This is a genomic window from Lacinutrix sp. Bg11-31 (assembly GCF_002831665.1).
In the GTDB taxonomy this organism is placed as follows: Bacteria; Bacteroidota; Bacteroidia; order Flavobacteriales; family Flavobacteriaceae; genus Lacinutrix.
This window is the reverse complement of the sequence record NZ_CP025118.1, coordinates 3,056,587-3,171,929: the sequence shown is the minus strand read 5'-3', so window position 1 is coordinate 3,171,929 and position 115,343 is coordinate 3,056,587. Positions and strand designations below refer to the sequence as shown.

The 115,343-nt window shown below is 31.1% G+C and carries 108 protein-coding genes, 2 pseudogenes and 1 riboswitch (2 of these 111 only partly in view); of the genes and pseudogenes, 44 read left to right on the top strand and 66 right to left on the bottom strand.

The genetic code is table 11. From position 1 onward, the window contains the following. From CW733_RS14240 to aceB, 8 genes are all read right to left on the bottom strand, one after another. Nucleotides 1-245, bottom strand: partial view of a carboxypeptidase-like regulatory domain-containing protein gene (locus tag CW733_RS14240; protein WP_100997844.1) — the start only. Its footprint begins 424 nt before the window's first position; only the first 245 of its 669 coding nucleotides appear in the window; it begins with the start codon at nucleotides 243-245; its stop codon lies beyond the left edge, outside the window. Between the two features lie 144 nt (nucleotides 246-389). Next, nucleotides 390-2,648, bottom strand: a complete 2,259-nt coding sequence (locus CW733_RS14235; RefSeq protein ID WP_100997842.1) for an FUSC family membrane protein — start codon at nucleotides 2,646-2,648, stop codon at nucleotides 390-392. Nucleotides 2,649-2,731: 83 nt separating this feature from the next. Continuing rightward, nucleotides 2,732-4,936, bottom strand: coding sequence for a radical SAM protein (locus tag CW733_RS14230; protein WP_100997840.1), 2,205 nt, complete (start codon nucleotides 4,934-4,936; stop codon nucleotides 2,732-2,734). 39 nt (nucleotides 4,937-4,975) lie between these two features. Continuing rightward, complete coding sequence (locus tag CW733_RS14225) at nucleotides 4,976-6,304, bottom strand: hypothetical protein (RefSeq protein WP_100997838.1); 1,329 nt, start codon at nucleotides 6,302-6,304, stop codon at nucleotides 4,976-4,978. 49 nt (nucleotides 6,305-6,353) lie between these two features. Further along, complete coding sequence (locus CW733_RS14220) at nucleotides 6,354-7,301, bottom strand: tRNA-dihydrouridine synthase (protein WP_100997836.1); 948 nt, start codon at nucleotides 7,299-7,301, stop codon at nucleotides 6,354-6,356. 139 nt (nucleotides 7,302-7,440) lie between these two features. Further along, complete coding sequence (locus tag CW733_RS14215; RefSeq protein ID WP_100997834.1) at nucleotides 7,441-8,613, bottom strand: alanine--glyoxylate aminotransferase family protein; 1,173 nt, start codon at nucleotides 8,611-8,613, stop codon at nucleotides 7,441-7,443. A 107-nt stretch (nucleotides 8,614-8,720) separates the two neighbouring features. After that, nucleotides 8,721-10,346 (bottom strand): isocitrate lyase, encoded by a 1,626-nt coding sequence (locus CW733_RS14210; RefSeq protein ID WP_100997832.1) that lies wholly within the window; start codon nucleotides 10,344-10,346, stop codon nucleotides 8,721-8,723. Between the two features lie 84 nt (nucleotides 10,347-10,430). Further along, entirely contained in the window at nucleotides 10,431-12,029 is a 1,599-nt protein-coding gene (gene aceB / locus CW733_RS14205) for a malate synthase A (RefSeq protein WP_100997830.1), read from the bottom strand. Between the two features lie 118 nt (nucleotides 12,030-12,147). On the opposite strand from aceB, the gene CW733_RS14200 reads away from it, so the two are divergent. Both CW733_RS14200 and CW733_RS14195 read left to right on the top strand, forming a co-directional pair. Further along, complete coding sequence (locus CW733_RS14200; protein ID WP_100998857.1) at nucleotides 12,148-13,626, top strand: helix-turn-helix domain-containing protein; 1,479 nt, start codon at nucleotides 12,148-12,150, stop codon at nucleotides 13,624-13,626. Nucleotides 13,627-13,888: 262 nt separating this feature from the next. Then, nucleotides 13,889-14,494, top strand: a complete 606-nt coding sequence (locus CW733_RS14195) for a hypothetical protein (RefSeq protein ID WP_100997828.1) — start codon at nucleotides 13,889-13,891, stop codon at nucleotides 14,492-14,494. Here CW733_RS14195 and CW733_RS14190 read toward each other — a convergent pair. The 9 genes from CW733_RS14190 to CW733_RS14150 all read right to left on the bottom strand — a co-directional run bounded on the left by CW733_RS14190 (nucleotide 14,489) and on the right by CW733_RS14150 (nucleotide 21,278). After that, nucleotides 14,489-15,193, bottom strand: coding sequence for a porin family protein (locus CW733_RS14190; protein WP_100998855.1), 705 nt, complete (start codon nucleotides 15,191-15,193; stop codon nucleotides 14,489-14,491). The genes CW733_RS14195 and CW733_RS14190 overlap by 6 nt on opposite strands. Before the next feature lie 184 nt (nucleotides 15,194-15,377). Next, entirely contained in the window at nucleotides 15,378-15,854 is a 477-nt protein-coding gene (locus tag CW733_RS14185) for a biopolymer transporter ExbD (RefSeq protein ID WP_100997826.1), read from the bottom strand. Nucleotides 15,855-15,872: 18 nt separating this feature from the next. Beyond that, on the bottom strand, nucleotides 15,873-16,508 hold the full coding sequence (locus CW733_RS14180) for a biopolymer transporter ExbD (RefSeq protein WP_100997824.1): 636 nt from the start codon (nucleotides 16,506-16,508) through the stop codon (nucleotides 15,873-15,875). Nucleotides 16,509-16,510: 2 nt separating this feature from the next. Next, the gene (locus CW733_RS14175) at nucleotides 16,511-16,984 is read right to left on the bottom strand and encodes a hypothetical protein (protein ID WP_100997822.1); all 474 of its coding nucleotides are present in this window, start codon (nucleotides 16,982-16,984) and stop codon (nucleotides 16,511-16,513) included. A gap of 30 nt (nucleotides 16,985-17,014) precedes the next feature. Next, entirely contained in the window at nucleotides 17,015-17,785 is a 771-nt protein-coding gene (locus CW733_RS14170; protein ID WP_100997820.1) for a MotA/TolQ/ExbB proton channel family protein, read from the bottom strand. 182 nt (nucleotides 17,786-17,967) lie between these two features. Beyond that, a complete protein-coding gene (locus CW733_RS14165; protein ID WP_100997818.1) occupies nucleotides 17,968-18,999 on the bottom strand; it encodes an asparaginase in 1,032 nt (343 codons plus the stop codon). Between the two features lie 43 nt (nucleotides 19,000-19,042). Next, nucleotides 19,043-19,810, bottom strand: coding sequence for a TatD family hydrolase (locus tag CW733_RS14160; protein WP_100997816.1), 768 nt, complete (start codon nucleotides 19,808-19,810; stop codon nucleotides 19,043-19,045). A gap of 134 nt (nucleotides 19,811-19,944) precedes the next feature. Next, complete coding sequence (locus CW733_RS14155) at nucleotides 19,945-20,691, bottom strand: tol-pal system YbgF family protein (RefSeq protein ID WP_100997814.1); 747 nt, start codon at nucleotides 20,689-20,691, stop codon at nucleotides 19,945-19,947. 5 nt (nucleotides 20,692-20,696) lie between these two features. Continuing rightward, a complete protein-coding gene (locus CW733_RS14150; RefSeq protein ID WP_100997812.1) occupies nucleotides 20,697-21,278 on the bottom strand; it encodes an RNA polymerase sigma factor in 582 nt (193 codons plus the stop codon). A gap of 152 nt (nucleotides 21,279-21,430) precedes the next feature. Here CW733_RS14150 and CW733_RS14145 point away from each other — a divergent pair, with 152 nt between their 5' ends. The 6 genes from CW733_RS14145 to CW733_RS14120 all read left to right on the top strand — a co-directional run bounded on the left by CW733_RS14145 (nucleotide 21,431) and on the right by CW733_RS14120 (nucleotide 28,874). After that, nucleotides 21,431-21,919: a hypothetical protein gene (locus tag CW733_RS14145; protein WP_100997810.1), complete on the top strand. Its 489-nt coding sequence runs from the start codon at nucleotides 21,431-21,433 to the stop codon at nucleotides 21,917-21,919. 72 nt (nucleotides 21,920-21,991) lie between these two features. Next, on the top strand, nucleotides 21,992-22,975 hold the full coding sequence (locus tag CW733_RS14140; protein ID WP_100997808.1) for a hypothetical protein: 984 nt from the start codon (nucleotides 21,992-21,994) through the stop codon (nucleotides 22,973-22,975). A gap of 196 nt (nucleotides 22,976-23,171) precedes the next feature. Beyond that, nucleotides 23,172-25,130, top strand: coding sequence for a PKD domain-containing protein (locus CW733_RS14135; RefSeq protein ID WP_100997807.1), 1,959 nt, complete (start codon nucleotides 23,172-23,174; stop codon nucleotides 25,128-25,130). A 63-nt stretch (nucleotides 25,131-25,193) separates the two neighbouring features. Further along, nucleotides 25,194-27,803, top strand: coding sequence for a CHAT domain-containing protein (locus CW733_RS14130; RefSeq protein WP_100997804.1), 2,610 nt, complete (start codon nucleotides 25,194-25,196; stop codon nucleotides 27,801-27,803). Then, a complete protein-coding gene (locus CW733_RS14125) occupies nucleotides 27,760-28,212 on the top strand; it encodes a retropepsin-like aspartic protease (protein WP_100997802.1) in 453 nt (150 codons plus the stop codon). Before CW733_RS14130 ends, CW733_RS14125 begins: the two co-directional genes overlap by 44 nt. A 29-nt stretch (nucleotides 28,213-28,241) precedes the next feature. After that, nucleotides 28,242-28,874 (top strand): response regulator transcription factor, encoded by a 633-nt coding sequence (locus CW733_RS14120; RefSeq protein ID WP_100997800.1) that lies wholly within the window; start codon nucleotides 28,242-28,244, stop codon nucleotides 28,872-28,874. Nucleotides 28,875-30,020: 1,146 nt separating this feature from the next. Here the strand turns inward: CW733_RS14120 and CW733_RS14115 are convergent. Further along, a pseudogene (locus CW733_RS14115) lies at nucleotides 30,021-30,263 on the bottom strand (Bax inhibitor-1 family protein); the annotation flags it as partial. 122 nt (nucleotides 30,264-30,385) lie between these two features. On the opposite strand from CW733_RS14115, the gene CW733_RS14110 reads away from it, so the two are divergent. The 4 genes from CW733_RS14110 (at nucleotide 30,386) to CW733_RS14095 (ending at nucleotide 36,410) form a co-directional block, all read left to right on the top strand. Continuing rightward, a complete protein-coding gene (locus CW733_RS14110; protein ID WP_100997798.1) occupies nucleotides 30,386-32,248 on the top strand; it encodes a 7TM diverse intracellular signaling domain-containing protein in 1,863 nt (620 codons plus the stop codon). 11 nt (nucleotides 32,249-32,259) lie between these two features. After that, a complete protein-coding gene (locus tag CW733_RS14105) occupies nucleotides 32,260-32,961 on the top strand; it encodes a response regulator transcription factor (protein WP_100997796.1) in 702 nt (233 codons plus the stop codon). Between the two features lie 372 nt (nucleotides 32,962-33,333). Beyond that, complete coding sequence (locus CW733_RS14100) at nucleotides 33,334-36,000, top strand: T9SS type A sorting domain-containing protein (RefSeq protein WP_157811588.1); 2,667 nt, start codon at nucleotides 33,334-33,336, stop codon at nucleotides 35,998-36,000. Between the two features lie 5 nt (nucleotides 36,001-36,005). Next, the gene (locus CW733_RS14095; RefSeq protein WP_157811587.1) at nucleotides 36,006-36,410 is read left to right on the top strand and encodes a hypothetical protein; all 405 of its coding nucleotides are present in this window, start codon (nucleotides 36,006-36,008) and stop codon (nucleotides 36,408-36,410) included. 609 nt (nucleotides 36,411-37,019) lie between these two features. Here CW733_RS14095 and CW733_RS14090 read toward each other — a convergent pair. The 5 genes from CW733_RS14090 to CW733_RS14070 all read right to left on the bottom strand — a co-directional run bounded on the left by CW733_RS14090 (nucleotide 37,020) and on the right by CW733_RS14070 (nucleotide 42,537). After that, nucleotides 37,020-37,739, bottom strand: coding sequence for a Bax inhibitor-1 family protein (locus tag CW733_RS14090; protein ID WP_100997791.1), 720 nt, complete (start codon nucleotides 37,737-37,739; stop codon nucleotides 37,020-37,022). 26 nt (nucleotides 37,740-37,765) lie between these two features. After that, nucleotides 37,766-38,479: a zinc metallopeptidase gene (locus CW733_RS14085; RefSeq protein WP_100997790.1), complete on the bottom strand. Its 714-nt coding sequence runs from the start codon at nucleotides 38,477-38,479 to the stop codon at nucleotides 37,766-37,768. A 161-nt stretch (nucleotides 38,480-38,640) separates the two neighbouring features. Further along, on the bottom strand, nucleotides 38,641-39,042 hold the full coding sequence (locus CW733_RS14080; RefSeq protein WP_100997789.1) for a hypothetical protein: 402 nt from the start codon (nucleotides 39,040-39,042) through the stop codon (nucleotides 38,641-38,643). Between the two features lie 62 nt (nucleotides 39,043-39,104). Next, nucleotides 39,105-39,497: a hypothetical protein gene (locus CW733_RS14075; RefSeq protein ID WP_157811586.1), complete on the bottom strand. Its 393-nt coding sequence runs from the start codon at nucleotides 39,495-39,497 to the stop codon at nucleotides 39,105-39,107. A gap of 31 nt (nucleotides 39,498-39,528) precedes the next feature. Further along, nucleotides 39,529-42,537: a leucine--tRNA ligase gene (locus tag CW733_RS14070; RefSeq protein WP_100998853.1), complete on the bottom strand. Its 3,009-nt coding sequence runs from the start codon at nucleotides 42,535-42,537 to the stop codon at nucleotides 39,529-39,531. A gap of 224 nt (nucleotides 42,538-42,761) precedes the next feature. Between CW733_RS14070 and CW733_RS14065 the strand changes: the two genes are divergently transcribed. The 6 genes from CW733_RS14065 (at nucleotide 42,762) to CW733_RS14045 (ending at nucleotide 46,975) form a co-directional block, all read left to right on the top strand. Beyond that, complete coding sequence (locus CW733_RS14065) at nucleotides 42,762-43,640, top strand: ABC transporter permease (protein ID WP_100997787.1); 879 nt, start codon at nucleotides 42,762-42,764, stop codon at nucleotides 43,638-43,640. 157 nt (nucleotides 43,641-43,797) lie between these two features. After that, nucleotides 43,798-43,935 carry a hypothetical protein gene (locus tag CW733_RS16470; RefSeq protein ID WP_157811585.1) on the top strand — a complete coding sequence of 46 codons (138 nt, stop codon included), beginning with the start codon at nucleotides 43,798-43,800 and terminating at the stop codon, nucleotides 43,933-43,935. Between the two features lie 386 nt (nucleotides 43,936-44,321). Next, complete coding sequence (locus CW733_RS14060; protein ID WP_100997786.1) at nucleotides 44,322-44,597, top strand: DUF3098 domain-containing protein; 276 nt, start codon at nucleotides 44,322-44,324, stop codon at nucleotides 44,595-44,597. Nucleotides 44,598-44,641: 44 nt separating this feature from the next. Further along, complete coding sequence (locus CW733_RS14055; RefSeq protein ID WP_100997785.1) at nucleotides 44,642-45,436, top strand: undecaprenyl-diphosphate phosphatase; 795 nt, start codon at nucleotides 44,642-44,644, stop codon at nucleotides 45,434-45,436. 4 nt (nucleotides 45,437-45,440) lie between these two features. Then, entirely contained in the window at nucleotides 45,441-46,163 is a 723-nt protein-coding gene (truB, locus tag CW733_RS14050) for a tRNA pseudouridine(55) synthase TruB (protein WP_100997784.1), read from the top strand. Nucleotides 46,164-46,249: 86 nt separating this feature from the next. Further along, nucleotides 46,250-46,975 carry a TonB family protein gene (locus CW733_RS14045; protein WP_100997783.1) on the top strand — a complete coding sequence of 242 codons (726 nt, stop codon included), beginning with the start codon at nucleotides 46,250-46,252 and terminating at the stop codon, nucleotides 46,973-46,975. Nucleotides 46,976-47,100: 125 nt separating this feature from the next. Here CW733_RS14045 and CW733_RS14040 read toward each other — a convergent pair whose 3' ends face one another. Further along, a complete protein-coding gene (locus CW733_RS14040) occupies nucleotides 47,101-47,718 on the bottom strand; it encodes a thioredoxin family protein (protein ID WP_100997782.1) in 618 nt (205 codons plus the stop codon). A 105-nt stretch (nucleotides 47,719-47,823) separates the two neighbouring features. Here CW733_RS14040 and CW733_RS14035 point away from each other — a divergent pair, with 105 nt between their 5' ends. Beyond that, nucleotides 47,824-48,387 (top strand): DNA-3-methyladenine glycosylase I, encoded by a 564-nt coding sequence (locus tag CW733_RS14035; protein ID WP_100997781.1) that lies wholly within the window; start codon nucleotides 47,824-47,826, stop codon nucleotides 48,385-48,387. Between the two features lie 118 nt (nucleotides 48,388-48,505). Here CW733_RS14035 and aat read toward each other — a convergent pair whose 3' ends face one another. From aat to CW733_RS14020, 3 genes are all read right to left on the bottom strand, one after another. Next, nucleotides 48,506-49,132 (bottom strand): leucyl/phenylalanyl-tRNA--protein transferase, encoded by a 627-nt coding sequence (gene aat / locus CW733_RS14030; RefSeq protein WP_100997780.1) that lies wholly within the window; start codon nucleotides 49,130-49,132, stop codon nucleotides 48,506-48,508. An 86-nt stretch (nucleotides 49,133-49,218) separates the two neighbouring features. Then, entirely contained in the window at nucleotides 49,219-49,593 is a 375-nt protein-coding gene (locus tag CW733_RS14025) for a DUF3127 domain-containing protein (protein WP_100997779.1), read from the bottom strand. A gap of 45 nt (nucleotides 49,594-49,638) precedes the next feature. Next, nucleotides 49,639-50,493, bottom strand: coding sequence for a flavin reductase family protein (locus tag CW733_RS14020; protein WP_100997778.1), 855 nt, complete (start codon nucleotides 50,491-50,493; stop codon nucleotides 49,639-49,641). A 296-nt stretch (nucleotides 50,494-50,789) separates the two neighbouring features. Between CW733_RS14020 and CW733_RS14015 the strand changes: the two genes are divergently transcribed. Both CW733_RS14015 and CW733_RS14010 read left to right on the top strand, forming a co-directional pair. Next, nucleotides 50,790-51,968 carry a HAMP domain-containing sensor histidine kinase gene (locus CW733_RS14015; RefSeq protein ID WP_100997777.1) on the top strand — a complete coding sequence of 393 codons (1,179 nt, stop codon included), beginning with the start codon at nucleotides 50,790-50,792 and terminating at the stop codon, nucleotides 51,966-51,968. A 2-nt stretch (nucleotides 51,969-51,970) separates the two neighbouring features. Beyond that, a complete protein-coding gene (locus CW733_RS14010) occupies nucleotides 51,971-52,324 on the top strand; it encodes a hypothetical protein (protein ID WP_100997776.1) in 354 nt (117 codons plus the stop codon). Here CW733_RS14010 and CW733_RS14005 read toward each other — a convergent pair. Both CW733_RS14005 and greA read right to left on the bottom strand, forming a co-directional pair. Next, nucleotides 52,305-52,694 carry an HIT family protein gene (locus CW733_RS14005; RefSeq protein WP_100997775.1) on the bottom strand — a complete coding sequence of 130 codons (390 nt, stop codon included), beginning with the start codon at nucleotides 52,692-52,694 and terminating at the stop codon, nucleotides 52,305-52,307. The two genes, CW733_RS14010 and CW733_RS14005, sit on opposite strands and share 20 nt — an antisense overlap. 124 nt (nucleotides 52,695-52,818) lie before the next feature. Beyond that, the gene (gene greA, locus CW733_RS14000; RefSeq protein ID WP_100997774.1) at nucleotides 52,819-53,292 is read right to left on the bottom strand and encodes a transcription elongation factor GreA; all 474 of its coding nucleotides are present in this window, start codon (nucleotides 53,290-53,292) and stop codon (nucleotides 52,819-52,821) included. Between the two features lie 181 nt (nucleotides 53,293-53,473). Here greA and CW733_RS13995 point away from each other — a divergent pair, with 181 nt between their 5' ends. After that, nucleotides 53,474-53,953 (top strand): hypothetical protein, encoded by a 480-nt coding sequence (locus CW733_RS13995; RefSeq protein ID WP_100997773.1) that lies wholly within the window; start codon nucleotides 53,474-53,476, stop codon nucleotides 53,951-53,953. 197 nt (nucleotides 53,954-54,150) lie between these two features. Here CW733_RS13995 and CW733_RS13990 read toward each other — a convergent pair whose 3' ends face one another. The 8 genes from CW733_RS13990 to CW733_RS13955 all read right to left on the bottom strand — a co-directional run bounded on the left by CW733_RS13990 (nucleotide 54,151) and on the right by CW733_RS13955 (nucleotide 61,389). Beyond that, nucleotides 54,151-56,346, bottom strand: a complete 2,196-nt coding sequence (locus tag CW733_RS13990) for a TonB-dependent receptor (RefSeq protein ID WP_100997772.1) — start codon at nucleotides 56,344-56,346, stop codon at nucleotides 54,151-54,153. 136 nt (nucleotides 56,347-56,482) lie between these two features. Next, nucleotides 56,483-56,575, bottom strand: a riboswitch (TPP riboswitch). A 113-nt stretch (nucleotides 56,576-56,688) separates the two neighbouring features. Beyond that, nucleotides 56,689-57,096, bottom strand: coding sequence for an alternative ribosome rescue aminoacyl-tRNA hydrolase ArfB (gene arfB, locus CW733_RS13985; RefSeq protein ID WP_100997771.1), 408 nt, complete (start codon nucleotides 57,094-57,096; stop codon nucleotides 56,689-56,691). Then, nucleotides 57,096-58,646: a DUF4301 family protein gene (locus CW733_RS13980; protein ID WP_100997770.1), complete on the bottom strand. Its 1,551-nt coding sequence runs from the start codon at nucleotides 58,644-58,646 to the stop codon at nucleotides 57,096-57,098. Before CW733_RS13980 ends, arfB begins: the two co-directional genes overlap by 1 nt. Then, nucleotides 58,643-59,212: an AAA family ATPase gene (locus CW733_RS13975; RefSeq protein ID WP_100997769.1), complete on the bottom strand. Its 570-nt coding sequence runs from the start codon at nucleotides 59,210-59,212 to the stop codon at nucleotides 58,643-58,645. The genes CW733_RS13980 and CW733_RS13975 overlap by 4 nt, the downstream gene beginning before the upstream one ends. Beyond that, complete coding sequence (gene pnuC / locus CW733_RS13970; protein WP_100997768.1) at nucleotides 59,173-59,805, bottom strand: nicotinamide riboside transporter PnuC; 633 nt, start codon at nucleotides 59,803-59,805, stop codon at nucleotides 59,173-59,175. Before pnuC ends, CW733_RS13975 begins: the two co-directional genes overlap by 40 nt. After that, on the bottom strand, nucleotides 59,789-60,049 hold the full coding sequence (locus CW733_RS13965) for a hypothetical protein (protein ID WP_100997767.1): 261 nt from the start codon (nucleotides 60,047-60,049) through the stop codon (nucleotides 59,789-59,791). Before CW733_RS13965 ends, pnuC begins: the two co-directional genes overlap by 17 nt. Before the next feature lies 1 nt (nucleotide 60,050). Beyond that, nucleotides 60,051-60,761, bottom strand: a complete 711-nt coding sequence (locus CW733_RS13960) for a geranylgeranylglyceryl/heptaprenylglyceryl phosphate synthase (protein WP_100997766.1) — start codon at nucleotides 60,759-60,761, stop codon at nucleotides 60,051-60,053. A 1-nt stretch (nucleotide 60,762) separates the two neighbouring features. Beyond that, nucleotides 60,763-61,389, bottom strand: a complete 627-nt coding sequence (locus tag CW733_RS13955; RefSeq protein ID WP_100997765.1) for a 4'-phosphopantetheinyl transferase superfamily protein — start codon at nucleotides 61,387-61,389, stop codon at nucleotides 60,763-60,765. Nucleotides 61,390-61,522: 133 nt separating this feature from the next. Between CW733_RS13955 and ahcY the strand changes: the two genes are divergently transcribed. Both ahcY and CW733_RS13945 read left to right on the top strand, forming a co-directional pair. Then, nucleotides 61,523-62,839 carry an adenosylhomocysteinase gene (ahcY, locus tag CW733_RS13950; protein ID WP_100997764.1) on the top strand — a complete coding sequence of 439 codons (1,317 nt, stop codon included), beginning with the start codon at nucleotides 61,523-61,525 and terminating at the stop codon, nucleotides 62,837-62,839. A 407-nt stretch (nucleotides 62,840-63,246) separates the two neighbouring features. Next, nucleotides 63,247-63,708, top strand: a complete 462-nt coding sequence (locus tag CW733_RS13945; protein ID WP_100997763.1) for a DUF1569 domain-containing protein — start codon at nucleotides 63,247-63,249, stop codon at nucleotides 63,706-63,708. A gap of 510 nt (nucleotides 63,709-64,218) precedes the next feature. Here the strand turns inward: CW733_RS13945 and rpmA are convergent. Beyond that, on the bottom strand, nucleotides 64,219-64,479 hold the full coding sequence (gene rpmA / locus CW733_RS13935; protein WP_034062695.1) for a 50S ribosomal protein L27: 261 nt from the start codon (nucleotides 64,477-64,479) through the stop codon (nucleotides 64,219-64,221). 27 nt (nucleotides 64,480-64,506) lie between these two features. Then, nucleotides 64,507-65,001, bottom strand: a complete 495-nt coding sequence (gene rplU, locus CW733_RS13930; protein WP_100997761.1) for a 50S ribosomal protein L21 — start codon at nucleotides 64,999-65,001, stop codon at nucleotides 64,507-64,509. 473 nt (nucleotides 65,002-65,474) lie between these two features. Here rplU and CW733_RS13925 point away from each other — a divergent pair, with 473 nt between their 5' ends. Together CW733_RS13925 and CW733_RS13920 are read left to right on the top strand one after the other, a co-directional pair. Then, nucleotides 65,475-66,797 carry a pitrilysin family protein gene (locus CW733_RS13925; RefSeq protein ID WP_100997760.1) on the top strand — a complete coding sequence of 441 codons (1,323 nt, stop codon included), beginning with the start codon at nucleotides 65,475-65,477 and terminating at the stop codon, nucleotides 66,795-66,797. Nucleotides 66,798-66,874: 77 nt separating this feature from the next. Beyond that, the gene (locus CW733_RS13920) at nucleotides 66,875-68,950 is read left to right on the top strand and encodes a pitrilysin family protein (RefSeq protein WP_100997759.1); all 2,076 of its coding nucleotides are present in this window, start codon (nucleotides 66,875-66,877) and stop codon (nucleotides 68,948-68,950) included. Nucleotides 68,951-68,994: 44 nt separating this feature from the next. On the opposite strand, the gene CW733_RS13915 is transcribed toward CW733_RS13920, so the two are convergent. Then, nucleotides 68,995-69,873: a DMT family transporter gene (locus CW733_RS13915; RefSeq protein ID WP_100997758.1), complete on the bottom strand. Its 879-nt coding sequence runs from the start codon at nucleotides 69,871-69,873 to the stop codon at nucleotides 68,995-68,997. Between the two features lie 99 nt (nucleotides 69,874-69,972). On the opposite strand from CW733_RS13915, the gene CW733_RS13910 reads away from it, so the two are divergent. After that, complete coding sequence (locus CW733_RS13910; protein WP_100997757.1) at nucleotides 69,973-70,542, top strand: cation transporter; 570 nt, start codon at nucleotides 69,973-69,975, stop codon at nucleotides 70,540-70,542. A gap of 148 nt (nucleotides 70,543-70,690) precedes the next feature. After that, the gene (locus CW733_RS13905; RefSeq protein ID WP_100997756.1) at nucleotides 70,691-71,422 is read left to right on the top strand and encodes an NAD(P)-dependent oxidoreductase; all 732 of its coding nucleotides are present in this window, start codon (nucleotides 70,691-70,693) and stop codon (nucleotides 71,420-71,422) included. Nucleotides 71,423-71,439: 17 nt separating this feature from the next. Here CW733_RS13905 and CW733_RS13900 read toward each other — a convergent pair whose 3' ends face one another. Further along, complete coding sequence (locus CW733_RS13900; RefSeq protein WP_100997755.1) at nucleotides 71,440-71,799, bottom strand: YraN family protein; 360 nt, start codon at nucleotides 71,797-71,799, stop codon at nucleotides 71,440-71,442. An 84-nt stretch (nucleotides 71,800-71,883) separates the two neighbouring features. Further along, nucleotides 71,884-72,894 carry an LD-carboxypeptidase gene (locus tag CW733_RS13895; protein WP_100997754.1) on the bottom strand — a complete coding sequence of 337 codons (1,011 nt, stop codon included), beginning with the start codon at nucleotides 72,892-72,894 and terminating at the stop codon, nucleotides 71,884-71,886. 179 nt (nucleotides 72,895-73,073) lie between these two features. On the opposite strand from CW733_RS13895, the gene metG reads away from it, so the two are divergent. The 5 genes and pseudogenes from metG to CW733_RS13870 all read left to right on the top strand — a co-directional run bounded on the left by metG (nucleotide 73,074) and on the right by CW733_RS13870 (nucleotide 77,809). Next, nucleotides 73,074-75,164 carry a methionine--tRNA ligase gene (gene metG, locus CW733_RS13890; RefSeq protein ID WP_369806613.1) on the top strand — a complete coding sequence of 697 codons (2,091 nt, stop codon included), beginning with the start codon at nucleotides 73,074-73,076 and terminating at the stop codon, nucleotides 75,162-75,164. 123 nt (nucleotides 75,165-75,287) lie between these two features. Then, on the top strand, nucleotides 75,288-75,761 hold the full coding sequence (locus tag CW733_RS13885; RefSeq protein ID WP_100997753.1) for a lipocalin family protein: 474 nt from the start codon (nucleotides 75,288-75,290) through the stop codon (nucleotides 75,759-75,761). A gap of 5 nt (nucleotides 75,762-75,766) precedes the next feature. Continuing rightward, nucleotides 75,767-76,474, top strand: a complete 708-nt coding sequence (locus CW733_RS13880) for an OmpA family protein (RefSeq protein ID WP_100997752.1) — start codon at nucleotides 75,767-75,769, stop codon at nucleotides 76,472-76,474. A gap of 86 nt (nucleotides 76,475-76,560) precedes the next feature. Then, nucleotides 76,561-76,719: pseudogene (locus CW733_RS13875) on the top strand (Tex-like N-terminal domain-containing protein); the annotation flags it as partial. A gap of 289 nt (nucleotides 76,720-77,008) precedes the next feature. Then, nucleotides 77,009-77,809, top strand: a complete 801-nt coding sequence (locus CW733_RS13870) for a T9SS type A sorting domain-containing protein (protein ID WP_157811584.1) — start codon at nucleotides 77,009-77,011, stop codon at nucleotides 77,807-77,809. Nucleotides 77,810-77,870: 61 nt separating this feature from the next. On the opposite strand, the gene CW733_RS13865 is transcribed toward CW733_RS13870, so the two are convergent. The 6 genes from CW733_RS13865 to cysQ all read right to left on the bottom strand — a co-directional run bounded on the left by CW733_RS13865 (nucleotide 77,871) and on the right by cysQ (nucleotide 84,417). Continuing rightward, nucleotides 77,871-80,399: an alkaline phosphatase family protein gene (locus tag CW733_RS13865; protein WP_100997749.1), complete on the bottom strand. Its 2,529-nt coding sequence runs from the start codon at nucleotides 80,397-80,399 to the stop codon at nucleotides 77,871-77,873. Then, entirely contained in the window at nucleotides 80,383-80,580 is a 198-nt protein-coding gene (locus tag CW733_RS16465; protein ID WP_157811583.1) for a hypothetical protein, read from the bottom strand. Before CW733_RS16465 ends, CW733_RS13865 begins: the two co-directional genes overlap by 17 nt. Nucleotides 80,581-80,604: 24 nt before the next feature. Beyond that, a complete protein-coding gene (locus tag CW733_RS13860) occupies nucleotides 80,605-81,861 on the bottom strand; it encodes a sulfate adenylyltransferase subunit 1 (protein WP_232730429.1) in 1,257 nt (418 codons plus the stop codon). Nucleotides 81,862-81,937: 76 nt separating this feature from the next. Next, nucleotides 81,938-82,843, bottom strand: a complete 906-nt coding sequence (cysD, locus tag CW733_RS13855; protein ID WP_100997747.1) for a sulfate adenylyltransferase subunit CysD — start codon at nucleotides 82,841-82,843, stop codon at nucleotides 81,938-81,940. Then, nucleotides 82,836-83,450: an adenylyl-sulfate kinase gene (cysC, locus tag CW733_RS13850; protein WP_100997746.1), complete on the bottom strand. Its 615-nt coding sequence runs from the start codon at nucleotides 83,448-83,450 to the stop codon at nucleotides 82,836-82,838. Before cysC ends, cysD begins: the two co-directional genes overlap by 8 nt. A 169-nt stretch (nucleotides 83,451-83,619) precedes the next feature. Further along, a complete protein-coding gene (cysQ, locus tag CW733_RS13845; RefSeq protein ID WP_100997745.1) occupies nucleotides 83,620-84,417 on the bottom strand; it encodes a 3'(2'),5'-bisphosphate nucleotidase CysQ in 798 nt (265 codons plus the stop codon). A 431-nt stretch (nucleotides 84,418-84,848) separates the two neighbouring features. On the opposite strand from cysQ, the gene CW733_RS13840 reads away from it, so the two are divergent. Continuing rightward, entirely contained in the window at nucleotides 84,849-86,975 is a 2,127-nt protein-coding gene (locus CW733_RS13840) for a Tex family protein (RefSeq protein ID WP_100997744.1), read from the top strand. 64 nt (nucleotides 86,976-87,039) lie between these two features. On the opposite strand, the gene CW733_RS13835 is transcribed toward CW733_RS13840, so the two are convergent. From CW733_RS13835 to CW733_RS13770, 14 genes are all read right to left on the bottom strand, one after another. Beyond that, entirely contained in the window at nucleotides 87,040-87,534 is a 495-nt protein-coding gene (locus CW733_RS13835) for a hypothetical protein (protein WP_100997743.1), read from the bottom strand. A gap of 92 nt (nucleotides 87,535-87,626) precedes the next feature. Continuing rightward, entirely contained in the window at nucleotides 87,627-87,971 is a 345-nt protein-coding gene (locus tag CW733_RS13830) for a hypothetical protein (protein WP_100997742.1), read from the bottom strand. Between the two features lie 80 nt (nucleotides 87,972-88,051). After that, entirely contained in the window at nucleotides 88,052-88,261 is a 210-nt protein-coding gene (locus tag CW733_RS13825) for a T9SS type A sorting domain-containing protein (RefSeq protein ID WP_100997741.1), read from the bottom strand. 91 nt (nucleotides 88,262-88,352) lie between these two features. Beyond that, the gene (locus CW733_RS16460; RefSeq protein ID WP_157811582.1) at nucleotides 88,353-88,532 is read right to left on the bottom strand and encodes a hypothetical protein; all 180 of its coding nucleotides are present in this window, start codon (nucleotides 88,530-88,532) and stop codon (nucleotides 88,353-88,355) included. 98 nt (nucleotides 88,533-88,630) lie between these two features. After that, the gene (locus CW733_RS13820; protein ID WP_100997740.1) at nucleotides 88,631-89,374 is read right to left on the bottom strand and encodes a LytTR family DNA-binding domain-containing protein; all 744 of its coding nucleotides are present in this window, start codon (nucleotides 89,372-89,374) and stop codon (nucleotides 88,631-88,633) included. After that, a complete protein-coding gene (locus tag CW733_RS13815) occupies nucleotides 89,364-90,170 on the bottom strand; it encodes a sensor histidine kinase (protein ID WP_100997739.1) in 807 nt (268 codons plus the stop codon). Before CW733_RS13815 ends, CW733_RS13820 begins: the two co-directional genes overlap by 11 nt. A 623-nt stretch (nucleotides 90,171-90,793) precedes the next feature. Next, nucleotides 90,794-91,360, bottom strand: coding sequence for a hypothetical protein (locus CW733_RS13805; protein WP_100997737.1), 567 nt, complete (start codon nucleotides 91,358-91,360; stop codon nucleotides 90,794-90,796). 75 nt (nucleotides 91,361-91,435) lie between these two features. Then, the gene (locus CW733_RS13800) at nucleotides 91,436-92,134 is read right to left on the bottom strand and encodes an OmpA family protein (RefSeq protein ID WP_100997736.1); all 699 of its coding nucleotides are present in this window, start codon (nucleotides 92,132-92,134) and stop codon (nucleotides 91,436-91,438) included. An 86-nt stretch (nucleotides 92,135-92,220) separates the two neighbouring features. After that, a complete protein-coding gene (locus tag CW733_RS13795) occupies nucleotides 92,221-92,694 on the bottom strand; it encodes a lipocalin family protein (protein ID WP_100997735.1) in 474 nt (157 codons plus the stop codon). 46 nt (nucleotides 92,695-92,740) lie between these two features. Then, the gene (locus CW733_RS13790) at nucleotides 92,741-93,823 is read right to left on the bottom strand and encodes a SpaA isopeptide-forming pilin-related protein (RefSeq protein WP_157811581.1); all 1,083 of its coding nucleotides are present in this window, start codon (nucleotides 93,821-93,823) and stop codon (nucleotides 92,741-92,743) included. 216 nt (nucleotides 93,824-94,039) lie between these two features. After that, nucleotides 94,040-95,827: an OmpA family protein gene (locus CW733_RS13785; protein ID WP_100997733.1), complete on the bottom strand. Its 1,788-nt coding sequence runs from the start codon at nucleotides 95,825-95,827 to the stop codon at nucleotides 94,040-94,042. 246 nt (nucleotides 95,828-96,073) lie between these two features. Next, nucleotides 96,074-96,451, bottom strand: coding sequence for a hypothetical protein (locus CW733_RS13780; protein ID WP_100997732.1), 378 nt, complete (start codon nucleotides 96,449-96,451; stop codon nucleotides 96,074-96,076). A 67-nt stretch (nucleotides 96,452-96,518) separates the two neighbouring features. Next, entirely contained in the window at nucleotides 96,519-97,943 is a 1,425-nt protein-coding gene (locus CW733_RS13775; protein WP_100997731.1) for a DUF5689 domain-containing protein, read from the bottom strand. A 39-nt stretch (nucleotides 97,944-97,982) separates the two neighbouring features. Beyond that, complete coding sequence (locus CW733_RS13770) at nucleotides 97,983-100,766, bottom strand: carboxypeptidase regulatory-like domain-containing protein (protein WP_100998849.1); 2,784 nt, start codon at nucleotides 100,764-100,766, stop codon at nucleotides 97,983-97,985. Between the two features lie 141 nt (nucleotides 100,767-100,907). Here CW733_RS13770 and CW733_RS13765 point away from each other — a divergent pair, with 141 nt between their 5' ends. The 3 genes from CW733_RS13765 (at nucleotide 100,908) to CW733_RS13755 (ending at nucleotide 103,314) form a co-directional block, all read left to right on the top strand. Beyond that, on the top strand, nucleotides 100,908-101,963 hold the full coding sequence (locus tag CW733_RS13765) for an endonuclease (protein ID WP_100997730.1): 1,056 nt from the start codon (nucleotides 100,908-100,910) through the stop codon (nucleotides 101,961-101,963). A gap of 65 nt (nucleotides 101,964-102,028) precedes the next feature. Next, a complete protein-coding gene (locus CW733_RS13760; RefSeq protein ID WP_100997729.1) occupies nucleotides 102,029-102,652 on the top strand; it encodes a hypothetical protein in 624 nt (207 codons plus the stop codon). 26 nt (nucleotides 102,653-102,678) lie between these two features. After that, complete coding sequence (locus tag CW733_RS13755; RefSeq protein ID WP_100997728.1) at nucleotides 102,679-103,314, top strand: lipoprotein signal peptidase; 636 nt, start codon at nucleotides 102,679-102,681, stop codon at nucleotides 103,312-103,314. Here the strand turns inward: CW733_RS13755 and CW733_RS13750 are convergent. From CW733_RS13750 to CW733_RS13735, 4 genes are read right to left on the bottom strand one after another with little or no spacing between them, the layout of a single operon-like run. Then, nucleotides 103,311-103,877, bottom strand: coding sequence for a 5-formyltetrahydrofolate cyclo-ligase (locus tag CW733_RS13750; protein WP_100997727.1), 567 nt, complete (start codon nucleotides 103,875-103,877; stop codon nucleotides 103,311-103,313). The two genes, CW733_RS13755 and CW733_RS13750, sit on opposite strands and share 4 nt — an antisense overlap. Nucleotides 103,878-103,879: 2 nt before the next feature. Beyond that, nucleotides 103,880-104,857, bottom strand: a complete 978-nt coding sequence (locus CW733_RS13745; RefSeq protein WP_100997726.1) for a succinylglutamate desuccinylase/aspartoacylase family protein — start codon at nucleotides 104,855-104,857, stop codon at nucleotides 103,880-103,882. A gap of 2 nt (nucleotides 104,858-104,859) precedes the next feature. Further along, nucleotides 104,860-105,729: a 30S ribosomal protein S6--L-glutamate ligase gene (gene rimK / locus CW733_RS13740; RefSeq protein WP_100997725.1), complete on the bottom strand. Its 870-nt coding sequence runs from the start codon at nucleotides 105,727-105,729 to the stop codon at nucleotides 104,860-104,862. 59 nt (nucleotides 105,730-105,788) lie between these two features. Next, complete coding sequence (locus CW733_RS13735) at nucleotides 105,789-106,226, bottom strand: RimK/LysX family protein (RefSeq protein WP_100997724.1); 438 nt, start codon at nucleotides 106,224-106,226, stop codon at nucleotides 105,789-105,791. A gap of 107 nt (nucleotides 106,227-106,333) precedes the next feature. Between CW733_RS13735 and uvrC the strand changes: the two genes are divergently transcribed. From uvrC to CW733_RS13700, 7 genes are all read left to right on the top strand, one after another. Next, nucleotides 106,334-108,136, top strand: a complete 1,803-nt coding sequence (gene uvrC / locus CW733_RS13730; protein WP_100997723.1) for an excinuclease ABC subunit UvrC — start codon at nucleotides 106,334-106,336, stop codon at nucleotides 108,134-108,136. 87 nt (nucleotides 108,137-108,223) lie between these two features. After that, nucleotides 108,224-110,473 carry a patatin-like phospholipase family protein gene (locus CW733_RS13725; protein WP_100997722.1) on the top strand — a complete coding sequence of 750 codons (2,250 nt, stop codon included), beginning with the start codon at nucleotides 108,224-108,226 and terminating at the stop codon, nucleotides 110,471-110,473. 194 nt (nucleotides 110,474-110,667) lie between these two features. Further along, the gene (locus CW733_RS13720) at nucleotides 110,668-111,828 is read left to right on the top strand and encodes a homogentisate 1,2-dioxygenase (RefSeq protein ID WP_100997721.1); all 1,161 of its coding nucleotides are present in this window, start codon (nucleotides 110,668-110,670) and stop codon (nucleotides 111,826-111,828) included. A 213-nt stretch (nucleotides 111,829-112,041) separates the two neighbouring features. Further along, complete coding sequence (gene hppD / locus CW733_RS13715; RefSeq protein WP_100997720.1) at nucleotides 112,042-113,205, top strand: 4-hydroxyphenylpyruvate dioxygenase; 1,164 nt, start codon at nucleotides 112,042-112,044, stop codon at nucleotides 113,203-113,205. A 149-nt stretch (nucleotides 113,206-113,354) separates the two neighbouring features. Continuing rightward, on the top strand, nucleotides 113,355-114,134 hold the full coding sequence (locus CW733_RS13710; protein WP_100997719.1) for a DUF3108 domain-containing protein: 780 nt from the start codon (nucleotides 113,355-113,357) through the stop codon (nucleotides 114,132-114,134). Then, the gene (locus CW733_RS13705; RefSeq protein ID WP_100997718.1) at nucleotides 114,135-115,058 is read left to right on the top strand and encodes a tryptophan 2,3-dioxygenase family protein; all 924 of its coding nucleotides are present in this window, start codon (nucleotides 114,135-114,137) and stop codon (nucleotides 115,056-115,058) included. Further along, nucleotides 115,016-115,343, top strand: partial view of a M23 family metallopeptidase gene (locus CW733_RS13700; protein ID WP_100997717.1) — the 5' portion only. The gene runs 992 nt beyond the window's last position; only the first 328 of its 1,320 coding nucleotides appear in the window; the start codon lies at nucleotides 115,016-115,018; its stop codon lies off the right edge, out of view. The genes CW733_RS13705 and CW733_RS13700 overlap by 43 nt, the downstream gene beginning before the upstream one ends.

Below are 115,343 nucleotides of genomic sequence, written 5' to 3'. Positions count from 1 at the left end.
CCATATTTTTTTCTTTGTAAAGGCACAGCATTGAAGTTATTAAACTGATTTTCTTTAAAAATTCCACAAGTATTTTTTTCTTTATTTAAAGTGAAGAATGCCGTAATGTCCTGAGGACTCTTTTTAGTAAAGTCGATAACTTCCTTTTCACAAGAGCCACAAAAGCCACCTTCTGGAGTTGGAGTAAATTTATTAAAGTTTTCTTGACAAGGCGTTTTAATGTTTAAACTGATTTGATTTTTCATGGTAATAGTTTTTATATGTTAATATACTTCAAACTTATACATCTACTTAGAATTTTAAAATGAAGAATTAGCGAACTACACGTTTCAATGAGTGAAATGGTGTTTTTAATGAGTTTAAGAAACTATAGTGTATTTATTATCTGTTTAATTAAAAACAGATTTATACTTTAATGTAACATTAGTTAAATTAGTAGATAGCGATTTTAGCCATAATAATTGATTGCTAATTAAATGTGCTTCTTGTAGGTTTAATAGTGTTTTATCGTCAATCTCTATTTGCCCAGCTTGTATAGCTAAATCTCGTTTTTGTGATAAATGAGTGTATCTATTTTGAAGCTTTTTATGTGCTTCATGTATGTTTTTTTCTTCGGAAGAATCTGCGATTTTATTGCAGTCTAATTTTGAAGCCGATTGTTTTAATGTAGAAGTAATGCCTTCTATTATAGTATTAAACTCTTCCGAAGCTAATGATGTTTTATGATTGATAGTATAACTTCCAATAGAAGCTATTGCAGAGAGTATAGTATGGTTTAAGGTTACCATTTCGTAAATTAAACCAGATTCTTTTTGCTTAGATTTTGGGTCTTGTGTTAAACGCTGAAATGCTGCATTTAAATTACTCATGGCTAGAAAAGCCTGTTTTCTTGAAACTTTATAAGCTAAGCTATTTTCCTCTTTATCATGATATAAATTTTTGGTCGCGTTTAAGTAATTAGCATTAGATAAAATTACATTTTCTATAACCAAATCTAAGTTTTTATATTCCCAACTTGGGAATAATAAGTAGTTTGCCAATACAGCTATTATTGCTCCAATAACTGTATCTATAACACGATATTGAACAACCAAAAATGCATTAGGATCTATTAAAGCATAAACAAATACAATATTTAGTGTTATAAAAGCAGCTCCAGCTTTATAGCTTTGTTGTATTAACGAAAATGCAAAAGTTAAAGAAACAACAGCCAACACCATGTAAACATTAGTGTTTTTGGTAATTAAAATAATGCCTGTTGCAATTACAGCTCCTATTATAGTGCCTATAATTCTGTTTTTAGAGCGTTCTTTTGTTAATCCATAATTTGGACGCATAATAACAACAATGGTTAACATAATCCAATATGCATTTTTAATATCTAATAGACTCCCTAAAAGAAAGCCAAAAAGAATAGCAATAGTTAGCCTTAATGCATGTCTAAGCATTGGCGATTTTAAACTAAAATGCTGCAATACTATGTTAAATCTATAATCTTGAGAAGTTAAAAATTGTTTTGTGTCTTGTGCTTTTAGCGATGCTCTTGTATTGTTTTTTACGTTGCTTAAAACACGTCTTATAGCTTTTACTTCTTGTAATAATTGCTTTTGGTAATCTTGGAGGTTTCTAAGTGTAATCGCACCTTTTCGCGCTTTTGGCAATGTGACTTCGTTTACATAATTCTGAATGGCATTACCTGTATTTTCAAACGCTTTATTAAGTGAATCTATGTTGGGAAGCTCTCCTTTTTTTATTAATAATTCTGATAAAATAATGAGATGATTTCCCATCTCTTTATTCATTTTTTTAAAAGCATTTAAATGCGTTTTATGGATACCAATTAACGAATCTATTTTAGAATAGTCTAAAGTATTTGCTAAGGCCAATTCTAAAATATCTATTGATGAAATAAATATTAGTAAACGCCTCTCGTTAGAATATGAACGACCAGAACGTTTTCTGCCTTCTAAAAGTAGTTCTCTTAGTGTTTCGTGTTTTTCGCTAATTTGTGTTTGTATAACAAGTGCTTTTCCAGAAAACTTATCTCTTTTTTTAGGCTTGGTTAATAGTTTCGCTCTTATTTTTAAATACTTTCCAGTCAATGCTAATGTGTCTGAAAGTAATTGGTCATCATCTTTTTTAGGAAAAACCCATTTAGAAAATAATGAGAACAGCAAATACCATAAACCTCCAACTCCCATTAAACCAACATGTACGGTAATCGATTTTAAATCTGGTTTTTCTATAGCCAATGCTAATACAATTGATAATAAACCCGAAAATGAAATTAAAGATGCTCTAAATCCATAAACCGAAATTAAACTTATAGCAAAGCTTAAAACAGTAATAGCAATAAGTAGCAAAACAAAAACAGGCTTGGTTATAAATATTATAAACGTAACCAACATAGTAAGCACAATACTAATTAGTATGCCATTAATTTTACGTTTTAAACTTCCTGGCACATCACTTGGTGCATTTAAAAAAGCACCAACTGCAATAGCTGGAGCAAATTGAAACAAGTCTATAGCGCTAAAAATTACTAGTGGTAAAACAGCAGCAATAGTCAGCACAACTCCTCTGTAAAAGCTAGAGCCTTTAAGGAATAATTCAATATTTTTTAAATGATTTTTTAACTTTTTTTGCATTATTACGCCTTATTATGTAAAGGTACTCGAATTGGTTTTAGTTAAATATTGGTGTATGTTAATTAATAATTAAGAAGCAGTGTTTATAATACTAACAATCCAAAATCTCTAAGTTTTTGCATTGACTTTGAAAACCAAAACAGCTCAAAATCTTCAAATTGTGTTTCAAAGTCTTTTTTTAATGCTGAAAAACTAAGCACTTTTCCGTTTACAGGTTTTAAGGTTTCAAGAGTTTCTAACAGCCATTCGCCTTCAGGCTTATTTAAAGTAATTTGAAGCCTATCGGTTTTATCATGAAACGTTAAATCTAGCAATTCATTTGTAAAACCTTTTTTAGTTTTTTTACGCTCTTCGACTAAAGGCAAGTGACCTAACCAAACAATTTTAGCTGTTGATTTTGTGCTTAATGTGGTTTCGGTGTTTAAGCAATCTTCAATATAATATGGTGTAATTGTGGTTTGCGGAATTTCAAAATCGAACCACTCTTGTAAATCCATATCAAAGCCAATACCATGCATAAAATTGAATAGCGACTTTTTTAACCCGAAACTAAATTGACTGTGATCAATTCCTGTGCTATCCGTAAAATCGATATCGTTATTTGCAAACGAAATAGATTTATAATTTGGTGTAATCCCATATTCTGAAGGATTTAAACCAATAGGACTATGTGTTGTTAACGCAAATTGATGCCAAAAGCCAGACTGAATGATACCAAGTTCGAATAATTGTTTTACAAACTCTAAACTATCCACCGTTTCTTGAATGGTTTGTGTTGGGTAGCCATACATTAAATAGGAATGCACCATAATATTGGCTTGCGTAAAATTACGCGTTACTTGCGCAACTTGGGCAACAGTAACACCTTTGTCAATTAGCTTTAAAAGTCTATCTGAAGCTACTTCTAAGCCACCAGAAACTGCAATGCAACCAGACGCTTTTAGTAAGTAACATAAATCTTGGGTGAAGTTTTTTTCAAACCTAATATTAGTCCACCACGTAACGGTTAATTTTCGTTTAATAATCTCTAAAGCTAGCGCTTTCATTAAAGCTGGAGGTGCAGCTTCATCTACAAAATGAAATCCATTTTCACCAGTTTGTTCAATTAATTGCTCCATTCTATCTACTAAAAGAGCAGCAGCAATAGGCTCGTAAATTTTAATATAATCTAAAGAGATGTCGCAAAACGTACATTTTCCCCAATAACAACCATGAGCCATTGTTAGTTTATTCCATCTTCCATCGCTCCACAAACTGTGCATTGGGTTTACTATTTCTATTACAGATATGTAATCTTCTAACAACAAATTAGAATAATCTGGAGTCCCAATTTCTAGTTGTTTGTACTCTGGTTTTGTAGTGTTATTTTTATAGGTAACACTTCCGTTTTCTAGTACGAAGGTTCTCTTAAATTCGTTTTCTAACAGCTCTTTACTTTCTTCAGTATTACAAACGGCTTTGTGCAAAAGTTCGATTGGCAATTCGCCATCATCAAGCGTAATAAAATCGAAAAAATCAAAAACTCTTTTATCTGTTACTTGTCGTAATTCGGTATTTGGAAAACCGCCTCCAATGGCAATTTTAATTTCAGGATAATTCGCTTTTATAAATTGTGAGCATCTAAAGGCACTGTATAAATTACCAGGAAAAGGTACCGAAAAACAAACTAGTTTTGGTTGAATTGTTTTTAGTTTATCTTCTAAAAGCAAAAGTGTTATGTCATCTATAAACGTTGTTTGCTTTTGTAAACTATCGTACAACTCGTCAAACGCATTGGCACTTTGCCCTAAACGTTCAGCATAGCGACTAAACCCAAAATTAGAATCGATGCATTCAATTATAAAATCGGATAAATCTTCAAGATATAACGTTGCTAAATGCTTCGCTTTATCTTGCATTCCCATTTCACCAAAAGCCCAATCCATATCTTCCAATTGCTCAAACCTAGATGCTTGAGGCAAGAAATTTGTAGTACAAATTTGCCTTGCTAAGGTTTGATTTTTGCCTTGTAAAAATTTTATAACAGCATCTAAAGGTTGTAAATAATCATCCTTTAGAGTATAAATACGTTGGCAATTTTCGGTAACAATGGCATCATTTTCAATCGCTAAATCGAATAGTTTCTCAAAGGTTTTTTTACTGAATAACTCCAAAATCACCTCAATACCTAAATCCATCTGAAAAGCAGAAATGCCTTTAGTGTTTAAAAACCCTTTTAAGTATGCTGTTGCAGGATAAGGTGTGTTTAATTGGGTAAAAGGTGGTGTTATTAGTAAGAGGTCTTTCACAAATGGTGGTTTGAATGTATTGGCAAAGGTACTTTATAATTACTCCTTATAATACCAAAAAGGAATTGTTGCTATATTATTTTTAGTATTTGTACTATCTGTTTTTGTTGCTATGTAAACTCTTAAAACGTGTTTTCCATCAGCTATCTTTTTTAGAGGTAAAACGGTTTCAAAACCATCTTGATTATTGTTGTGTTTTGTAAATACAAAATCTAAATTTGAATATTCTAAACTATCAATTTTAAGGCTATAGATTTGCGAAAGTGCCTTCATATAATCTACCTGTAAAGCGTCTCTTTTTTGCTTTTGAATCTGCTTTTTAGTTGATACAAATACATTCGAGTTCATTCCTCTTATGTCATTTTCAGGTTTTAGGTTTTCATTAAATTTAAATATTACATCTTCAGTTTTTTTATCAAATTCAATAAAAACTGGTAAGTAATGTGTTGTTATTATTTTTGAAGGGATGGAAGCGTCATTTATAAACATGTCTTTTTCAATAATACTTTCATCATAATTAAAAACATTAGCTATTAAGCTTGTTGAAGCATCTGAAACAGTTAAATAATTAGACCTAATAAAGGTTAAGGATCCCAAAGTTGAGATTAAAAAATAAATAGGTATTAAAATGAGACTGATACGCTTACCCATTTTATTATCTAAAAAATTATGAACTAAGGGACGATATAGAAACGATAGTGTTAGGTAGCTAAACACCCAATAAAAAGGAAAGTATATTTTAGATAACCACTTGTTCTTTTTTAAATAACCTTGCGTAATAAAGTCTAGGAAAGTAAGTAGCATACCTAGTATTAAAAATGTAATTAAAACAATTCCTGTAATATATAATGCTGTGTTTTTTGTTTCGTGATCTTTAATAAAAAAGTAAACTATAATACCTATTGCTCCAATACATGAAAAAATTGAAATAATATAAAAAATAAGTAAAAAGGAAACAGCAAAAAGAATACTGCAATAATCTTCTAATGTTGAAATATACTTATCGAAAGAGCCTATTTTTCTTCTTAAATAAAGATCAAATTTAGGTTTGTAATTTAATTTTTCATAATCAATATCTCCAGAAACATAACGCAACCCTAAAGCACCAATCCACAAACCTCTTAAAACAACATGTATTAATAGGGTAAATAATAATATAGTACATGCAGAAAGTGCTATTATTAAAGCAATGGATAAAGCTACGTTGCCTTCATTTTGTGCAATGTTAAAAGACGTTTCAAGTGGATAATATGCTTGAGATAGTCCATATATTGAAAACCCAGAAATAATAAGTTCTAATTGCCAACTTTCTTGCTGTAGCTTATCTAACCATTCCTTAAAAGTTTTAGATTTATAGTCATTTTGCATAATATTAGTTGGGTTGGTTTAGGTAAATATAAAATTAAATAATGAAAATTTATTTCTCATTACTCAAAATACTAGCAACCGCTTGCTTATACTTAACAGGGTTACCTGCTTTTTTAATGGCTTTATATGCTTTTTGAGGATTAGAAAACGACTGAGAAAAGAATTCCCAAAAGCCTAACATTTTCATTTTTATAGGTGTTGGGCCAGATAAGTATTCGTCGTATTGCTGGTAAATAGTATCGTGGAATTCACTAAAAATCTCCCAACGGTTTTTAGGATATTCCGTTGTGTTATTTTTAATCATGCTTGGTAAAAAAGGATCTGCAATTAATCCTCGACCAATCATAAAATGATCGATAGTTGGAAAACGTGCTTCCATTTTTTTAAAAGCGTCTACACTAGTAATATCTCCATTATAATATAACTTGTGTTTTGTACTTGCTACGCAACGCTCGAAAGCCTCTAAATCTACAGGGCCTTTATATAATTGCTTACCAATTCTAGCATGAATAGCAATGTTTTTAAGCGGATAACTATCCAGAATAGGAAAGGTGTCTAGAATCTCCCCAGCGTGTTCGTATCCCATTCTCATTTTCATGGATACTGTAATATCACTTTCGTTATGTGCTTTTTTTAAAATAGCATCAATTTTAGCTGGATTACAAATTAATCCAGAACCCATTCCAGATTTTGTAACCATAGGATAAGGGCAACCTAAATTCCAGTTTAACTCTTTATAACCTAAACTTTGCACGTATTTTACAACAAACAGAAACTCATCGGCATCATTTGTCATTACTTGTGGAATAACATTTAATGTCGTGTTATTTTCTGGCTGTAAATCTAATTGATAAGATTGCTTAATTTTTAATTTACCATTTAATCTAATATAAGGTGCGTAAAACGTATCGATACCACCAAAATAATGGTGAAATGCGTTACGAAACCTGAAATCTGTAAAGCCTTGTAAAGGTGAAGAAAGTAATGTAATTGCCATCTAAAAGTTTAGTTAGGCAAATATAGTTTAAAATGTAGATTTTAATACAGAACTAATTATAGCAAAAGCTTATTGATTCTTTGTATATAAAAAAATGAGTTAGCTCATTAAACTAACTCATTTCTAGCTTTTTTATAAATTAATTGTCTTTTAAAAGTTTATTTTGAAAAACTTGTAAACCTTTTCCAGGTTCTAAAGGATGACCTAGTACTATCAAAGCACGTTCTAAAGCACCTAATACAGCCATAAGATCGTTTGCAGAAACCGAACCCATATGGCCAACTCTAAAATAAGTAGCTTTTATCTCTGGCAATAATCCTCCTGCAATAATAACATCGGCTTCAATCATTTTAGCGCTTAATAAAGCGCCATCTATATCTTTTGGATAATAAACTGCAGATAAGGTATTGGCTGCTAATGCAGTCGATTTTGGTAATATTTCAAGGTTTAAAGAAGCTATTGCAGCTCTAAAAGCCTTTGCTAAATCTTGATGCCTTTTTACACGTTTGTCAATGCCTTCTTTACAAATAATTTTCAAACTCGTTTCTAATGCTACAATTAAATTAACTGCTGGAGTTCCAAAATACGACGGTCTTCTTTCTTCGTAAGCCTTCATTATTGGCAGCCAATTACTCCAGTCTGCATAATAATTAGGTACAGGCGTTTTTCTATTTTTCCAAACTTTCATTGCTTTTTCCGATGCCATTAAAAGCGCAAGACCTGGTGGAACACCAATAGCTTTTTGAGAGGCCGTTAATACAATATCTAGTTCCCATTCGTCTTGGTTTATTACTTCACCAGCAACAGAGCATACGCCATCTAAAATACTTATCGTATTGTATTTTTTTGCTAATTGCGCTATCGGTTTTGGATCTACTAAAATCCCTGTAGAAGTATCCACATGTGTAATAGTTAACGCTTTATATTGTTTCGATTTTAGTTCTTTCTCTATAGTTTCAAGACTTACAACCTCACCAATTGGCGCTTCTAAAATAGTTGTATTTGCTCCATAACGCTCTAAAATATCGTTAAAACGTTTGCCAAAATATCCTGATGAAATTACCAATACATTATCTTCTTGTTCTATAAGATTGGCTGCTGCCATATCCATAGCCAGCGTGCCAGTACCTGCAACAATAAACGGTTGTCCTTTTGGAGATTTCCATACTGTTCTCATAAGCTCTAAGCTGTTACCAAAAACTTCTATGAAATTGGGAGCTACATGACTAGTAGTTGCTATGCTCATTGCGTGTAATACGTCTGGTTCAAATTCAATAGGACCAGGAATCATTAATAGCTTTCTTCCTTTCATTTGTTTTTTATTTTAGTTAGCTAAGCTGCCCTTTTTTGTAAGTGTGCTTTTAAAATTAAAAAGGCAACACGCAAACATGTTGCCTTTTTATAATATATAATAAAATATTATTTATCTAAAGCAAGCTCTCTTATTGGTGTTTTTATTTTAGCTTCAAACTGATTAGAAGTATTGTTTTCTCCTCCAGCTTTTAAAGCTTTATCTCCAGCAAAGAATGATTTATGATCATCTCCAAGATCTGAACCTGCCATTCTTTGGTGTTTAACACAAGACACTCCTTTTCTAATTTCCTGTCTTTGCACTCCTTTTACGTAAGCTAACATGCCTTCGTCTCCAAAATAACCTTCGGTTAAATCATGCATATGTAATGCAGTTGTGTGGTATGTTGGCAATGTTATTAAATGGTGAAAAATACCAGCTTCTCTTGCACCATCCTTTTGGAACGTTTTAATTTTTTCATCTGCACGAAAGCATAATTCCGATCCATCATATTCAGAATCCATTAAATTATTTCTATCGTAAGCTGTCATGTTTTCTCCTTCAGCAAGCATTTCTTCGTAAGCTTGATTACGGAAATTTAATGTCCAGTTAAAAGATGGTGAGTTGTTGTAAACCAATTTAGCATTTGGTATTACTTCTTTTACTCTGTTTACCATATTTGCAATTTGCTTTACGTTTGGTGTTGGTGTTTCTATCCATAATAAATCTGCGCCATGTTGAAGACTAGTAACACAATCTAAAACAACTCGATCTATATTAGAACCGTCTTTAAATTTATATAAACCATTTGGTAATCTTACAGGACGTACTAATTTACCATCTCTTTTTAGTAAAACATCATCTTCCTTTGCATCTGTAATCGCTATTTCTTCAGCTTCAATAAAAGCTAAATATTGAGACGCTAAATCTCCAGGCTCTTGACTAACTGGTAATTTTTGTGTTAAACCAGCGCCTTCAGAATCTGTTCTAGCAACTATAATTCCTTCATCTACTCCTAATTCTAAAAAGGCATATCTAATAGCATTTAATTTTGCTATAAAATCTTCGTGTGGCACTGTTACTTTACCATCTTGATGTCCACATTGCTTAGCATCGGATACTTGATTTTCTATCTGAATTGCACAAGCTCCAGCCTCAATCATTTTTTTAGTTAATAAATAAGTAGCTTCTTCATTACCAAAACCAGCGTCAATATCTGCTATAATTGGAACGATATGCGTTTCGAAGTTATCTATCTTATATTGTACATCTTCACCTTTTTCTAATCTCTTAAATAAATCGTTTAACTCTATTGCATCAGCCTGACGTAAAAAATCATAAATCTCGGCTATTAAACTTGGTACAGCAGTTTTTTCGTGCATAGATTGATCTGGCAATGGTCCAAATTCCGAACGTAACGCAGCAACCATCCAACCAGAAAGATATAAATACCTTTTGCTTGTAGTTTTGTGGTGCTTTTTAACAGCAATCATTTTTTGCTGAGCCACAAAACCATGCCAGCAACCTAGAGATTGTGTATAGTTAGATGCGTCTGCATCGTATGCGGCCATATCTTCTCTCATGATACCAGCAGTATATTTAGCGATATCTAAACCAGTTTTAAAACGATTTTGTGTCACCATTCTTGCCGCACTTTCTGGGCTTATTGCATTCCAAGTATTACCATATTTTGCTTTAAGGTTTCTTACTGTTTCTAGTGCAGAACTATAATTGCTTTGTGCTAAATTTTTCATAATTTTGTTTTTTACTTATTAAGATTTTTCTAGATTTTGATAATGTAGTCTCGCATACTATTCCAGTAGTTGCGAGACATTTTTTTATATATATTGGTAAGCGGGAAGCGTTAAAAACTCTTCAAATTTTTCTGATAATACTAGATTATCAAAAAGCTCTATTGCCAATTTAAATTTGGTGTTTTTAATAGCATTTTCTCCAACTTCTTTTAGTATTTTTTCTACTTCATCGTTTATTAACTCGACATATAATTCCATATTGAATTGGCGACCATCCTCAAGTGTAACTTCATTTTTTAACCATTGCCAAACTTGTGTTCGCGATATTTCTGCAGTAGCAGCATCTTCCATTAAATTGTAAAGTGCTACAGCTCCATGGCCTCTTAGCCAGGCTTCTGTATATAAAATACCAACATTAATGTTTTTTCTAATTCCTGCTTCAGAGACTGTTCCTTTAGGGATTTCTACTAAATCCTTTTCAGTTACATTAATATCGTCACGTGTTACATGTAGTTGGTTTGGTGTTGGCATGTGTTTGTTAAATTCAGACATTGCTACTTCAACCAAAGCAGGGTGCGCAACCCAAGTACCATCATGTCCATTTATCACTTCACGCTCTTTATCCTTTCTTACTTTTTCTAATGCTGAAATATTTGCATATTCGTCACCTTTAATAGGAATTTGCGCAGCCATTCCGCCAATTGCAAGAATACCTCTTTTATGACAGCGTTGTATTACTAGCTTAGAATAGGCATCCATAAAAGGAGTCGTCATCGTTACTTGATCGCGATTTGGTACCACAAAGTTTTGATGATTTCTAAATTTTTTAATGTAAGAGAAAATATAATCCCAACGACCACAATTTAAACCAACAATATGTTCTTTAAGCTCGTAGATAATTTCATCTAACTGAAAACTAGCAGTAATAGTCTCAACCAAAACAGTTGCTTTAAAAGTGCCTTGAGGTACTTTTAAATACTCTTGAGCGAATGTAAAAACTTCGTTCCACCAACGTGCTTCTAAATAATGTTCAAGCTTAGGAAGGTAAAAATATGGAGCAGTATTATTTTCTAATAAGGTTTTTGTATTATGGAAAACATACAATCCAAAATCTACTAAACTACCAGAGGTTTCTTCGTCTTTTATTAAGACATGTCTTTCGTTTAAATGTAACCCTCTAGGTCTTACCAGCAAAACCGCAGTTTCAGAATTTAATTTATAAGATTTATTCCTTTTAGCATCTGTTAAAGAAATAGTTTTGTTGTTAGCGTCTATTAAATTCTGCTGGCCTTCAATAGTGTTTTTCCAAGTTGGAGCATTACTATCTTCTAAGTCTGCCATAAACGTTTTGGCTCCAGAATTTAGAGCATTAATAATCATTTTTCTGTTAACTGGACCAGTAATTTCTACACGTCTATCTTGTAAATCATGTGGTATATTACCCGCTTTCCATTCGCCATCTCTAATGTCTTTAGTTTCACGTGGAAATTCTGGAAACTTACCTTGATCAAAAATCTTTTGTTGTTCCTCTCTTCTTGATAGTAAAGCTAAACGCTGTACATTAAACTTTTCATGAAGTGCCGTAATAAAGCTTAAAGCTTCATCTGTAAGTATTTCTGGATAGTAATTATTTACATCTCTAGAGAAAGTAATTTTAGGTAATTTTAAAAGTGTGTGTTCCATACTGTTCTAATTTATAGCACAATAGTATAACAAACTTTTTAATAAAACAAGCGAACGTTCGCTAAAAGTGTTTTTTCGCTAAAAATTAATGTTCGCCAAAAAGCTTATATTTGCTATTATGGAAGAAGACTATATAAAACTTATTTTTGGACTGAAACTAAAACAGATAAGGACTGACAGGAAATTATCCTTGTTTGGTTTGTCTAAACTTTCTGGCTTATCTAAGTCGTATTTAAATGAAATAGAAAATGGTAAAAAATATCCTAAACCAGATAAAATTGCTATTCTATCTGAAAGATTAGATGTGCCTTACGACCAAATGGTGTCTTTAAAGCTAGATAAAAACCTAGCTCCAATTGGTGATTTATTGCAGTCTAAAATTTTAAAAGAAATACCTTTAGAACTTTTTGGAATTAAAGAAAGTAAATTAATAGATATTGTTGCAAATGCACCAGTAAAAGTAAATGCATTTATTAGTACTATAATTGAAATTGCACAGCATTACAGTTTTAGTAAAGAAAGTTTTTATCTTGCTTCTGTGCGTTCTTTTCAGGAGGCTAATAATAATTATTTTGAAGACTTAGAGGTAAGTGTTTTGCATTTTGCTAAAGCATATCAGTTAAATTTAAATGAAATAATAACTTCTAAAGATTTAGAAGAGATTCTAGTTGAAGAGTATGGTTATACTATTGTAAAGGAGGAGCTTAATAAATATGAGGATTTAGATAGTTTACGTTCGGTTTTAGTTTCAAAAACTAAAACATTATTACTTAATAATAAGATAGACGAATCACAACGCACCTTTATTTACGCAAAAGAATTAGCCTATAATTTTCTAGAAACAAAAGAGCGTTTATATACTTTTCCATGGATAAAGTTTGACACTTTTGATCAGGTTTTGAATAATTTTTATGCTTCATATTTTGCAGGTGCTTTAATTATTTCTAATGAAAAAATAAAGAAGCAACTTACCGATATATTTGAAAAAAAGACTTTTAACATACCATTATTTATAAAAGCTATAGATTCTTATAATGCTTCACCAGAATCGTTTTACCAACGCTTAACTAATATTTTACCCAAAGAATTTAATATTCAAAATTTGTTCTTTTTAAGATTTACGCATAAAGCGAAAAGTAATAAATTCCACCTTAAAAAAGAACTGCATTTGTCTCACCAGCATTCGCCACATGCAAACGAAACTAATGAGCATTATTGTAGACGCTGGGTGTCTATAAAAATGCTTGAAGATATAAGTAAGAGTAAAAAAGAACATGTGTTCGATATGCAGATTTCTAATTACCAAGATGATGGCATGAAATACCTGGTGTTATCCTCTGCAACTAGAGATCCTTTTAAAGCGAATCAATATCGAAGTATAAGTGTTGGTTTACTAATTAACAAGCAATTACAACGCAAGCTCAAATTTTTATCAGACCCTAAAATTACAACTCAAAATGTAGGAGTAACCTGCCAACGTTGTATGGTTGAAAACTGTAAGGTTAGACAAGCTCCTGCAATTATTTTGGATAGAAAAGCTAAAAATCAAAAAATTAAAAACTTAGTTGAAGAATTGAACACAAAGTTCGAGTCTTAATAATTTGTTCTTTTTAGAAATGTATCAATTATTTTAGTGTTGAAAAATTAGCCGTTTTCTAAAAATTAAAAAACCATTAAGTGAAGTTTAATATGTCTAAAAAAAAGCTTCTACTAAACTCTGTTTATTAGATAAATCAATAAGCTATCAATTATATACATATATTTTATAACTTTGAATAAAATTATTGTGTATAAAGAAGAGATAAAGACAATTCTCAAAAAACATATAATTAAAGAATTAATTAACAAATAGCTTTGGTTTGAATTGGCTACTAAAAAGTATTTCCTTCATCTTTCATCCTATAATAATGCCGCTTTTAGGTGTTATTTTCTATTTCTCGAAGTCTCCTAGATTTATACCTCAAGAGGTAAAAGAAGCAAAAATTATTTCACTTACAATACTTACTATTGTACTTCCAATTCTACTTTATTATTTATTAAAAACTATAGGTAAAACAAAGTCTATTTATCTAAAAACTACCAAAGAACGCATTATTCCGTTGTCCTTAAATATTATTATATGTATTTTAATAATAATACGTGTATTGCCTTCAAATCAAATAATAGAATTGTATTTTTTCTTTATAGGCATATTAATGTCAACCATTATTTGCTTAGTATTAGCCATCTTAAAATTCAAAGCTAGTATTCACATGATAGCAATAGCAGGAGTATTTATGTTTGCTATTGGTATTTCTCTTCATTTTGGCAAAAACTTAAATGGATCTTTGGCGCTCTTTTGTTTAATTGCTGGAGCAATTGCCTCCTCAAGATTACATTTAAAAGCGCATACTAATGTCGAATTAATTTTCGGGTTCTGTATTGGGTTATTCCCACAGTTATTAGTCTTAAGCTATTGGCTATAAAATATAGAACATAAGACCAATTTTAATAGCATTTGCATCTATTACTTTATTGTCTATTTTGGCTTTATCATTAAAAATAGGGTTTAGTGCATAATACAAATAAAAATTCCAAGTATTATAACCAGCTCCCAATGTTAATCCATATTGCACATTATTAATAGCACTAATATTTTTAAGCTTAATATTTTGTGGAGAACCTTCAAATTTAGAATTATTAGCAAAGACGTAACCTAATTTAAAGCCGGAATAAATACGCCAAAACTTATAATCTGTTGCTGTAGATGTTCGCCATCTAAACTCAATAGGCATTTCTACCATATAAGTAGCAAAGTTGTTTTTAGTGAAAGTTATTTCGGAAGCATCTATAATTTGAAATTGTGCATCACCTTTAGAGTCTTCTGTAATTTGTAAGTTTTGGTTGAATGAATTAAAAGACAGACCTAATCCTATTCCAATAGCTTTGTTCCGTCTTTTATTAATTGGCATATCTTTAGTATAACCAAAGTGGAAACCTCCGGAAAAGCCACTTTGCGTCAATCCACTTGGCTTTTTACCAATAAGGTTATATGTTAGTCCAAAATAAAACTGATCTTCCTTATATAAAGAGTCTACTTCTTGAGCGCTTTTACTAAATTCTTCTTGAGAAAAAGAATATGTAGTGACAAAACAAAGACAAAAAAATAATATTATAGATTTCATGTATTTATATTTATTGTTTTCTATAGTCACATGTCGTTTGTTATTAAACATTTGTTTACAATAATAAACTTTTAACATGCTCGAATTACAAATAACAAGATACTTAAATAGGAATGTTTAAAACAAATAAAAGGCGTTTTGAATATTTCAAAACGCCTTTATATAAAATTAAGAGTATGTTTTACTAATTACTAAGTGCATCACCTTTTTTAGTAGTGTAGTTAATTTTAAGCGCATTCGTTTTACGTAATTCTTGCTTAACATCTGTTAACACTCCCATTTTTGCATCTCTATCTACTTTAAGAGAAACAGTAAGTGTTGGCACTAACTCTTCTGCTAATGCAGCACGTTCAGCAGCAATAAATGCTTGAACCTGCTCAACACTTTGCAACTTATCGTTTAATTGTATTCTATCCTCTGTACCATAAGTGTCTATATAATTTGGACTTGGTTTTCCAATATAAATATAACTTATAGGCTTCTTTTTATCTAATTTCTCAATCTGGTTTGCTTTAGGTAAACTATTTTGGATTATTAAATTATCCTCTTTAATTACAGTAGCTACCATAAAGAAAAACAGAAGCATAAATACAATATCTGGTAAAGATGCTGTTGATATTGGAGGTAAACCTCCATCTTTTTTCTTTTTAAATTTAGACATAGTGTTTATGTTAACTTGTTAATTTCTTTTTGCTTCAGCTTCAGAGAACTTTTGAGGTACAGCTTCTTTAATTGCTTCTAACTTCAATTTTAACTTATCCTTGACCTTTGCTTCTGTACTTGGATCTAAATACATTTCGTTAGCTTGAACAAAATTCATTTGAGCATTAGGATAATCCTTTACAAACTCACGATTTCTAATATCGTTATACGCTGCTAAAATTTCATTTTGCACAGCTATATACGTTTTGTATTCAGTAAGTCTATCGTTTGCTAAAGAAATAACTGCTTTGATTAGATTATCTGAAGAGGCTTTATCACCAGCTCCTTTACATCTTGCGCAAGCATCTTTTCCTTCTCCACCTCCATTATCAAGAAACTTCACAGTTGCAACTCTTAAATCTTCAAGTGCAACAATTTCTGAATCTCCTCCAGAGGTTAATAAAATATCATTGTTACTATTTAAAGTAAGTGCAAATATATTCTTCTCCTTAATAACAACAGCTTCTTGTTCTGTATCATCCCAAGGTGGTAACTTTCTACTTAAACCAGAATCTGTTGCTATATCTGTTGTTACTAGAAAGAAAATAAGTAATAAGAAGGCAATGTCAGCCATAGAGCCTGCATTAACTTCTGGTGCTGATCTTTTTGCCATAATTATTTAATTAATTTTTTAACTCCTGAAAATACCATTGCTAAAATTGCAACCACACTTAATATATAAAAGGATACTAAACCACCTCCTACAAATCTTGATTCTCCTTCTGTAGCAAAAACATCATCGTAAGCATATACTTTACCCATTACTGGCCATTCTTTACCTACTAAAGGATCTCCTCCAGAAACTAAGTAACCTATAATTAATACAGCTACAAAAGCACCTGCTCCTATTAAAGTGTTTTTAATGTTTCCTCCGCCTGTAAACAGGTTTTTAAATACGAAGAATACTACTAATGCTAGTGTTATAGCTAATACTATGTATGCTACCGAAGACATTGTCTCAAACAAAACGCCATTACCTGAAGAAATAATAGCTTTCGCTTCCTCTTCACCTTTCATTATAATACGTGCAAGTCCAATAATACCTACTAAACTTAGTACTGCTACAACTATTTTTAAAATCTTATGCATAATCTTATGTTTTTAAAATTAGTTAATAGCTTATTTTTTATATTTCGATAACATATCCATTAATGTGATAGAAGAATCTTCCATATCATTTACAATACTATCAATTTTTGCTACAATGTAGTTATAAAAAACTTGTAATATAATTGCTACAACAAGACCAAATACAGTTGTTAGTAAGGCTACTTTAATACCACCTGCTACTAACGTTGCATCCATTCCACCTGCAGACTGAATTTTATCGAAGGCTTGAATCATACCTATTACTGTACCCATAAACCCAAGCATTGGTGCTAATGAGATAAATAATGAAATCCAAGATACGTTTTTCTCTAATTGTCCCATTTGAACTCCACCGTAAGCTACAACAGCTTTTTCAGCAGATTCTAAGCTATCGTCAGCTCTATCTAAACCTTGATAGAATATAGATGCCACAGGACCTTTTGTGTTTCTACAAACTTCTTTTGCTGCCTCAATACCACCTGACTGTAGTGCATCTTCAACATTTTGAGTTAATTTCTTCGTATTTGTAGACGATAAGTTTAAAAAGATAATTCTTTCAATAGCAATTGCTAATCCTAGAATTAAACATAATAATACAATACCCATAAAACCTGGACCACCTTCAATAAAACGTTTTTTAAGTTCTTGGTGGAACGTTAATTCTTCTGCTGCATCATCAGTTGCTGCTGCATCTTGAGTAGTTGCAACAGTCGTAGCAATAGTTGCTGCGTTCGTAGTTGCATTAGCTGTGCCAAATGTCATTAAAAATACTATGGCTAGGATAGAAAATAATCTTTTCATGTTTGTGATCTTAATTTTATTAATTAGTTAAAGTGTTAAAGATATAAAAAAAAAGGAAGTAAAAAATAAAATATTAACAGTGCTTTTATAAATTTCTTACTTAAGCACTACTTTATTTAATTAGTTTTCCGGTTTCAAATTAAACGAAAAAAAAGTTAAGGCTCAAATTTTCGTCGTTAATTTTAAGTCATTTCTCCTCTTAAAGCTGTTTCATATATGGTTTTGAACAAGTTAGGTGCAATGTTTTGTCCTAACAAATACATTAGTTTACTTACTGCTGCTTCGGTTGTAATGTCTTTTCCAGAAATTACACCTATTTTTTTTAGTTTTTCACTAGTTTCATATTGTCCCATCATTACACTACCTCCAGAACATTGTGTAATATTAATAATATGTATTCCTTTTTTTATGTTTTCTTTTAATAAGGAAATAAACCAATCTTCTGTTGTACAATTTCCTGCACCATAAGTTTCAATAATAACACCTTTTAAGTTAGGTGTATTAAAAATACTACTCAATAATTGTTCCGAAATGCCTGGAAACAATTTTATTAATGCAATATTTTTATCTAAATTCTTATGAACTAACAAGTTTTTTCTAGCATTAGGCTTAAATAACGCATCATTATTTATTTTTAAATGCACACCAGATTCTGCTAAATCCGGATAATTTAAACTAGCAAAAGCTTCAAAATGTTCTGCATTTATTTTTGTAGTCCTATTTGCTCTGTATAATTTATATTCAAAATACAAACACACTTCTTTAATTATTGGCTTACTATAATGTTGTAATGAAGCCACTTGAATAGAGGTTATTAAATTTTCTTTGGCATCTGTACGCAAATCTCCAATTGGCAATTGTGAGCCTGTAAATATTACTGGTTTTGCTAAATGCTCAAGCATAAAGCTTAATGCAGATGCTGTATAACTCATAGTATCACTACCATGTAACACTACAAAACCATCAAAAGAATCGTAATTATTTTCTATAACCTCAGCTATCTCTACCCAATATTTAGGTTCCATATTACTTGAGTCTATTGGAATATCAAAAGAGAAGGTTTCAATATTACAATCTAAAAGCTTAAGCTCTGGAATACGAACCAATAAATTATCGAAATCGAAAGCACGTAAAGCTCCTGTTTCTGGATCTTTAATCATACCAATAGTTCCACCAGTATATATAAGGAGTATGTTTGGGATTGTTTTTGTCAAGTGCTTCGCGTTTATTGATGAGTTATTGGTTGTTTAGTTGTTACTAAACACCAAAAACGGCTTTAGAATTATCTGTTGTAATATCGGCAATTTTTTCTTCGGAAGTATTATAGATTCCGGAAAGCTTCTCCACTACCTTTAATATGTAGCTACTTTCATTTCGCTTTCCGCGGAAAGGCTTAGGTGCCAAATAAGGAGAGTCGGTTTCCAAAACAATATGCTTTAAATCTATTTCATTTAAAAACTGATCTATTTTACCATTTTTAAAAGTCGCTACACCACCAATTCCTAGTTTCATATTATAGGAAATCGCTTGATGTGCTTGTTCTAATGTTCCAGTAAAACAATGAAAAATCCCATATAGGTCTTCGCTTTTTTCTTCTTCTAAAATTTCGAAAATTTCATCGAATGCTTCACGACAATGTATTACTATAGGTAGTTTATGTTGTTTTGCTAATTGTATTTGGTATCTAAAAGCGTCTTGCTGTATTGCTAAGGTGCTTTTATCCCAATATAAATCTATACCTATTTCTCCAACGGCATAGAACTTATGTTTGTCTAACATTTCTACAACATGTGCCAACTCCTCCTTATAATTATCTTTTACATGTGTAGGGTGTAAACCCATCATTAAAAAAACATTTTCAGGATAGTCTTTTTCTAATTGCAGCATAGATGCTGTATATGTAGAGTCTATTGCAGGAATAAATAGTCTAGAAACTTTAGCTTCTAATGTGCGTTGCATCATTTCTGCTCTATCTTCATCGAATGCTTCGCTATATAAATGTGTATGTGTATCTGTAATAATCATGTGGTAAAAATAAAAAAGTCATCGGTTTAATGATGACTTTTGCTATTCTATTTTTTTTTAGTGTTCTCGATACAAAATTCTAAAAAAGAATTTCACTCGAACTGACATTAGCTTAGTTTATTAATAAGCAAATATTACTCTAATTTATCTAACAACTTTTGAGCCTCTTTATAATCGTCTGCTTCTTCCGAAACTTGTTTTAAAAGAACAATTGTAGCGTCTATGTTTTTTTGCTTCAATCTACTTAAAGCTGAATACCACAATGCTCTATCTTTATAAGCAGATGTGCCATTTATTAATTTATTTAACTCTGCATCTGCTATTTTAAAATTATCTAACTCGATATTTGTAATGGCGTAGTATAATTGTAACTCGCTATTATCTGGATCGTTTTCAAGCACCGTTTTTAATAATGCATTTGCCTTTTCGTACTCTTTATTATTAAAAGCTTTTGTTGCTTGAATTAAATCTTTAACGCTTCCTTCTCCTCTAACAGTCGTCATAGGTTCGTGAGTATTAAAATCTGAATACGTTGGTGTTGAAAATTGGTTAAAAGCAAAGATCCCTATAAAGAGAACAACACTTGCAGCCATGGCCAATTTTGCATATCTAAACACTTTAGATTTCTTTGGTGCTTCAGCAATTGTCTCAGCTTTATTAAAATGAGTGTTTGATATATTTTCTAAATTCTTTTTAAAAGCATCAGTTTTAGCTTCATTTTCAAATTTATTTTCTAAAAAAATTGAAAGCTCTTTGTAAGTGTTGAAACTATTTTTAAATGCTGAATCGTTTTCGAGTCTATTTTCGAAATCTAGGGTGTCTTCCGCAGATAATTCTTCATTTATATAGCTATCGAATAAAATATAATCCTGTTCTTCCATATCAATTAATAATTAAGTTGATTAAATTTTGGCGACTCTTGAACCAACTTTGTTAATTGCCCAATGCATAAAGACTTCTTTTTCCTAGCATAAGCATAACTTACACCCAAACTTGCAGCAACTTCTTCCATAGATTTTATTTTAAAGGTTGCTTTTATTAAATCTTTACACGCTGTGCCTAATTTTTGAAACATCTCGTTAAACAAGGCTTGTTTCTCACCAAATAACGCTGTTTCAAAGGCTAGTTCTTGTGCGTCGTCATCTATAGATAAAACGTCTTCGTTAATTGTTACCTCTTTATGCTTGTTTTTTTTGAGTGCGTTTAACCACTTACGTTTACAGAGTAAAAAAAAGTAAGCATCGAAAGGGCATGTAAGCTGTAATCCTTTTTCTTTTGCTTGATTATATATAGTGACTATGGTTTCTTGTATAACGTCTTGCGCTTGGTCTGCGTCTCCACTATTTTGTTTTATATAGTTTACCACTTTAGGCACAAACTTATTGTAAATGGCTTGTATAATAAATGAGTTATTATTTAGTAAGCCTTCTACATACTTTTGATCTTCGTGAATTTTTTTTTCACTCATAAGCCCTTGTTTATAGGTTAGTTTCCTACGAATTTAAAAAAACTTTAGAAATTAAGGGTAACAATTTTTAAATGCTTTTGATATAAGGTTGTAAAAGGCAAAACGCCAATAATACTTAAACAAAATTATTAAACAATAAACATTTAGAAATTATGAACTTTTCAAAGAAAAATCACGAACACGCAATCAACAATAAAATTGGCGTGAGTAAAAATTCAATTTTAATTATCGCAACAGTAGTATTAAGTTTTTTAAACGTCAACGCTACAAATTTAGAAATGAACTTAAACACTAAAACAGGTGTAGAAATTGCAAAAGACGAAATAGTAGAAATTTTCGATTGGACAGTAAAAACAACAACAGGAGATTTTTCTGGAACTGCAGCAACTTTATTCGATGCTAAAAGAAGAGCTAATATGGTTGGGCAAGGTGCTGTAGTATTAGAGCAGAAAATTACAAACTATTTTGTATTAAAAAGCGAAATGCAATCTAAATCTAACAGAATGTATTTCTGGGAAGTAAAAAGCGAAAGAGGTTATGCTAAAGGTTTTAGTTATAATGAATTCTCTGCTAAAAAGATGATGCACTTAGTAACAAAAGGAGACATAGTGTCTTACATAATAATAGAAAACAAAAAATAATTATATAAACTGGGTAACAAAACTGTTACCTTATTTATATAAAGATGTATAACAATTAAAACAATAGAAATTATGAAAAATTCAAAAACAGTATTTGCAAGTTTATTTATTACAACACTATCTTTATTTACAAGTTGTGATCCTAGTGAAGATGTGGATATGGAATCGCAAGCTAAAACACCACCAACCGCATCAGAATTTCAAAGCGTAAAAAATCTAGCTTTAGCCAACCACAAACAAACGTTTCAGTTTGATGGAAGTGATGGAAATATTACATTAACATCAGAAAATGGAGTTCAAATAAATATAAATACTAATTGTTTAACTCTAAATGGAAATGCTGTAACAGGAACTATAGATTTAGAATATGTAGAGTTATTCGAAAAAGGAAGCATGTTGTCTACAAACAAACCTACAATGGGAGAAATGCCAAATGGAGACAAAGCCTTATTAATTTCTGGTGGTGAATTTTTTGTAGAAGCAACACAAAATGGTGTAGCACTTGGCACAAACTGTAATTATCAATTAGTTGTACCTGGAAGTTTAACTGGAGGAACAGATCCTGCAATGACACTTTGGGAAGGAGAAATTGCAGAAGACGATACTTTAACTTGGGATGAAGTGGACGATGCCACAGGACAAGGCGGAGTATTTGCAGAAGGAGCAGATTATTACTCTATTTTAGATGGGTTTGGATGGAGTAACATAGACCGTTTTTATAGCGATCCAAGACCAAAAACACAAATTAAAGTACAAGCACCAGTTGGTTATAATTACGAGAATAGTGCTGTCTATTTATCTTACGATGGTGAAGATAGTGGCTTAGCACAATTAGATACTTACGATGGAACACTTAACTTATTTAGTGAACATTATGGACAAATACCAATTGGTTTAGAATGTCATTTAATATTTGTTAGTGTTGAAGATGGAGATTGGAAATATGCTATCAAACCAGTAACTATTGTAGATAACGATATTATTACTTTCACCTTAGGTGAAACTACAAATGGAACTGAAGCTGCTTTAACTGCATTAATTAATGCGCTACCATAACTATTGATTCCTACTTACAAAGAGGCTGTTGTAAAAACAGTCTCTTTTTTTTTTTCATAAAACGGATTCCACAGTTAATAAGCCTAAAACAACAAGTAGTAGAATGCTCTTAAAAAAATAATTGATTTTGAATTAACTTCGTTATTAGTAATTAAAAATTCAGTTTTTGTATATTTAAAATCTAACTAACGCTATTATGAAAAACATAACTTTCCTTTTTATTCTAATTTTCATCTCACAAAATGCCTTAAGTCAAGATTCTCAAGTAGTAGACACTACTAGAAGAGTTGCTAAAATTACCTATAGCAAAGATGGTAGCAATGTGAAATTTACACCAAAAACACCTCCATTAACTCAAATAGCAGGAGCTCCAACAGCATTCTACAAGCACTTTTGGGAACTAGGCGATGGTGACTATAGTAAAGAAGAAACACCTACAAAACAATACAAAAAAGAAGGTGAGTACGAAGTTAAATATTGGGCAACGAATGTTTACGATAACGGGAAACCACCAACATCTAGACCTAAAAAAATTAAAGTTGACAATGTTAACGACTCTGCAGAAGCCTCTGTATCTATGGTAGACGACCTTTCTCTTGTTCGAAACAGAGAACCAATGCCAAATGAAGAAATGGTTGTAGTGATGAGTTATAAAAACTATAAAGATTATGCTACTAGCGGAACACTTCATCTTTACTTTAACGAACAAAAGTATAAAGCAGACAATTTTGAATTAGCAGATACTAGACTTTATAATAACGAAAGACAAATAGAAAGTGAAGATCTTGTTTTTACGCACGACGTTGATGATGAACGTAGTTTTTATGCCTCGTCTAAAAGCGAAATAAATTTACTTCGCGCACGTTTTAAAGATTCTACAGAAAAGGAAGATCTTGAACTTACGCTTATGGAAACTAAAGCAACTTATAAAAAATCAAGCACTATTGCTTTTGAGGATATGAAACCCAACGAAGAACGCAATATTTTCTACACCTTTAAAACAACTCCAGAAATGCTAAAGGATACAAGTGCAATAATTTCGGTTAGAAGTATTTATATTCCAGATAATAATTATAAAACGCATAAAGTAAAAGACATGGAAATGGAGATTGTAACCTCACACGATCCTAATAAAATGTCTTCTAATTCTACGTTTTTAAACTATAGATTAGTTCGTTTTAAAAGACCAAAATTTAAAATTAGATTCCAAAATAATGGAGAAGGTCCTGCTAGTACTATTCGTTTAGAAACAGATATTCCAGACATGTTCGATAAATCTACCATTCGTGTAGAAGACATGTATCCAAAGGTTAAAATTTGCCCTAAAACGGAAGTCAATTACAGCTGTTTAGACACTACTTATACAGACAAGCAAGCTATTTTTACTTTCAAAAACATCTACTTACCTGGAAGCGAACAAAAAAACGTAAAGGATTACGATTCTACTCAAGGCTTTGTAAAATACAGTTTAAAGTTTGGGAAAGATTTTCATAAACAAAAAACAAAATCTAAAACGGCTATTATTTTCGATAAAAACGAACCTATAATTACCAACTACTCTACCACACGATTTTTACCTGGTATTTCTATTGGCGCAAAATCTGGATATAATTCGTTTAGCAACCTTGAAGATTCTAAGAGTTATTTTGTGGGTGCTACAATTTCACCTTACAAATCCTACAAATGGTATTGGCAAGTGGAGCTATTAAATAGCTTTCACAACTTTACTGGTAATACTAACATACAAGTGAGAGAAGAAGATACTGCTGCAGGATTAATATTAGAAAGAACCACCACAACAACAGCTTTTGAAAACATAGATTGGGAACTTCCAGTTTTAGCGAGATATAATATTAATAATTATATTGGTTTAGGCGCAGGTTTACAAGGTATGATTTCTTTAAACGAAAAGAGTACAGAAAGCGTAACGATAGAGCAAGCAGAAAGTATTAATAGCACTGCTTCTGGTCCTTATTCTACAATTAGTAATACGTCAAGCAATACAAAAAAAACTTTCACAAATTTTAGAACCGGTTTTCTTATAGAAGCAACTGCTGGTTTTGCAAGAATTGGTCCTAGCGTTGGTGCGCGATACGTTTTAAACTTTAAAGAAAACTACAACTACATGCAATTTTACGCCATCTGGAAATTCTGACGCTAAGCGCCTTTTAGCAACTCACTCTTGTGTTATTTTAATAGTTTCTTATAATTTTTTAATATGAAAAACCACTTACTCGTTCTCTGTTTTCTATGCTTTGGAAGTGTTTTTTCGCAGAATAGTTTAGAGGATAGAATTTATGAGGCTACAGATGTTTTTAACAACATAAAATCTGCTGAAGCACTAAATACGTTAAACAACGCTATTATAATATTTGAAGCCCAGCTTTCTACAACCGACGATTATTACGCGTTTGTAAACTTATTAGCTAATAAAGCGCATTATTTAAAAGCAGTAAATAAGAATACGCAAGCCATAAAAAGCTATGAAAAAGCCTGGCAACTTTATAATAAAAAAGTAGCTTCCGTTTACCAGTTTAATATTATTGATTTTTGTTTAATCCCTTTAGGTGTACTTTACAATAAAATTGGCGATTATACAGCTGCCGAAAACATTATAAAAACGTACATTTCTATTGCAGAAAAAGACAAAAACAATACGCAACGTGTTGCTGGTTCTATAAATTTATCGCGCTTATACCAAACTATTGGTAGACACCAACTAGCCATCGATATTGCTAATTACGAGCTCAATACAAAACAGGCTAATACACAACAAAAAAGCAAACTAAAATATATAAAATCAAGAAGCGAGATAAGGCTAAATAAAAAAGTAAGATTTACAGATAATGGTGGTATTGTTCTTAACCCTAAAACACAATCTATAGAGGAACTAGAATTAGCTTACGAAATAGCTTTTCAGAAAAAAGACTACACCTTAGCATTAAAGATTTTTAAAAATTTAAAATCGTTAAAAACCAATAAACTGTCTTCAGCTAATAATTTGTCTAAAATTTATATTGCCGAAGCACAGCTTAACTTATTACTTGAACAACCCAAAGAAGCTGAAAAAAACTTAAAAACAGCCTTAAAAACGCTACTTATTAATTACGACTCTAACGTATTTCCAGTTGAAACAGACTTGTATCCAGATAATGCGTTTATTGGAATTTTCGATTTATTTGCTGAAATACAAACCGATCCAAAAAAGACAATCGCGTATTACAACTTAAGTTTCTATGTTAGCGATTTGCTTACTCAAAATGTAACAGCTCAAGAAGGGAAACTAATTTTATTGAGTGAAAAGAGGAAACGAAGCGAAAAAAGCTTAGACATACTACATTATTTGCAAAACACGAGTAACGATTCTAAATACACATTAGAAGCTCTTCAACTTTCCGAGCGTTATAAGGCTTCCATTTTAAAAGAAATGGTTGGTAAAAAAGAATTATTAAAAATCCATCCAAACGATACACTTTTAATAACGCAACAAACACTTTTAAAAACACAAGAACAGCTCACCAATAAATTAATAAGAACTCCTTATTCTAATTTTAATGAAACGCAAAAACTTAAGCTTAGAGAAAAACTTTCTTCAATAAACATTGAATTAAAAAAGCTGAAAACTAAAATTGAAACTAGTTATCCTATTACTCCTGAAAGCTCTTTAAACATCTCAAAACTTAACTCTAAACTACAAACAGATCAAGCAACATTAGTAAATTACTTTTATGGTAAAAATGCGATTTATCAAATTATTGTTTCAGATAAAACAACTGCATTTAATAAAATTTCTTTAAATGAAACAAACACTCAAACTATAAAAAACTTTATTAAGTACTTTGATAGTCCATCGGCTATAAACAATAATATTTCAAAATTTACTAAAGATGCACATTTGCTTTATAATTTATTAAAGTTAGATGAAGTAAAAGACAAAAAGAACCTCATCATTATTCCAGATGGCTTTTTAAATTTTATTCCTTTTGATGCGCTTTTAACTACTAAAACCGAAAGTAAAACGTTCGAGAATATGCCGTTTTTTGTAAAATCTCATGTAGCGGTTTTTAACTCTAATGTTTCTTTATACTTAAAGGATACCTCAACAAAAAAAGAACAACGCATTTTAGGTGTTTTTCCTGTATTTAAAGGCACTTCTCAAGAGTTAGCTTATTCTATAGTTGAAGCAGAAAATCTTGAAAAAGAAATAGAGACAACACTATTAATGAATACTGATGCAACAAAATCTCGTTTTCTAAGTGAAGCTAAAAACTATTCTATTTTACATTTATCTACACATGGAACAAGTGGTGATTTTTTTAAGCCAGCACAAATAGCTTTTATAGACGAACCCATATCTACTAATGAGTTGTACAGTATCGATCTTAATCCAGAACTAGTAGTCTTGAGTGCTTGCGAAACTGGTGTTGGAGAAATAAAACGTGGTGAAGGAGCTCTTAGTATTGCTAGAGGTTTTCAATATGCTGGAGCAAAAAAAGTATTGTATTCACTTTGGCAAATTAGCGATTTATCAACTTCACAAATCATGACTTTGTTTTATAAACGATTAGATGACAGTAAATCTATAAGCTATGCAAATCAACAATCTAAACTAGATTATTTAAATAATGGAGATATTAAAAACTTAAAAAAATCGCCTTATTATTGGAGTGCGTTTACGCTTTATGGCAGTTTTGATAAAATTAAAGAAAGTAATAATTTAGGCCTGTTTATTGGTGTTTCGCTTGTAATTATACTACTTTTACTGTGGTTATTTAAACAAAAAAATGGAAAACGCACTTTGGGAATTTCTCCTCAAAAAAGAATATAAAAAGGTAAAATTAAGGCTTACAAAAACCAACCATTTTGAAGTAAAAGCTACAATTAATGGTGTAAAAGGTTTATTTATCTTAGACACAGGAGCTTCTAACAGTTGTATTGGTTTTGAAGATGTTACACTATTTAAACTTAATGCTAAACCATCAAATATAAAGGCAGCTGGAGCTGGCGCAATAGATATGCTAACCCAAACAGCATCAAAAAACACCATTAAAATAGGTAATTGGAAAAGTTCTAATGTTACTTTAGTGCTTTTCGATTTAACACATGTAAACACAGCGCTAACCATGCACAATGCAAAACCAGTAAATGGCATTATTGGTGCAGACGTCTTAAAAAAAGGAAAAGCAATTATAGATTATAATAAGAAATACCTATATTTAAAAAACGTTATAAAGTAGTAGTTTTCACCAAAAAATTTCCTTAAAATATGAGTACCTCCATTGTCATTGCAGACGATCATCCATTAATGTTGCGTGGTTTAAGTGATTTTTTATCATCCAAAGGATACAATATTTTAGGCAAAGCCGAAGATGGCCAAGCGGCTTACAACCTTATTATTAAACACAAGCCAGACATTGCTGTTCTCGATATAAGAATGCCGTATTTAACAGGCTTAGATGTTGCAGAACAATGCCAAAAACACGAGTTAAGAACTAAAGTGATTTTAATTACTTTCGATAACGAGGAAGAACTTTTTGATAAAGCTAGAGCATTTAATGTCTATGGTTATATTTTAAAAGAATTCGCAATTGAAGAAATTGAAATATGCATTGGACATGTAATAAAAAACGAAAAATATTTTAGTGAAGAAATAGCGTCTTATTTAAACTCTAAAATAAAATACTCTAATGCACATATTAAAGATTTATTGACTAAAACGGAGTTGAAAATTGTGAAGTTATTATCTAAAAACAAATCCAATCAAGAAATCTCTAACACATTACAAAGCTCAATAAGAACAATAGAAAAGCATAGAAGTAATACTGTAAAGAAATTAAAGCTTCAGAAATCTCATAATGCGCTAATGCTTTGGGCTAACTTGAATAAGGATTTATTCTAATTATATTTCTTAAAATTAGGATTCTAGCGTTTTGAATTCAAAAAAAAAATCGTTATTAAAAAGCGCTTTGTTTTTACTAAAACCTAAATAATATAACAATAGCAATACTCTCAAGGCTTTATTAGCAAAATATAGAGTCAAAAAAAATACGTAGTTCTACGTATTTTTTAAACCAATTATTCAAGCTATCTTTATATTGCTATTAACCGAATACTATTTAAGAGAACCTAGAGCTCTACATTATAACCTAATGTAGAGCTTCTCTTTTTAAATTGGTTTTCACAAATTAACATTTACGAGCTGTCTTGTTACTTCTATTCCTTATAATTTCAAAAAAAAAAAAACTAGAAACTAATAGAACTCGCGTTTTTATCTTCGAAGTAAAATTTAACTAACACATAAAAAAGTAGAACAAAATCATCGTGATTAACAGTAATCATTATATGTTTCAGTGTTTTCAATCTTTAAACTAAGCCTAAAAAAATACGTAGTTCTACGTATTTTTTAAACCAATTATTCAAGCTATATTTATATTGCTATTAACCGAATACTCTTTAAGAGGAACCAAAGCTCTACATTATATTATAATGTAGAGCTTCTCTTTTTTTTATCACTTTCCTTTACCAGCCATTACATATTAAAACCAGACACTTTTTCTATATATTATTGCTTTTCTATTTTTTAAATAAAAAGTAAAACATTTCTAAATTCGCGTTTTAAGCTTCAAAAAAAAACTAAAAAAACTAAACGTTAAACTGCTACAAAACACTAGAACTACCAATAAAAATAAGTGTCTTCAATGTTTTTAACTTCTTTTTTTATCTAAAAAAAATACGTAGTTCTACGTATTTTTTTAATCGTTTATTCAAGCTATCTTTATAATGCTATTAATTGGTTTTTAAGGGAAGAATTAATTAAAAAAACTCTGCATTATAAAAGGTGCAGAGTTTTTACTTTTTTTTTAAAAGAAACACCTACATCCATGGAAGAAATAAACAATACAAGAAACCATAAATTTATTATTGGGATTATTGTTTTTGCTGCAATTTTAATATGCTTTAACATTGCTACTATTTTTATAGACCAGTAACATAACACCTATAAAAAAAGCTCCTCGACTAGAGGAACTTTTCATTTATAAAAAAATTAATCTCTCGACATAAATATTCTTAAAATATACCAGAATAATAACATTAGAGAAGCAAACAAACCTAAAGCTGCAGGAATATAATCGTCTACAGTATATTTGTTTACCAAGTTAGATGTTTGATATAAAATAGATCCTCCAGCGAATAAACACATACCAACCGAAAACCATAATCCCATATTAAAACCAAAAAGAGTTCCTGCAACAATTAATCCTAATGCAATAAAGAAGCCTATTGTTAACCCTGTTTAAAAAAAATTGTTATGAACGACATATTAAAAAAAATCGAAACAGTTTAGGTTATCTTTTGAGTATCTTTGATGCTTTATTTTTTTGTTTAAAAAAAAATTGATTTTATACAACTATGTCTCGATATATTATATATCTATTATTTGGTTTACTACTTAACATAACAACAGCTTTTCAAGGTAACGCACAATCAAGAAATAATTTCAGTTTGTCTTATTTTGAAGATGTAGACTCTAAATACTCTTTAGAATCTGTTAAGCATGAAAAATTCACTTCAACCGAAAAAACATATGTTAATTTAGGGATTACAAAAAGCACACTTTGGCTTAAAGTAAAATTAAAAAAGAAAAATATAGGTTCAACAGCTGTTTTGGTTGTTAAAACACCACTTAAAGATGACATTAAACTTTCGTATGTATTAAAAAGTGGAGAGCTTATAGAAGAGTCTTTAGGTGTTAAGTATCCACACTCAAAAAATAAGTTTAACCATTTGGTACCAGCTTTTGAGATCCCCGTTACTAATTTAAAGTCTCCTATCGTTTTTATTAAAGTACAAAGTAGGTATTCTATGAAAGTGCCTGTTTTTATAAAAACAAAAGAAGCCTTTTATAAAGAACGAACCACAGAATATTTTCTTGGAGGATTACTTGTTGGTGGTTTATTTTTAATGGGTATCTATAATTTGTTTTTATTTTTTAGTACTAGAGACTCTAGTTATTTATTATATATTATTGCGTTGTTTTCAGCAATTTTATCACAAGGGTATCTTTTTGGAATTCTAATTCCTTATTTAAGCCCAGATTTTCCTGAGTTTTCTTTCAGGTTCCCTATCATTATTATGAGTATTACTGGTGTTTTTTCCTCTTGGTTTGCATTACAGTTTCTAGAACTTAAAAAAACAAGTAGATTTTTATACTATACATTACTAGTTTTAATATCACTCTTACTTTTTAATATTGTTTTAGAGCTCTTAAAAGTAGATTACTTATCTAGAAAATTAAATATTATTTTAATAGTAATTACATCAATAGCTATATTTTTATCTGCTGTATACAGTCTTATAAAAGGTAAAAAAATAGCGTTATACTTCACTATTGCTTGGACCTTTTACTTATTTGGCATGATAACGTTTGCGCTACAGAGTTTAGACGTATTACCTTATAATTCATTTACAGAACACATTATGCATTTTGGTACATTTTTAGAAGTAGTACTATTATCTTTTGCTTTAGGCCATAAATACAAACTAGTAAGAGATGAAAAAGAACGATTAGAAAAACAAACTAGAGAAGAATTAGAGCAATTAGTAAAAGAACAAACAAAAGAGTTAGAAACTTCTTTAGAAGAAAAAAAAGTGCTTTTAAAAGAAGTACATCATCGCGTTAAAAACAATTTACAAATAGTAATTAGCTTGTTAGATTTACAAGTAGCCTCCATTAAAGATATTAAAAATAAAGAAATAATTGCTCAAAGTAAATCTAGAGTATATTCTATGTCTTTAATTCATCAAAAACTCTATCAATCTAACAATTTAGCTAGAGTAAATATGAAAAATTATTTAGAAGAATTGTTTATATATATTCAAAACAGTTATTCTGAAATGAGTAATAAAGTAACGTACATCTGTTTAATAGATAACAAAGAATTAACTATAACACAAGCGGTTCCTTTAGGCCTAATTGTAAATGAATTATTAACGAATAGTTTTAAGTACGGCCTTCAAAATAAAGAAAATAACACATTAAAAATATCCCTCGTTTTTAACAAAGATACTGCGGTTTTAGAAATAGCAGATTCAGGTTTAGGTTTTGAGGAAAAAGAACAACAGCAAGGCGTTAAAAAGTCGTTAGGTTTGTTTTTAGTGAAATCATTAAGCAAACAACTAAGAGCAACTTCTGTGCGTTATTTTGCCAGTGGATTATTTATAACACAAATAACTATTCCGCTTGAAAAAAATAGTTTAATAAAAAAGAAGTAAACTAAATTACCATGAAAAATAAGAAAATATTAATTGTAGAAGACGAGCAAATTATAGCTGAAAATTTACGTTTAATCCTTAACGAATATGGATATAATTTTGTAGACGTAGCAATGGATGTTGAAGAAACAGAAGCGTTTTTTAAAAACACATCGTATGATTTAGTTTTAATGGATATTAACCTCGGAGAAACGAGTATAATAGATGGTATTGATTTAATAAAAATATTATTACAAGAGCACTCTTTTGTTTACATATATGTAACGGCTAATGCCGATAAAAAAACAATTGATAAAGCTAAAAAAACAAGTCCTGTTGGTTATATAATTAAGCCTTTTATAAAAACTTCTATCTACGCAAATGTAGAAATGGCTTTAAGTACGTTAAACAAACAACAAGTATTCAACCATAGCTATAAAGGGCGTAAACAACAAATATTAATTTCGGATATAGCATACATAGCAGCAGATGGTGCTTATATAAAAATTATAACTCTAGATAATAAAACTCATTTTTCCAGAAAATCGTTATTAGATTTTTACGATGAATTTCCTGAAATGTTTATTAGAGTTCATAAATCTAATTTAATAAACAAACACCATCTTCAGTCCTATTCTAGCCAAATTGTTAAAGTTAATAACGAAGATATTCCTTTAGGGAGAATGTACAAGCAAAATTTCTTGGATCAAATTAAAGATTTATCTTTTCTTTAAAAAAAGCATTTAGATTAATACTAAATAATACGATTCAATCTATTAATGGTGTTTCCTAGAAAAAAACCTTTATATCATTACAACAACAAATAGAGATACAGGTAAAATATAACTGCAATTATTCCTTACCAAGTTGAAATCATTTTAAACGTATAGAAGGCATTCCTTTTGTTAAAAAGGCTGTTATAAAAGGATGCGTAATCTATTTATGCATTCTGTGGAAATTAAATTGTAGGATTCAAATTTACTGTAGATGAACATCAATTTTGCTAAAACAGTGTCGTTTACAACAAAATAGTGTCGTTTGTGATGTTTTGTTGTAGACAATTAAAATTGGGTGTATTCTTGTCGCCTAATTTAAAAATATTTAGAATGAAAAAAATATTACCTTTAATTGCGTTGTTTATCTGTACAACTCTTTTTTCTCAAAACAGACCAGTGCCAAATTATCATTTGGAAGTATTAAACCCTAATAGTAATTATAATGAAATTACTAATGCTGTTGAACCTATTCTAATTGCGAATCAAGAAAATGCCGTTACAAAAACCGAAAAGAAAAATGCTGAAAAAGCATTAAAACAATTTGGAAGATGGCAATATTTCTGGAAAGAAAGAACAGATAGTCAAGGAAATATTACATTATCTGGTGGTGAAGATGAATTATCAAGAATATCACCTAACACACCTTTTAGCGAAATTTTCAACACACAACAAAACAATCAAAAAAGTAATAATAATTCTCCTTGGGTACAAGTAGGTCCAACAACTTCTCCAAATCCTCATGGTTATGTTGCTTTTCCTGGTCAAGGATTAATAAACGTTATTAGACCTCTTACTGGTACTGTAGCTTTAGCTGGTGCATCAAACGGTGGAATATGGAAAACTGATGACATAACAAGTACAACACCTAACTGGACACCAAAAACCGATTATTTAGCTAGAATTGGTATTGTAGATATTAAAGCTGCAAGTAATAATTCTATCTATGCATTAACTGGAGATAGAGATGCTCAAGATCGAAGTAAATCTATTGGAGTTATAAAATCTACAGACGCTGGAGATAACTGGGCTACAACTTCTTTAGTTTTAGATCCTACACAAATAGCTTACATTAGTAATTTAGGAATGAAACCTAACGATAACAATAAAATGTTTTTTGCTGTAAATAGTGCATCTGGCATTAAACAATACGCTACTACAGATGGTTGGGCAACACATCAAGAGTATAACAATAATAATCTACAATATGCTAATGATGTATTATACACAAACGATTTTATTTTAGTTTCTAACATTTTTGGAAGGATTTTTAAGTCTGAAGATGATGGAGTTACTTTTACTCAAATTTACGACAATGAAGAAGGTGCTGGTAACATTGTATTAAGATTTAATCAATCTCACAATAGTGGTGATGTTTATTTTTTAGCAGCTAAAAAAAATGGAGCAAAAGTATATAAGTTAACAACTAGCGAAATACTAAATGCAACTGGTGTAATTAGTGCTACTCAAGTAGGTACAGATTTAACAACTTATGAGCCTCAAGGACTATACAACGTTGCTTTTAGTGTAAGTTCAGTAGATGCAAACAGAATATTTGTTTTAGGCGTAAATGGATGGTACACTAAAGATGCTGGTTCCACTTGGACAATGAAGTTAGATGCTTATAATTCACAAAATTCTGGAGAAACTTATGTACACCCAGATCATCACTTTATTACGCATACTACAGGCTCTAAATGGTGGTTAACACACGATGGTGGTATTACAGAACTAGACATGACAACTTTTGATACTAGTTCTGGAGTTGCAGGAGCTGTAGATAAAACTAATAATTTACAGATTGGTCAAATTTACCATTCGGCAATTACCGATAGTGCAACTTTTACAGATGCTTTATTAGGATTACAAGATAATGATGGTATGTCAATAAGTCCAAATACACAAAGTGGTAACTGGGTTGCTGTACAAGCAGGAGATGGAACTGCTGCTGCTATAAGCCCAACAAATCCGTTAGTAAGATTAATTGGTGGAACAAGAGGCGCATTAAGTAGAACAACAACTGCATACCAAGCAAACTCAAATGATCAAACTACAATATTACCTGCAAATAATGACGCTCTTTTTGCTGGTAAAGCAATTTTCCATAACACTAACGGGAATTTTGCGTTAGCTACTTGGGCTGCAACTGGAGTAAGTTATAATGGCGGAGCAGGCTTTGGTTATCTAACAGAAGTACAGTCTTTAGGTCAAACACAGGAGATGGATCTTTGGGACTCAAGATGTGCAGTAATAGGAGCAAATGGTCAAAGTCACTTAGATGTTAATTCTACTCTTATGACTTTTTCTAATGTTCAAACAATAACACAACCTTCTGGTGTTACACAAAATTTTAATTCTATTTGTGTAAATAGTGCGACTTCTGGTGTTACTTATGCTACTATTTCTGGATATGATGCTGCTAATAAAGTTTTTAGATCTACAGATAATGGTGTTACTTGGACTAACATAACACACAATTTACCAAATGTGGTTATGAAAAAAGTATTAAACAAAGTAACAGATTTAGGTGGCAATGATGAAATTCTATTTTTAGGAACCGAAGTTGGTGTCTATTATAAACTAGGAGCTGCAAGTACTAATTGGATTAAGTTGGGTAATAACCTACCAAATGTTACTGTAACAGATATGTCTATTAATTACGCTCAAAAGAAGCTATATGCAGCTACTTTTGGTAGAGGATTCTGGTCTATAAATATTGATAATAACACACTTAGTAATGATGACCTAACTTTAGCCTTAGAATCTGCATTAAAAGTATATCCAGTACCATCGTCTAATAACAATGTATTGGTAAAACTGCCTAATAATATTGATGAGGCTAACTATTCTATTTATAGCTATATTGGTTCTAAAATTGTTAGCGGTTCTATTACTACAACAAATAACAAATTAAATACTTACGCATTAAGTGCTGGTAGTTACATTGTTGTTTTTAATATTAATGAAACTCAAGTTTCTAAGAAGATTATTATTAAATAATTTTAATGAATAAATTAGGTCAACTATTATTACTAATGTTACTTTTTAACTGTAAAAGTTATAAGCAAAAAATTTCAAATGCAGAGGTATATATTGAAATGCCTGGTTTGCAAAATATGTCATCTTATAATGTACTAAGGTTTTCTATAAAAACTAAAGATACCATGTTAATTAACCAAGAGATCATTGAAATTAATAGTAATACAATATTTAATATTAATTCTATTTTAGATAAAGATAATGTGCTCCAAAAAAAGGACATAGAACTAAAACCAGGATTTTATAACATAGTAGCGAAGTCTAATAACAATGATTTAAAATTAAATAAGACACTTCAATTTAAAACAAAGATTAATAATTACAACATAATAATTAATCCTAAAAAATTAAGTGATTTAAAAATGAAATAATACAACAGTATATTAATTAACAATAAAAGCAACACCTTACTTCTTAGAATTAAGTGTTGCTTTTTTATTTTTAATCTTTTTTTTCTACAGCTTTCATTTATTCATGAATAATTTAAAAACAAGATTATTCAAAAATCCCGTTAAAGACCTTAAACTCTTCATTTAAATACGGTAATTAGGTTCTTTAGAATTTAACAAGATTCAATTCAGTTTTCACTTAATCTTATAATGTTTTTCTTCTACAGATCTAACGGTATGATTAAGTATAAATACGGTGTCTCTGTTTTTAAAACCCATAAACAAATAGTAACACAACAGGCTATCAGGCTCGTTAAGTTCTGGGTATTTTTTAAAATTTATTGAAAAAAAATCACAGAAGGTGTTTCTAGAGCAGAAACCTTTATTTCATTGCAACAACAAATAGATAGATTAAGATATAATCATCACTTAGAGATATTTTTTGAGGCATAAAAAACAATGTATCGAGAAGTTATTACTTTTTTTTGATTACTCGATACAATTTCGTTAAAAAACGGAATCACAAGAACTGACAATACAAAAAGCTCCTAAAATTGAGAAGCTTTTTGTATATATAATCTTTAAAAGAATTTAATCTCTCGACATAAATATTCTTAAAATATACCAGAATAATAACATTAGAGAAGCAAACAAACCTAAAGCTGCAGGAATATAATCGTCTACAGTATATTTGTTTACCAAGTTAGATGTTTGATATAAAATAGATCCTCCAGCTAATAAACACATACCAACCGAAAACCATAATCCCATATTAAAACCAAAAAGAGTTCCTGCAACAATTAATCCTAATGCAATAAAGAAGCCTATTGTTAACCCTGTTTTTAAGAATGAAAAATCCTTTTTTGTTACAAACACTACAGCTGTTAATCCTGAGAATAATGCTAGAGTAACTATACCTGCTTGTTGTAAAATTTCTCCTCCTGCTTCCATATAAAAAGCAGCAATATAAATCATTGGAATAAAAATAAAAGCTTCGGCCAAAATATATAATCCAAAAGCTAAGTATTGTTTATTTTTATCTGGCGTTTTTAAAGCCATTCTTTCAGCATAATTAGTAATAAACATAAAACCGCCTAGCATTATTAACCACTTAAACCCTTCTGTCATTGACATAGCAAAGTTTACTATAGTTTCGCTTTGTAATAAAAGGTATTCAAAAAATATAAATACTAATACACCTACTGCAACATGCGCATATGTTTTTTTATAAAATGCTACGCGTTCTTCTTGTGCTAAAGCACTAAGTGCCATACGTTGTTGTGGTATTGGGTTTTCGAAAGAGTTTTCCATATAATTATTTATCTTATTTTTAGTTTTTAATCCCTAGATCCAAATATTCTTAAAGCAAAGTATAATAAAGAAGCAATTGCTCCAAGTGCAGCCACTAAATAAGTTCTTGCAGCCCATTTAAGAGCGTCTTTCGAACCATTATACTCTTCTGGAGTCACAATGTTTTTATTTTTTAACCATGCCAATGCTCGATTACTAGCATCGTATTCTACAGGTAAAGTTACCACACTAAACAGTGTAGCAAAACCCATCATTATTAAACCTGCGATAGCTACATATTTACCAGCGACTCCCATAGCCTCGGTTGCCATTAAAGCAACACCTCCAAAAATAACCCATTGAGATATACTAGATGTAACTTGAACAACTGGCACTAATTTTGAGCGCATAGTTAAATACTTATAAGCTGTTGCATGCTGTACCGCATGACCACATTCGTGTGCGGCAACAGCTGCTGCAGATGCGTTACGCTCACCATAAACAACCTCACTTAAGTTAACTGTTTTATTTGCAGGATTGTAATGGTCTGTTAATTGTCCAGGAGTAGAAATAACCTCTACGTCTCTAATACCATGGTCTGCTAGCATTTTTCTAGCAATCTCTGCACCACTCATTCCATTTCTTAAATGAACCTTAGAGTATTTAGCAAATTTCTTTTTTAATTGGTTGCTAACCAACCAGCTTACTACAGATATTATTCCTATAATAACATAGTAACCCATATAACCTGTTCCAATCATAATTTTAATATTTTAATCCTTCTTTAAAGATAACAAAAAGTGAGCCACTTTTCGTACAAGAAGTTTTGTCAGCTTATTGTTTTATTAAGTTTGCTTTTTGGGTTACTGTTACAGGATAACTTATAACCTCTGTACTATTTTCGGTCGCTTTCATAATTGTTTTAGCATTTACCGGAAAATACAATATCAAAAGTCATATAGTCTATAAAAAAAGTCTCTGTAGTCATTAACAAATTACCACCTACTTCAAAAACATTATAAAGCGTATTATCTACTAATTTTACACCTAAAACAATGCCGTTATTTTCATCGATTATGTCCTCTCCTTTTTCCTTATCTATAGTTTTTAAAGTATAATTTCTATCGTTACGTTTACCATCAAAAATATAGACAATTTTGTAATTATAAATCCCAACTGAATCTGTTTGGGTTAAATAAAATTCCATACCAATACTTTGTATGCCTTTAGTATTGGTAATTTCTAGGTCTCCTTTATAGATACCAAAATAATTTTCTGGAAAGGTTAAAGTGCCATCTTGCGCTTTCGCGGAAAAACTAATCACTACTAATAAAAGTGTAAAAATGAATTTAATGAGTTTTGTTTACTAAAATAAACAAAGTTTTCTTATTCGTTAGATTGAATAACTTCTACTACATAACCTGCTTCAAAAAGAATAATTAGTTTTTCTTTTTTTTCTTCAAAAAAACTTGGCGGTGTTCCTAACGGATAAACCAATTGTTCTTTTCCATTAGCTTTTGAGGATCTCATATTATTTCCTAATAAAAATATAATCTCTTGTTTTGTTTTACCGATTATCAATTTATTTTCAATAATCTCATCAGTCATTTTGTATCGCTTATAAGAATAAGTCTTCCAATTTTCCTTAGTAAATTGTTCTTCAAATAACCAAATTAAAGTTTTAGACACTATAAAGGCTACTAAGAAAAATATCCCAATTTGGTCTATTTTACTAACCTTTAAACCTTTTAATCTAACCAAGAATACTTTAAACCTCATTAACATTGTTAGTTTTCCACCTTCCTGGAAATTAACCAACAATGTTAACAATCTTACCAGGAACTACAATTACTTTTTTAGGAGTACGCCCTTCTAATTGTGCTATGGTTTTTTCGTGAGCCATAACTGCTTTTTCTATTTCGTCTTTACTTAAATCCATAGGTAACTCTAACGTAAAACGCATTTTACCATTAAATGAAATCGGATAATTTTTACTACTCTCTACTAAATGGCTTGCCTCAAATTCTGGAAAAGCAGCAGTAGAAATAGATGCACTATTTCCTAATTTGCTAAACAACTCTTCAGCAATATGTGGTGCATAAGGCGATATTAAAACCAATAAAGGTTCTAGTATGTCTTTACTTGTACATTTTTGAGCTCCAAGTTCGTTTACAGCAATCATAAAAGTAGAAACTGAAGTATTAAAAGAGAAATTCTCTATATCTTCCTGTACTTTCTTTATGGTTTTATGCAACGTTTTAAGGTTGTCTTTTGTTGGTTCTGCATCGTTAACTTTTAAACCATTATCATCTACATACAATTTCCATAGTTTCTTTAAGAAATTATGCACACCTGTAATACCTGCTGTATTCCATGGTTTGTATTGTTCTAATGGACCTAAAAACATTTCGTATAAACGAAGACTATCTGCTCCGTAACCTTCTACAATGTTGTCTGGATTGACAACGTTGTATTTGGATTTGGACATTTTTTCGACTTCACGTCCTACTTTATAAACATCATTTTCTCCTTCAATAATCTCTCCATTTTCTCCAATAAAAATTGAATTATTAAACTCTACTCTCCAATTTTTAAAAGCTGCAATATTTAATTCTTCTGAAGCATTTACAAAAGAAACATCTGCATGAGTTTTTGAAACAGAAGGTTTATGAAAGACTTTTTTAACATCATCATTAAGAATCTTTTCATTCAAAATAACATTCATTAAATCTCTAATTCTTTCATCTGTCTCTTTATCACCATTCTCTAATTGCTGTTGTTGACTTTTAGAAATAAAGATGGTTGGCAAAACTGAAAAATCAAAATCCTCTCCTGAAATAACATTCCATAATACTTTATAAACAAAAGCACTAGTCCCAAGAATCATTCCTTGGTTTATTAGCTTTTTAAAAGGTTCTTCAACATTTACAAAACCTCTATCTTTTAATAATTTTACCCAGAAACGAGAATATAATAAGTGACCAGTAGCATGCTCTGCTCCACCAATATATAAATCTACATTTTCCCAATATTTAAGGGCATCTTCACTTGCAAAAACATCTCCTCTATTAGCAGCTTCTTCCATATAACGGAAAAAGTACCATGAGCTTCCTGCCCAACCTGGCATTGTGTTTAATTCTAAAGGATAGATACCATTATGAGATTCTTCGCTTTGCTCTGAATGACAAAGATCGTTAGAAACGACTTTGTTATTTTTAGTATCCCAAGCCCAAACATCTGCACGACCTAATGGCGGCTCGCCTTCTTCGGTTGGTAAATACTTTTCTACTTCTGGTAATTGTATTGGTAGATGTTGCGCATCTATCATTTGTGGCATTCCATTTACATAATACACAGGAAATGGTTCTCCCCAATAACGCTGTCTAGAAAATACAGCATCACGTAATCTATAGTTTGTTTTACCTTCTCCTTGACCTATTTTTTCTAGTTCGTAAATAGCTAATTTGCTTGCTTTTTTATAGTTCATTCCGTTTAGGAAATCGCTATTAGCAATCTTTACATTGTCTTTTCCTGCAAAAGCTTCTTCGCTAATATCTACGCCTTCAAAAATGTTAGGAATTTCGATATTAAAGTGTTTTGCAAAATCGTAATCGCGCTGATCTCCACAAGGTACAGCCATAACTGCTCCTGTTCCGTAACTTGCTAATACGTAATCACCAATCCAAATTTGTACTGGTTCTTTAGTAAAAGGATGTTCTGCATAAGCACCTGTAAATACACCAGAAATAGTTTTTACATCTGCCATACGATCGCGTTCGCTACGTTTTGCGGTTTTTTCTATATAAGCTTCAACAGCTTCTTTTTGGTCTGCTGTTGTTAATTTAGATACTAGTTCGTGTTCTGGTGCTAACGTCATGAAACTTACTCCAAAAACAGTATCTGGTCTTGTGGTAAAAACTTCTATTTTCTCGTCATGATCTTTTACGTTAAAAGATACAGTTGCTCCAACCGATTTCCCAATCCAATTACGCTGTGTTTCTTTTAAAGAATCTGTCCAATCAACAGCTTCCAAACCTTGCAATAAACGTTCTGCATAAGCAGAAATTCGCATACTCCATTGTGTCATCTTTTTACGTACAACTGGATGTCCACCACGTTCCGACACACCATTTACAATTTCGTCGTTTGCTAAAACGGTTCCTAAAACTGGGCACCAATTTACTTCGGTTTCAGCTAGGTATGTTAATCTGTATTTTAATAGTATTGCTTGCTGTTCTTCAGTTGAAAAATTAGTCCAAGCTTCGGCAGTAAATACTTCAATATCATCATCGCAAGCAACGCTAACATTGGCATTTCCTTCCGAAGAAAAAATTGAAACTAATTCTTTTATCTCTTTAGCCTTATTATCATTATTGCAATAATACGATTCGAATAATTGAATAAATATCCATTGCGTCCATTTGTAATATTCAGGACTACTTGTGCGTACTTCTCGACTCCAATCGAAAGAAAAACCAATTTGATCTAACTGTCTTCTATAGGTTTTAATATTGGTTTCTGTAGTAATCGCAGGATGCTGTCCTGTTTGTATTGCATACTGTTCTGCAGGTAAACCAAAACTATCGTAACCTTGAGGATGCAATACATTAAAACCTTTATGGCGCTTGTAACGTGCATAAATATCGCTGGCAATATAGCCTAAAGGATGCCCAACGTGTAAACCTGCTCCAGATGGATAAGGAAACATATCGAGTACGTAATATTTAGGTTTATCGCTAGTATTCGAGGCTTTAAACGTTTGGTTTTCTGCCCAATATTTTTGCCACTTGGCTTCTATGTCGTTAAAATGGTATTGCATAACTATAATTATAAATGTAACGTCATTGCGAACCACACTTTTTTGGTGTGATGTGGCAATCTTATTAATTAAAACAGATTGCCACATCGCTTTGCTCCTCGTAATGACAGCAAAAATTAAAGCGCAAATTTAAACTTTCTATAATAGTGTTGAAAATTTAAGCGTTCTAAAGTTTAGGTATTCAATAACTTTATTATTTTTACACCATTAACTAAACTCTTTTTATGAGCTCATCTTTTGATAAATACCAAAAACGTCGTTTAATTTCTTCATACTTTTCTGTGGTTTTAAGTATTGGGCTCGTTCTGTTTTTATTAGGCTTACTAGGCCTTTTGGTATTGAATGCAAAAAAAGTAGCAGACCATTTTAAAGAGCAAGTTACCGTTACCATTTTCTTAAAAGACAATGCTAAAGATGTTGAAATTAAACAACTTGAAAAAAGCCTAGCAATGGCAGACTATGTAAAATCGACAACTTTTGTTTCTAAAGAGCAGGCTGCCGAATTTATGAAAGCCGAAAGTGGTGAAGATTTTATGGACTTTTTGGGTAGTAATCCGTTAAAAAATTCAATTGATGTAAACTTAAAAGCAGATTTTGTAACCTCAGAAAAATTGCAAATTATTGCAGATGAAGCCTTAACTAAAAACTTTGTAGAAGAGGTTAGTTACGATAATGACTTGGTTAATTTAATGAATGATAATGTTAAGAAAATTAGTTTTTGGGTCTTACTATTAAGTGCTCTATTTACACTAATTGCTGTATTATTAATTAATAGCTCTATTAGATTAGCAGTTTACTCTAAACGTTTTACTATTAAAACCATGCAAATGGTTGGTGCTACTAAACGTTTTATTAGAAAACCTTTTATTTTAAGAAGTGTAAAACTTGGTGTTTTTGGAGCAATATTAGCACTTATAGGAATGGCTGTTGTTTTATATTATATTGACAAAACATTTCCAGAACTAACACTATTAAGCAAACCAGTTCTTATTATTGGTCTCTTTGCTTTCATATTTTTCCTAGGTATTTTTATCACTTGGATTTCTACATTCATCGCTACACAGCGCTTTTTAAACCTAAACACAGATAAGCTCTATTATTAATTAATTTTAATCTTCACTAAGTATTTCATTTCCAAAGTTTAACATTCTTTAACTTAAGCCTTAACAATATTTAAGGGCTTAAGCGGTTATATTTACATAACCAAAACACAAAATATTGACTATACCATTACATTTATTAATCTCTCAATTTAAAATTATGAAACGAGTAACATTTGTATTTATAGGCATCGTAGCAATTACAAGCTTTGTATTGCTATCGCAAAAGAAAATAGAAGACAAATCGATTGTTAAAGTTGATATGAGTAAACATTATATAAAAGGAATTTACGAATAAAATCTTGAATTTATCTAAAAACAAAAAAAACGGAATTGTAATAGTTAGCACTCTCATTGTAATCTTTTGGGTGCTTTTTTTAAGTTATCTTCTATTTGTGTCTTTTAAAATATAAGAACCAGTATGGATAATTATAAAATTTAAACTAAAAAATTAGAACACTATCTTAAGCCTAGCCTTAAGATAGTGTCTTTAATAACAATTTTAGTGATTATTATAACACAAACCATAGACTTGAAAGCGGCTTAAATTTAGAATCATTACATGTGAAAGTTTTAAATAAAACCGTTACTTTGCGACTACGAAACTAATTTTTAAATGATTATTTTGAAGTTTGATTAGTATCAAGTATAATTTTTTACAGCATTTAATAAAATCTACATAAAGTGGGAGAGCAAAAACGCAAAGAAATCGGTTCTGAAAACAAAGGTGAATTTATCTTTGGAAAACGTAACTATAAATTTATGTTTATTGGTTTAGCCTTTATTGTTATTGGTTTTATATTAATGTCTGGTGGTGGAAACGACGACCCAACTGTTTTTAATGAAGATATTTTTCATTGGAGACGTATTAGATTAGCACCAGCTTTAGTGCTTATTGGTTTTGGGATGCAGATTTACGCGATTTTAACGCGTAAGGAAGATTCCGATTCTAAAAAATAACTACAAACTACCATTTGGTCATTCAATTTTGATATTTTTGCCGAATGGATATTTTAGACTCAATCATTTTAGGAATAATTCAAGGGCTTACAGAATTTCTTCCTGTATCTTCTAGTGGACATTTAGAACTAGGAAAAGCTATTCTTGGTGATAATTCTGTTCCTGAAGAAAGTTTATTATTTACAGTTGTGCTTCACTTTGCAACAGCTTTGAGTACCATCGTAATTTTTAGAAAAGATATAATAGACATTATAAAAGGTTTATTTAAACCAGGTATTAACGAAGATCAACGTTTTGCTGTAAAAATTATAATTTCTATGATTCCTGCTGTTTTAGTAGGTCTCTTTTTTGAAGAGCAACTCGAACAACTTTTTGGAGGAAATATAATGTTAGTAGGCTGTATGCTTTTGGTTACTGCTATTCTTCTGTTTTTAGCAGATAAAGCAAAAAACACCCAAAAGAAAGTTAGTTTTAAAGACGCTCTTATTATTGGTGTTTCTCAAGCCATTGCACTGCTTCCAGGGATTTCTAGAAGTGGAGCTACAATATCAACCTCTGTATTATTAGGTAATGACAAAACGAAAGCTGCACGTTTTTCATTTTTAATGGTTGTGCCTTTAATTTTTGGAAAAATTGCTAAAGATCTTGTTGGCGGAGATTTATCTTTCGAAAGTCAAAATATCACAGCATTAGGAGCAGGATTTGTTGCTGCATTTATATCGGGTTTATTTGCATGTACATGGATGATTGCTTTAGTAAAGAAAAGCAAGCTGTCTTATTTCGCAATATACTGCGTAGTTGTTGGGTTGATTGCTATTGTTTTTTCACTTTTAAATTAAAATAATGACTGTTGAAGACTACCAAACTGGACAAGTTTTACTTATAGACAAACCTTTAAACTGGACCTCTTTTCAAGTGGTTAACAAATTGCGTTGGGAAATACGTCAAGCGTTTAACATTAAGAAAATAAAAGTTGGTCATGCAGGAACTTTAGATCCTTTAGCAACTGGATTGCTAATAATTTGCACTGGAAAAATGACCAAGCAAATCGATACGTTTCAAGGTCAAGTTAAAGAATACACAGGAACCATTACTTTAGGAGGAACTACACCTTCTTTCGATTTAGAATCGGAAATAAACGAAACCTTTCCAACAAAACATATTACTGAAGATTTAATACATGAAACTACAAAACAGTTTATAGGAGAGATAGACCAATTTCCACCTGTATTTTCTGCACTAAAAAAAGACGGAAAACGCTTGTATGAATATGCACGAGCAGGAGAAGCTGTTGAAATAAAATCACGAAAAATAACTATAAATGAGTTCGAAATCACTAAAATTGATGCTTCGACTGCGCTCAGCACAAGTTCTATTAATGTGGGTTTTAGAGTTATTTGTAGCAAAGGCACATATATTCGTTCGTTAGCAAACGACTTTGGAAAAGCTTTAAACTCTGGCGGACATCTTTCAGCTTTAAGACGTACAAAAATTGGTGATTTTCATGTTGATAATGCACTTTCAAAAGAAGACTTTATAGCTGCTTTACCACAAAAAACGGAATAGCATTTTGAAGCTACATCTGTAATTAGTGGTTTTAACGTATATAGAATACTAACACGCTAATCACATTATTAATTATTTTGTTGCTTTTGAAATTAAACAATTCTCACAAGGCGTTAGCCATCTCATTATTAATTGCCGCAAGTGTAATGCTTTCGCTTTTTAACTTCGCGCTTATTAAACAAAATGAAACTGTAGCTGAAACTTTAATAGATATTACACCTCCAGATTTATTTGATAAAACTACTCCTGAGGAAATTGAGCTAAAAGATAATTCGCAAAAGACTAATAAAGGTTATAACGAAACTAAAGAATATAAGCATTTTGCTCAAGCTTTTAAACCTATTGCTCCTCCAAAAGATTACGATGATCCTAGATTAAGAGATAGAAATGAAAAGCCTTCAGAAGCTAAAGAAACATCAGAAACTAATGCTAATTCAAACGTTAATAACGAAGAAATTTCTTCTTTTGAAAGCGTAAGTACTATTCTAAATAAACGCAAAAAAGCCTCGCAACAATCAAGTTCTGAAGCCTCAACAAACAAGAATAGTTCTATTATATACTCATTAAAAGGAAGAACAGACACGTCTTTACCTATTCCAATTTACTTGTGTGAAACTAATGGGAAGATTGTAGTAAATATTACTGTTAATGGTTTTGGTGAAGTTATTTCCACTGCTATAAATTCTTCTTCAACTTCTAATAATGCATGTTTACAAAAGCACGCCTTAGAGTTTGCAAAAAAAACACATTTTGATGCTTCAGAAAAGGCTTCACAAATTGGAACAATTACTTTTAATTTTGAAGGGAAGTAAGACGCATTGTCACTTCGAGTAATTTTTATTTTTATAAAAATTGTATCGAGAAGTCAACCTTATTATTCGATTATTCTCGATACAAAATTCTTAAAAAAGAATTTTACTCGAATTGACAAAAAAAACTAACGCATTAAACCAACCAAATCATCAATAGCATTTTGTCCTTTATTCTTGTTATACCAACCTTGTAAATCTTCTTTAAATTCTGGAGTTAACATTCCATGTTCGGCTTTATAAGCATTAACCAATTTAGTAGCTTCGGTTGGTCTTGGTCCAAAGGTATTAACAACTTTATTTGTAATATTATCAATCATAATTAACTTAGGAATAGCTTGTCCTCCATTGGTTAAAAACTGACTCATTAAAGCTTCGTTTTCATCTCTAAGCACCACTTTAAAATCGATACCCTTGTTAAGCTCTGCAACCTTATTAATTACAGGCATTACATGTGCAGCATCTCCACACCAACTTTCGGTTAGCACTAACCAAGTTTGATTCACTTTTAAAGCAGAAACTTGTTCCTGCAAAGCTTCAGGTACTTTTACCGTTTTATCCCAACGCTTCATTCTTCTATCATTAAGCATTGTATAATTTGCTAAAGCTTCGGTTTTTTCAGTTCCAGTAGTGGATTCTTTTGCAACCAAATCCTTTACTAAATTTCTATAATCTTGATAATTAATAGCTTTTTGAAGGCTGTCATTTATTATATTTTTTAAATCTGTATTTTGTAGTGTTTCCATAATATAAAAATACTGATACTTTGATGGTTTTTAAGTAACAGTTGTTACATTAGTAGGAGATTTTTATATTCCTTACAGTCTATAATAGGCATTAAATAAAATACCATGACAAAACATAAATGCGGTTGGTGTGTTGGCGACGAATTATACGAAGCTTACCATGATAAAGAATGGGGAGTTCCAGTTTATGATGACCACCAATTATTCGAATTTTTAATTCTTGAAACTTTTCAAGCTGGCTTGAGTTGGATTACTATTTTACGTAAACGTGAAAATTTTCGTGAGGCTTTCGATTTTTTCGATTATAAAAAAATAGCTAATTATAATGAAGATAAAAAAGAAGAACTGCTTCAAAATGCTGGCATTATTAGAAATAAACTAAAGGTGAAATCTGCCATTACAAATGCACAAGCATTTATGGAAATTCAAAAAGAATTTGGCAGTTTTAGTAAATACATTTGGGCTTTTGTAGATGACAAAACAATAAAAAATAAAGTAAAAATTTATAAAGAAGCTGCTCCAAACACTCCTTTAAGTGATGTTTTGAGTAAAGATTTAAAAAAGCGAGGCTTTAAATTTGTTGGCAGTACAGTTATGTATGCGTTTATGCAAGCCACAGGTATGGTAAACGACCATGAAGTTGGGTGTTTTAGGTATGATGAAGTTTAATATAATTATTTGTCACTTCGAGTGATTTTGAAGAATGAAAAATTGTATCGAGAAGCTTTTGTTTCTTAGATAGGTTCTCGATATAAAATTCTAAAAAAGAATTTCACTCGAAGTGACATTACTTCAAATAAGCCATAAACTCATCTCTAGGAATATCCTTTGCTCCCAAACTCGCTAAGTGAGTTGTGTAAACCTGGCAGTCTATTAATTTATAATCTGTATTCTCAATAAAAGTAATAAAAGCAGCTTTACTTGCGTTACTTTCTTTGGCAAACATACTTTCACCACAAAACACTCCGTTGTTTAAATCTACACCGTAAAAACCACCAACAAGGACATTATCTCTCCAAACCTCAACAGATTTAGCAAAACCTTGTTCGTGCAATTTGCAATAAGCATCTATCATGTTATTTGTAATCCAAGTTCCTGCTTGACCATCGCGTTTTGCTTTTGCACATTCTGTTATTACAGATTTAAAGTCTTTGTTTATAGTAATTTCGAAATCGCAATTTCTAAGAAATTGCTTCATACTTTTAGACACCTTTAATTCTTTTGGAAAGAGAACAAATCTAGGATCTGGCGACCACCATAAAACAACTTCATCTTCATTAAACCAAGGAAAAATTCCGCTTTGGTAAGCTAACAATAAACGCTCTACAGACAAATCTCCACCAACAGCAAGTAAACCTTCTTCGTCGGCTTCTTGTACGTTTGGAAATAGTATGTTTTGGTTTAATATGTGCATAATTTTATTTTACTAAAATAAAAAACCTCAATGACATTTAGCATTGAGGTTATATTTATAAGATTCCTGCCTTCGCAGAAATAGATTTAGAATGGTAAATCGTCGTGATCTTCTTCTTTTAAATCTGTTGCTGGCTCGAAAGCTGCTGCTGGTGGAACTTCTGGCATTCCAGCAGGAGCTCCTGCTTGTACACCTTCAATTCTCCAACCTTGAATTGAATTGAAATATTTTGTTTCTCCTTGAGGGTTAACCCATTCTCTACCACGTAAATTGATGTTTACTTTAACATCTTGTCCTGGCTTATAGTTGTTTAATAAATCGCATTTATCTTGAACAAATTCCACTAATATGTGTTGAGGATACTGCTCTTCTGTTGTTACAACTAATTCTCTTTTTCTAAATCCGTTACTCCCAAACGTTTGTGTTTCTCCTACTAATTTTACTTTTCCTTGTACTTCCATTGTCTATATAATTATTAAATATTCGTCTTATTTATTATTGCTATTTTACGATAACAATACTTTCCATGCACTCCCTACATCACCAAAACTAAGCAAATTTTGTGCCTTTTTATGCTTTTCCACTTCAGTTAATGCAATATTGTCATGTTTTTCCGCGAAAGCGTTAATAGCTTCTTTGGTTGGTAAGGCCTCTACATTGCCTAGTAAACCTAAATCGTTTCCTGTTAAAATAGTACTATTTCTAATATTTTCTGGTAACACATCTACTCCTATACCTAAAGTTGAAAGTGGTTTTGGAATTTCGAAAAAACCAGCTTTAGCTCTACTATAATAACTTCCGCCAGCACGAGCAACTAAATCTAGTTTTTCTTGGTCTATGCTTCCGTTTTCATTTAAAACAGCATCACTAATATGAAGTTTTACAACTTCGCAAATAATTAAATTACCTGCTCCACCTTCTGTTCCTAACTTTATAATTTCGTTTATTTTACACTCAAACTGTACAGGTGATTCTGCAACACGAAATGGTTTTACAATATCGCTTTTAAGCATTGTTAAACCTGCTTTATCAAACTCGTTTACACCTTGTGCATATTCTGTACTACTAAGCGACATTTGTTGTACAATATTATAATTTACAACATTTATCACGACTTCTTTTGTGCTTTCTGCATTTTCCAAAGTATGTTTTGTTGTATTATCTCTAACACGTCTTGCTGGAGAAAAAATTAAAATTGGAGGATTTGCACTAAACACATTAAAAAAACTAAATGGTGACAAATTTGGGTTCCCATTCTCATCCATAGTGCTTGCAAAAGCTATTGGTCTTGGTGCTACTGCACTTAACAAATAACCATGCAATTTTGCTGTTGGTATGTCTTTAGGTTCAAAAGATGTCATTAACTCTATAATTTTCAACAAATGTACTTAATTAACACCCGAACTAAAAGAAGATTATTCTACGTTTGTACAATATTATTAACAATAGCCCATTATATAGTTTTTAATTATTTTATATCAAAAAAAACTATAACGTTAAACCAATAATAATTTTATTTTTCTACTATTTCATCGTTATGAAATTTTACCATAGCTTAGGCTATGTTTAAATTTAATGCCTTGAACTAGCGAAAACTAATTCTCATTATTTTAGCTTAAGTTTATAGCCTATTTGATATTAACACAAAAATTACTACATGTTTTTCACTAAAAACAGACAACTTGTTCGCTGGATTATAATAATCGCCTCTTTTGCAATCATTTCTTTGATTCTTTGGAACACCTATACTTTCTTTCAGAAATTTAAAGACGAAGAACGCGCTAAGATGGAAATTTGGTCTAATGCTCAAAAAATATTTTCTAGCGATGAAAACAATCCAAACTTTAATTTTCTAGTTAAAATTTTAAACAGCAATAGCACAACTCCAATTTTAGTTGTTAATGTGGATGGCACATTAAGTAACTCTAGTAATATTGATTTTAGTGGAGAAAATGTTTCAAAATATGTTGAACAAAACAAAGATAAACTGATTAGACAGTTTGAATCTGAAAACGCTCCTATTGAGATCTCATATATAGATCCTGAAACACAAAAAAAAGTTCTCGCAAGTAAATTATACTATGGTAATGCTCCTTTACTAAACAAACTAAAGTATTATCCTTTAGCTCTTTTGTTAATTATCTTCCTATTCGCTTCTGTTGTTTATTTCTTCTACCGAAGCTCCAAAATTGCTACACAAAACAAGTTGTGGTCTGGGATGGCAAAGGAAACTGCGCATCAAATTGGCACACCTTTATCGTCTTTAATTGGCTGGGCTGAAATTTTAAAAACCGAAAACGTAAACCCAGAATATATTCTAGAAATAGAAAAAGATATTGACAGATTACAAACCATAACAGAACGTTTTAGCAAAATAGGTTCTCTTCCAACCTTACAAAAAACAGATATTGTAAAAGAAACTCAAGATACTTACGATTACTTAAAAACGAGATCTTCGAAGCTTATTAATTTTACTTTAAAGCTTCCGGAAGCACCAATTTATGTAAATTTGAATCCGCAATTATACAGTTGGACTATCGAGAATTTAGTAAAAAATGCTATCGATGCAATGAAAGGTAAAGGCGATCTTACTATAGTAATGACACAGTTAGAAAACAACGTAAAAATTAATATTATCGACACAGGAAAAGGCTTGAACAAAAGCCAGTTTAAAAGTGTTTTCGAGCCTGGTTACACCACTAAAAAACGTGGTTGGGGATTAGGCTTATCTCTTGCAAGACGTATAGTAGAAGATTTTCACGATGGTAAAATAAAAGTTGCGCAGTCTCAAATTGGCAGAGGAACTATAATGCAAATTGCACTAAAAACAGTTTAATTATGAGCGAAAAACTAATTACTGTAAAGGAAGTTTTCCTAAACAATAACTGTCCAGAATGCTTTAGTAAAGAAGGTTTAGAACTTACTTTTAAACAGAAGTTTATTGAAACTAAATTTTCTAAATCTATAACTCAGGAAATTGCTACAGAAATGCATTGTAATGTTTGCGACACTACTATTTACCCAGTAAACTGGACCGAAGATATCGAGCGTATTTACGATTACCAAATGAAGGCTTTCGTGCCTAAAAAGGCATCTAAAAAATATAACTCCTTATTTTGGATTATTATTGGTGTTATTGTAACCGTAGTAATTGCAGCAATTGTTTTAACAGTTATAAATTTGCCTGTATAGCTTTAGCTAAACTTTCAAATTCAGCTTTATCAAGAGACACTTTATTAGTAAATCGAGCATCGTCCATTGTATTTAATGGTATTAAATGTACATGAACATGTGGCACTTCTAAACCAATTACCGAAACACCAACACGTTTACAAGGCACTGTTTTTTCTAAAGCAATTGCTACCTGTCTAGAAAATTCCATTAAACGAGCGTACTCCTCTTTGTCTAAATCGAAAATTTTATTAGTTTCCTTTTTAGGTATACACAAAGTATGGCCTTTAGCATTAGGATTAACATCTAAAAAAGCTAGAAACTCTTCAGTTTCTGCTACTTTATAACTTGGTATTTCTCCGTTAACTATTTTAGTGAATATAGATGCCATATTATATTGGTTTCAATTTAAAAAATAAAGATAAAAAAAGATTCCTGCTAAACTGAAAATTATTTCAGAATAAACAGGAATAATATTTATTACAAAGTTCTTCCGCGAAAGCGAAACACTAAAACTATCTTGAAATCTCGATAATATCAAATTTTATAATACCACTTGGCACTGTTATCTCGGCAACATCACCAACAGTTTTCCCTAATAAACCTTGACCTATTGGAGAGTTAACAGAAATTTTACCAGCAGCTAAATCTGCTTCACCATCTGCAACCAACGTATAATTAAGTTCCATACCATTGGTTTGGTTTTTAATTTTCACTTTAGAGAGTACCAAAATTTTTGAGGTATCCATTTGCGACTCGTCAATAACACGCGCACCAGCCATTTGGTCTTCTAATTTAGCTATTTTCATTTCTAGCATACCTTGCGCTTCTTTTGCAGCATCGTACTCTGCATTTTCACTTAAATCACCTTTATCTCTCGCTTCTCCAATTGCATTACTAGCCTTTACACGCTCTACATCTTTTAATTGCGCCAACTCTGCTCTTAATTTTTTTAAGCCTGCTTCTGTATAATATGATACTTTACTCATAATTTTTTCGTTTTAACACTAATTTTAAACATCTGTCTTTGTTATATTTAAAACAAGAGATTCTAAAATTAATTTAGCATAAAAAAAATCTCGTATACACGAGATTATATTACAAATATACAAAATATTTAATTCGCAATTCACTTTTGTTGTAAATTGCACTGCTATAAAAAAGTTAAAAATGAAATTTAAAACAATCCTATTACCAACTCTACTTAGTCTAATATTTCTTACATGTAGTAAGAAAAATGATGACAATCAAAATAACAACCCAAATATTCCAAATGTTGGTTTTAATACGGGAAACCAAATTAACATGCAGTTAGGAGGGATTTATGGTCAATTAGATTTTGACACTAATGCTATATATGTTCCTAATTATGGTATAAATGGTATCGTGGTAATAAATACGGGTTTCAACAACTATAGTGCTTTCGAATATAGCGATCCTAACCACCAAATAGCATCTTGTTCTGTATTTGAACTAGATAATCCTGGAACTTTATCAGCAATAAGTACAGTAGCTACTTGTTCTTGTAACGACGGTAATTCTTACGACATTTTATCTGGTGGAGTCCCACTAGCAGGCACTACAGGACAGTACACAATGGTTCGCTATCGCGTAGAAGTTAACGGAAGCATAATTCGTGTTTATAATTAATTAGGGCAAATTTTTAATGCTATTAAAAGCATTAAAAACCAGGCTATACGTTATATCTTTTTTACTTGTTCTCGATACATTTTGCTCATGCTTCGCAAAACACTCGAACTGACATAAAAAAGGATGTCACTTCTATCCTTTTCGCAATAAAAAAAGCGGCATCGAGCCGCTTTAATTTATATTAAGTGTTTCTCTATTTAGAATTTTAGTGTTGCACCAACAAGAAAGTTTGTAGTTGCTTGTGGATAAAAACCAGCACCTTCAATTGTTTTTGTAGCTGTAGGATCGGACCAAGTATCATCGTAAGTATAATAATATCCATTAGACACGTATTCTTCTCCAAAAATATTATTTACCAAACCAGATAATAAAATAGACTTGAATATTTTATTGGTTTTAATCTCGTAAGTCACATTAAAATCATTTACAAAATAACTTTCTAATTTAGACGCATCAGAATCTGAATTCCCCATAAATTGCTCTCCAACATATTTGCTTAAAAGAGACAATTGCAAATTATTTAAAGGCTGAAAAACAAAAGCATTAGATGCTATAACCTCTGGAGAAAATGAGATGTTAGTTTTACCCAAGCTTACAAGTTCTCCATTTCTAGAAACAATAGTTTCATCGTTTTTATTAGAACTAAAAGTTAAATTAGGCTGCACAGAAAACTTATCGCTAATCTTTACTACAGCTTCCAATTCCAATCCTAAACGCGAACTATTACCAGAGTTATTACGAATTGGAGATCCAACATCGTCAATAGCACCAGTTAAAACCAATTGCTCGTTATACAACATATAATAAGTGTTTGCATTAAAAATTAGGTTCTCGCTTTTATATCTCCAGCCTAATTCGAAATCATTAAGTTGTTCTGGTTTAATATCTGGATTGCTTTCAAAATCGCTTCTACTTGCTTCTCTATTAGCTCTCGCATAAGAGAAATAGAAATTATTTTTATCATTTAAATTATAAGATAATCCAGCTTTAGGATTAAAAAATCCATAAGTTTTATCTACCTCAAACACTACTAAATCCGAACTTATTCCACTAGTATCATAATTTACACTTCTATATTGCAAATCTCCAAACAAGCTTAGTTTACTGTTTAATTGGTATGTGGCTTTTGCAAAAACACTAAAATCATACTTATCTCCATCACTATCATAATAATGGTCTCTAATTTCGCTATTACTTGCATATTGCGACCAAATTACTTCACCAAAATGATCTCCATGGTACGAGCTATAAAATAAACCTGTACTTAGGTTTAAAGCTTTATCTCTATAATTAACATTAGCATTAAACACATAAAAATCATTATCTAACCAACGTCTTCTAATAACATCTGTCTCATCTATAGTTTCGCCTCCAATACTTATTTCATCAAAACCATAAGTCGAAAAATCTTCGCCTTCTTTATACTGCTCAAAATAGCCACTACCTTTTGTATAGTTTAACCCTAAGTTTGTTGACCAGTTATTATTAATTTTTTCACTCCAATGTAATTGGTAATGGTCTTGTTTATAATTATCAACTTCATTATCATAAAACCTATCATTTCCATTTGCATCTGTATATTGACCTGAAGTATTAAAAGTTCTATCGTTTTCTAAAATATCTAAATCTTCTAAACCATTCCAAGCTTGATACGTAACTTCATGACCTCCAAAAGTGACTGCTTTAATTTGCGTATTATCATCTACATAAACACCTTGTAAGAAGTACGATTTTAAATCTGAAGTTGCTCTATCTATATAACCATCAGAATTTATTTGCGATAAACGGCCAGAAATTTCAAAATGGTTATTTAACAATCCTGTGCTATATTTTACAGTATGCTTTCTTGTATTATAACTACCAAAACTATTAGAAATTTCTCCACTTGCATCTTTTGTAACCGCATCTGTTAACACGTTAATACTTGCACCAAAAGCACCAGAACCGTTTGTAGAGGTTCCAACACCACGTTGCAGTTGTAAACTCTCTACCGAAGAAGAGAAATCGCCTAAGTTTACCCAAAATGTTCCTAAACTTTCTGAATCATTATAAGGAATACCGTTTATTGTAATGTTAGTAGATTGCGCACTTATTCCACGAACTCTAATTCCGGTATAACCTACTCCTGCGCCTGCATCACTTGTGGTTACAACTGAAGGTAAATAGTTTAAAAGAATAGGGATATCTTGTCCTAAATTACGTTTTTCTAATTCTTCTTTAGACACGTTAGAGTGAGTGATTGGAGAGTTCGCATCTACTCTAACTGATTTGATTAAGACTTCATCAAGTGTTTCAAACTTTGTTGAATCTTGTTTAATTTCTTGCGCAAAACCATTTAAACTTAGTGCAGCAAATGCTAAAAATAAAGTTGTTTTTTTTACTGTAAATTTCATTCGAAATACATTTAAATCACGAATAAAAAGAGGTAATTATTCTATATAATAATTAGTTTTTTTTGAAATACTCTCATCAAATTGTTACATCATTTCATAAAATGTTCCACCTGCAGATAGTTCATTTTATAATGACTAAAGTATTTCTTCAAATTCCTAAACAGCATTACCTGTTCTAGGTTCAATGGGTATGATCTCAGCCGATTTTATGGCACCCCTTTTTTGAGAACAGTGCAAAGGTAGTTTACATTTTTGATTTATGAGAAATAATTTCAAGTTTTTTAAATCAATCTTCTCGATAGAGATTTTGTTAAAAAATCAAAATCACTCGAAGTGACATAATTAATCTAAATCCGGTTTGCGTCTATTTACTTTACGCTCTTTGTTTGCACGTTTATTTTTAAGCCTTTTAATAATTACAGATCTTGGTGTTTTTGTAGGAATACGTCTTTTTTTAATATACAAAGTCGATTTAAGCAATTGAATCGCTCTAACAATAGCTATGTTCTTGTTTCGATGTTGACTTCGGCTTTCTCCACATTGTAGTATTAGCAAGCCATCTTTAGTTATTCTATTAGATAATTTATAAAGAATAACTTCTTTTTGTCTTTCATTTAAAACTAAAGATTCTTGGATACTAAAGGACAATTCAATTTTTGAAGACACTTTATTTACGTGTTGTCCTCCTGCTCCAGAACTCCTAATACCTTTAAATTTGAATTCTTTAATAAGTGCTTCTTCGCTAAACATTATACTTGATGTGTTGCCTTTAATAAATCTGTTACTGTTTTCACAGGATTAAAAGTTACAAGAGGTACTTCAACAAAAATAGTGTTCCAATTTGCCATACTACCATTCCAAAGCCCAGGAGATTCAAGTGCTTTAATATCTTTACCAGTTTTTGTTTTCATAGTAATAAATGCTGTTTTATAGTCTACAAACTTATAGAGATCAAAAGTTTCACCTTTATAATTTTTTATACCACAAACTAAATCTACTGGATTAAAATGTGTTGCATTTTTTAAAATATTTTTTTGATGTTTATTCTTTTTATCTACTTGAGCAGACTCAACAATCTGTAACGAAACCGTTCCGCTTTCACTTTTTACCCAAAAAGGTCCTCCTCCAGGTTCTCCTTCGTTTCTAACCATTCCACAAACACGAATAGGTCTATTAAGCTTATTTTTTAGATATTCTATTTGATATTTTGCAGAATATTTTTCGAACTCATGAGAGATAATAACATTTAATTTCTTTCTTAAAAAACGTGCTATCTCTAATAATTGAACTTCCGTTAGATTTTCTTTTTCTAATTGTTTTAAATAAGAGAAAGCTTGCTCCTGCGATTTTAACAAAATACCAGCTAACACCTTTTTATGTTTTGCAACTTCTTTTTCGTATTTATAAACCACTACATTATCTATGTTTTTTATGAAAAGAATATCTCCTTCAAAATCATTTAAATTAGATAATAAAGCACCATGACCAGATGGTCTAAAATGCAATGTTCCGTCGGAATTCTCGATTGGTTGGTTTTTTGTAGTTACAGCAATAGTGTCCGTTTCTTCTTTTTGATAAGAATAGGTAATATTAAATGTTGAATTAGTTTTATACTCTACAATGTCTTGAATACGCTTAAACTCTTTATTAAAGACGTCTTTATAGATTTCTGAAATAGTAAAATGTACACTGGCTTTTCTTTTTGTTGACGCATATAGTGCTGCTTCAAATAAATGCTCCTCGAAAGCAGTAGCAATATGGTCTTTATATTTATGAAATGGCAATAACCCTTTAGGCGAAAAACCATAGTTTAAACGGTCTTCATTTAACATTGTTTTTATAAACTCTAAAGCTTTTAAATCTGTAGATAATGTATCAAAATTTGGAACAAATTTTCTAGTTTCATTAATAACAACATTATAAAAAGGCAGTTTTTCAACACCGACACCAAATACTAATAATTCGTTTGCTTTTCGTTTATTTATGTAGCTATTAATGGTGTCCTTTTTAGCTTTGTATGTGTCCAAAAATTCAAATAAAAATTTAAACATTCTAGTTGCAGCACCAGAGGCTGGTACAAATTTCACAATATTTAGATCGTCTTTTTTATTATCATAGAACGTAGCATATTCCTGTTTTTCTTCTTCAGAAAAACTAAAAATACCATGACCTAAAATAGCGGCAGATTCTAAATTAATTAAAGGTAATCCTGATTTAAAAGTTTCAATTTGTTTTAAAACTTTTTCAACGGTTAATCCTTTTGCTTCTATTTGTGTTATTTGTGTTTCAGTGAAGTTCACTTTCTGTTTTTAATTAATTTATCTATATGTTTAGCTGCTGTTTCGAGACGTTCTTTTTCATCTCCTTTTAACAAAACATAAGGTCTGTTATACTTTTTTAAAGCCGCCTCAAAGACTTTAAACATAGCTTCTCTTTCTTGAGGCCTATCTCGTAAATCGTCAGCCTCCCAAGGCGTATCAATATACGTTAAAAAGTATAAATCGTAGGTGTTTTCTATAGCATATTTTTCTAACTGTGGATCGCATGTTCCAGAATAATAGGCTTCAGAATATACTTTTGTTTCCAACAAATCTGTGTCGCAAATTAATACTGAGTCTGTTTTTTTTGCTAATTCATTTTCTAGAAGCATTTGTCCTTCAGCAATTGGTAATAAATCTTTAGGCTCGCATGTTTTGCGTTCGTTGTTCCATTTATCTTGAAGGTATTCGCGAGCATATTCACGTACCCAAACCGAATTATAATAACGTGCTAGTTGTCTAGATAATGTTGTTTTGCCTGTGGATTCTGGGCCAAACAAAACTACTTTTATACAATTTGCTGATTGCTGTCTATACTTTTCTTCCATGCTAAATAACCAAATACTGCGATAATAGTGAATCCAAAATACTGAAAACTTGTAAAAGAGAATCCTTTATACAAATATAAAGGAACAGAAATTATATCGCCAATAATCCAAAAAATCCAATTTTCTATTTTACGTTTAGCCATTAACCACATTCCTACAAAGAAAATCGCAGTAGTTAATGTATCTACATAAGCCATCCAAGTTGTCCATTTATTGAAAATTTTATAGACAATAAAAACAAAGAGCAAAGTGGTTATAAAAATTCCTAAACTTATTTTTTTCTCTTTAATGGTAGTTCTTGATATTGGTGTTACATGCGTTGCATCTACTTTGCTTGTCCATATATACCAACCATAAATACTCATTACAAAATAGTAAGCATTTATCATCATATCACCTAAAAGCTCCCATTTTAATAGAAGATAGACAAAAATAAGTGTACTTATAATTCCTGTTGGGAACACGAGAATGTTATTTTGTTTGGAAAACCATACCGATAAAAAACCAAAAATAACAGCTACAATCTCTAAGACAATATCTAGAGTTTCATATTGAGCGTATTGATTAAAGAGTAAATCAAAAATGTGGTTCATAAGCGCTTCTATCTGTTTTTACTACTTTCATTGTGAGTACACAAATGTTTTGATTCTCGAAAGAAGTTTCTATAGCCTGAGTTAAAAAAGGCATTAATTTACTAAACTCTCCATAAATTTGAGTGCTTAACGGGTTCTCTAAAACTGTAAATTCTGAATCACGAAGTGCTTTTATAAAGTCTATAACGTGCTTTTCGTAATCATCTTGTAATGGTGATAATGTTAAGTCTATTGATATATTCATATTATCTTTTTATCTCTTCAAAAAACGATTCGTCTTCCTCAAAAGCTGTTCCAATAACCACAACATTTGCACCTGCATTAAACGCCTTTTCTATTGCTAATTTACTTCTAATTCCGCCACCAACAATTAACGGAATCTTAATTTCTATTTTTACAGCATTTATTATTTCTGAAGAAACAGCTTGTTTTGCTCCACTTCCAGCTTCTAAATAAATAAGTTGCATACCTAATAATTCTGAAGCTTTAGCAGTATCTACAATCTCTTGTAATTTAGTTAAAGGCTCAGTATTTGTTACCTTTTGAGTTGATGTTTCTTTTTTGCCATCAACTAAAACATAACCTGTAGGTATAATTTCTAAATTACTATTTCTTAATTTTGAAACTGATTTTACCTGCTGACCTATTAAATATTCCGGGTTTCTACCAGAAACTAAAGACAAAAACAAAATAGCATCTGCTTGTTCTGAGACTTGAATAACGTCTCCAGGGAATAAAACAATAGGCAAACCTGTTAATGGTTTAATTACTGAAATCAATGTTTCGGTTGCATTTTCATCAACAATACTTCCACCTATAAATATATGTGTAGCTATAGAATTATTGACTTTATCTATAAATTGCGATGTTTTTTCTAAATTGAATTTATCTGGATCTACTAAAACAGCAAGATTTCGCTTTTCTGAAGTTTTTATATGTTGTAAAATAGATTTCATCTTATTCTAAAACATAAGCACAAGTGAAACCTTCAAACTCTAAGAAGTATGAATTGTACCTGTATTTTTTCATCTTATAATCTATCCAACATACAGTTTCAAGATCCTCTATCATAAACGGAATCACTAAAAAATGCTCTCTAAACAACATTCCTGGTGTAGCAAATAGTTTATAAAGCGATTCTTTAATTCCCCAAATAACAGTTAACCTTCTAATATAATCCGATTGGTCTTCAGATAAATATTGAAATTCATAATTCACAAATTTCTTAGCTATTACTCCAATTTTCTCTCGTTGTTTTTCGATATCAATACCCACTTCAACATCGCTAACAATTACACCAGAGAAAGTAAAGCTATGCGTTATAGAAATGTGTTTACCATCTTTTAAATGAGGCTTTCCGTTTTTATCGTAATACAAGTCTTGATCTGTATAACCAAATTCTCGTAAAAGGTGTCGTACACTTAAAAAACCACGTTGATGCAGTTCGCTTTTCATACCTAGAACACGAGTTAAACTCTCTGGTTTTAAGTCTAATGCAGAAAATAGCACATCATAAGATTCTTCAATCTTCCAGATTTTAACAGTAGTTTGTGAGTTTACACTAATGGATTTATAAAGAGGCATTTAATATTCTAAATGTTATTGATTATCTTTGCAGTGCCTAAGGCGAACTTAGTACTTTCAATGGCGAATTTAACTATTTTAAGTCCTAAATCCCAAAGGTGTTTCATTTTATAAAAAACAAAGAGAAAGAAATATGAGTAATAAAACAGTTGCTTACGTACCTAACAAGGTAAAAGATATGTCGCTTGCGGCTTGGGGAAGAAAAGAAATTAATTTAGCCGAAGCAGAGATGCCAGGTTTAATGAGTTTACGTGAAGAATACAAAAACGAGCAACCATTAAAAGGTGCGCGTATTGCTGGATGTTTACACATGACTATCCAAACTGCGGTTTTAATTGAAACCTTACAAGCTTTAGGAGCAGAAGTTACTTGGAGTTCTTGTAACATTTTCTCTACACAAGATCAAGCTGCTGCTGCAATTGCAGAGGCTGGAACTGCTGTTTACGCATGGAAAGACATGACAGAAGAAGAATTTGATTGGTGTATAGAACAAACACTTTTCTTTGGTGAAGACAGACAACCATTAAACATGATTCTTGATGATGGTGGAGATTTAACAAATATGGTTTTAGACCGTTACCCAGAATTATCTGCAGGTATTAAAGGTTTAAGTGAAGAAACAACAACTGGTGTTCACAGACTTTACGAGCGTGTAAAAAATGGAACATTAACAATGCCAGCAATTAACGTAAACGATTCTGTAACAAAATCGAAATTCGATAATAAATACGGTTGTAAAGAATCTGCAGTAGATGCAATTCGTCGTGCAACAGATATTATGTTAGCAGGAAAACGTGTAACCGTTTGTGGTTATGGTGATGTTGGTAAAGGTACAGCTGCCTCTTTTAAAGGTGCAGGAAGTATTGTTACTGTAACAGAAATCGATCCTATTTGTGCACTACAAGCTGCAATGGACGGTTTTGAAGTTAAAAAATTAGAAACTGTAGTTGGAAATAGTGATATCATTATTACTACAACAGGAAACAAAGATATTGTACGTGCTGAGCATTTTGAAGCAATGAAAGACAAAGTAATAGTTGCTAACATTGGGCATTTCGATAACGAAATCCAAGTAGGTTGGTTAAACGAAAAGCATGGTCATACTAAAGATACTATCAAGCCTCAGGTTGACAAATACAACATTAACGGAAAAGATATTATCCTACTTGCCGAAGGTCGTTTAGTAAACTTAGGTTGCGCAACAGGACACCCTAGTTTTGTAATGAGTAACTCATTTACAAACCAAACTTTAGCACAAATAGAACTTTGGAAAAACAGTGCAGCATACAAAAATGATGTATACATGTTACCAAAGTATTTAGACGAAAAAGTAGCAAAATTACACTTAGAAAAAATTGGTGTTGAGTTAACAGAACTTGCAGAATACCAAGCAGATTATATTGGCGTAAAGGTTGAAGGACCATACAAGCCAGAACATTACAGATACTAGTAAAAAATGTCATTGCGAGACGCTTTTTAGCGACGTAGCAATCTCATTCTTTAAAATTATATTTAAATCCCAAGCATTCGTGTTTGGGATTTTTTTTATTTGGGCAATTTGCTTTTGGCAGAAAAACCAAAAGCAACCACGCTTTCCGCTATATCTTTTTTAAGAAAAATAAAAAAGGATGCCGCATCAATCGTTATTGCGATCTCACTAACAATTGTCATTTTAAGAAGGAGAGTTCTAGTAATCTCTTTTTTTAACCTCAAAAATGTACTTCGTTTATTTTAGTACAAACCATCCGAGTTTTATTTTACAACAAAACTCACCTTCCTTTAACTAAATGAAGAAGCGCTTACTCAACTATTGTCTTATTATAATTTACTAACTTCACAACCTTAAACAACAATTTTATGAGTCTTAACAAAGTAAAAAGCGCGCTTAACAACTTAGAATCACATATCGAAAATCACAATGTATCTAACCCAAAAGTCTCTAAAACTAATGTTGCATGGCATTTAGACCACAGTCTAAAGGTTATTAATAATGTTTGTATTGCTCTACAAAAATCAGATCCAAGTTTATATAAAAACAATTTTAGTTTTTTAGGGAAAGTATTCTTTACACTTGGTTTTTTTCCAAGAGGAAAAGCAAAAGCACCAAAACATGTTAAACCACCAGAGGTTATTTTAAAAGAGGACCTTATTTCGCAAATGCAACAAGCTAAAACTAATGTTGACACTATTGCTAGTCTAGATAAAAATGCTTTTTTTAAACACCCACTTTTTGGAGATGTTAATACTACAAGAATTTATCGCTTTTTAGCACTACATACTAATCATCATTTAAAGATTATTGAGGATATTTTGAAGTAGTAGAAATAATCTTAATTCTATTTAGTTAATATACTCTCGATGAAGCTTACTAAAAAAAACTTATTTGACATAGACCCATAAAACTGAAATACTTTGGGATTTAGATCAACATTTAGATATTCTACTAAATACGTGTTTGTTGTTTTATGCAGAAGCATTTGCTTTTCTTTAACAGATTTAACATCGGCTAATTCTATTTTTTTGCATCCAAAATACTTAAATATATATAAAAAATTATCATCAACAAAAACTGTTTTAAATCGAAATATAATTCGGAATACTAGCCAGAAAAAAGCTAAACCTATTAAAAGCAATACAAAATCCTTATCATTAGAATTGAGATACTGAAAGAGAAATTTCACAAACAAAAGAAAAAAAAGAGCATCTATAAAAACTGGAGCAATCCAATAAATGGAACTTGATATTCGTTTCTTTTTCATAAACCGAATATAAACAAAAAACGCCTTTCCATTTGGAAAGGCGTTTTTAATATCTAAAAGAAAATTATTTCTAAGCTTCGAAAGGCTCAATAGATACATAAGATCTATTGTTTCTTTTCTTTGTAAATTTTACAAGACCATCTACATATGCATGTAAAGTATGATCTTTTCCTTGGTATACGTTTTCACCTGGGTGATGCGTGTTACCACGTTGTCTTAATATGATATTTCCAGCAATAGCAGCTTGTCCACCAAATATCTTAACGCCTAAACGTTTTGATTCTGATTCTCTACCATTCTTCGAACTACCAACTCCTTTTTTATGAGCCATTGTCTTAAGGTTTTATAGTGTTAATAATTAGCTTAATGCTGCAATTAAATCTGCTTTCTTCATTGAAGAAATACCTTCAATACCTTTAGTTTTTGCAAGTTCTCTTAACTCAGCAACTGTATTTTTGCTTAGGTCTTGAGCTGCTTCTACTTCTGGTTCAGCTTTTTTAGTTTCTTTTTTTGGAGCAGCCTTTTTTGCTGGCTTAGCTCCTGAAGCTACAATGCTCTCAATAACGATTTCAGTTAAGGCTTGTCTGTGACCGTTTTTAACACGGTAACCTTTTCTTCTTTTCTTTTTGAAAACAATAACTTTGTCACCTTGAAGGTGCTTTAAGATTTTCGCACTTACTTGTGCTCCATCTATAGCTGGGGCGCCTAAAGTAATATTGTCACCATCTGCAATCAAAAGAACATTATCGAAAGACATAGTCTCTCCTTCTTCTGATGCTAAACGGTTAACAAAAACTTTTTGGTCTTTTTCAATTTTAAATTGATGCCCTGCTATCTCTACAATTGCGTACATTAGCGTAACGTTTTTATTAATTTGTTATTAAATACATCTACTTTCTTCTCAGAAAGCGGATGCAAATATACTCCTAATAAATTAATTTACAAACGTTTTCATCTAATGATTACTAATATTTTAACCACATTTCCTCCGTTTTTTAACAAGGTGTATTCTTTAATAGAAATGTTGTCATTTTAAAAGTAATATTTAACTGTTGATTTTTTATCTATTTAAAGAGTTCTTTAAGCCTGTCTAGATGTTTCATTTTTAAACAAGTATTAATTTCAATACTAACCAGTTTTATCCATATTCCATCTAAAAAGCAATAATTAACATCAAAGTTGAAAACTTTAAAAAACAGATAATTGAGTGTTAATTTTTTAACATATTATTTACTTTATATTTAACTATTAGTAATTTTGTAGATAACTTGTAACAAATTATCTAAGTTATAGACCTATAAATCAATTAACATTAAACAACTCAAAATGAAAAAAAGTTTATTCTCGTTAGCAGCTTTGCTATTGGCTGGATTTGCAGCTAATGCGCAAGAAGTTAAATTTGAAGAGTACGATTTAAGTAACGGCATGCACGTTATTTTACATCAAGACAACACAGCTCCTGTTGTTACAACTTCAGTAATGTATCATGTTGGTGCAAAAGATGAACAACCAGACCGTACAGGTATGGCTCACTTTTTCGAACACCTTTTATTCGAAGGTACAGAAAATATCGAGCGTGGTGAATGGTTTAAAATTGTAACTTCTAATGGAGGAAGCAACAATGCCAATACTACAGATGATAGAACATATTACTACGAAGTGTTTCCTTCTAATAGTTTAGAATTAGGGTTATGGATGGAGTCTGAACGTTTAATGCATCCAATCATTAATCAAATTGGTGTAGACACACAAAATGAAGTTGTTAAAGAGGAAAAGCGTCTACGTGTTGATAATGCTCCATATGGTAAGTTTATTGAAAAAATAAAACTTAACATCTTTAAAAAACACCCTTACAAAGGAACAACTATTGGTAAAATGAAGCATTTAGATGCTGCATCTTTAGAAGAGTTTCAAGCTTTCAACAAAAAATTCTATGTACCAAATAATGCCGTTTTAGTTGTTGCTGGCGATATAGATGTTGCTTCAACAAAGAAAATGATTGAAGATTATTTTGGGCCTATTCCAAGAGGAGAAGATATTGTTAGAAATTTCCCAAAAGAAGATCCTATTACAGAAACTATTAAAGCTAAAGCTTACGATTCTAATATTCAGATTCCAGCAATTATGGCTGCTTACAGAACTCCTGCAATGACAGAGAGAGATGCTTATGTTTTAGATATGCTATCTAGCTATTTAAGTTCTGGTAAAACTTCAAAATTATATAAAAAACTTGTTGACGATGAAAAGAAGGCGCTTCAAGTTGGTGCTTTTAGCCAAAGTCAAGAAGATTACGGAACGTATATTTTATTTGGATTACCATTAGGAGATAATTCTTTAGAAAGCTTATTAGCTGGAATAGATGAAGAATTGGTAAAGGTTCAGAACGAATTAATGTCTGAAAGAGATTACCAAAAACTTCAAAATAAATTTGAAAACGATTTTGTAAACTCTAACTCTAGCGTGTCTGGTATTGCAAATTCTTTAGCACGTTACTATATGTTATATGACGATGTAAATTTAATTAATAACGAAATTAATATTTACAGATCTATTACTAGAGAAGAAATACAAGCGGCTGCAAAAAAATACTTAAACCCAAATCAACGTGTGGTTTTAGAGTATTTACCAGAAGTTAAAGAAGATAACTAGAAAACATATAAATGAAACTTTCATAATTTTAAAAATAAAAGTAACGTTTGACAAATTTCAAAAAACAAAGAAGACAAATGAAAACAAAAATAACAGCAATTATAGCACTGTTTTTACTATCCTTTTCGGCTACTGCTCAAATAGATAGATCTGTGCAACCAAAACCAGGTCCAGCTCCAGCAATTACTTTAGAGGTTCCTGGTGAGTTTGAACTTAAAAACGGACTTAAAGTCTTAGTGGTAGAAAACCACAAGTTACCAAGAGTATCTTACTCTTTAAACATAGACAACCAACCTCAAGTTGAAGGCAATATCGCAGGTGTTTCTGGCATACTAGGAGCAATGTTAGGTAACGGAACAACTTCTATTTCCAAAGATGCATTTAATGAAGAAATCGATTTTCTTGGTGCAAGATTAGGATTTGGATCAAGTAGCGCATCTGGTAGTTCTTTAACTAAATATTCTGAAAGGATATTAGAATTAATGGCTGATGCAGCAATGAATCCGTTATTAACTGAAGAAGAGTTTCAAAAGGAAAAAGACAAAGCAATTGAAGGTTTAAAATCTAGCGAAAAAAGTGTAGATGCTGTTGCATCTCGAGTTGGCGGAGCATTATCTTATGGTAAAAAACATCCTTATGGAGAGTTTATTACAGAAGAGTCTCTAAACAATATTACACTTGATAATGTACGCGCTTTTTACCAACAAAACTTCAACTCAAACAACGCTTATTTAGTAATTGTTGGTGATGTAGATTTTAATACCGTTGAAAAACAAGTAAAAAAATATTTCAAAAAATGGGATGAAGGAATCGATGTTACTAAAAACATTCCAGAACCATACAAAAACGTAAACGCAACAGAAATTAACTTTATAGATATGCCAAATGCTGTGCAATCTAACATTTCTGTTTCAAGTAATGTAAAATTAAAAATGGGTGATCCAGATTATCATACTGTTTTAATTGCAAACAAAATTTTAGGTGGTGGTTTTAACTCTTACTTAAACATGAATTTACGTGAAGCTCATGGTTATACTTATGGTGCGCGTTCTAGCGTTGGTAATGATCGTTATGGCGCTTCTCGTTTTACAGCAGGTGCTCAAGTAAGAAATGCGGTTACAGATAGCGCAATAGTAGAATCTTTAAAAGAAATTAAAAGAATTAAAACTGAAAAAGTTTCTGCTGAAGATTTAAGAAATGCTAAAGCAAAATACGTTGGTGATTTTGTATTGGCTTTAGAGCAACCTTCAACAGTTGCTAGATATGCCTTAAATATTAAGTTGAATGATTTACCAAAGGACTTTTACAAAACGTATTTAACAAAAATTAATGCTGTTACTGCAGACGATGTACAACGTATTGCTAACAAATATTTTACAGAAGACAACGCTAGAGTAATTGTTGTTGGAAAAGGTAGCGAAGTAGTTTCTAACTTAGAAAAAACAGGATTACCTATTAAATATTTTGATGCTTTTGCAACAGAAGTTACTAAGCCTGTATTTACTAAACCAGTTCCAACTGGAGTTACAGCTCAAACAGTTATAGATGCTTATTTAAAAGCTATTGGTGGAAAAGATAAAGCGACAACAGTTAAATCTACTTTTATTACAGCTAGTATTAGTGGCTTAGCTCCTTTCCCGTTAAAAGCTGAATTAAAAGCGATGCTACCAAATATGCAATCTATGGAAATGAGTGCAGAAAACATGGGAACTTTAATGAAGCAAAAGTGGGATGGAACTAAAGGTTATATGGAACAGCAAGGTCAAAAGAAAGATTTATCTGAAAAAGAAATTGCAGATAAAAAGACTGACAATCCTATATTCCCAGAATTGTTTTTGAAAGCAGATCAATTAACGCTAGAAAGTATTGTTGGTTTTGAAGGTAAAGACAATTACAAAGTTAAAGTAACTAAAAATGGTGAAGATTCATTTAGATATTATGGAGTTGATTCAGGTTTGCTAAACAAAACCGAATCGTCAAAAGAATCTCAAGGTCAACAAATATCTTCAATTGTAGTGCTTTCTGACTATAAAGACGTAAACGGACTTATGTTTCCTCATAAAATGGACATAACTACTGGACCGCAAAAAATTCCTATGGTAATTTCAAGCGTTAAAGTAAACGAAGGTGTTACTGATGCCGATTTTAATTAAAGAAGTTTTTTAGAAAATACATTAAAATCTGAAGTCGAAAGGCTTCAGATTTTTTTTTGCTTCTTATTAGCCAAATACACTCCAATTAATATAACAGCAGAAGCCACCATTTGTAAAACACTAAAAGATTCTCCATCTAGCAATCCCCAAATTAAAGCTACAATTGGCATAATATAAGTTACTGAGGACGCAAACACAGGTGTAGACATTTGAACCAGTTTAAAAAACAACACCTTAGCAATAGCAGTTCCAAATAAAGACAAAATAGCAACGTATAAAATCGACATCCTAAACTCTGGTTTACTAAACGCTTCCGCAGAAAAGAAGTTTGTAAAAATTAACACTAACAAACCAGGAATAACAATAGGCACATAATTTCCAACAGCAATAGTTAATGGCTTTACGTCTTGTAAATAACGTTTTATAATATTTACGTTAGCAGCATACATTAATGTTGAAGCAATTATAAAACCAGCAAACAAATAATTTTGATCTGGATTTAACTCAGCACCTTTTAATATTAATAAAGCAGTACCAATAAAACCTATAACTACTCCTAGAATTTGTCTTTTGGTAGAGGTTATTTTAAAAATGGCCAATCCCATTAAAACTGTATTTAATGGTACTAAAGAATTTAATACAGAAACCACTGCACTATCAATTTCGGTTTCGGCAATTGCAAAAAAGAAAGCAGGAATAAAAGAGCCTAAGAAACCAGAAACTACAATCCATTTCCAATCGTCTTTTTTAATGGTTTTTATAGTTTTAAATCCTGCGGCAAATAAAAACAAACCTGTTAACACGGTTCGTAAAGCTCCTAATTGATAAGGATCTAGACCAATTAACGCCTTTTTAATAAGTATAAAACTTGTTCCCCAAATTATAGATAAGATAATGAGGTAAGTCCATTTAGATCCTTTCATTTACGTAATACGTTGATTAGCTTGTACAAAAATGAAAAATTTAACGCAATAAACAGATATATTTGTTAATTTTGTAATTAATAACAAAAATCGATAATCATGAAAAACTTAAAAAATATATTAGCAATCGCTATTATTACCATTGCAGCGTTTAGTTGTAAAAATGAAACACAACCAGAAGTTAAAACTGTTGAAACTGCTGAAACAGTAGTTAAAGCGGTAAAATCTGAATTAGATCCAAATGCTACTTATGCAAAAGCAGAGTTTAAAATTGAGGGTATGACTTGTGCAATGGGTTGTGCAAAAACGATTGAGAAGAAAATGGCTAAAATGGAAGGTGTAAAGTCTGCAACTGTAGATTTTGACAGACAATTAGCAATGGTAGAATACGACGAAGCAAAAGTAACACCAGCAAGCTTAGAAAGTACTGTAACAAGTGTTGCAGATACTTACAAAGTAAAAGACATGAATACTGTTGAAGCTTTCTCTACAGCAAAAAAAGAATGCACAATGAAATGCAAAGCAGACTGTACTAAAAAAGATTGTAAAGACTGTGCAGTAAAAACTGCTGAATGCAAGAAGAAATGTGCTAGCAAAACAGCAGAAGAAAAAATGGCTTGTGCTAAAGATTGTAAAAAAGCTTGTTGTGCTAAAGAAGCTAAGGCATAGTTTTTAACGCTTATAAATTTTAAAAGCTTCAACATAAAGTTGAAGCTTTTTTTTTGGAATAAAAACACCTTTTACCTAAAGAATGACTTAATAATATGTTTATATTTAGACACACACTACTCGTTGTTGCTAATTTAAAAAACCTTTAATGAGAAAAATACTAATAACTGGAGGCTTTGGAAAAATAGCAAAACATTTTGTTCAAAATTTCAAACATAAATATGAAATAACCGTTGCAGATATTGTAACAGGAAATGAAATATATACAGATAAAGTTCGAATTGAGAAAGCAAATTTAATGGACCTTTCAGCTTGCTCAAAACTATGTGAAGGAATTGATACCGTAATCCATTTAGCTGGAATAGTCGACCCAATTTCAGAATCAGATGAGATCCTGGGTACTAATATAAAAACAACTCAAAATATATTTAAAGCAGCCATAAAAGCAAAATGCAAAAGATTGATTTTTGCAAGTAGTGCGCAAACTATCGAAAGTTATCCCATAGACATTCAAGTAAACAAAGATATGCTCGTAAAACCAAAGAACATTTACGGAGTCTCAAAATGTTTCGGAGAAGCTTTAGCTGCCTATCATGCATATAATAATGGGATTTCTGCTATTTGTTTACGAATTGGAGCCTACGAATTCCCAAAAGACTTTACAGAAATGAACGCGAGAGATTTAAGTGCTTTTCTAGATCCTGATGACTTTAATCAATTATTAATTGGATGCATTGAAACAGAAAACATACAATATGAAGTTCTAAATGCTATTTCAGATAATAGATACAAACGATTAGACATAACGGAATCTAAAGAAAAAGTTGGATATCGACCAAAAAAAGATGCTTTTGAGTTATTTAAATTGACAAAAGAATAAAAAATGAGTACTCTCTTTTAAAAATGATAAAAAGCATCCTCTAAATGCTCGATTTTAAACTGCTTGCCCTCTTTTACAATAGCAATAATATCGAAGCGTACTTCTACATCTAATTTGTTTACGGTTACAAACTCATCTGCCGCATTTACCAAACGTTGAATTTGTTTTGGTTTTAAAAAATCTTGAGGATTACCAAATTCTATTGTTGAGCGCGTTTTTACCTCAACAATAGCTAATGTATCTTTTATTTTCGCAATAATATCAACTTCGGCTTTCTGGAATGTATAGTTTCTTTCTAAAATTTTGTAGCCTTTTTTCAACAAGAAATCTACAGCAAGTTGCTCTCCTTTTTTTCCTAATTCGTTATGTTGTGCCATAATTCCTGCGCAGGCAGGAATCTCATCCTACTAACTAAAATTTTATTTATTTATATTCTTCGCTATACTATAAATGACAGCAATCTATTGTTCAAACTTAATTGTTGTCTTTTCTTTTTTTACATTCAATTCAATTGTTCTACCCATAATCATAGCTCGATTATCATCCTCATGTCCTGCTGGCATATTAAAAGCTATTGGAAAATTATAATCTGCTAAAGCATCTAAAATAAGTTGCTCTATACTTGTTCCCCAAAGCGTGGTGTTTTTTCTCATTCTACTCATATCTCCAACAATAACACCTTTACAGTTATCGAAGTAACCAGCACGTTTCATACTTTGCAACATGCGATCGATATGATATTTATACTCACCTATTTCTTCAATAAATAAAATTTTTCCGCTAACATCAATACTTGTATTAGAACCCAACATGGTATGTAAAATAGTCAAGTTTCCGCCAACTAATTGACCAGACGCTATCCCTTGTCTATTATAATCTGAACCTTTTAAAGTGTAGCTAATAGGCTTACCAAAAATTGCAGCTTTAAAAGCGTCTATACTTTCTTTAATTTCAGTTAAATCTTCAGGTAAACTCACGCACATAATGCCATGAATACTTTCTACTCCTTTAGTATGAATCTGGTTATGCAAAGCTGTAATATCACTATAACCAATAACCCATTTTGGTTGTTCTAAAAATTTAGAATAATCTAATTTATCAAGAATTCTAACCGTTCCATAACCTCCTCTTGCACTCCAAATAGCTTTAATACTTGGGTTATCTAATGCTTCTTGAAAATCTTCGCAACGCTCCTGGTCTGTCCCAGCAAAATGGTCATCACTACTAAAAACGTGTTTACCAACAACAACCTTTAATTGCCAGCTTTCTAATAGTTTTTTTGCTCGCGCAACTTCATCTGCTCTGTTTTTTAAAACACCAGATGGTGCAACAATAGAAACAGTATCTCCTGCTTTTAAATAAGGTGGTTGTATCAATTTTGAAGGTGTTTTAATGATTGTATTATCTTGAGCTGAAGCATTAATGTTTCCGAAGAAAAATAACACGGTAATAATTAATATTTTTTTTATCATAATGTAAATGTAACCGATATTTTACAAAAATAAAATGAAGTATTTATTAAAAAAAGAAAAAGCATTAGCCACCTAATATTAAATAAGAGTAATGTTTCACCACTTTTCTACTCAAATCTATTAAAAAAACACTCCTTTTTATCAAATCCAAGGTGAAGAATTCAGTTTTAAAAAAGGTAATGATTATTTTTGTTGTTAAATTACAAGAATTCATGTCGAAAGATCCTAAAAGATATACAATTACTGCTGCTTTACCATACACCAATGGACCAATACATATAGGCCATTTAGCGGGTGTTTATGTGCCTGCAGATATTTACGCGAGATACAAACGTTTAACTGGAAACGATGTTGCTTTTATTTGTGGAAGCGATGAGCATGGTGTGCCAATTACTATTAAAGCAAAAAAAGAAGGTGTTACACCTCAAGAAATTGTAGATAGATATCACGCTATTATTAAGCAATCTTTTTTAGACTTCGGTATTACTTTCGATAACTATTCGCGTACTTCGTCTAAAATTCACCATGATACTGCATCAGAGTTTTTTATGACGCTTTATAATAAAAATGAATTTGTAGAAGAAGTTTCTGAACAATTATACGATGCTGAAGCAAACCAATTTCTAGCAGATAGGTTTGTAGTTGGTACTTGCCCTAAATGTGGAAACGAAGAAAGCTATGGAGACCAATGTGAAAAATGTGGAACGAGCCATAATGCTACAGATTTAATAAACCCTAAATCTGCAATAACAGGAAATGTTCCATCTTTAAAAGCAACAAAACACTGGTTTTTACCATTAAATAAACATGAAGCTTTTTTAAAAGAATGGATTCTTGAAGGCCACAAAAAAGATTGGAAAGCCAACGTTTACGGTCAATGTAAATCTTGGCTAGACGATGGTTTAAGACCAAGAGCAGTAACACGCGATCTTGATTGGGGAATTCCCGTTCCTGTTCCAGGAGGAGAAGGCAAAGTACTATACGTTTGGTTCGATGCTCCAATTGGCTATATTTCTGCAACCAAAGAATGGGCTGCAAGAGAAGGTAAAGATTGGGAACCGTATTGGAAAGATGAAGACACCAAATTAGTGCACTTTATTGGTAAAGATAATATTGTATTTCACTGTATTATTTTTCCAGCAATGCTTAAAGCAGAAGGCTCTTATATATTACCGGACAATGTACCAGCAAACGAGTTTTTAAACTTAGAAGGCAATAAATTGTCAACGTCTAAAAACTGGGCTGTTTGGTTACCAGACTATTTACTAGATTTCCCAAATCAACAAGATGTATTGCGTTATGCATTAACAGCAAATGCACCTGAAACAAAGGATAACGATTTTACTTGGAAAGATTTTCAAGCTAGAAACAATAATGAATTAGTTGCCATTTTTGGAAACTTTATTAATCGTGTAGTTGTTTTAACTAATAAATATTACGATGGTATTGTTCCAACTCCAAGTGAATTCTCTACTATAGATGAAGAAACGCTAGCAACAATTAAAGCTTTTCCAAGTGTTATAGAAAGTTCTTTAGAACGTTACCGTTTTAGAGAAGCCTCTCAAGAATTAATGAATTTAGCTAGACTTGGAAACAAGTATTTAGCAGACGAAGAGCCTTGGAAATTAATAAAAACAGACGAAGCTCGTACAAAAACAATTATGTATGTTGCTTTACAAATAGCATCGGCATTATCAACTTTATGCGAACCGTTTTTACCATTCACATCTACTAAATTAAAAAATATTTTAAATAGTAATGAGAACAAATGGGAAGACATTTCAACTAAAGAAATATTAATTTCTGCTGGACACCAAATAGGAAAAGGCGAATTATTATTCTCTAAAATTGAAGACACCGAAATACAAGCACAATTAGATAAGCTAGAAGCTAGTAAAAAAGCAAACGAAGCAGCGAATAAAGTAGTAGAACCTCAAAAAGACACTATTGCTTTCGACGATTTCACAAAGCTAGACTTAAGAGTTGGTACAATTCTAGAAGCTGAAAAAATGCCAAAAGCTAAAAAACTTTTAGTATTAAAGGTAGACACAGGAATAGATATTAGAACCATTGTTTCTGGAATAGCAGAAAGCTTTACAGCCGAAGAAGTTGTTGGTAAAAAAGTAACTGTTTTGGTTAATTTAGCACCAAGAGCTTTACGTGGTGTAGAAAGTGAAGGTATGATTTTAATGACTGAAAACGCAGACGGGAAATTAGTATTCGTAAATCCAGATGATGCAAATGCTTCTAATGGACTACCAATAAGTTAAAACACTAGATTAAACATAACTACCTGATTAATCGCTTAGTTAAATATTTATTAATTGAGATTATATTAATATTATTCAATTTTATTGACTGTACATTTGTTTTATAAAATTAAAAACTAAACCATGAAAAAAATAATACTATTACTATTCACTGCTACATTCTTATTGTCTTGTGGTAGTTCTAAAGTTGTGAGACAATCTCAAAAAACCATTAAAGGTCAATGGCTTTTAAATAGCATTTCTTATAGCGAATCTGGCAACTATAATGTTATGTTACTTAACGATGCTTCTAAAGAGTGTTTTGAAGGTAGTACTTGGTCTTTTATCCCAAATAACAACACTGGTATTTATACTATAAATAACCAAAACTGTACAACTGGCGAAAGAAACTTTGTATTTACAATACAGCAAATTGACGAACAAACTGGTTTGTATGACTTTTTATTAAAGCCTACCGATGCTAAAAATAAATCTGTAACCAACCAAGGTTTTAGATTAAAACTAGCGCAATTATCTGAGTTTGATATGCAATGGCAACAAACTGTATCTGTAGATGGAAAACCATTTACAATTAGTATGAATTTTTCTAAACAATAATAATCATGAATTTAACTATAAAAAAAATAACAAGTATAGCATTAACTTTAATGTTAGCAATTACATTAACTAACTGTAGTGCTACAAAAAATGCAAATAACAAACAAAAAGGAGGCGTTATTGGCGCAGCTGGTGGAGCCATTTTAGGAGCTATTATTGGTAACAATGTTGGTAAAGGTGGTAACGGAGAATTAGGAGCTGTTATTGGCGGTGTTATTGGTGGTGGTGCTGGTGTTCTTATTGGAAACAAAATGGACAAGCAAGCAGAGAAAATTGAAAACGAAATTCCTGGCGCAAAAGTAGAGCGTATAGAAGATAAAATTGTAGTAACTTTTGACGAAGACAGTGGTGTATATTTTGATACAGCAAAATATAACGTTAATACTGCATCTCAAGCGACTTTAAATAAATTAGTAACTATTTTTAAAGAATATCCAGATACAAACATATTAGTAGTAGGCCATACAGATAGTGTTGGTAGCGAAGAAAACAACATGACGCTTTCTAAAAACAGAGCCAATGCTGTAACAAATTTTATTATTAGCAACGGTATAAGTAATGGTAGATTAACAACAAACTGGTTTGGAGAATTACAACCAACTCACGATAATACTACAGCAGAAGGACGCTCTAAAAACAGACGTGTAAACATTGCTATTTTACCAAATGACAAAATGATTGAGGACGCTAAGAACGAGTCTGGAGAAAACTAAAATTCTTTTGTCTTTTTCTTCGGAATAAACCCAAGATTAAATATATTACAAGACCTTATTTTACTTAAAAAGATAAGGTCTTTTTTATGCTTTTAAAATATATACTATCCCATACTAGCTTACCTGAGTCTTCAGTTAAGAACACTATTAAATTACTTAACGAAGACTGTACAATTCCTTTTATTTCTCGTTATAGAAAAGAAGCTACAGGCAATTTAGACGAAGTTCAAATTGGAGATATTGTAAATAATAATTACATCCAAAATAACAGAAAGTTCCGTAATAATAGTATAATTAATCAAAAACAAACATTTTTATTAATTTAGTAACAAGGGTGTTATTTGAAGTGGAAAAGTGATTTATATTTTCAAATTATTAAAGTAATAATGGACTTATAGTTAAACGATTAAAAAATCATTCAATTCCAATATAAATTCGTAAACCGAAACTAAAAACTAAAATTAATTACGGTAAATTTAGTTTTATTCTTTAAAAATGTTTAATTTTCATCTACTAACAAACACAATTAAACTTATGAAAAAAACTACTTCTTTAAAATTATCCAAAAAACTTGTAAAATACGGTGCTTTAACTGCTGCTATTGTTGGTGTTAATGACATTAACGGACAGTCTGTAATCTATAACGATATTACCGATTTTACTGGTGGGAGTGGAGATACTTTTCTTATTGACATTGATAATAATGGTACTGATGACTTTAATATTAATCATAATGGGTCAAACTTATTTATTACCCCATTAACAGCTAGTAATGATGTTTTAGGTAGTGGTGGAGCTACTTATGCTTATCCATTTGCACTTACTAATGGTACAGCTATCTCTAGTGGTGCTACTGCCTGGTTTAATAATGGTTTTGCTGGTGGTTTTCAATCCTTAAACTATAGTTCTGGTAGTATTGGTAACTGGGATAATACAACTGATGGTTACTTAGGATTAAGATTTAACATTAGTGGTAGTACTCATTATGGTTGGGTACGACTTGATGTTGATGGTACTGGTAACGTATGGACTGTAAAAGATTTAGCATATAGCGATACTGCTAATACAGCACTTAATGCAGGGCAACAAACATTATCTGTAGAGACTCTTGCTTTAGACGAAATTAAAATTGTAGCTCTAGACAAGAGTATAGGATTATATAATTTACCAGAAGCTACTAATTATAGATTAGTTAATATGGAAGGTAAACAAGTTCTAGATGGTACAACTACAGGTTCTAGTTTTGTTGTTGAAGCAAATGCTACAGCTACTGGTCTTTACATTTTAGAATTAACTAATACTAAATCAGTAATTAGAAAGAAAATTGTGCTTTAATTAAAGCACAATTTTCTAAATAATTTAAAAAGCGTTTACACTAGTAAACGCTTTTTTTGTTTTAACTCTTATTTCTATACAATGTTTTATCAACACAAGATTCCATATGTTCTTCATTCATTGCCTTACCAATAAATGAAATCACTTTTTTCACTGTAGTACTGGTGTTATTTAATGCCTCTTTATAATCTACATAAATTAATTCTACACTTGGCTCTTTATCTTTCCAGTGTTCTACTTGTTTTAAGTGTTTTTTATACGTTTCAAATAATTTTACAGGAAAGGTATCTACATCTTTACCTATCATTTTTTGTTGAGATTTAAGTACTTCATTTAAATCTCTATTCATAAAAATAACTTTATAACGATATTTTGGGTCTAGAAATTTAAGTAACGGAGCCACAACTTTAAGTGATTTGTTTTGTGCTTTATCTAACCAACTATTGTCTCTGTGTAAAGTCTTTACAGGTTCAAATTCTAAATATCCCTTTGGGTTAGACTTATCTGCTTTACGATTAGAATCTGTTAAAACTTCAAGTCCGCCTTTATCCAGCATTTGCATCATTAATGAAGTTCCAGATCTTGGTAATCCAGAAACAATTACTATTTGATCTTTTCTGTATTTAAAATTACTTTTATCTTTAAACACAATAGGGTTTTCTAGTGCCTCATTAATGTTTTCAATAGCTTTTTCTGCTCTATGGTGAGTTTTTGGTTTTAATGCTGCTGCTGTTTCGTATGCTTTTTTTGCATTCTCTTTGTCTCCTAATTTCTCAAGAGCTTCTCCAAGCGTATAATGTGCTTCAGGGAAATATTTAATAAGCTCAATGGCTGTGAGTGCATGTTCTGCAGCTTCTTCAAATTGATTCGTTCTAATTAAAGTTACAGCTAATGCTTGGTGATATTTAGCGCTATCAATTTCAAATTTTAACGCATTTTCAAAGGCTTCTTTGGCATTTTCAAAATGGTCTAATCGCATATGGATTTTACCTATTTGAAACCAAACTTCACCATTTGGCTTTTTGTTTTTTGCTTTTGTTAGCAGCTCTAATGCTTTAGCTACTTTATTTTTGCTTAATAAAATTTTTGCTTCAGAGAAATAGGTGTTAATTTTAAATTTTTTATCGCGTGTTCTTAACTCATTAAGATAGCTTTCGGCCTTATCAAATTCTTGCTCTTCTAAGCTAATTGATAATAAATCCATAAAGTATGGAATAACATCAACAGGTTCTTTTTCTTGAATAAGCTCTAATAATATAGGCTTCGCATTTTTATAATCTTTTTTACCTTGATAAACACGTGCTAAATTATGTTTTAAGTCACATTTAGTTTTTAAAATTGAGACTTCTATTTTTTCATCTGGAGCCTCAATATATCCTAAATCAATTAACTGTTGCATTGCTTCTTGATCATTTAATTGATCGTTTTTCTCATGCTTAGAGTTTTCTCCAAAATCACCTTCTATGGTTTCCCAACTATCAATAAATTTAGGAGGTTTTACATCCTCAAAAATATCTAATGCAATTTTACCATCCATATCTTTACCTACAGGAAGATCAAACATATGCAAAATAGTAGGAGTAACATCTACCAACCCTAATCCAAAAACCTTTTCGTTCTTTTTAATATTTGGACCAGCTGCAACAAACATTCCAAATTGTCGATGCTCTAAAGCAGGTGCTGCCTGATATTTTGGCATTTTAAGAATGCGCTTATTTCCAGACTCATAACCATGGTCAGACATTACAATAACAGTGGTATCATTGTCTACCAAATCTAACATTCTGCCTAACATCATATCTTGAAAACGATAAGCACTAAATATACAATCATTATATATTTCGAATAAATCTTGAGGAATTGATGGTAATTTAGGTGGATGAAATTTCATAAACGCATGACAAAAATGATCTATAAAATCATAATATACAGCCATAAAATCCCATTCTGTGGTGCGCATTAAATTTGTGGCCGCATTATGTAATGACACGTTCTCTGCCATAACTTTAGCAAACGTTTGTAATCCTTGATCTTTTTCTTGATCAATTTTTCCTGCCTTTGGGATAAATGGTAATATATGAGCTTCAGTTATTTCTGAAGGATGCACGCGTAAATCATGTAAGTCTTTAACTAAATCATTTGGGTGAATTGTACCTTCAACAATTGGATTTTTGAGGTTTGGGTTTATGTTTACTTTTTGAAACTTATCTGTTACAACAACCCCATTTATAGGTTCTGCGGGAAAACTTGGCCACCAACCTACGAGATTACTCTTTAAACCTTGATTGTGGAAAATATTCCATAATGCTCTAGACTTTCGTGAAGATGCGGTTACAGGTCTTATTCCTTTTAAATCAGGCGCTAGCTCTAAAAAGCCCAAAACACCATGCTTATCTGGTGTTTTTCCTGTAGCGACTGTAGACCATAACATAGGAGAATATGGCGGATTCATGGTAGCCATGTTGCCATAAACACCTTTATCAATTAACTTCTTTAAAGCTGGCATTTGTCCCTTTGCTAATAAAGGACCTATAATTTTCCAATCGGCAGCATCCCAACCTAATAAGAGTACCTTATTCTTCTTTTTCATTCTCTCTTTTTAATTTTGCTTCTTTTTTCACTTTACGCCATGCTCTCAATCCTAGGTCACCTATAGCAAAAAGACCAAGTGATCCTAATTCGGTAACCTCGATAGGCTGTTTTTTCAATTTTTCACTCATATCTTTTGTATTGGCAAGCATAAAAATAGAATAACTACTTTTACCCTTCAATTTTTAAAACCTTAAGAATTTCAATTATACTATCATACCTGCTGCTACAGTTTCGTTAGTGGTATCATCTATAAGAATAATACTTCCTGTTATTCTATTTTCTCTGTAAGAATCAACCATAAGTGGCTTTGTTGTTCTTATTTTAACTTTAGAAATATCATTCATTTTTAACTCTTTATTTTCACTATTACGCTCTAAACTGTTAACGTCTATTTTATAAATAACCTCTTTAATTATTGCTTTTTGAGTATTGGATGTATGTTTTATAGTATACTTAGTTCTTGGCTTTGCAACACTATTATTTAACCAACAAAGCATTACTTCCAAATCTTGTAAAGCTTCTGGTTTATTATTGGAACGAACAATCATATCTCCTCTACTTACATCTATATCATCATCTAATGTTATTGATACTGACATAGGAGCAAAAGCTTCTTTAATAGTCTTATCTATAGTGTTTATTGATTTAATTTTTGATGTAAATCCTGATGGCATTATCGTGACCTCATCACCTATTCTAAGTACTCCACTTGCAATTCTTCCAGCATAGCCACGATAATCTCTAAATTCACTTCTTTGTGGTCTTAGAACTGTTTGCACAGGAAAGCGCGCATCTACCTTATTAATATCGCTACTAATATGCATTGTTTCTAATATATGCAACATTGGAGCGTCTTGATACCAATCCATATTCTTAGATTTATTCACAACATTATCACCTAACAATGCACTGATTGGTATAAAACGTACATCTTTAACTAACATTTTTGAGGATATATCTTCAAACTGAGAGATGATTTTATTAAATATGTCTTCAGAAAAATCTACTAAATCCATCTTATTTACACAAACAATAATGTGTGGTATTTGTAATAATGATGCTATAAAAGCATGTCTTTTAGTTTGCTCTATAACACCATGTCTGGCATCTATTAAAATAGTTGCTACATTAGCCGTTGATGCACCTGTAACCATGTTACGTGTGTATTGAATATGTCCTGGCGTATCTGCTATTATAAATTTACGTTTTGGTGTTGTAAAATACCGATAAGCAACGTCTATAGTTATGCCTTGTTCTCGCTCATCTCTTAAACCATCTGTAAACAAAGCCAAATCTATACCTTCATATCCTTTCTTTTTACTCGTATTTGTTATCGCTTCTAGTTGGTCCTCAAATATTGATTTTGAATCGTAAAGCAAACGACCTATTAAAGTACTCTTTCCACAATCTACACTTCCTGCTGTTGTAAAACGTAGTAATTGATTGTTATCTAACATGATTTTTTTATTGAAATAGGGTCTTATTTTAACTTATGCTATGTTTAATATTCAATTAGAATAGACAAATTTTTAATTTTTAGAAATAACCTTGACGTTTTCTATCTTCCATTGCGGATTCAGATCGCTTGTCATCACTTCTATTTCCACGTTCAGTATTCCTCTTCCCTGCAACTTCTATTGTGATTTTTTCTAATGTATCTGCCTCAGACTCATCTCCACCAGTAATTGTAATATCTCCCAAGGTTCTAAAACGTATTTTTTTTGTAACCACCTCTTCATGTGCTTCTAATCTCAAAAATTTTGAATTTGGAATCCATGTATTTTGTCTCCAAACAACCTCTCTTTCGTGAGCAAAATATAATGATGGTACAGCAAGATTTTCTCTTTTTATATAATTCCAAACATCCATTTCTGTCCAATTACTTATAGGAAATACTCTAAAGTGTTCTCCTTGAAAATGTTTTCCATTAAATATGTTCCATAATTCTGGTCTTTGATTTTTAGGATCCCATTGTCCAAAATCATCACGGTGAGAAAAAAAACGCTCTTTTGCTCTTGATTTTTCTTCATCACGTCTTCCTCCTCCAATAGCACAATCAATGGTATTAGTTTCTATTGCATCCAACAAGGTTGTTATTTGGAGTGCATTACGTGTTGCTTTTTTTCCTTTTTCTTCGACTACACGTCCGCTATCTATAGACTCTTGAACGCATCCTACTATTAATTTTAGTTCTAATTCTTTAATAATATCGTTTCTAAATTGAATCGTTTCTGGAAAATTATGACCAGTGTCAATGTGCATTAGTGGAAATGGAATTTTTGCTGGATAAAAAGCTTTTCTTGCTAAATGAGTTACTAGAATTGAATCTTTACCACCAGAAAATAATATTACCGGATTTTCAAATTGCGCAAATACTTCACGCAAAACAAATATTGCTTCGCTTTCTAATTCGTCTAAATAATTTAAATAGTACTTACTCATTACTATATTTTAATTTTGGTTTAATATATTCTAATATGTACTCAACTGCTTTTTTAACTGTTCCATCTTCTGTTTTAATCTCAATGTCTGGGTTTTCTGGAGCTTCGTATGGCGCAGAAATTCCAGTCATATTCTTTATTTCACCATTTCTTGCTTTTTTATAAAGCCCTTTCACATCTCTTTGCTCACAAATCTCAATACTAGTATTTATATAAATTTCTATATAATTAATTGCTTTAACTATGGTTTTTATATTCTCTCTGTCTTTTTTATAAGGAGAAATAAACGCTGCCAAGACTACTAAACCTGAGTCTACCATTAAATTTGCTGTTTCCGCTATTCGTCTTATGTTTTCTGTTCTGTCCTTAGGAGTAAATGTTAAATCTGTATTTAATCCTTTCCTTACATTATCTCCATCAAGTAGATATGTTTTAATTCCCATTTTATGTAATTCCAATTCAACCAGATTAGCAATTGTAGACTTACCAGAACCCGAAAAACCTGTAAACCATATTAAAAATGAATTATGGTTATTTAGTGCTCTTCTACCCTTTACATCAACTTGATAATTATGTGAAATAATATCAAATTTATTTTTTTCGCCCATTTAAAACTTAATTTATAACATGTTCTTTCTCGTAAGTAATATAATAACATTTTTGTTACTACTTCTGAAAACTTTATTTTTAATCTTGTAATGGTTTACTAGAAATCACAAAAAATAAAATATTGATTATAATTCTATAAGTTATTGTTTTCTAGAAACAAGCAAGAATCTATTTAGAGACCAAAAACCAAGGATTTAATAATTCTTTTTTATTATATAACAATGCTTCGTTTGTTTCTTTAGAAATTACATTTATTCCAACTGCATTACAAATTGCTTGACCTGCAGCTGTATCCCATTCCATAGTTGGAGCAAATCTAGGGTATACATCTGCTTTCCCTTCTGCTACCAAACAGAATTTTAGAGAACTTCCCTTTGAAACCACTTCTACATCTTTTCCTTCTCTTTTAATAATTTCAATAAAATTTAATGTTTCTTGATTCATATGTGAACGACTTGCAACTACTTGAATAGTATTAGACTTTACTATTTTTGGTTGTAATCTAGTTACAGAATTAAAAATATCTTTTATTGAAGAATCATGGGTTTTCAATTCTGCTTTAAAGGCTTCGTTTGTATTTACATGGGCAAAATAAATAGTCTTAGTTACTGGCACATAAATTACACCTAATTCTGGCTTACTATTAGTTACTAACGCAATATTAACCGTAAATTCTCCATTACGTTTAATAAACTCTTTTGTTCCATCAACAGGATCTACAATCCAACATGATTTCCATTTTTTTCTAATCTGGTAATCTGTTTGTTTATTTTCTTCAGAAATTATAGGTATCCCAGTAGATCTAAGAAGGTTAGTAATTATATCATTTGCTCGTTCATCAGCCTCTGTAATTGGAGATTTATCGGTTTTATATTTCACATTTATATTGGAATTATAAACTTCCATAATTACTTTTCCTGCATGTAAGCAGGCTTTAATAGCTAATTCTAGTTGTGCGTTATTCATTTGTATATCCAAAATTAATTATAGTGTAATATTATAAATAAAAGAAATATTAGTTTGTTATTATTCGTTTTAAATTTATTTTACTTCTTTAATTTAAAACTCTTAACAAATTAAACCTAACTCTTAGTTTTAAAATATTTTATTTACTAATACACTTATGAAATTCAAAAACACTTGGTTCGTTCTTTAAAAACATCAACAATTTCTATACTTTTTCTTTTGTCAATATTTAACACAAATAATTTGCTATCTATCCGATTTAGCTAAAATATTTATTTTTAAAAGCAATCTTTATCAAAGATAATTTTTCTTTATTTTATTAAGAAAATGATATATTACAATCTATTTAAAACCATAAAATTTATATTTTTCGCAGCTATTAATTTTGAAATTAATGTGATTAATTATAATTTAATATAAATTCAGCTTTAATGACATTATTATTATCGTACATAGTTTCTAATACTCAACTAGTCGAAACTTCAGTTAAGAACACTATTAAATTACTTAACGAAGACTGTACAATTCCTTTTATTTCTCGTTACAGAAAAGAAGCTACAGGCAATTTAGACGAAGTTCAAATTGGAGATATTGTAAAATACAAAGAACTTTTTGAAGCCTTAGAGAAACGTAAAAAGGCAATTATTAAAGCGTTAGAAGAACAAGCTATTTTAACTGAAGATTTAAAGTTAAAAATTGAAAGCTGCACAGACTTAGTAACTCTTGAAGACCTTTACTTACCATTCAAGAAAAAGCGAAAAACAAAAGCAGAAACTGCAAGAAAAAATGGTTTAGAACCATTGGCTAAAATAATAATGAGCCAAAATGCAAACGACGTAGAGTCTATTGCTTACAAATACGTAAAAGGTGATGTTACCTCTGTTGATGATGCTCTAGAAGGCGCAAGACATATTATTGCAGAATGGATTAACGAGCGTACTGACACTAGAAACAATTTAAGAAACCAATTAGAGCGACATGCTCAAATTTCTACAAAAGTGGTTAAAGCCAAAATTGAAGATGAAAAGGCTCAAAAATTTAGAGATTATTTCGACTGGTCGGAAAGCTTACAACGTATCCCATCCCATAGACTATTAGCTATTTTAAGAGCAGAAAACGAAGGTTTTATAAGAGTGAAAATTGAAATAGATACTATAAAAGCATTAGAGAATATTGATAGAAAAATAATTAGAAGTAAAAATGGATGTGCAGACCAAATAGAACTTGCTATTTCCGATGCTTACAAACGTTTATTATTTCCGTCTTTAAGTAACGAAGCTTTAAGTAATGCTAAAGAAAAAGCAGACGAAGCCGCAATTACAGTTTTCTCTAAAAACTTAAAACAATTACTATTAGGTTCGCCAATAGGAGAAAAACGAGTGTTAGCTATCGATCCAGGTTTTAGAACAGGCTGTAAAGTAGTTTGCTTAGATGCACAAGGCACTTTATTACATAACGACACTATTTATCCGCATCCTCCAAAAAGCGACAGTATTGGAGCTATAAATAAAATAGCATCATTAGTCGAGACTTATAAAATTGAAGCTATCGCTATTGGTAACGGAACAGCATCTCGAGAAACAGAGGCTATTGTTAAAAAAGTTCAGTTTAAAAACGATGTACAAGTATTTATAGTTAGTGAAGCTGGAGCTAGTATTTATTCGGCATCTAAAATTGCAAGAGATGAGTTTCCTGATTACGATGTAACCGTTAGAGGTTCTATTTCTATTGGAAGACGTTTACAAGATCCGTTAGCAGAGCTCGTTAAAATTGATGCTAAATCTATTGGTGTTGGGCAATACCAACACGATGTAGATCAGAATAAATTACAAAAACAACTGGATGTTGTAGTAGAGAATTGTGTAAATGCCGTTGGTGTAAACATTAATACTGCAAGTGTTCCATTATTAAGTTCTGTTTCTGGAATTGGACCCAAATTGGCCGAAAACATCTTTAATTATAGAAATAAAAACGGTGTTTACAAATCTAGAAATGATATTAAAAAAGTACCTCGCTTAGGCGGAAAGGCTTTCGAGCAAGGTGCTGCTTTCCTTAGAATTAAAGAGGCTAAAAATCCTTTAGACGATTCTTCAGTGCACCCTGAAAGCTATAAAATAGTCGAAAAAATGGCTAAAGACGAAGGTGTTACTATTCGAGAATTAATTGGTAACGAGGCCGTTCTTCAGAAAATAAATTTAAAAAAATATTGTACAGAATCTGTTGGATTATTAACGCTTGAAGATATTATTAAAGAACTTAAAAAACCCGGACTCGATATTAGAGAAATGGCTAAAGCGTTTAGTTTTAACCAAGATATTAAATCGATTACCGACTTACATTCCGGACAATTATTACCAGGAATAGTAAATAACATAACTGCTTTTGGTTGTTTTGTAGATGTTGGAATTAAAGAAAGTGGATTGATACACGTCTCTAATCTATCGGATAGTTTTGTAAAAGATGTAAATGAGCATGTGCATTTACACCAACAAATTACTGTAAAAGTTTTGGAAGTAGATGTTACTAGAAAACGAATACAATTGAAGCTACATAAATAATATAAAAAAAGCATCAAACCAATTTAAGGTTGATGCTTTTTTTTGAACTAATATTAAATAGCAATTATGATGCTTTTTTCAAACTTGCATTTATATTACTGTTAATTATACTATTCCAGTTTTCTATTCTACGCATTTCGTAATCTTCGGTATAGCCATCGTCTGTATTAAAAAAGTGTAAGGTTACTTCTTCTTTTTTAAAAGAATGAAATGCAATTTTTAAATCTAGATATTCCAATCTTGTTACCTTATCCTTTCCTGTTTTATAGTTTGTAACTAATTCGCAAGACTTAATCTCGGATAGTTTTAGGTTAAAAACCTTATGATTATCGTTATTAAACTGAATGTAGGTTAACATATTATTGTCTTGAGCAAGGCCAATAAATTTATTGTTCCAAACCTCTTTTAATTTATAATTGAACCCACTTAATTTAGTTGTTTTTTCTGCTTTTTGTTTTGTTTTTGAAGTGCTATTAAGCCCTTTGTAAACGAATATAAGGAATGGTACGAAAACGCTTGACACCACTAGTATTTCTATTAATGTGAATGATAATTTCATTGTTGTAATTTTTTGATTGAAAGTATAGTAAATCAACACCAAATCTTTACGTAAAAGATTAGTATTGCAATAGTTTTAAAAAACTGTTGCGTTTACGTAAACCAATGAAATGGGAAAATAATTTGTTTTGTAGTTAAGCTAACATCAATAAGTTTACTCGTTTTCTCATACACCAAGTAATTCTCTTGCTGTTCTTTGTAAACTGCATTTATTAAACCTAATTGTTTAAAAAATGGAACATTATCTTCTTGAGAAAGGTTGACCGTAAAATCTATTTGAGAATTTACAATTATACCTTGAGTATTAAAACCAGTACTAGTTTGCACTGTGTTTTGCGGCAAGGTGTTTTTTATAGCAATAGTAGTCTCGCTTTCTGTAAAAAAGAAAGTAGACAAGCCCAATAGAAGAGCTATAACTATATACTTAAACTTTGCCATGTTAATACTTAAATTGTAGTACAAAGTTATATTATAATTTGTTAAGGATATGCTAAATTTTTGCATAAAATAATTTAGCTTTATTTTTTTACAACTATGCGTTTTGTTATTTTTTTGTCATTATTTTGAATGATTAAAAGATAAATACCATCCGCAAACTGAGACACATTAATTGTTTTTCCTTTTATATTTGAAAGTAATACTCTTCCATTTAAATCTAAAACTGAAGTTCTAAATTCACTTCCAAAATTAGCATTAATCTTAATAGTTTCTGATGTTGGATTTGGCATTACTTTTATATTATCTGCATTAAAACCTTCAATTGATAATGTAGCACATGTTGGATATGTTCTTCTATCTCTTGATACATTTACCCAACTGTTAAAGAAGTAATTTTGGGTAACCCTTTCGGTTGGGTAAGCAATCTGTATTAAACGTGTAAGTAACTATTGATGCAAAAGCCCATTCTGTACCAAACCACACATCCGTTTCCCAAGTCTCGGGAACATCAATTTGAAATTGAGCGTGACTGCTAAAAGACGAAAAAAATAAGTAAAGCAATAGTGATTTTTTTCATAATATTAATGAATTTAAATTATACCGCTATCAATCAATTACATAAAATTAATAATTAATTAATTGAAAATCAAGTTTTTATGCTATTTTTTTAATTGTTCTAAAAATTGTTGCCTACGATTTCGTGATACTGGAATTTTAGTATTCCCACTTAAAACTACATAACCTTCGTTTAGATATTTCTCTATGTAACTTAAGTTTATTAAGTGTGATTTATGGACGAGGTAAAAATCATTATTCTCAAGCATTTTACTAAAATGCCCAATACTATTAGAACTTAACAATGGTTTACCGTTTCTTAAATGAATTTTGGTATAGCCTGTTTCTCCTTCGCAATGAATAACATCTTCTATTTTAACAAACTCCAAACCTTCTATGCTTGGCACAATTATTTTCTTTTTTTGAAACGTTTGTACTCCTAAGTTTTCTATTAACTGCTTGTTTTTTATTAGTGCCGTTTTCTCTTCAATATTATGTTTTGCATTATTAACAGCTTCCACCAAATCGTTATTATCTACTGGTTTTACTAGATAACCAATAGCACAATGCTTTATGGCTTCTATAGCATAATTATCGAAAGCAGTAGCAAAAATTATTTCGAAATCTGGTTTCTCAAACTGTTTTAAAACATCGAAACCACTTAACTCTGGCATTGCAATATCCATAAAAACTAAATCTGGTTTCAGTTCCTTTATTAAGTCTATACCTTCTTTAGGGTTTTGGGTTTCTGCTATAATTTCTATATCTGGACATAAGCGTTCTAACTTATTTTTTAAAATAGCTATAGCTTTGCGCTCATCGTCTACTAATATGGTTTTAATGGTCATTTTCGGTGTCTTTAAATACTAAAACTACTCTTGTTCCAGTTTGGTTTTCTTCGTGTTCTGAGCGATCTAAAATGGTAAAGTCGATATCCCAATTGTTACTTTCTTTTAATAGAGTTAAACGTTCTTCGAGTACAAAACTAGAATGTTCTGTATGGGTTTGCTTTTTGTTTTTAGACAGCTCACGAGCTTTATTTACACCTATACCATTATCTACCACCTCTACTTTAAAGCTATTATTGTTTATGTAAACAAACTTAAGCTCTAGAGTTCCTTTTCCTTTTTTATGAAATATCCCATGATTTATAGCATTCTCTAAAATAGGCTGTAAAATCATTGGAGGTAAAAGTAAATATTCGGTATCCAATTTTAAATCGACGTCAACGGTGTACTCTAGGCTATCTTCGAACCGTAATTTTTCAATTTCGAGATAGTTGTTTAATAATTTTAATTCGTTCTCTAAAGAGATATTTTGTTTTCTTGAATACTCGAAAAACAATCGCATTAATTTTGAAAATTTAGCGAGATAATCTTCACTTTTTTCTACCTCATTTAACTGAATATAATATTGAATTGCATTAAGCGAATTATGAACAAAATGCGGATTCATTTGTGCTCGTAAAGCATTTAATTCTAGATTATGTTGCCGTTTTTGATTCTTAAGTTTAGTTTCTAATTGTTCTTGTAGCAGTTCATTTTTTCGGTTATTGAAAGTTATAAATAGGAATACAACTGCACCAATTACAAGTAGTGCAATTGCAAAAAGAATAAACAATACTGAATCTAAATCTTTACTCATCTATTTTAAATTTACTAACAACAAAACTATAACAATAACATCCATATAAAATTACATTTAATATTAGTATTGCAGATTGGTATTCCACAGTATTAGCTTTAATAATGGACATGAGTAAATGCAATGGCAAAAAGCCAATATAAAAAACTAATAGTCCTACGACTATCCAAAATCTCTGTGACTTATAATAGTTAACGACCTTATTATCCTTAATTAACTCCGTAAAACATAATACCGAACAAATTAAAATTACTATAGTTTCAATGGTTAGTAAATAAGTGAAGAAATCATCATAAAAGTGTAAGAATACTAAAGAAAGTATCGTTGAAAAACTAAATAAAACAACAAGCAGTTTAATTAGTTTTTTATTATTAATAATTTTATTAAACCAGTATAAATAAAAGTACCCTAAAACTATTATTAGGATATTATATAAAAAATTAATTCTATACTCTAAACACATACTAAGTAATAATGCTCCTTGATCTATTATGGTAGAAAATATTATTAAAAACAAAAAATAGCGTTGATTAGTGTTTTTGTAACTATCCCAATAATTAACAGCAAAAATAAGTGCCGTTAATTGAACAATAATAAGTGCTATTTTAAAATAAATCATCATTTTAGTTTCCTCCAGATGTATGTTCGAAAGCTGGCATTCCGCTATTTCCGAAATTCAATCTATCTATCCCAACTGTGTTTTGATCATCTTCAGCACCTCTTACACCTTCTCTATAAGTTGGTGCAAAAAACACTGTTGTCTTTACATTACCATCTTCTTTCGCTGCAAAATATACTCTTAAACCTAAGTTTTCATAACCTAATTCTGTAGATTTTGTTTTTACATAATTAATATAGTTTTCAAGGTTTTCTAAATCGAACCATACTTCTCGATTCTCTCCACCAACTGGAATATTCGCAGCAGCCAACTGTTGCTTACGTATTTCTAGTTGCATAATTGCATCTTGATTATCCAAATCATTATTTAACACTTGCAATAAGACATTGTTTTTAAGCATTTCTTTCTTTTTAAAAGTTTCTTCTTTTAATTCTGCTTCAACTTGTGTTATTAATCCGGTTGGATCTTCGTAATTACAATCGCTATTCTTATTTGCTTCACATTCTTTAAAAAGTAATACTGCCAGTGCAATACATATTATAAAAAGTGATTTTGATGCTAGATTTTTCATTTTAATATTAGTTTAATTAATAGTTAGAATACTAAGGTAAGATTTTACATGTTAATACAGTATCTAGTTTTCTTGTTAGTTATTTCTAGAGTCTTGAATCATTTTTTCGTTAGGCTTAATTGTAATGTTTACACGTCTGTTTTTTTCTCTTCCATAAGAAGATGAATTATCGTAAACAGGTTGCGTTTCTCCAAACCAACTTGTTGTAATTCTACCTCTATCTATTCCTTTATTATAATCTAAATAACGCGTTACAGAATTGGCACGTTCTTGTGAAAGTTTTAAATTTGAAGCTGCAGAACCTACATTGTCTGTATGGCCTTCTACAAAAATATAAGTGTCTGGATATTCTTTAATAACTCTTGCTAACTTATCTAGTGTTTCTTGCGATTTTACATTTAAAAACTTGTCTGCAGTTGCAAAATAAACACCACTATTCTCATCGAAAGTTATAATTATGTTATCTTCAATACGCTCTACTTTTGCACCTGGAATTTCCGATTCTATTTGTTGCGCTTGCTTATCCATTCTATTTCCTAAAAGCAAACCGATTCCTGTACCTAAAACACCACCAATTAAGGCGCCTTCGGTTCCCTTTCCTCCTTTACCTAAATTATTTCCCAGAACACCACCAAGCACAGCTCCTCCTGCGGCTCCAATTACCGATCCTTTTTGTTTGTTATTTGCATTTTTAGTAGCGTTGCAACTAGAAAAATTGATTGTTATTACTAGCATTATTAATGCTACTGTTATTTTGTTTAGTATTGTTTTCATCTCTATATATTTTTTAATTTACATGCTATTTTCTATTAACCATTTCTTTTAAATGACTAACTTTTTAGCGTGCTCATTTAATTTGTTTATTGTTTTGTAAAATTCATATTAAGCGTAAATGGTTTTCCATCTACACTAACAGTTTGTTGCCATTGCATGTTGGTTTCAGATAGTTGTGTAAGTTTTATTCTAAAACCATGATTGGTTTCGCTTTTACGCTTATTATTCGTTGGTTTTAAGAGAAAGTTATAAAGCCCAGTTGTTGGATCTATTTCTTTAATTGTGAAAATAAAAAACCTTTGTAGGTTATCACAATTTCCAGAACTTAAGCTATAATTACCCGAATTGTTATTTGGTATAAACTGCCAGTTACTACCTTCAAAACAGTCTTGATTTGCATCGTTTAATAAAGAAATATTATAATCTCCTTTTTCATTATGCGTGACCTGGTTAAGTACCCAATTTCCTTTTATTACTCTTTTAGATTGTCTTTCTGTTTTTGTGCTTCCGCAGGAAAAAACGATTAATACTAGAAGGCAAAGTGTTATTATGTTTTTCATTGTTTTTATTTTAAGAAACTCAAAATTAATCTTGAGTTCTATTAGACTAATTATTACAGCTATAAAATTCTACTAATTGGACAGAATTATTTGCAATATTTACTGTTTCTGTTGTAATTGTTTGATTCCAACCGGTTTGATTAACAATTTGTATTGTATAAGTCCCGTCTGGTAAGCCTGAAAAGAAAAGGTTTCCATTAATATCTGTTGTTCCTGTTCTAATTAATGAACCTGTACTGTCTAACAAACTAAAACTCCAAGAATCTCCAAATGCATCTGTACTATTATTAAATACTCTATCGCAATCTTGTTCTAGAATGTTTAGCACACTAATAGTATTATTTTCGCAACAACCTAAAGTATTATTAGAAATAGCTTCATCTCCATTAGTGGTTGTCATGTTTCCTAAAAAAGAAAAACCTAAAATAATTGCTCCAGTGTTTACTAATTCGCCTCTAATACTATAACTACCAACCGATAAAGGTAAATTAGTAGCTGTCCATGTTTGAATTCCTGTATTTGGACTCCAAACATAAGTTGTACTAGTACTAATAAGACTAAATGGTTCATTTTTAATTAATTCAAAACGGACTTGGTCGTCGCCTTTAAAAGTAAAATTAAAATCTACATTTGTATCTTCTAAAACACAAAATGAACGTTCAAAAACATAAGGTACTTGTGTTCCATTTCCATTAATTGCATTATTACAACCAAAACTTCCATTTGGTCCTAAGTCGAAAGGTGCCAATGTTGCTGCTCCAGATTGATTTACCCAAGCATTTGGGGCTTGACCAAAATTCATCGAGTAAGTTTCTCCTGTAAAAGTTCCAACTGCACTACTGGTACAAGGGTTTCCTGGTGATCCTTGATAAAGTGGTGGTTGATTTATTATTTTCCAAAATGGATCTACTGCTCCAAAAGCAGCCGCAATAACATTTCCATTTGCATCTATTCCTGTAGATAAGTTTAAATCTGCTTCTAATGCGCATCCTGGAGGTATTACTTGATTTATAATATCATCATACTCACAACCTTCATCACTACACGAAAAAGATATTGAGAATACTAGTGTTATTACTATTAATTTTAGTCCTGCGAAAAACAGAGATTTTAAATCCTGATTTTTCAATATTATATTTTTTGTGTTCATTTTTGTTATATTTATTTTATTTGAAAAAATGTGTTCGCTACTTAAGTCTGTAATTAAGATTAATCATGATTTTAAGCTCGGTTCATTTTTGTTATATTTATTTTATTTTAAAAAATAAGCCAAGACTTCATTAAGAATATGAAATAAGTCCGCCTTGGCTTGGCATTGATTAATAGCCTCTTTTATACTTTTAAGTTATTGAGGACAGATAACTTTAAATTCTGTTCTACGGTTTATTGTGTGCTCGTTTTCTGCACATGTTGCACCATCTGCACATTGGTTTAATAATTCTGTCTCTCCTGCTCCACGTGCAATTAAACGCGCTCTAGAGATTCCTTTTGTCATTAAATAATTTATGGTAGATTCTGCTCTCTTTTGAGATAGCGTTTGGTTATAAGGGTTGCTTCCACGAGAATCTGTATGAGAAGACATTTCTACACTTATTGTTGGGTTATCTTGCATTAGTTTTACAACGTAATCTAAGTCTGGACGTGCAGCTGGAAGAATATCCCATTTGTCTAAGTTGAAAATAATATTATCTAACTTAATCGCTTGACCACATGGGTTTACACACATTTCGAAATCTATAAATAGTGACTTATTTCTATCGTAATCATTTGTAGTTATTGAAACTTCATTAGAGAAATATCCGTTTTTATTTCCTTTTAATAAAAATATTGAAGCTTGTTTTAGATGAAAAATAAAATCGCCTTTAGCATCAGATAGTGTGTTTTTTTGTCCAGGATTAACAGTGTTTTTTAATACTACATCTACACCTTGAATACCTTTATCTGTATTACATTCTACCACATTTCCTTTTAATACGAAGTTTAAATCGCCATACTCAATTACCTTTTGTATACTATTACCATCTTTTTTACAAGCTTTAAACTCGTCTTTAGTAATTGATGTTTCTTCTAATGAAACATCGTATAATTTTCCTTTTACAATATAATCTGCTTCGGCTACATCGTTAAAAACGACTACTCCATAAGAGTTTGTTATACCAGATTGCACAATATTTCCGTTTAAATCTGTTAATACAACATCTGTAAGTGGTAATGTTTCACTTGTATATTTGTCTCTTGCTGTAACTGTTACTCCACAACCACAAGTTGCGCAACATCTTGGCATATGGTCTTCACCACAAACTTCGCAAACATCTTCCTTCACCTTTTTACTAAATTTATAAGTAATTCCTGCAAATACTCCTACTGAAGAAATATCGCAATCGCATGGTTTTTCTCTAAGTTGAGCGTTGTTAAAATCTAGATCGCTTGATGGTCCTCCATTTGCTGAATTTCCATCAACTATTGGGATATATCCAGCCGAAACACCCAATGGAGTATCAAATAATTCTTTTGCTCCAAAGTGACGCATGTAATATGCTCCAGCGTTTATCCCAAAATTATCGCTTAAAAAATAAGTAAAACGGACTTGACCTTTAAAAGTGAATACACCAGAGTCTTTATATCCAGCGTGAAAATTTAACGGAATTACAGGTGTTGTACTTTGTAGATAAGTTCTACCTCCTTTTATTGAAGCTATTCCAAAGCGTGTGTTAATTTCGGTTTTAAATTTCCTAGAATTACTTCTAAACTGGACATTTGGTCCTATACCAAAAAATAGTCTTGAAATATTGTCCTCGGTTAAATTAAAATTGGTCAATAATGTAGGCCCACTTGGATCGTACAAATTATCTGTTGGATACGTGCTTTCTGGTTTATTTTTAATGTAATCGAAGTCGAAACCCAAACCAAAGGTGTTCCAGTAATAGTCTAAAGAGAGACCTAAATCTAATCCACCTTTATAATCAATATATGGTGTGTTGTTATTGTACGATGGGAAATCGTAACCTATTCTAGGCGATAGTTGAAAATAATTTGTTTCATTTTCTAATTGTTGTGCGTTAGAAGTAAACGACAAAGCGCATACTAATGCAACAACAAATAGCTTAATCGTGTTTTTTAAATTGTTCATCATTTTAGTTTTAATTTGTTTCTATAGTTTTAGATAATAATAGCTGCCGTTTTGTTACCCTCTTTTACTAATTAATTTTAAAGAGCATTGTATTAAGCATTTTCACACAGCAAATATTAGGTAAACATCTAAATGAACATAGCATCATTATATCACAAGCATTTTTGAATCCATTATCGGTAATCTTGGGTATATAAACTAAAAAAGCCCACTCGATGAGTGGGCTTGTATTATAAAACTAAATTGGGTTTATATTGCTTGAAGAAGAATTAATCCCATTCCAAGGCAAATAAAAGGGAGTGCTATAAGCATAGACATATGAAACTTACGCGATTTCTTTTTATTAAGCTTTGCATTCATAACTTTTCTAGTATTGCCATTATAGCTAATCCAGTTTTTAAAATGAATAGCTATTGCTAGCATTACAAAAAGTGTCCAAGCTTTATCGCTAGACATAGAATCTACATGTAACTTACTTAAAAAGGCAGCAAAAAAACAACCTAACAAAAAGGCTAATGCAATTTGCAATGCTGAAATGTAAAACAAGGCAATAGTATTTGCCTTTTGCTTATAACTCTGTTTATAACGAGAGAATAAAAAATAAAATATTTGATCGAAAACTGTCATGTGATAAAAGTAAAAAACCTGACAGTAAAAACTATCAGGTTTTAATATAATATTTAAAGAATATAGATTACATTTCTGCTAATACAGAGAAATTATCTACTTGGTATGCACCATCTAATGTTGTATCATTACCTGAACCTGTATACTTAAAAGCAACATGTAATGTTCCTGAATAAGACGACAAGTCTATTAAACCAGAACTAACAAACTGGTACCAAGATGTTGATGAAGAAGGTAAACTAGCTGAAACTGGCTCCCATGTTGCACCTAAAACATCTGTACCATCGAAATCTGTAGATACAAATATCTCTAATGTATTATCATCTGTATCTAAGTGATGTTGAGCTGCTTCAAAACTTACAAACTCTACATCTTGAGCGTCTACATTAATTCCTGGAGATACCATCCAAGCAATGTTACTATCGTCGTTAGAACCATAACCGCTTAACTCTGCATATCCATTACCTTGGTATGTTTTTTCTCTCCATACTCTAGATCCTGCCTCAGCAAAATTTGCCCATCCTGCAATGTCTAAATCTGTATTATTAGTAGCAGTATCAAAATCTTCACCCATAATTTCCGTGAAATTTGCAATATCTAAAACAGAACAACGAGAGTTATTAAACATTACATCGTCTGTAGAGTTTAAAGCTAAAAGTGTTGTATCTCCTGTGTAGTTTTTTGTAATTACACCTGCTATAGAACCATTTGAAGTTGGCAACATTTCATTTTTAAAAGTTGAAAAAGCACTAGTTTCTAAAATAAATTCTGAATAATCAAAACCGCTACAAGCTTGTAAAGTTCTTTGTGTATCGTAATCTTGAGAAGGATCGAAATAACGTAATCCTGCTAAATTATCTGAAAACTCTACATTATCAAACTGTACATAAACACCAATAAGTGATCCCGTTACATCAGAAAAAGAAATATTTAATGGTACAAGAACCTCTGTATTTGGTGATCTTAACATTTTAGTACTTTCTTGGCTATTTGTAATTGCAGTTACAGTTGTACCATATTGGTCTGTTTCTGTTCCTCCACCAATAGTTGTAACACCGTTACCAACTCTTGTTTCTCCAATAAACAAATCTTTTAATTTAATATAAACCTCACGTCCTTTATTAAACTTATTATAAGTATCTGTTGTGCTCGTTGTTATTTGTAACCCGTTAGTTGGGTTTTCTGGAGCATCTTGAATATAAAACTCCTTAAAGAAGTTTCCAGTAGCATCAGAAGAACTTACATATCCTTTTACTACGATATCTGTATCTACTTCAAATGGTTCTGTAGAATTATACATCATTTTAACCTCAGCTATAGATACTACTTGAACAGTACCTGCTTCAATTTGACCTAGTAAAGTATTTAATGCCGCATTCTCTTCAGTTCCTTGAGTTTGTGGTACTGAATAATCGTCGTCTTCTACACAAGATGTTACAGCTATTAAAGCCATAAAACTAAGTGCTAATGTTATTAATTTATTCGTTTTCATAATTGTAATGTTAATAATAATTAATTTTTCTTTTTCTTTTTAAAATCTAAGATACACATTTACAAAGTAATTTGCACCTCTACCATACCAATATTTAGCTCCGAAAACTCTTTTTTCTAGACTTATATCATCTCTTAAAGCTCTGTAATCTGCACGCCTTCCTTGCTCGTAACCACCTGTTTTGTATTGCTTATCTAATAAGTTTCCTACACTAGCAAAGAAACCAATATATTTATCTCCAATTTTCCAAGACTTTCCACCTACTAAGTTTACAACCATGTAATTATCAAACTTCTCTTGACTTAATAAACCTTTTGCAACGTCTGGATCGTAATCATTATAAGGTAATCCATCTGCATCTGTATAGAATGCGCTAGATCTTGATAGCGGACTTACATCTACGTATGCATTGTCGAAAAAATTTGCTGTTGCACCAAACCACCAGTAATCTGGATCTCTATATTCGAAACCTACAGAATAAGCAGTTTGTGGCCCACCTGCTACTTTATATCCTTCTAAATTAGATGTAGTTACATCGTCTACAAGATTAATTTGCTCACCATCTTGAACATCTACAAAATCTTCTGATGTTGAGTTTATATATAAATTAGGATTATTATCGTAAGTATATTGACCTACAGATGCAGCACCTTTTAATTTAATAGTTGGTGTTACCTGTGCTTCTATACCTAATTCTCCTCCAATGTGTCTTTTCTCAACTCCAGTTAATATTTCTTGAATAAATCCTGTACTACTACCTTGTGTAAAGTAAAATGAAATTTCGTTTGCGTCTTCTATTTTAGTATAAAAACCAGTTAATTTTGCTTTAATAATTGGTGATCTAAAAATATAACTCGCATCTACAGACATTATTTTTTCTTCAGTAATATCAATACCAGCCTCTTTATTACCAAATCTTACACCAACATAATCATGGCTCTCTCTTGAGTTTGTATATGTATTCCTTATAGATGGTGCTTTTGTAATATAGCCTCCATTAAAATCTAATAAGTGTTTTCCTGTAATTTTATAAGTAAATCCGGCTTTTGCTCCAACTCCTGTAAACTCCAATTTATCTCCTTTACCATAAGAATTATCTAAATTGTTTCCATTTTTAAATAAACCTTCTCTTTGGTAATCTGTTTTTGTTAAGCTTCCTGCTAAGTAAAAATCTACTTTATTATACTTAAATTGTGCTTGTGCAAAACCAGATAACTCGTTTACATTTATATTATAGTTGTATCTAAATTTATCACCTTCGTAAGCTATATAATCAGGATTATTTGCATCGAATGCATTTTGACTAAACGAATCTATATTTGAAACTCCAGTAGTACTTCCTAACAAATCGATAATTTCAGCAAAGTTTTCAGAATCTAATTTTCTGTAATTAATTCCTGCATGAAATAAAACGTTTTCATTTAACTCCGTATTAAAAATACTGTTTAATGTTAATGTTTTATCATCATTTCTATCTTCATATAATACATATGCTGCATTTGTGCCCATTGTATTATTAGTTAAGTTAGCATCTATAATTCTTTCCCAATCTACTTGTCCATCATTTAAGAATTCTTGCTCTGCTGCATAAGCACCTGCTAAATCTCCATCTTCTAAGTAATTACTTGGCAAATCTTGATAATATGCTGGACTTGGGTTTGCACCACCTGCATAATCTAAACGACTATTACCTATTTTTCCAAATTGGTATCCAATGTTTGTATTTAACGCTGTTTTAGATGAAATGTCCCAAGTATGATTTAACATTATAATTGGTTCTTCAACTTCTTTAATACGAGAGTTTTTCTTTTTCCCATCTAAATATCCCCAATATTCGTTGTACTTAATTCCTTTTAAATCGTAAACTTCTTGCGTATTAGAAGAAGACTTCCCTCTTCTATTAGGTGCGTAAATAGAAGTAAAGTTTATACTATGTTTGTCGTTAATTTTCTTTTCAACTGAAGCAAAAAACGAGTTAGAATCGTAAAGTGAAGCGTCTTGATAGCCTTCATTTCCCCAACGTCTTCCAGCCATAAGCGTATAAGCCCAACCATCTTCCATTAAACCTGAAGAATAACTTGCCATTAAACGGTTTGTATAACTTCTATTAGAAGAAGAGTATGTTACACGACCACCTTCTCTATAAGAAGATGCTTTAGTGTTCATGTTAGTTGCTCCTAAAACGCCACCAAAAGTGTATGCCGAAGGAGAAAGTCCTTGTGAAAATTCTTGATTACGAACAACATCGTTTAATCCTCCCCAATTACTCCATTGTGGTCTTCCTGTATCGAATTTATTCATTTTAATCCCGTTTATTAAAACAGTACCATTGTCTGAATCTAATCCTCTTACTCTAAAGAAAGAAGAACTAAACTCAAAAGCTGCTGTTCTTTGAAAAATATCACGAGAAGAAGATAATAATCCTGATATATTATCAGAACCACTTGTATCATCACTTAATTCATCGTCCGAAAGTGTAATGGTAAACAAATCTGCTTGACTACCTTGATCGACTTCAAGAGTCATGTCTTGGATATCTACAGTTTTTCCTTCATTTACAATAATAGGATATCTTTTTGGCAGAAATCCTGTCTTAGTTATTCTTAGCATTTGCTCTCCAAAAGGAATCGCTTGACTAAATTTAAACTGACCCATTCCATCTGTTGTTTCACTTTGCCCTGTTTCTTCAACAGTAATGGTTACGTCTGGAAGTGGTTCATCTGTAACAGCGTCTTTAACGCTACCTTTTACAATCGTTTCTTGAGCAAAGATTGTACAAACAGAAAACATTCCGAATAAAAAAATTAGTAATTTTTTTTTCATACTTGAAATAATAGTTAATAATAGTTTACACATTAAATAAAAGTTATTTAAGGCTTGCAAAGTTACATTATTTATTAGAAACATTTACCTTTGGCAGGCATTTTGAATGCATGCGTAACATTAACATAACATTATAACTAAATGAAAAATTTAAAACTATGGCTTTCAGTTGCACTTATCACTGCTTTTGTTAGCGTTAATGCTCAAGAGGAAAAGAAATACAAAATCCATACTGTGGCTTTTTATAATCTTGAAAACTTATTTGACACAGTAAACGATACAAAGAAAAACGATGAAGCTAGCCCAATGATGGAAATTAAAGCAGATCGTGAAGAAGTTTACAAAAAGAAAGTTCATAATATGGCGCGTGTAATTGCAGATATTGGTACTGAAACTACAGGAAATGCACCTGCAATTATTGGTATATGTGAAGTTGAGAATGTTGATGTTGTTGAGGATGTTGCCAATGATCCTTTATTACTAGCTAAAGATTATGGTATTGTTCATTTTGATTCACCAGACAGGCGTGGTATTGATGTTGGTTTAATGTACCAAAAAAGATTATTTCAACCAATATCTAAAAGTTCTCATACTTTAAAAATTTATGATGACAATACAAAAAAACGTGTTTACACTAGAGATCAATTATTAGTTACAGGAAAACTTGATGGAGATCTTATACATATTATAGTAAGCCATTGGCCATCTCGTAGCGGTGGAGAGGCAAGAAGTCGCCCAAAACGTGTTGCTGCTGCAAAATTAAACAAACGCATTATAGATTCTTTACAAGCAATAGATCCTTACGCTAAAATTATTACAATGGGAGATTTAAACGATGATCCCACAAACGCTAGTGTTAAAGATGTGCTTAAAGCTAAAGCAAAGAAAAAAAGTGTTGCAATAAAAGGAATCTATAATCCTTTTATTAATATGTTTAAAAAACAAGGATTAGGAACTACTGCCTATAGAGATGCTTGGAGTTTATTCGACCAGATTATGGTTACAAAACCATTGATTGAAACCGATTTTTCTTCTTTTAGATATTACAAAGCTGGGATTTACAATAAAAACTATTTAACAAATAAAAAAGGCCGTTATAAAGGCTACCCACTTAGAAGCTTCGCAGATGGAGGTTTTACAGATGGTTTTAGCGATCACTTTCCTGTTTATATTTATTTAATTAAAGAGATAAAATAAACATCTACCCAATAAACTTAAAACGTCAACTAAATTAGTTGGCGTTTTTTTATTACATTGTTTTTATGAAAAACATATTGCATACACTCTTTCTGATCTCTGTATTCTTTCTTCATGCACAAAAGATTGAGAACAAAATAATAGAAAGTAGTTCTATACAATCTATTACGATTGAAGGTAATGCTATATTTAAAATTGACATCAACACTTCCGCTACAAAAAACATAAAAGTAACCTCTAAAATTGAAGGAGAATATGCAAAAAGCTCCAAAGTGTTAACCCAAATTATTAATGATGTTCTTTTAATAACAAGTGATTACCCAGAATTAACAAATAAAACAGACGACAAATTAAATGCACATAAAGTCCATTCTATAGAGATTAGTCTAGACATCCCACAACATTTAAACTTATATATTAAAAGCGAAATAGCATCTGCAAAAATTAGTGGCACTTACAACTATTTACTTTTAGAATTAAACCAAGGCAATGCAGAAATCTTAAACTTTACAGGAAACGCAACAATTAACACACATAATGGCAATATTACTTTAGAAACTAATAATGCGGTAATTGAAGCAAAAACTAAAACAGGAATATTGAAAAGCGAAAAAATAACTGAATCGCAGAATCAAATAAAAATCACTTCTATTAACGGAAATATTAACATCTATAAAACTAAAAAATAGTCTTATTTTAGCTTCAAATTATTGTAATGTCTTTTAAGAAAGCCTCAATTTTAATTATCATTATTTTACTAATCGACCAGATTAGTAAACTGTATATAAAAACACATTTTCAACTACATGAATCTTTAGAGCTATTTAGTTGGTTTAAAATTTACTTTGTAGAAAATGATGGTATGGCTTGGGGAACCAAATTAAGTGACTTTGCCCCAAGTTTAATAAGTGATAGAATAGCAAAATTATCTTTAACTACTTTTAGAATTTTTGCCATTTTTGGTATTGGGTACTGGCTAGTAAACTCTATAAAGAAGCACCAGTCTAAAACATTACTTTTAGCATTGATTTTTATTTTTGCAGGAGCTTTAGGCAATATTATAGATTCCGTTTTTTATGGTGCTTTTTTTAACGATAGCTTTGGACAAGTTGCCTCTTTTATGCCAAAAGATGGTGGTTACGATAATCTACTGTATGGTAATGTAGTCGACATGCTTTATTTCCCTATGTGGCAAGGTAACTTACCAGAGTGGTTACCGTTTTTAGGTGGTGAAAATTTTATTTTTTTCGAACCTGTTTTTAATATTGCAGATGTTGCAATTGCAACTGGATTTGGTGTTTTATTATTCTTTAATAAGAAAGCATTCCCTAAGAACGAGGACAATATTTAGAACCTATAAATGTTTTGTGGAGTAACGCAATAATCTAATGCTACATCACTTTCTAAAACAGGAAAAACAACTTCTTCAATTTCAAAAAAGGACAAACCAATTTTAATAGTTTCTGGGTTACAACTTGCTAAAAAATTATCATAAAAACCTTTACCATAACCAATGCGATTTCCTTTTTTGTCGCAAGCTAAAAGAGGCACAAATACAACCTCTATTTTAGAGTTGTTAATTTCGATACCATCTACAGGTTCCGGAATATTGTATTTATTTAATTTAATCTTTGTTGCATCTGTTAATAAGAAATTTTGAAGTGTTCTAGTTTCAAAATCACTTTTAGAAATTACTATGTTTTTATCTTTTCCGGATAGAATACTTAAAATAAAATCTGTGTTTATTTCTTTTAAACTCCCTATAGAAAGAAAAACATGATAGAACTCATGGTCCCAAATCTCTAAGTCTAATAGTTTATTTGCAATTTCAAGACTTAAATCATCAATTGCATCTTCAGTTAATTCCTTTCGAAGATTTTTATATTTCTGTCTTAATTCTAATTTAGTAACCATTATTATTCGTCTACTAATTTAGTTGAAATATGAAACAGCGCATCACCTTGATAAACAATTGGCGATTCGTTTACATTAATAATGTATCCAGTATTAGACGTTTTTACAAAGTGATTAAACTTGCCATAAGGATCTGTAATATTTCCAATAACCTGGCCTTTTTCAACTTTAGAACCAACATCTATTGAAGCCTTAAACATTCCAGAATAGCTTGCTCGAATCCAACGACTTTCATTTATAAAAATTACAGCTTTTTTGGGTTCTGAAACTTTAAACTTTCTTTGAAGCATTCCATAATGGCTTAAAATACGTTTGGCTCCATTTACACCTGTATTTGTAACATCATTATCTATATGAATTGATTTTCCGCCTTCAAAAAGCAGAATAGGTTTATTCAATCTATTGCAAGTGTTTCTAAAAGATTTATTTACGTTTTTAGAATACAAGACAAAGGGAGATCCAAAAATTTTGGCTGCAATATTTAGATCTTCATTACCATCAATAATTCTTATTTGTGGTGCATTAAAACGTAAAGCGCCTCCTGTATGGAAATCCATTATAAAATCGGCATGAGGCATTATTTCAGAAACTAAAGAATATGCAACTCTGCTTGCTAAAGAACCAGATTTACTTCCTGGAAATACACGGTTTAAATCGCGACCATCTGGAAATTCGCGTTCCATATTAATAAATCCAAAAACATTTAAAACTGGGACACAAATTATGGTTCCTATTTTTGGTTTATTAATGCCTTTCGAGATTATTTGTCGAACAATTTCTACACCATTAATTTCGTCTCCATGTATACCTGCTGTAAATAGAATAACAGGTCCAGGTTTTTTAGAACGCTCAACAATAATTGGAATATCTACTAGTGTTCTTGTGTGTAATTTTGCAACATTAAAACTTATTTCTACGCTTTGTCCAGGTTTAATGGTTTCGCCTAAAATGTTTAAATCGTTTTTGTTTTCAGTATTCATAATTAAACATGTCGTTCAATATAACGAATAATAGTAGATGCAATATCTTTTTTGGTAGCAGTTTCGATACCTTCTAATCCAGGCGAAGAATTAACTTCTAAAACTAAAGGGCCACGAGCAGATTGCAGTAAATCTACACCACAAATACCCAAACCAAGAGATTTCGCAGCTTTTAAAGCAGCATTTTCTTCTTCATCTGAAAGTTCAATTATATTAGCACTTCCTCCTCTATGTAAATTAGATCTAAACTCACCTTCTTTACCTTGACGTTTCATTGCTCCAACAACTACGCCATCAACAATAAAAGCACGAAGGTCTGCACCTTTAGATTCTCTAATAAATTCTTGAACAATAACACGTGCTTGTAATCCATTAAAAGCCTCGATTACAGACTCTGCTGCGTTATTTGTTTCTGCCAATACAACACCTAATCCTTGCGTACCTTCTAATAATTTAATTACTAGAGGTGCACCACCTACATATTCAATCATACTTTGTACGTCTTTCGCATAATTAGAAAACACCGTTTTTGGCATTCCTAAACCAGCTCTAGATAGTACTTGTAAGCTACGTAGCTTATCTCTTGATCTCACTAAGGCTTGAGATTCTACAGCCGAAAACACTTTCATCATTTCAAACTGTCTTACAACAGCTGTCCCGTAAAAAGTTACAGAAGCACCAATTCTAGGTATAATAGCATCACACTCTAAAGTTCTTCCTTTAAAGATAACTTTTGGGTTTTTCTTCTCTATAATAATATCGCACATTAAAGGATCTATTACTTCAACCTCGTGTTTACGCTTTTTCGCAGCCTCAATAAGACGTTTAGTAGAATATAAATGAGCGTTTCTAGATAGTATTATTATTTTCATGATTTTAAATTGATATAGTATTATTTATCAAAAATAGTATTATTTGATGTATTTTAGGATTATTTTATTTGGAGGTCTCTTTTCTTTAGATAAGATAAGTTTTTTAAATTAATATCTACAAGAAATTTTTTAGATAGAAATTTTCTCCCAATTAAAATAGGATATTTCATTTCAGACCTAGTACTTAAAGTAAGATCTATTTTATATTTCTTTTCAAAAAGTATAACAGACGTTTTTACGATGTATCTTTTTTGAACCATCCCATTACTACTCTTTACTTTAGTTGTAGAGTAGTTTTTAAAAACTATAATTTTTTTGTTATAATTTGGATGTTCTTTATCAAAAAACAAACATTTTAGTAAATTATCTTCTTCTACTACTTGGTGACAATGCATAGAAGATGTAAAAGCTCCTGTATCTATTTTAATATCTATATCAAATAAATCAAGCGTTGGAAAATCTACTTTATCTATTCTGCCTATAATTTTTTTGGGCATTTTTCTAACTTAAATTAATGCTGCAAAGTAATAAAAAACTTGGATTAAACTAATCTTGCAATCATAATTACTATCTAAAATATTTTTTAAGTATTATCTTTGGGTTAATGGATAATCCTTCGCTAGAAATACAGTTAAAAACCCTACCAAATTCTCCTGGTGTGTATCAGTATTATGATGCTGAAGGAACTATTATCTATGTTGGAAAAGCCAAAAACCTAAAAAAAAGAGTCTCTTCTTATTTCACTAAAACGCACGAAAACGGAAAAACGCGAGTTTTAGTAAGTAAAATAGTGAACATAAAACACATTGTTGTTGAAACCGAAACCGATGCTTTATTATTAGAGAATAACTTAATTAAAAAACATAAACCACGATATAATGTTCTATTAAAAGACGACAAAACCTATCCGTGGATTTGTATTAAAAACGAACGTTTTCCAAGAGTATTCCCTACACGTCGCGTAATTAAAGATGGCAGCGAGTATTTTGGGCCCTACACTAGTATGAAAACGGTTAAAACTTTGTTGGGTTTAATAAAAGGACTTTATAAATTACGAACCTGTAATTATAAATTATCTCAAGAAAATGTAAATTCAGGAAAGTTTAAAGTCTGTTTAGAATACCATTTAGGAAATTGTAAAGGCGCATGCGAAGGCAGAGAAACAGAAGGAAGTTATCATGAAAACATAGAAGCTATAAGAGCTATTTTAAAAGGAAACTTTAAAGATTCGCTAGAACAGTTTAAGCAGCAAATGTATTTATTTGCTGAAGAAATGTTGTTTGAAGACGCTCAGAAAATTAAGGAGAAAATTGAGGTTCTAGAAAATTACCAATCCAAGTCAACCATAATAAACCCAAAAATTAGTAACGTAGATGTCTTTTCGATTGTAAGTGATGAAATCTATGGTTACATAAATTTTCTTCAAATATCTTATGGTTCAATTATACGCTCACATACTTTAGAAATTAAAAAAAAATTAGATGAAACAGATAAGCAATTATTAGAACTCGCTATTATTGAAATTCGTGGGCGTTTTAACTCAAATTCAAAAGAGATCTATGTGCCTTTTCATGTTGCGGTTGGTAATGAAATTAAAGTAAGCCTACCTCAACTAGGAGATAAAAAGAAGATTTTAGACCTCTCTATTCGTAATGCAAAATATTACAGAATGGAACGTTTTAAGCAAGTTAAAATAACAGATCCAGATCGCCACGTCAAACGTATTATGGCGCAAATGAAAAAAGACTTACGTTTGGGCGAAGAACCAAGACATATAGAATGTTTCGACAATTCTAACATACAAGGTACTAATCCTGTAGCAGCATGTGTGGTTTTTAAAAATGGTAAACCTAGCAAACGAGACTACAGAAATTTTAATATTAAAACTGTTGTGGGTCCAGACGATTTTGCTTCTATGGAAGAAGTTGTTTTTAGACGCTACAAACGTTTACTCGATGAAAAAGAACCATTACCACAATTAATAATTATTGATGGTGGAAAAGGACAATTATCTTCAGCTTTAAAAAGTTTAGACGCTTTAGGGTTAAGAAACAAAATCGCAATTATAGGAATTGCCAAACGTTTAGAAGAATTATTCTATCCAGACGATCCAATTCCACTATATTTAGATAAAAAAAGCGAAACACTAAAAATTATACAACAATTAAGAAACGAAGCGCATCGTTTCGGAATAGAACATCACAGAAATAAAAGAAGTAAACAAGCGTTAAACACAGAAATGGAAACCATTCCTGGAATTGGCGAAAAAACCATTATAGATTTGTTAAAAGAATTTAAGTCTGCAAAACGAATTGCTAATGCAAAATTAGATGAACTTGAACAGGTTGTAGGTGTTTCGAGAGCAGAAAAAATTTATAGCTATTATCATAAAACCGAAAACGATTAAATGAAACGAGCATGATAACATTTTATCGTAAACGGAATGATTAATAGCGAACAACATGTGACCGCTAAAAACAATAAATAAAAACACATGAAACCATTTATCATCGCAATATTGCTATTAACAATATTAAATACTAACGTATTTGCACAAGAAAAAACAGCTAAAGAACCAAGAATAGGTTTGGTTCTAAGTGGTGGTGGCGCAAAAGGCTTAGCACATATTGGCGTTTTAAAAGTTATAGATAGCTTAGGCGTACGCATAGATTACATTGCAGGAACAAGCATGGGAGCTATAATAGGATCGCTCTATGCTTCAGGATATTCTGGAAATCAATTAGACTCCATTTTTAAAGACGTGGATTTCGATAAAATGTTGAACGATGAAATTCCAAGAGCAGCAAAAACATTTTACGAACGTGAAAACAACGAAAAGTACGCAGTAATATTACCATTCGACAAATTTAAAGTACATCTACCATCAGCGCTTTCAAGAGGTCAAAACACCTTTAACTTGTTGTCTAAACTAACCTTGCATGTTAATAACATAGACGATTTTAGCAAACTCCCAATCCCGTTTTTTTGCATGGCTACTAATATAGAAACAGGGCAACCTGTACTATTAGACAAAGGTAATTTGGCACAAGCTGTAAAAGCGAGTAGCGCATTTCCTTCGTTGTTTCAACCTGTAATAATAGACGAGCAATTATTAATAGATGGTGGTGTAACTAATAATTATCCTATAGACGAGTTACGTGCAAAAGGCATAGATGTAATTATTGGTGTAGATGTGCAAGATGGACTTGCTAATAGAAGCGACCTATCTTCAGCTCCTGCGATATTATTTCAAATAAATAATTTTCGTACCATAAATGATATGAAGGTTAAAGCAATAAAAACAGATATTTACATTAAACCAGACATCACAAAATATAATGTTGTGTCTTTTGATGATGGTGAAAAAATTGTTGAAAATGGAGAAATAGCAGCAAAATTAAAAGGTTACGAATTAACTGAACTAGCAAAAAAACAAAAAAATAAGAGAACAAAATTTATTGAGCTCAAAACACCAGATAGCCTTCAAATAAATCAAATATTATTTAAAGGTTTAGACAACTATACTATTTCTTATGTGTTAGGAAAATTAAAACTAAAGCAATTCGAAAAAGTAAGCTATAAGCGTTTTATTAGTGGAGCAAACAATTTAGTTGGCACAAATAATTTTGACAGCTTTACCTATAAACTAGTACCATCGGTTATTGATGGTGTTTCTGGTTATGATTTACAGACAGAAATTACTGAAACAAAAAAAACAACTGCTCTTAAATTTGGTCTGCATTACGATGGCTTATATAAAAGTGCGCTATTAGCTAATATTACAAAAAAACAAGTGCTATTTAAGAATGATGTTATGTCTCTAGATTTAATTGCAGGAGATAATGTTAGATATAATTTTGAATATTATATAGATAAAGGATTCTACTGGAGTGTTGGTTTAAGCTCACGCTATAATGAGTTCGACAAAAGTGTTCCTGCCGCTGCTTTATTATCTCAACAAGCAATAACAGCTTCAGGAGTTAATAAACTAGGTATTAAGGTTACAGATATTACCAATAAAGTTTTTATACAAACACAATATAAAAACGATTTATCTTTAACACTTGGAGCAGAACATAAACGGTTAAAAATAACATCGGAAACCGTTTTGTCTTCATCTAATCAAAATAAAACAACATTCGACAAAAGCGATTACGTAAGTACTTTTGCTAATTTAAGGTTCGATTCTTTCGATAATAAATATTATCCTAACGAAGGCTTTTATTTTAATAGCGATTTTAATCTTTATCTTTTTTCTTCAGATTTCAACAAGAATTTCACTGAGTTTTCTATTATTAAAGCAGGTTTAGGTTACGCACACAAATTAACTCCAAAACTAAGCGCTAATATTAGTAGTGAAGCAGGCGCTAAAATTAATGGTAACGATACTAAATACTTAGATTTCGTTTTGGGTGGCTATGCTAACAATTTTATTAATAATTTTAAAACTTTTTATGGCTACGATTACCTATCACTTCCAGGAGATAGTTTTATAAAAGGAACTATAAATCTGGACTACGAAATAACAAACAAACACCACATAACGCTTGCGGCAAACTATGCAAATGTAGAAGATGATTTATTCAGCTCAGAAGACATTGAGTGGTTTTCACTACCAGATTATTCAGGTTACGCACTTGGTTATGGTGTAGAAACATTTTTGGGACCCATAGAAGCAAAAGCAACCTTTTCCCCAGAAACAAAGGAAACCTATTGGTTTTTCAATTTAGGATTTTGGTTTTAAAAATTACATTTTCTTAACTCCAAAAAAATCACGATATTTGTTAATGATGTATAACTCTTGGCAAGACATGTTAACCTTTCTAAAATTTCTTATTAAAAGAAATCCAGAGTAACCTACCCATTCCTTTATTTCGCATTTAGTAAAGTAAAAAGTCTAACTTTATACTTTAAATTTTTAACTTAAAAAACTTAAAAATGCCGTTTTATCACAAACTAGGAAACATTCCACATAAAAGACACACACAATTTAGAAAAAAAGATGGGTCTTTATATTCCGAACAACTTTTTGGAACCATAGGTTTCGATGGTATGAGTACAAACTCTTACCACGAACAACCTCCAACACAAGTAAAAGAAATAAAAAAACAATACAGTGTTGCGCCTAAAATTGCAAAAGAAAATCACTTACAATCCTATCGTTTTAGAGGCTTTCAGGTAAAACCAGAAAACGATTATTTAAAAAGCCGAAAAGCCGTTCTAACAAACAGCGATTGTACCATAATTCTAGCAGCACCAAAACACTCTACAGAAGACTATTTTTATAAAAATTCTGATGCAGACGAAATGATATTCATCCACAAAGGCTCAGGAAAACTAAGAACACATCTTGGTAATTTAGACTTTAAATATGGCGATTATTTAATAATTCCGCGAGGCATAATCTATAAAATAGACTTCGATACTGAAGACAACAGACTCTTTATTGTAGAATCTCGCAGACCAATTTACACGCCAAAACGCTATAGAAATCATTTTGGTCAATTATTAGAACATTCACCATTTTGCGAACGCGATATACGCAGACCATACGAACTAGAAACCAATAACGAATCTGGAGACTTTTTAATGAAAGTTAAAAAACAAGACGATATTTTCGATATGGTTTACGCCTCACATCCATTCGATGTTGTGGGTTACGATGGTTACAATTACCCATATGCGCTTTCAATTCACGATTTCGAACCCATTACAGGTCGCGTACACCAACCACCACCAGTGCACCAAACCTTCGAAACTGATGCCTTTGTAATCTGTAGTTTCGTGCCACGCATGTACGATTATCATCCGCAAAGTATTCCTGCGCCTTACAACCACAGCAATATCGATAGCGACGAAGTACTGTATTACGTAGATGGCGATTTCATGAGCCGAAACGATATAGACCAAGGTCACATTTCTCTGCATCCAGCAGGAATACCACATGGTCCACACCCAGGAACCGCAGAAAAAAGTATTGGTAAAACTAAAACCGAAGAATTAGCAGTCATGGTCGACACCTTTAAACCGTTAATGGTTACAGAAGAAGCCATGAAAATTGCCGACGAAGATTATTATAAATCTTGGTTAGATCATTAAAATTTGTCATTCCTGCGCAGGCAGGAACCTATTTAAAACAAAAATTATTAGAAGCTATTTCCTGCTTTACACTATATCTTTTTTGAAAAAAAAAAAAAGGATACCGTTTCAATCAGCGCTAAAACACCTACTAAGTATTAGCTTAATTAAAATAACAGGCTCAATTTAGTAAGTTGAGCTTCTTTCCAGTGGAAAGATTAAGAAATAAATAACATGAGCAAAAAAGAAGTAAAATCAGTAAACTACGGTTTAGAAAAAATATTCGAAGGTGCACAAGATTTCCTACCATTATTAGGAACAGACTACGTAGAATTCTACGTTGGTAATGCAAAACAAGCAGCACATTTTTATAAAACAGCATTCGGTTTTCAATCTTACGCCTATAAAGGATTAGAAACTGGATCAAGAGACTCTGTAAGCTATGTATTAAAACAAGACAAAATCCGTTTGGTTTTAACAACACCATTAAACAGTAAATCAGAAATTAACAACCACATCGTAAAACATGGAGACGGTGTAAAAGTTGTGGCTCTTTGGGTAGAAGATGCTAGAAAGTCTTACGAAGAAACCACAAAACGTGGTGCAAAATCGTACATGGAACCAACCGTAGAAAAAGACGAATTTGGAGAAGTAGTAAGAGCAGGAATCTACACTTATGGAGAAACTGTACACATGTTTGTAGAACGTAAAAACTACAAAGGAACATTTATGCCAGGATTCGAGCCATGGGAAAGCGATTATAATCCAGAACCAGTAGGTTTAAAATATATAGACCACATGGTTGGTAATGTTGGCTGGGGGCAAATGAATAAATGGGTAAAATGGTACGAAGACGTTATGGGCTTTGTAAACTTTTTATCTTTTGATGATAAACAAATTCACACAGAATACTCTGCGCTAATGAGTAAAGTAATGAGTAACGGAAATGGGCGTATTAAATTTCCAATAAACGAGCCAGCAAAAGCAGCTAAAAAATCTCAAATCGAAGAATACTTAGATTTTTACGAAGATTCAGGTGTACAACATATTGCAGTAGCTACAGACGATATTATTAAAACTGTAGCACAATTAAAAGCTAGAGGAATAGAGTTTTTGCCTCCTCCTCCACAAGCATACTACGATGAAATTCCTGAACGTTTAGGAGTACACATGGAAATGATGAAAGAAGATATTGGCGAACTTCAAAAATTGTCTATCATGATAGATGCAGACGAAGAAGGTTATTTACTTCAAATTTTTACAAAACCAGTAGAAGACAGACCTACTTTGTTTTTCGAAATCATACAAAGAATGGGAGCACAAGGTTTTGGAGCAGGTAACTTTAAAGCTTTATTTGAGTCTATAGAACGTGAACAAGCAAAACGAGGAACTCTCTAATAACAAAATTTGTTAAATAATCATTAAAAATGCCAACTATTTCTTAGATGGCATTTTTTTGTTTTATATTTTTGGAATAGTAATTGTAATCTAGAGTTTATAAAGCAATAAATGCTTTAAATGAAGTTGAATACAATAACTCAAATCTTATGAAAAAATTACTACTAATACTAATCACAATAGCCTCAATAAACATTACATCAGCACAAGATGGCGCTTTTCAAGATGGCGAATGGTTTAAATTTAAAATGAGCTATAGTAATTTCTTTAAAGCAGGAAATGCAACTTTATCTTTAAAAGAAAAAGAACTTGATGGCAAATCTGTCTTTCATGTTGTTGGAAAAGGTTGGACAACAGGAATGGCAAAATGGTTTTTTAAAGTAAAAGACCGTTACGAAAGCTATTTTGATACAGACAAGATTATCCCTTATAAATTTATTAGAGATATTGATGAAGGTGGACATAAAAAGAATATAGAAATAGATTTCGATCACGATAAAAACACAGCATTAGTTCACAATAAAAGGCACAATTCTAAGAAAACAATAAACACGAAACCAAATGTCCAAGACATGGTTTCTTTATTTTATCATTTACGAAACAAGCTTGATGTTTCAAATTTAAAAGCTGGAGGCGAAATAAAACTAGACATGTTTTTCGATGAAGAAAACTATGGTTTCAAACTTAAATATTTAGGAGAAGAAACTATTAGCACAGAATTTGGTAAAATTGAAGCACTAAAATTTAGACCTTATGTTATGGCTGGTCGTGTTTTTAAAGAAGAAGAAAGTTTAACACTTTGGGTTTCAAAAGATAAAAATAAAGTACCTTTACGTATAAAAGCAGATTTAGCTGTTGGCTCTTTAAGAGCGGATCTTGAAGCTTTTAAAGGATTAAGACATCCATTTAAAATTGTAGTAGATAATTAAATGAATATAGATCAAAAAATAACCGACCAACTAAAGGACAAATACGAAGCACTAGACCAAAATGTAAACACACATTTAGAAGGTTTATTACATAGTAAACCCATAGATTATTGGGATTATATCCAAACAGATGCACTATTGAATCTTCAAATACAACGTACTGTATTCCCAGATGAAATGGTGTTTTTAATGTACCACCAAGTAAACGAATTGTTATTTAAAATGATTCTTTGGGAAATAGATCAAGTAGCAAAGAAAGAAGACGTTTCTGCTGCTTTTTTCGAAGATAAACTAATGCGTATTAGTCGTTATTTCGATATGTTAACTTCATCTTTTACTGTCATGAAAGATGGAATGGACGTGACACAATACAACAAATTTAGGCACACATTAACACCTGCAAGTGGTTTCCAAAGTGCGCAATACAGAAAAATTGAATTTGCATCAACAGAACTTATCAACCTAATAGATAATCGTTTTAGAGAAACAATAGACAGAAACACGCCTTTCGAGCATGCTTTCGAGCATTTATATTGGCAAGCTGCAGGAAAAGATTACAAAACCGGTAAAAAAACCTATACATTAACAGTTTTCGAAGAGAAATACAAAGACGAATTTATTAGATTTGCTGAATTCACTAACACACACAACTTATGGACAATTTTTAAAAAATTACCAAAAGATGTTAGAGAAGATCAAAATTTAATTAAAGCAATGCGTCATTACGATTACACAGTAAATATTACTTGGGTAATGGCACATTATAACACAGCAAATCACTATCTTAATATTGGTGGTAAAGCAGTAGAAGCAACAGGCGGAAGCGAATGGGTAAAATATATGCATCCAAAATATCAAAGACGAATATTTTTTCCAGATTTATGGAGTCAACAAGAACTAGACGATTGGGGAAAAAATGTATAATAGCATTTATATGCTTCGTTTCAATTTTAAGCTGTAAAAAAGAGGTCGAAAACAGCGATGCTCTTGACACTGCATTAATTGATGAACCAAAAGAAATTTTCGAATTCGGGTTTAATTTAGAAGATTATGTCGTTAAAAAAGACACTATAAAAAACGGTGATACTTTTGGAAAAATTTTAGAACGCAATAATATTTCCTATCCTAAAATTTTTGAAATAACAGAAAAATCAAAAGATAGTTTTGATGTAAGCAGGAATCTACAACTAGGTAAACCTTACACCTTAT

Excerpts from the sequence above, each read along its gene's own strand:
- CW733_RS16470 (WP_157811585.1), top strand. The coding sequence starts at position 43,798 with ATGAAACGAGTAACATTTGTATTTATAGGCATCGTAGCAATTACAAGC.
- CW733_RS14095 (WP_157811587.1), top strand. The coding sequence starts at position 36,006 with ATGAATAAATTAGGTCAACTATTATTACTAATGTTACTTTTTAACTGT.
- CW733_RS13895 (WP_100997754.1), bottom strand. The coding sequence starts at position 72,894 with ATGATAAAAAAAATATTAATTATTACCGTGTTATTTTTCTTCGGAAAC.
- ahcY (WP_100997764.1), top strand. The coding sequence starts at position 61,523 with ATGAGTAATAAAACAGTTGCTTACGTACCTAACAAGGTAAAAGATATG.
- CW733_RS14155 (WP_100997814.1), bottom strand. The coding sequence starts at position 20,691 with ATGGAAGAACAGGATTATATTTTATTCGATAGCTATATAAATGAAGAA.
- CW733_RS14140 (WP_100997808.1), top strand. The coding sequence starts at position 21,992 with ATGAAAAATTCAAAAACAGTATTTGCAAGTTTATTTATTACAACACTA.
- arfB (WP_100997771.1), bottom strand. The coding sequence starts at position 57,096 with ATGTTTAGCGAAGAAGCACTTATTAAAGAATTCAAATTTAAAGGTATT.
- CW733_RS13910 (WP_100997757.1), top strand. The coding sequence starts at position 69,973 with ATGAAAAACTTAAAAAATATATTAGCAATCGCTATTATTACCATTGCA.
- CW733_RS13920 (WP_100997759.1), top strand. The coding sequence starts at position 66,875 with ATGAAAACAAAAATAACAGCAATTATAGCACTGTTTTTACTATCCTTT.
- CW733_RS13800 (WP_100997736.1), bottom strand. The coding sequence starts at position 92,134 with ATGAAAACAATACTAAACAAAATAACAGTAGCATTAATAATGCTAGTA.
- CW733_RS13755 (WP_100997728.1), top strand. The coding sequence starts at position 102,679 with ATGTCTTTTAAGAAAGCCTCAATTTTAATTATCATTATTTTACTAATC.
- CW733_RS13995 (WP_100997773.1), top strand. The coding sequence starts at position 53,474 with ATGAAATTTAAAACAATCCTATTACCAACTCTACTTAGTCTAATATTT.
- CW733_RS14210 (WP_100997832.1), bottom strand. The coding sequence starts at position 10,346 with ATGAAAAATTTAGCACAAAGCAATTATAGTTCTGCACTAGAAACAGTA.
- CW733_RS13955 (WP_100997765.1), bottom strand. The coding sequence starts at position 61,389 with ATGCCTCTTTATAAATCCATTAGTGTAAACTCACAAACTACTGTTAAA.
- cysC (WP_100997746.1), bottom strand. The coding sequence starts at position 83,450 with ATGGGCGAAAAAAATAAATTTGATATTATTTCACATAATTATCAAGTT.
- CW733_RS14150 (WP_100997812.1), bottom strand. The coding sequence starts at position 21,278 with ATGAGTGAAAAAAAAATTCACGAAGATCAAAAGTATGTAGAAGGCTTA.
- aceB (WP_100997830.1), bottom strand. The coding sequence starts at position 12,029 with ATGGAACACACACTTTTAAAATTACCTAAAATTACTTTCTCTAGAGAT.
- CW733_RS13750 (WP_100997727.1), bottom strand. The coding sequence starts at position 103,877 with ATGGTTACTAAATTAGAATTAAGACAGAAATATAAAAATCTTCGAAAG.
- CW733_RS13815 (WP_100997739.1), bottom strand. The coding sequence starts at position 90,170 with ATGAGTAAAGATTTAGATTCAGTATTGTTTATTCTTTTTGCAATTGCA.
- CW733_RS13975 (WP_100997769.1), bottom strand. The coding sequence starts at position 59,212 with ATGGAAGAAAAGTATAGACAGCAATCAGCAAATTGTATAAAAGTAGTT.
- rimK (WP_100997725.1), bottom strand. The coding sequence starts at position 105,729 with ATGAAAATAATAATACTATCTAGAAACGCTCATTTATATTCTACTAAA.
- pnuC (WP_100997768.1), bottom strand. The coding sequence starts at position 59,805 with ATGAACCACATTTTTGATTTACTCTTTAATCAATACGCTCAATATGAA.
- CW733_RS14170 (WP_100997820.1), bottom strand. The coding sequence starts at position 17,785 with ATGAAAAGATTATTTTCTATCCTAGCCATAGTATTTTTAATGACATTT.
- CW733_RS13805 (WP_100997737.1), bottom strand. The coding sequence starts at position 91,360 with ATGAAAAATCTAGCATCAAAATCACTTTTTATAATATGTATTGCACTG.
- rplU (WP_100997761.1), bottom strand. The coding sequence starts at position 65,001 with ATGTACGCAATTGTAGAGATAGCAGGGCATCAATTTAAAATTGAAAAA.
- CW733_RS14085 (WP_100997790.1), bottom strand. The coding sequence starts at position 38,479 with ATGATTGGAACAGGTTATATGGGTTACTATGTTATTATAGGAATAATA.
- CW733_RS14075 (WP_157811586.1), bottom strand. The coding sequence starts at position 39,497 with ATGAGGTTTAAAGTATTCTTGGTTAGATTAAAAGGTTTAAAGGTTAGT.
- CW733_RS13960 (WP_100997766.1), bottom strand. The coding sequence starts at position 60,761 with ATGAAATCTATTTTACAACATATAAAAACTTCAGAAAAGCGAAATCTT.
- cysQ (WP_100997745.1), bottom strand. The coding sequence starts at position 84,417 with ATGAATAACGCACAACTAGAATTAGCTATTAAAGCCTGCTTACATGCA.
- CW733_RS14040 (WP_100997782.1), bottom strand. The coding sequence starts at position 47,718 with ATGGAAACACTACAAAATACAGATTTAAAAAATATAATAAATGACAGC.
- CW733_RS13785 (WP_100997733.1), bottom strand. The coding sequence starts at position 95,827 with ATGATGAACAATTTAAAAAACACGATTAAGCTATTTGTTGTTGCATTA.
- CW733_RS14110 (WP_100997798.1), top strand. The coding sequence starts at position 30,386 with ATGTCTCGATATATTATATATCTATTATTTGGTTTACTACTTAACATA.
- CW733_RS14090 (WP_100997791.1), bottom strand. The coding sequence starts at position 37,739 with ATGGAAAACTCTTTCGAAAACCCAATACCACAACAACGTATGGCACTT.
- CW733_RS13900 (WP_100997755.1), bottom strand. The coding sequence starts at position 71,799 with ATGGCACAACATAACGAATTAGGAAAAAAAGGAGAGCAACTTGCTGTA.
- aat (WP_100997780.1), bottom strand. The coding sequence starts at position 49,132 with ATGCACATATTAAACCAAAACATACTATTTCCAAACGTACAAGAAGCC.
- CW733_RS14065 (WP_100997787.1), top strand. The coding sequence starts at position 42,762 with ATGAGCTCATCTTTTGATAAATACCAAAAACGTCGTTTAATTTCTTCA.
- greA (WP_100997774.1), bottom strand. The coding sequence starts at position 53,292 with ATGAGTAAAGTATCATATTATACAGAAGCAGGCTTAAAAAAATTAAGA.
- CW733_RS13795 (WP_100997735.1), bottom strand. The coding sequence starts at position 92,694 with ATGAAAAACATAATAACACTTTGCCTTCTAGTATTAATCGTTTTTTCC.
- CW733_RS14070 (WP_100998853.1), bottom strand. The coding sequence starts at position 42,537 with ATGCAATACCATTTTAACGACATAGAAGCCAAGTGGCAAAAATATTGG.
- CW733_RS14185 (WP_100997826.1), bottom strand. The coding sequence starts at position 15,854 with ATGTCTAAATTTAAAAAGAAAAAAGATGGAGGTTTACCTCCAATATCA.
- CW733_RS13885 (WP_100997753.1), top strand. The coding sequence starts at position 75,288 with ATGAAAAAAATAATACTATTACTATTCACTGCTACATTCTTATTGTCT.
- CW733_RS13915 (WP_100997758.1), bottom strand. The coding sequence starts at position 69,873 with ATGAAAGGATCTAAATGGACTTACCTCATTATCTTATCTATAATTTGG.
- CW733_RS13990 (WP_100997772.1), bottom strand. The coding sequence starts at position 56,346 with ATGAAATTTACAGTAAAAAAAACAACTTTATTTTTAGCATTTGCTGCA.
- CW733_RS14005 (WP_100997775.1), bottom strand. The coding sequence starts at position 52,694 with ATGGCATCTATATTCACTAAAATAGTTAACGGAGAAATACCAAGTTAT.
- cysD (WP_100997747.1), bottom strand. The coding sequence starts at position 82,843 with ATGAGTAAGTACTATTTAAATTATTTAGACGAATTAGAAAGCGAAGCA.
- CW733_RS14025 (WP_100997779.1), bottom strand. The coding sequence starts at position 49,593 with ATGGAAGTACAAGGAAAAGTAAAATTAGTAGGAGAAACACAAACGTTT.
- CW733_RS14220 (WP_100997836.1), bottom strand. The coding sequence starts at position 7,301 with ATGGCAATTACATTACTTTCTTCACCTTTACAAGGCTTTACAGATTTC.
- CW733_RS13735 (WP_100997724.1), bottom strand. The coding sequence starts at position 106,226 with ATGCCCAAAAAAATTATAGGCAGAATAGATAAAGTAGATTTTCCAACG.
- CW733_RS14020 (WP_100997778.1), bottom strand. The coding sequence starts at position 50,493 with ATGACATCTTTTGAACCTAAAGACATACCAACAGCAAAATTGCATGGT.
- CW733_RS13710 (WP_100997719.1), top strand. The coding sequence starts at position 113,355 with ATGAAAAAATTACTACTAATACTAATCACAATAGCCTCAATAAACATT.
- CW733_RS13865 (WP_100997749.1), bottom strand. The coding sequence starts at position 80,399 with ATGAAAAAGAAGAATAAGGTACTCTTATTAGGTTGGGATGCTGCCGAT.
- CW733_RS13820 (WP_100997740.1), bottom strand. The coding sequence starts at position 89,374 with ATGACCATTAAAACCATATTAGTAGACGATGAGCGCAAAGCTATAGCT.
- uvrC (WP_100997723.1), top strand. The coding sequence starts at position 106,334 with ATGGATAATCCTTCGCTAGAAATACAGTTAAAAACCCTACCAAATTCT.
- CW733_RS13825 (WP_100997741.1), bottom strand. The coding sequence starts at position 88,261 with ATGCCAAATCCAACATCAGAAACTATTAAGATTAATGCTAATTTTGGA.
- CW733_RS14175 (WP_100997822.1), bottom strand. The coding sequence starts at position 16,984 with ATGCATAAGATTTTAAAAATAGTTGTAGCAGTACTAAGTTTAGTAGGT.
- CW733_RS13830 (WP_100997742.1), bottom strand. The coding sequence starts at position 87,971 with ATGGCAAAGTTTAAGTATATAGTTATAGCTCTTCTATTGGGCTTGTCT.
- CW733_RS13775 (WP_100997731.1), bottom strand. The coding sequence starts at position 97,943 with ATGAAAACGAATAAATTAATAACATTAGCACTTAGTTTTATGGCTTTA.
- CW733_RS14055 (WP_100997785.1), top strand. The coding sequence starts at position 44,642 with ATGGATATTTTAGACTCAATCATTTTAGGAATAATTCAAGGGCTTACA.
- rpmA (WP_034062695.1), bottom strand. The coding sequence starts at position 64,479 with ATGGCTCATAAAAAAGGAGTTGGTAGTTCGAAGAATGGTAGAGAATCA.
- CW733_RS13720 (WP_100997721.1), top strand. The coding sequence starts at position 110,668 with ATGCCGTTTTATCACAAACTAGGAAACATTCCACATAAAAGACACACA.
- CW733_RS13765 (WP_100997730.1), top strand. The coding sequence starts at position 100,908 with ATGAAAAATTTAAAACTATGGCTTTCAGTTGCACTTATCACTGCTTTT.
- CW733_RS14180 (WP_100997824.1), bottom strand. The coding sequence starts at position 16,508 with ATGGCAAAAAGATCAGCACCAGAAGTTAATGCAGGCTCTATGGCTGAC.
- CW733_RS14200 (WP_100998857.1), top strand. The coding sequence starts at position 12,148 with ATGGAAGAAGACTATATAAAACTTATTTTTGGACTGAAACTAAAACAG.
- hppD (WP_100997720.1), top strand. The coding sequence starts at position 112,042 with ATGAGCAAAAAAGAAGTAAAATCAGTAAACTACGGTTTAGAAAAAATA.
- CW733_RS13760 (WP_100997729.1), top strand. The coding sequence starts at position 102,029 with ATGAAAAACATATTGCATACACTCTTTCTGATCTCTGTATTCTTTCTT.
- CW733_RS14010 (WP_100997776.1), top strand. The coding sequence starts at position 51,971 with ATGAGCGAAAAACTAATTACTGTAAAGGAAGTTTTCCTAAACAATAAC.
- CW733_RS13880 (WP_100997752.1), top strand. The coding sequence starts at position 75,767 with ATGAATTTAACTATAAAAAAAATAACAAGTATAGCATTAACTTTAATG.
- CW733_RS13770 (WP_100998849.1), bottom strand. The coding sequence starts at position 100,766 with ATGAAAAAAAAATTACTAATTTTTTTATTCGGAATGTTTTCTGTTTGT.
- CW733_RS14145 (WP_100997810.1), top strand. The coding sequence starts at position 21,431 with ATGAACTTTTCAAAGAAAAATCACGAACACGCAATCAACAATAAAATT.
- CW733_RS14235 (WP_100997842.1), bottom strand. The coding sequence starts at position 2,648 with ATGCAAAAAAAGTTAAAAAATCATTTAAAAAATATTGAATTATTCCTT.
- CW733_RS14130 (WP_100997804.1), top strand. The coding sequence starts at position 25,194 with ATGAAAAACCACTTACTCGTTCTCTGTTTTCTATGCTTTGGAAGTGTT.
- truB (WP_100997784.1), top strand. The coding sequence starts at position 45,441 with ATGACTGTTGAAGACTACCAAACTGGACAAGTTTTACTTATAGACAAA.
- CW733_RS14105 (WP_100997796.1), top strand. The coding sequence starts at position 32,260 with ATGAAAAATAAGAAAATATTAATTGTAGAAGACGAGCAAATTATAGCT.
- CW733_RS13925 (WP_100997760.1), top strand. The coding sequence starts at position 65,475 with ATGAAAAAAAGTTTATTCTCGTTAGCAGCTTTGCTATTGGCTGGATTT.
- CW733_RS14100 (WP_157811588.1), top strand. The coding sequence starts at position 33,334 with ATGAAAAAAATATTACCTTTAATTGCGTTGTTTATCTGTACAACTCTT.
- CW733_RS14125 (WP_100997802.1), top strand. The coding sequence starts at position 27,760 with ATGGAAAACGCACTTTGGGAATTTCTCCTCAAAAAAGAATATAAAAAG.
- CW733_RS13870 (WP_157811584.1), top strand. The coding sequence starts at position 77,009 with ATGAAAAAAACTACTTCTTTAAAATTATCCAAAAAACTTGTAAAATAC.
- CW733_RS13725 (WP_100997722.1), top strand. The coding sequence starts at position 108,224 with ATGAAACCATTTATCATCGCAATATTGCTATTAACAATATTAAATACT.
- CW733_RS13840 (WP_100997744.1), top strand. The coding sequence starts at position 84,849 with ATGACATTATTATTATCGTACATAGTTTCTAATACTCAACTAGTCGAA.
- CW733_RS14135 (WP_100997807.1), top strand. The coding sequence starts at position 23,172 with ATGAAAAACATAACTTTCCTTTTTATTCTAATTTTCATCTCACAAAAT.
- metG (WP_369806613.1), top strand. The coding sequence starts at position 73,074 with ATGATTATTTTTGTTGTTAAATTACAAGAATTCATGTCGAAAGATCCT.
- CW733_RS14215 (WP_100997834.1), bottom strand. The coding sequence starts at position 8,613 with ATGAAAGGAAGAAAGCTATTAATGATTCCTGGTCCTATTGAATTTGAA.
- CW733_RS13905 (WP_100997756.1), top strand. The coding sequence starts at position 70,691 with ATGAGAAAAATACTAATAACTGGAGGCTTTGGAAAAATAGCAAAACAT.
- CW733_RS14035 (WP_100997781.1), top strand. The coding sequence starts at position 47,824 with ATGACAAAACATAAATGCGGTTGGTGTGTTGGCGACGAATTATACGAA.
- CW733_RS13705 (WP_100997718.1), top strand. The coding sequence starts at position 114,135 with ATGAATATAGATCAAAAAATAACCGACCAACTAAAGGACAAATACGAA.
- CW733_RS13965 (WP_100997767.1), bottom strand. The coding sequence starts at position 60,049 with ATGAATATATCAATAGACTTAACATTATCACCATTACAAGATGATTAC.
- CW733_RS14190 (WP_100998855.1), bottom strand. The coding sequence starts at position 15,193 with ATGAAATCTATAATATTATTTTTTTGTCTTTGTTTTGTCACTACATAT.
- CW733_RS13835 (WP_100997743.1), bottom strand. The coding sequence starts at position 87,534 with ATGAAATTATCATTCACATTAATAGAAATACTAGTGGTGTCAAGCGTT.
- CW733_RS14225 (WP_100997838.1), bottom strand. The coding sequence starts at position 6,304 with ATGCAAAATGACTATAAATCTAAAACTTTTAAGGAATGGTTAGATAAG.
- CW733_RS14015 (WP_100997777.1), top strand. The coding sequence starts at position 50,790 with ATGTTTTTCACTAAAAACAGACAACTTGTTCGCTGGATTATAATAATC.
- CW733_RS14120 (WP_100997800.1), top strand. The coding sequence starts at position 28,242 with ATGAGTACCTCCATTGTCATTGCAGACGATCATCCATTAATGTTGCGT.
- CW733_RS13780 (WP_100997732.1), bottom strand. The coding sequence starts at position 96,451 with ATGACAGTTTTCGATCAAATATTTTATTTTTTATTCTCTCGTTATAAA.
- CW733_RS14160 (WP_100997816.1), bottom strand. The coding sequence starts at position 19,810 with ATGATTATTACAGATACACATACACATTTATATAGCGAAGCATTCGAT.
- CW733_RS13945 (WP_100997763.1), top strand. The coding sequence starts at position 63,247 with ATGAGTCTTAACAAAGTAAAAAGCGCGCTTAACAACTTAGAATCACAT.
- CW733_RS13745 (WP_100997726.1), bottom strand. The coding sequence starts at position 104,857 with ATGAATACTGAAAACAAAAACGATTTAAACATTTTAGGCGAAACCATT.